Annotated in this window: 102 protein-coding genes, 1 pseudogene and 1 riboswitch (2 of these 104 only partly in view); of the genes and pseudogenes, 46 read left to right on the top strand and 57 right to left on the bottom strand. The window is 66.8% G+C overall.

Annotated elements, in window-relative coordinates; genetic code table 11:
* Window positions 1-456 carry the 5' portion of a VOC family protein gene (locus G6N66_RS13260; RefSeq protein ID WP_085235093.1) on the bottom strand. It extends 45 nt beyond the left edge of the window, so the window shows 456 of its 501 coding nt (coding positions 1-456); it begins with the start codon at window positions 454-456; its stop codon lies off the left edge, out of view.
* Window positions 457-556: 100 nt separating this feature from the next.
* Window positions 557-1,252 (bottom strand): TetR/AcrR family transcriptional regulator, encoded by a 696-nt coding sequence (locus G6N66_RS13255; RefSeq protein ID WP_197747040.1) that lies wholly within the window; start codon window positions 1,250-1,252, stop codon window positions 557-559.
* Between the two features lie 120 nt (window positions 1,253-1,372).
* Between G6N66_RS13255 and G6N66_RS13250 the strand changes: the two genes are divergently transcribed.
* The gene (locus tag G6N66_RS13250; protein ID WP_085235095.1) at window positions 1,373-1,822 is read left to right on the top strand and encodes a PNPOx family protein; all 450 of its coding nucleotides are present in this window, start codon (window positions 1,373-1,375) and stop codon (window positions 1,820-1,822) included.
* Window positions 1,823-1,828: 6 nt separating this feature from the next.
* Here G6N66_RS13250 and G6N66_RS13245 read toward each other — a convergent pair whose 3' ends face one another.
* Window positions 1,829-2,515 (bottom strand): Rv1815 family serine proteinase, encoded by a 687-nt coding sequence (locus G6N66_RS13245; RefSeq protein ID WP_372515796.1) that lies wholly within the window; start codon window positions 2,513-2,515, stop codon window positions 1,829-1,831.
* A gap of 102 nt (window positions 2,516-2,617) precedes the next feature.
* Window positions 2,618-3,547 (bottom strand): sterol desaturase family protein, encoded by a 930-nt coding sequence (locus G6N66_RS13240; protein WP_085235096.1) that lies wholly within the window; start codon window positions 3,545-3,547, stop codon window positions 2,618-2,620.
* A gap of 118 nt (window positions 3,548-3,665) precedes the next feature.
* Here G6N66_RS13240 and G6N66_RS13235 point away from each other — a divergent pair, with 118 nt between their 5' ends.
* The 3 genes from G6N66_RS13235 to G6N66_RS13225 are packed head-to-tail and all read left to right on the top strand — an operon-like array spanning window position 3,666 to window position 7,342.
* On the top strand, window positions 3,666-5,207 hold the full coding sequence (locus G6N66_RS13235) for an adenylate/guanylate cyclase domain-containing protein (RefSeq protein WP_085235115.1): 1,542 nt from the start codon (window positions 3,666-3,668) through the stop codon (window positions 5,205-5,207).
* Window positions 5,208-5,225: 18 nt separating this feature from the next.
* Window positions 5,226-6,146, top strand: coding sequence for an alpha/beta hydrolase fold domain-containing protein (locus G6N66_RS13230; protein WP_232079292.1), 921 nt, complete (start codon window positions 5,226-5,228; stop codon window positions 6,144-6,146).
* Window positions 6,143-7,342 (top strand): NAD(P)/FAD-dependent oxidoreductase, encoded by a 1,200-nt coding sequence (locus G6N66_RS13225; protein WP_085235098.1) that lies wholly within the window; start codon window positions 6,143-6,145, stop codon window positions 7,340-7,342. Before G6N66_RS13230 ends, G6N66_RS13225 begins: the two co-directional genes overlap by 4 nt.
* Here G6N66_RS13225 and G6N66_RS13220 read toward each other — a convergent pair.
* The 24 genes from G6N66_RS13220 to G6N66_RS13105 all read right to left on the bottom strand — a co-directional run bounded on the left by G6N66_RS13220 (window position 7,339) and on the right by G6N66_RS13105 (window position 33,393).
* A complete protein-coding gene (locus tag G6N66_RS13220) occupies window positions 7,339-8,055 on the bottom strand; it encodes an MgtC/SapB family protein (protein WP_085235099.1) in 717 nt (238 codons plus the stop codon). The genes G6N66_RS13225 and G6N66_RS13220 overlap by 4 nt on opposite strands.
* A 150-nt stretch (window positions 8,056-8,205) precedes the next feature.
* A complete protein-coding gene (locus tag G6N66_RS13215) occupies window positions 8,206-8,523 on the bottom strand; it encodes a DUF732 domain-containing protein (protein WP_085235100.1) in 318 nt (105 codons plus the stop codon).
* 71 nt (window positions 8,524-8,594) lie between these two features.
* Complete coding sequence (locus tag G6N66_RS13210) at window positions 8,595-9,998, bottom strand: PPE family protein (RefSeq protein WP_085235101.1); 1,404 nt, start codon at window positions 9,996-9,998, stop codon at window positions 8,595-8,597.
* Between the two features lie 22 nt (window positions 9,999-10,020).
* Window positions 10,021-11,331 (bottom strand): PPE family protein, encoded by a 1,311-nt coding sequence (locus G6N66_RS13205; RefSeq protein WP_085235102.1) that lies wholly within the window; start codon window positions 11,329-11,331, stop codon window positions 10,021-10,023.
* A gap of 17 nt (window positions 11,332-11,348) precedes the next feature.
* On the bottom strand, window positions 11,349-11,648 hold the full coding sequence (locus G6N66_RS13200) for a PE family protein (RefSeq protein WP_085235103.1): 300 nt from the start codon (window positions 11,646-11,648) through the stop codon (window positions 11,349-11,351).
* Window positions 11,649-12,489: 841 nt separating this feature from the next.
* The gene (locus tag G6N66_RS13195) at window positions 12,490-13,725 is read right to left on the bottom strand and encodes a PPE family protein (RefSeq protein ID WP_085235104.1); all 1,236 of its coding nucleotides are present in this window, start codon (window positions 13,723-13,725) and stop codon (window positions 12,490-12,492) included.
* Window positions 13,726-13,733: 8 nt separating this feature from the next.
* A complete protein-coding gene (locus tag G6N66_RS13190; protein ID WP_085235105.1) occupies window positions 13,734-14,969 on the bottom strand; it encodes a PPE family protein in 1,236 nt (411 codons plus the stop codon).
* Window positions 14,970-15,344: 375 nt separating this feature from the next.
* Window positions 15,345-15,517: riboswitch (M-box (ykoK) riboswitch) on the bottom strand.
* A 65-nt stretch (window positions 15,518-15,582) separates the two neighbouring features.
* Window positions 15,583-16,791 (bottom strand): PPE family protein, encoded by a 1,209-nt coding sequence (locus G6N66_RS13185; protein WP_085235106.1) that lies wholly within the window; start codon window positions 16,789-16,791, stop codon window positions 15,583-15,585.
* A gap of 513 nt (window positions 16,792-17,304) precedes the next feature.
* A complete protein-coding gene (gene eccA / locus G6N66_RS13180) occupies window positions 17,305-19,137 on the bottom strand; it encodes a type VII secretion AAA-ATPase EccA (protein WP_085235107.1) in 1,833 nt (610 codons plus the stop codon).
* A complete protein-coding gene (gene eccE / locus G6N66_RS13175; RefSeq protein WP_085235108.1) occupies window positions 19,134-20,342 on the bottom strand; it encodes a type VII secretion protein EccE in 1,209 nt (402 codons plus the stop codon). Before eccE ends, eccA begins: the two co-directional genes overlap by 4 nt.
* Window positions 20,342-22,186 (bottom strand): type VII secretion-associated serine protease mycosin, encoded by a 1,845-nt coding sequence (mycP, locus tag G6N66_RS13170; RefSeq protein WP_085235109.1) that lies wholly within the window; start codon window positions 22,184-22,186, stop codon window positions 20,342-20,344. Before mycP ends, eccE begins: the two co-directional genes overlap by 1 nt.
* On the bottom strand, window positions 22,164-23,675 hold the full coding sequence (gene eccD, locus G6N66_RS13165; protein WP_085235110.1) for a type VII secretion integral membrane protein EccD: 1,512 nt from the start codon (window positions 23,673-23,675) through the stop codon (window positions 22,164-22,166). The genes mycP and eccD overlap by 23 nt, the downstream gene beginning before the upstream one ends.
* A 275-nt stretch (window positions 23,676-23,950) precedes the next feature.
* The gene (locus G6N66_RS13160; protein WP_085235111.1) at window positions 23,951-24,853 is read right to left on the bottom strand and encodes an ESX secretion-associated protein EspG; all 903 of its coding nucleotides are present in this window, start codon (window positions 24,851-24,853) and stop codon (window positions 23,951-23,953) included.
* Window positions 24,854-24,962: 109 nt separating this feature from the next.
* Entirely contained in the window at window positions 24,963-25,247 is a 285-nt protein-coding gene (locus G6N66_RS13155; protein WP_163645838.1) for a WXG100 family type VII secretion target, read from the bottom strand.
* Window positions 25,248-25,298: 51 nt separating this feature from the next.
* Window positions 25,299-25,592, bottom strand: a complete 294-nt coding sequence (locus G6N66_RS13150; protein ID WP_163645837.1) for a WXG100 family type VII secretion target — start codon at window positions 25,590-25,592, stop codon at window positions 25,299-25,301.
* Between the two features lie 332 nt (window positions 25,593-25,924).
* Window positions 25,925-26,224, bottom strand: coding sequence for a PE family protein (locus tag G6N66_RS13145; protein WP_085236592.1), 300 nt, complete (start codon window positions 26,222-26,224; stop codon window positions 25,925-25,927).
* Window positions 26,225-26,542: 318 nt separating this feature from the next.
* Window positions 26,543-27,748, bottom strand: coding sequence for a PPE family protein (locus G6N66_RS13140; protein WP_163645836.1), 1,206 nt, complete (start codon window positions 27,746-27,748; stop codon window positions 26,543-26,545).
* 12 nt (window positions 27,749-27,760) lie between these two features.
* Window positions 27,761-28,060 (bottom strand): PE family protein, encoded by a 300-nt coding sequence (locus G6N66_RS13135; RefSeq protein WP_163645835.1) that lies wholly within the window; start codon window positions 28,058-28,060, stop codon window positions 27,761-27,763.
* An 81-nt stretch (window positions 28,061-28,141) separates the two neighbouring features.
* Entirely contained in the window at window positions 28,142-29,389 is a 1,248-nt protein-coding gene (locus G6N66_RS13130; RefSeq protein ID WP_163645834.1) for a PPE family protein, read from the bottom strand.
* A gap of 56 nt (window positions 29,390-29,445) precedes the next feature.
* A complete protein-coding gene (locus tag G6N66_RS13125; protein ID WP_163645833.1) occupies window positions 29,446-29,670 on the bottom strand; it encodes a hypothetical protein in 225 nt (74 codons plus the stop codon).
* Between the two features lie 157 nt (window positions 29,671-29,827).
* The gene (locus tag G6N66_RS13120; RefSeq protein ID WP_163645832.1) at window positions 29,828-31,033 is read right to left on the bottom strand and encodes a PPE family protein; all 1,206 of its coding nucleotides are present in this window, start codon (window positions 31,031-31,033) and stop codon (window positions 29,828-29,830) included.
* A 12-nt stretch (window positions 31,034-31,045) separates the two neighbouring features.
* The gene (locus tag G6N66_RS13115; RefSeq protein ID WP_163645831.1) at window positions 31,046-31,345 is read right to left on the bottom strand and encodes a PE family protein; all 300 of its coding nucleotides are present in this window, start codon (window positions 31,343-31,345) and stop codon (window positions 31,046-31,048) included.
* Window positions 31,346-31,513: 168 nt separating this feature from the next.
* Complete coding sequence (locus tag G6N66_RS13110) at window positions 31,514-32,761, bottom strand: PPE family protein (RefSeq protein WP_163645830.1); 1,248 nt, start codon at window positions 32,759-32,761, stop codon at window positions 31,514-31,516.
* Window positions 32,762-33,183: 422 nt separating this feature from the next.
* Complete coding sequence (locus tag G6N66_RS13105; protein WP_085236543.1) at window positions 33,184-33,393, bottom strand: ferredoxin; 210 nt, start codon at window positions 33,391-33,393, stop codon at window positions 33,184-33,186.
* 196 nt (window positions 33,394-33,589) lie between these two features.
* Between G6N66_RS13105 and G6N66_RS13100 the strand changes: the two genes are divergently transcribed.
* On the top strand, window positions 33,590-34,756 hold the full coding sequence (locus tag G6N66_RS13100; RefSeq protein WP_085236542.1) for a cytochrome P450: 1,167 nt from the start codon (window positions 33,590-33,592) through the stop codon (window positions 34,754-34,756).
* 67 nt (window positions 34,757-34,823) lie between these two features.
* Here the strand turns inward: G6N66_RS13100 and eccCa are convergent, their stop codons facing one another.
* On the bottom strand, window positions 34,824-38,999 hold the full coding sequence (eccCa, locus tag G6N66_RS13095; protein ID WP_085236540.1) for a type VII secretion protein EccCa: 4,176 nt from the start codon (window positions 38,997-38,999) through the stop codon (window positions 34,824-34,826).
* Entirely contained in the window at window positions 38,996-40,537 is a 1,542-nt protein-coding gene (gene eccB / locus G6N66_RS13090) for a type VII secretion protein EccB (RefSeq protein WP_085236539.1), read from the bottom strand. The genes eccCa and eccB overlap by 4 nt, the downstream gene beginning before the upstream one ends.
* 430 nt (window positions 40,538-40,967) lie before the next feature.
* Between eccB and malQ the strand changes: the two genes are divergently transcribed.
* The 4 genes from malQ (at window position 40,968) to G6N66_RS13070 (ending at window position 46,025) form a co-directional block, all read left to right on the top strand.
* Window positions 40,968-43,118, top strand: a complete 2,151-nt coding sequence (gene malQ / locus G6N66_RS13085) for a 4-alpha-glucanotransferase (protein ID WP_085236577.1) — start codon at window positions 40,968-40,970, stop codon at window positions 43,116-43,118.
* Window positions 43,119-43,206: 88 nt separating this feature from the next.
* Window positions 43,207-43,671 (top strand): nuclear transport factor 2 family protein, encoded by a 465-nt coding sequence (locus G6N66_RS13080; protein WP_085236537.1) that lies wholly within the window; start codon window positions 43,207-43,209, stop codon window positions 43,669-43,671.
* Between the two features lie 218 nt (window positions 43,672-43,889).
* Entirely contained in the window at window positions 43,890-45,635 is a 1,746-nt protein-coding gene (locus tag G6N66_RS13075; protein ID WP_085236575.1) for a molybdopterin-dependent oxidoreductase, read from the top strand.
* A 117-nt stretch (window positions 45,636-45,752) separates the two neighbouring features.
* Entirely contained in the window at window positions 45,753-46,025 is a 273-nt protein-coding gene (locus G6N66_RS13070; RefSeq protein ID WP_085236573.1) for a hypothetical protein, read from the top strand.
* 53 nt (window positions 46,026-46,078) lie between these two features.
* On the opposite strand, the gene G6N66_RS13065 is transcribed toward G6N66_RS13070, so the two are convergent.
* A complete protein-coding gene (locus tag G6N66_RS13065; RefSeq protein WP_085236536.1) occupies window positions 46,079-46,507 on the bottom strand; it encodes a type II toxin-antitoxin system Rv0910 family toxin in 429 nt (142 codons plus the stop codon).
* A gap of 75 nt (window positions 46,508-46,582) precedes the next feature.
* A complete protein-coding gene (locus G6N66_RS13060; RefSeq protein ID WP_085236534.1) occupies window positions 46,583-47,146 on the bottom strand; it encodes a hypothetical protein in 564 nt (187 codons plus the stop codon).
* Window positions 47,147-47,325: 179 nt separating this feature from the next.
* Here G6N66_RS13060 and G6N66_RS13055 point away from each other — a divergent pair, with 179 nt between their 5' ends.
* Complete coding sequence (locus G6N66_RS13055) at window positions 47,326-49,122, top strand: DUF4407 domain-containing protein (RefSeq protein ID WP_085236533.1); 1,797 nt, start codon at window positions 47,326-47,328, stop codon at window positions 49,120-49,122.
* 126 nt (window positions 49,123-49,248) lie between these two features.
* On the top strand, window positions 49,249-49,695 hold the full coding sequence (locus G6N66_RS13050; protein WP_085236531.1) for a DUF6941 family protein: 447 nt from the start codon (window positions 49,249-49,251) through the stop codon (window positions 49,693-49,695).
* Between the two features lie 48 nt (window positions 49,696-49,743).
* Here the strand turns inward: G6N66_RS13050 and G6N66_RS13045 are convergent, their stop codons facing one another.
* Both G6N66_RS13045 and G6N66_RS13040 read right to left on the bottom strand, forming a co-directional pair.
* Window positions 49,744-50,538: a DAPG hydrolase family protein gene (locus G6N66_RS13045; RefSeq protein ID WP_085236530.1), complete on the bottom strand. Its 795-nt coding sequence runs from the start codon at window positions 50,536-50,538 to the stop codon at window positions 49,744-49,746.
* The gene (locus G6N66_RS13040; protein WP_085236571.1) at window positions 50,538-51,887 is read right to left on the bottom strand and encodes an FAD-binding oxidoreductase; all 1,350 of its coding nucleotides are present in this window, start codon (window positions 51,885-51,887) and stop codon (window positions 50,538-50,540) included. The genes G6N66_RS13045 and G6N66_RS13040 overlap by 1 nt, the downstream gene beginning before the upstream one ends.
* A 67-nt stretch (window positions 51,888-51,954) precedes the next feature.
* Here G6N66_RS13040 and G6N66_RS13035 point away from each other — a divergent pair, with 67 nt between their 5' ends.
* Complete coding sequence (locus G6N66_RS13035) at window positions 51,955-52,701, top strand: IclR family transcriptional regulator (protein ID WP_085236528.1); 747 nt, start codon at window positions 51,955-51,957, stop codon at window positions 52,699-52,701.
* Here the strand turns inward: G6N66_RS13035 and G6N66_RS13030 are convergent.
* From G6N66_RS13030 to G6N66_RS13020, 3 genes are all read right to left on the bottom strand, one after another.
* Window positions 52,681-53,877: a glycosyltransferase gene (locus tag G6N66_RS13030; protein ID WP_085236569.1), complete on the bottom strand. Its 1,197-nt coding sequence runs from the start codon at window positions 53,875-53,877 to the stop codon at window positions 52,681-52,683. The genes G6N66_RS13035 and G6N66_RS13030 overlap by 21 nt on opposite strands.
* A gap of 119 nt (window positions 53,878-53,996) precedes the next feature.
* Window positions 53,997-54,287 carry an ANTAR domain-containing protein gene (locus G6N66_RS13025; RefSeq protein ID WP_085236527.1) on the bottom strand — a complete coding sequence of 97 codons (291 nt, stop codon included), beginning with the start codon at window positions 54,285-54,287 and terminating at the stop codon, window positions 53,997-53,999.
* A gap of 214 nt (window positions 54,288-54,501) precedes the next feature.
* On the bottom strand, window positions 54,502-55,740 hold the full coding sequence (locus G6N66_RS13020) for a CaiB/BaiF CoA transferase family protein (protein WP_085236525.1): 1,239 nt from the start codon (window positions 55,738-55,740) through the stop codon (window positions 54,502-54,504).
* Window positions 55,741-56,012: 272 nt separating this feature from the next.
* Here G6N66_RS13020 and G6N66_RS13015 point away from each other — a divergent pair, with 272 nt between their 5' ends.
* From G6N66_RS13015 to G6N66_RS12980, 8 genes are all read left to right on the top strand, one after another.
* The gene (locus G6N66_RS13015; RefSeq protein WP_085236524.1) at window positions 56,013-56,876 is read left to right on the top strand and encodes a mycofactocin-coupled SDR family oxidoreductase; all 864 of its coding nucleotides are present in this window, start codon (window positions 56,013-56,015) and stop codon (window positions 56,874-56,876) included.
* Between the two features lie 91 nt (window positions 56,877-56,967).
* Window positions 56,968-57,903: a thiamine pyrophosphate-dependent dehydrogenase E1 component subunit alpha gene (locus G6N66_RS13010; protein WP_085236568.1), complete on the top strand. Its 936-nt coding sequence runs from the start codon at window positions 56,968-56,970 to the stop codon at window positions 57,901-57,903.
* A gap of 19 nt (window positions 57,904-57,922) precedes the next feature.
* Entirely contained in the window at window positions 57,923-58,921 is a 999-nt protein-coding gene (locus G6N66_RS13005) for an alpha-ketoacid dehydrogenase subunit beta (protein ID WP_085236566.1), read from the top strand.
* The gene (locus G6N66_RS13000; RefSeq protein WP_085236522.1) at window positions 58,914-59,150 is read left to right on the top strand and encodes a biotin/lipoyl-containing protein; all 237 of its coding nucleotides are present in this window, start codon (window positions 58,914-58,916) and stop codon (window positions 59,148-59,150) included. The genes G6N66_RS13005 and G6N66_RS13000 overlap by 8 nt, the downstream gene beginning before the upstream one ends.
* Before the next feature lie 19 nt (window positions 59,151-59,169).
* The gene (locus tag G6N66_RS12995; RefSeq protein WP_085236520.1) at window positions 59,170-60,048 is read left to right on the top strand and encodes an enoyl-CoA hydratase/isomerase family protein; all 879 of its coding nucleotides are present in this window, start codon (window positions 59,170-59,172) and stop codon (window positions 60,046-60,048) included.
* Between the two features lie 18 nt (window positions 60,049-60,066).
* Window positions 60,067-61,599 (top strand): acyl-CoA synthetase, encoded by a 1,533-nt coding sequence (locus tag G6N66_RS12990; RefSeq protein ID WP_085236519.1) that lies wholly within the window; start codon window positions 60,067-60,069, stop codon window positions 61,597-61,599.
* Window positions 61,600-61,621: 22 nt separating this feature from the next.
* Complete coding sequence (locus tag G6N66_RS12985; RefSeq protein WP_085236518.1) at window positions 61,622-62,983, top strand: aromatic ring-hydroxylating oxygenase subunit alpha; 1,362 nt, start codon at window positions 61,622-61,624, stop codon at window positions 62,981-62,983.
* Window positions 62,983-64,656 (top strand): FAD-binding protein, encoded by a 1,674-nt coding sequence (locus G6N66_RS12980; protein WP_085236517.1) that lies wholly within the window; start codon window positions 62,983-62,985, stop codon window positions 64,654-64,656. Before G6N66_RS12985 ends, G6N66_RS12980 begins: the two co-directional genes overlap by 1 nt.
* Here G6N66_RS12980 and G6N66_RS12975 read toward each other — a convergent pair.
* The 3 genes from G6N66_RS12975 to G6N66_RS12965 form a co-directional block, all read right to left on the bottom strand.
* A complete protein-coding gene (locus G6N66_RS12975) occupies window positions 64,653-65,486 on the bottom strand; it encodes an enoyl-CoA hydratase-related protein (protein WP_085236516.1) in 834 nt (277 codons plus the stop codon). The two genes, G6N66_RS12980 and G6N66_RS12975, sit on opposite strands and share 4 nt — an antisense overlap.
* 31 nt (window positions 65,487-65,517) lie before the next feature.
* On the bottom strand, window positions 65,518-66,681 hold the full coding sequence (locus G6N66_RS12970) for an acyl-CoA dehydrogenase family protein (RefSeq protein ID WP_085236515.1): 1,164 nt from the start codon (window positions 66,679-66,681) through the stop codon (window positions 65,518-65,520).
* A 143-nt stretch (window positions 66,682-66,824) separates the two neighbouring features.
* Complete coding sequence (locus G6N66_RS12965) at window positions 66,825-67,370, bottom strand: class I SAM-dependent methyltransferase (protein WP_139825540.1); 546 nt, start codon at window positions 67,368-67,370, stop codon at window positions 66,825-66,827.
* Between the two features lie 78 nt (window positions 67,371-67,448).
* Between G6N66_RS12965 and G6N66_RS12960 the strand changes: the two genes are divergently transcribed.
* From G6N66_RS12960 to G6N66_RS12930, 7 genes are all read left to right on the top strand, one after another.
* Window positions 67,449-70,091, top strand: a complete 2,643-nt coding sequence (locus G6N66_RS12960; protein ID WP_085236511.1) for a helix-turn-helix transcriptional regulator — start codon at window positions 67,449-67,451, stop codon at window positions 70,089-70,091.
* Window positions 70,092-70,738: 647 nt separating this feature from the next.
* On the top strand, window positions 70,739-71,329 hold the full coding sequence (locus G6N66_RS12955; protein WP_085236507.1) for a TetR/AcrR family transcriptional regulator: 591 nt from the start codon (window positions 70,739-70,741) through the stop codon (window positions 71,327-71,329).
* 30 nt (window positions 71,330-71,359) lie between these two features.
* A complete protein-coding gene (locus G6N66_RS12950; RefSeq protein ID WP_085236505.1) occupies window positions 71,360-73,039 on the top strand; it encodes an acyl-CoA synthetase in 1,680 nt (559 codons plus the stop codon).
* Between the two features lie 31 nt (window positions 73,040-73,070).
* Window positions 73,071-73,739: a TetR/AcrR family transcriptional regulator gene (locus G6N66_RS12945; protein WP_085236503.1), complete on the top strand. Its 669-nt coding sequence runs from the start codon at window positions 73,071-73,073 to the stop codon at window positions 73,737-73,739.
* An 83-nt stretch (window positions 73,740-73,822) separates the two neighbouring features.
* A complete protein-coding gene (locus tag G6N66_RS12940) occupies window positions 73,823-74,128 on the top strand; it encodes a hypothetical protein (RefSeq protein ID WP_139825539.1) in 306 nt (101 codons plus the stop codon).
* A 177-nt stretch (window positions 74,129-74,305) separates the two neighbouring features.
* A complete protein-coding gene (locus G6N66_RS12935; protein WP_179968348.1) occupies window positions 74,306-74,704 on the top strand; it encodes a hypothetical protein in 399 nt (132 codons plus the stop codon).
* Between the two features lie 54 nt (window positions 74,705-74,758).
* A complete protein-coding gene (locus G6N66_RS12930) occupies window positions 74,759-75,208 on the top strand; it encodes a nuclear transport factor 2 family protein (RefSeq protein WP_085236497.1) in 450 nt (149 codons plus the stop codon).
* 2 nt (window positions 75,209-75,210) lie between these two features.
* Here the strand turns inward: G6N66_RS12930 and G6N66_RS12925 are convergent, their stop codons facing one another.
* Both G6N66_RS12925 and G6N66_RS12920 read right to left on the bottom strand, forming a co-directional pair.
* A complete protein-coding gene (locus tag G6N66_RS12925; RefSeq protein WP_085236495.1) occupies window positions 75,211-75,591 on the bottom strand; it encodes a DUF5073 family protein in 381 nt (126 codons plus the stop codon).
* A 9-nt stretch (window positions 75,592-75,600) separates the two neighbouring features.
* Window positions 75,601-76,386, bottom strand: coding sequence for a heavy metal-binding domain-containing protein (locus tag G6N66_RS12920; protein WP_085236493.1), 786 nt, complete (start codon window positions 76,384-76,386; stop codon window positions 75,601-75,603).
* A 175-nt stretch (window positions 76,387-76,561) separates the two neighbouring features.
* Between G6N66_RS12920 and G6N66_RS12915 the strand changes: the two genes are divergently transcribed.
* A complete protein-coding gene (locus G6N66_RS12915; protein ID WP_085236492.1) occupies window positions 76,562-77,746 on the top strand; it encodes a cytochrome P450 in 1,185 nt (394 codons plus the stop codon).
* Window positions 77,743-77,937 (top strand): ferredoxin, encoded by a 195-nt coding sequence (locus G6N66_RS12910; RefSeq protein WP_085236490.1) that lies wholly within the window; start codon window positions 77,743-77,745, stop codon window positions 77,935-77,937. The genes G6N66_RS12915 and G6N66_RS12910 overlap by 4 nt, the downstream gene beginning before the upstream one ends.
* Before the next feature lie 11 nt (window positions 77,938-77,948).
* On the opposite strand, the gene G6N66_RS12905 is transcribed toward G6N66_RS12910, so the two are convergent.
* Window positions 77,949-78,629: a cutinase family protein gene (locus G6N66_RS12905; RefSeq protein WP_139825538.1), complete on the bottom strand. Its 681-nt coding sequence runs from the start codon at window positions 78,627-78,629 to the stop codon at window positions 77,949-77,951.
* Between the two features lie 168 nt (window positions 78,630-78,797).
* Between G6N66_RS12905 and G6N66_RS12900 the strand changes: the two genes are divergently transcribed.
* Together G6N66_RS12900 and G6N66_RS12895 are read left to right on the top strand one after the other, a co-directional pair.
* Window positions 78,798-79,496, top strand: a complete 699-nt coding sequence (locus G6N66_RS12900) for an ABC transporter ATP-binding protein (protein WP_085236565.1) — start codon at window positions 78,798-78,800, stop codon at window positions 79,494-79,496.
* Window positions 79,493-82,015 (top strand): ABC transporter permease, encoded by a 2,523-nt coding sequence (locus G6N66_RS12895; protein WP_085236486.1) that lies wholly within the window; start codon window positions 79,493-79,495, stop codon window positions 82,013-82,015. The genes G6N66_RS12900 and G6N66_RS12895 overlap by 4 nt, the downstream gene beginning before the upstream one ends.
* A 322-nt stretch (window positions 82,016-82,337) precedes the next feature.
* Here G6N66_RS12895 and G6N66_RS29510 read toward each other — a convergent pair.
* From G6N66_RS29510 to G6N66_RS12870, 5 genes and pseudogenes are all read right to left on the bottom strand, one after another.
* Window positions 82,338-82,880 (bottom strand): annotated as a pseudogene (locus tag G6N66_RS29510) (PPE family protein); the annotation flags it as partial.
* Window positions 82,881-82,958: 78 nt separating this feature from the next.
* The gene (locus tag G6N66_RS12885; RefSeq protein WP_085236482.1) at window positions 82,959-83,582 is read right to left on the bottom strand and encodes a class I SAM-dependent methyltransferase; all 624 of its coding nucleotides are present in this window, start codon (window positions 83,580-83,582) and stop codon (window positions 82,959-82,961) included.
* The gene (locus G6N66_RS12880; protein WP_085236563.1) at window positions 83,579-84,148 is read right to left on the bottom strand and encodes a DUF4389 domain-containing protein; all 570 of its coding nucleotides are present in this window, start codon (window positions 84,146-84,148) and stop codon (window positions 83,579-83,581) included. Before G6N66_RS12880 ends, G6N66_RS12885 begins: the two co-directional genes overlap by 4 nt.
* 56 nt (window positions 84,149-84,204) lie before the next feature.
* Window positions 84,205-85,386 carry an FAD-dependent oxidoreductase gene (locus G6N66_RS12875; protein WP_085236480.1) on the bottom strand — a complete coding sequence of 394 codons (1,182 nt, stop codon included), beginning with the start codon at window positions 85,384-85,386 and terminating at the stop codon, window positions 84,205-84,207.
* Window positions 85,387-85,523: 137 nt separating this feature from the next.
* On the bottom strand, window positions 85,524-86,396 hold the full coding sequence (locus G6N66_RS12870; protein WP_085236478.1) for an SDR family NAD(P)-dependent oxidoreductase: 873 nt from the start codon (window positions 86,394-86,396) through the stop codon (window positions 85,524-85,526).
* Between the two features lie 177 nt (window positions 86,397-86,573).
* Between G6N66_RS12870 and G6N66_RS12865 the strand changes: the two genes are divergently transcribed.
* From G6N66_RS12865 to G6N66_RS12815, 11 genes are all read left to right on the top strand, one after another.
* Window positions 86,574-87,203: a hypothetical protein gene (locus G6N66_RS12865; protein ID WP_085236562.1), complete on the top strand. Its 630-nt coding sequence runs from the start codon at window positions 86,574-86,576 to the stop codon at window positions 87,201-87,203.
* A 102-nt stretch (window positions 87,204-87,305) separates the two neighbouring features.
* A complete protein-coding gene (locus G6N66_RS12860) occupies window positions 87,306-87,701 on the top strand; it encodes a hypothetical protein (RefSeq protein ID WP_232079290.1) in 396 nt (131 codons plus the stop codon).
* 105 nt (window positions 87,702-87,806) lie between these two features.
* A complete protein-coding gene (locus G6N66_RS12855) occupies window positions 87,807-88,667 on the top strand; it encodes a DUF4344 domain-containing metallopeptidase (RefSeq protein WP_139825537.1) in 861 nt (286 codons plus the stop codon).
* Between the two features lie 79 nt (window positions 88,668-88,746).
* The gene (locus G6N66_RS12850; RefSeq protein ID WP_085236561.1) at window positions 88,747-89,547 is read left to right on the top strand and encodes an SDR family NAD(P)-dependent oxidoreductase; all 801 of its coding nucleotides are present in this window, start codon (window positions 88,747-88,749) and stop codon (window positions 89,545-89,547) included.
* Window positions 89,548-89,685: 138 nt separating this feature from the next.
* A complete protein-coding gene (locus tag G6N66_RS12845; protein ID WP_276012844.1) occupies window positions 89,686-90,330 on the top strand; it encodes a TetR/AcrR family transcriptional regulator in 645 nt (214 codons plus the stop codon).
* Between the two features lie 13 nt (window positions 90,331-90,343).
* Entirely contained in the window at window positions 90,344-91,573 is a 1,230-nt protein-coding gene (locus G6N66_RS12840) for a cytochrome P450 (RefSeq protein ID WP_085236560.1), read from the top strand.
* 12 nt (window positions 91,574-91,585) lie between these two features.
* Window positions 91,586-92,527 (top strand): SDR family oxidoreductase, encoded by a 942-nt coding sequence (locus G6N66_RS12835; protein WP_085236472.1) that lies wholly within the window; start codon window positions 91,586-91,588, stop codon window positions 92,525-92,527.
* Between the two features lie 17 nt (window positions 92,528-92,544).
* Window positions 92,545-96,057, top strand: coding sequence for a carboxylic acid reductase (car, locus tag G6N66_RS12830; protein WP_085236470.1), 3,513 nt, complete (start codon window positions 92,545-92,547; stop codon window positions 96,055-96,057).
* A 2-nt stretch (window positions 96,058-96,059) separates the two neighbouring features.
* Entirely contained in the window at window positions 96,060-97,214 is a 1,155-nt protein-coding gene (locus G6N66_RS12825; RefSeq protein WP_085236559.1) for an amidohydrolase family protein, read from the top strand.
* Window positions 97,215-98,441, top strand: coding sequence for a M24 family metallopeptidase (locus G6N66_RS12820; RefSeq protein ID WP_085236468.1), 1,227 nt, complete (start codon window positions 97,215-97,217; stop codon window positions 98,439-98,441).
* Window positions 98,442-98,499: 58 nt separating this feature from the next.
* Entirely contained in the window at window positions 98,500-99,555 is a 1,056-nt protein-coding gene (locus G6N66_RS12815) for a M24 family metallopeptidase (protein WP_085236558.1), read from the top strand.
* Here G6N66_RS12815 and G6N66_RS12810 read toward each other — a convergent pair.
* Complete coding sequence (locus tag G6N66_RS12810; protein ID WP_085236466.1) at window positions 99,552-101,231, bottom strand: FAD-binding dehydrogenase; 1,680 nt, start codon at window positions 101,229-101,231, stop codon at window positions 99,552-99,554. The genes G6N66_RS12815 and G6N66_RS12810 overlap by 4 nt on opposite strands.
* Window positions 101,232-101,279: 48 nt before the next feature.
* On the opposite strand from G6N66_RS12810, the gene G6N66_RS12805 reads away from it, so the two are divergent.
* Window positions 101,280-101,918: a TetR/AcrR family transcriptional regulator gene (locus tag G6N66_RS12805; protein WP_332107698.1), complete on the top strand. Its 639-nt coding sequence runs from the start codon at window positions 101,280-101,282 to the stop codon at window positions 101,916-101,918.
* 109 nt (window positions 101,919-102,027) lie between these two features.
* Here the strand turns inward: G6N66_RS12805 and G6N66_RS12800 are convergent, their stop codons facing one another.
* From G6N66_RS12800 to G6N66_RS12770, 7 genes are all read right to left on the bottom strand, one after another.
* Entirely contained in the window at window positions 102,028-103,323 is a 1,296-nt protein-coding gene (locus G6N66_RS12800) for a hypothetical protein (RefSeq protein ID WP_085236463.1), read from the bottom strand.
* A complete protein-coding gene (locus G6N66_RS12795; RefSeq protein WP_085236461.1) occupies window positions 103,317-104,081 on the bottom strand; it encodes an SDR family NAD(P)-dependent oxidoreductase in 765 nt (254 codons plus the stop codon). Before G6N66_RS12795 ends, G6N66_RS12800 begins: the two co-directional genes overlap by 7 nt.
* The gene (locus tag G6N66_RS12790) at window positions 104,078-106,417 is read right to left on the bottom strand and encodes a CaiB/BaiF CoA-transferase family protein (protein WP_085236459.1); all 2,340 of its coding nucleotides are present in this window, start codon (window positions 106,415-106,417) and stop codon (window positions 104,078-104,080) included. Before G6N66_RS12790 ends, G6N66_RS12795 begins: the two co-directional genes overlap by 4 nt.
* A gap of 19 nt (window positions 106,418-106,436) precedes the next feature.
* Window positions 106,437-107,405: an enoyl-CoA hydratase/isomerase family protein gene (locus tag G6N66_RS12785; protein ID WP_085236457.1), complete on the bottom strand. Its 969-nt coding sequence runs from the start codon at window positions 107,403-107,405 to the stop codon at window positions 106,437-106,439.
* A gap of 35 nt (window positions 107,406-107,440) precedes the next feature.
* Window positions 107,441-108,277, bottom strand: coding sequence for a mycofactocin-coupled SDR family oxidoreductase (locus G6N66_RS12780; RefSeq protein ID WP_085236455.1), 837 nt, complete (start codon window positions 108,275-108,277; stop codon window positions 107,441-107,443).
* Window positions 108,277-109,479 (bottom strand): cytochrome P450, encoded by a 1,203-nt coding sequence (locus G6N66_RS12775; RefSeq protein ID WP_139825546.1) that lies wholly within the window; start codon window positions 109,477-109,479, stop codon window positions 108,277-108,279. The genes G6N66_RS12780 and G6N66_RS12775 overlap by 1 nt, the downstream gene beginning before the upstream one ends.
* 199 nt (window positions 109,480-109,678) lie before the next feature.
* Entirely contained in the window at window positions 109,679-110,377 is a 699-nt protein-coding gene (locus tag G6N66_RS12770) for a TetR/AcrR family transcriptional regulator (protein WP_085236451.1), read from the bottom strand.
* Window positions 110,378-110,558: 181 nt separating this feature from the next.
* Here G6N66_RS12770 and G6N66_RS12765 point away from each other — a divergent pair, with 181 nt between their 5' ends.
* Both G6N66_RS12765 and G6N66_RS12760 read left to right on the top strand, forming a co-directional pair.
* A complete protein-coding gene (locus G6N66_RS12765) occupies window positions 110,559-112,106 on the top strand; it encodes a phospholipase C (RefSeq protein WP_085236450.1) in 1,548 nt (515 codons plus the stop codon).
* Window positions 112,107-112,108: 2 nt separating this feature from the next.
* Entirely contained in the window at window positions 112,109-112,921 is an 813-nt protein-coding gene (locus G6N66_RS12760; RefSeq protein WP_085236448.1) for a sugar phosphate isomerase/epimerase family protein, read from the top strand.
* A 25-nt stretch (window positions 112,922-112,946) separates the two neighbouring features.
* On the opposite strand, the gene G6N66_RS12755 is transcribed toward G6N66_RS12760, so the two are convergent.
* Entirely contained in the window at window positions 112,947-113,948 is a 1,002-nt protein-coding gene (locus G6N66_RS12755; protein WP_085236446.1) for a Gfo/Idh/MocA family protein, read from the bottom strand.
* A 165-nt stretch (window positions 113,949-114,113) separates the two neighbouring features.
* Here G6N66_RS12755 and G6N66_RS12750 point away from each other — a divergent pair, with 165 nt between their 5' ends.
* A protein-coding gene (locus G6N66_RS12750; protein WP_085236445.1) for an MFS transporter crosses the window boundary here: on the top strand, window positions 114,114-115,343 show its 5' portion. It continues 417 nt past the right edge of the window; only the first 1,230 of its 1,647 coding nucleotides appear in the window; its start codon is at window positions 114,114-114,116; its stop codon lies beyond the right edge, outside the window.

Raw genomic sequence — 115,343 nt, 5'->3', positions numbered from 1 at the left:
TGTTGGGACATAGGCGATCTCGAGGAACGGCACGCCGGCCTGGGGCGCCGCCACGTAGGCGAATTGGATCCCGCCTTGCATGACGCCCTGCTGCACCACCGGGGCGCCCTGGCGGGTGGCCTCGGCCAGCGCCGCGTCGAACTGCTCGGGACTGTCGGCCGCCATGCAGATGTGGTGCAAACCCGGTCCGGCGGCGGCCAGAAAGTCACTATAGACATTCTCCCCGCGGACCGGCTGGATCAGCTCCAGCTGCATGTCCCCGAGGTAGCTCAGCGAGATGCTGGCCACGAAGTCCGCTGGCTTGCCGTGATAGCTGCACGTGTCCGGAGCAAAGTGCACCTCGGGTATCCGCACCCATTTCCGGACGCCTAAGAGCCCGGTGAGAGCCGTTTCGGTGGCATCCAGGTCCGAGGTGACCCAGGCGATCTGTGTCGGAGATTGGGCGGTCAGGTTCATCGTGTCGCAGGATAACCCAGCCCGCCGGTCGGCAGAAGGGCGGCAAAGGGCTTTGCCGCGCTCGGCCCGATCGGGCCGCGGAAGGCCGAGTGAACGTGTTCTAATTCGGCCCACGTTCGTGGGTCAGCACATCCATCAGCAGTCGCACCTGGGTGTCGAACACCATGCCCGAGTCGGTCAGCGTGTCGTGGCCGTACTGCCCGAACACCTCCAGGCTGATCGCGCCCACGACAGCGGCCCAGAGCAGAAAGCACTTGGCGACGACGCGATCGTCGCCGGGAAAGCCGAACTCCTGCCGAATCTGTTCGAAGTCCGATGACATCGGTTGTGGCGCAACATCATTGGTCAGCCTGATGTCGCCGGTGGCGATGCCGGCCGCGACCGCGTCGAAGAGGGAGCCGACCACCCGGGTGCCGACTCCGACGGTGCGTTCCGGCGGTGCGTGGTAGCCGGGCACTGGGCTGCCGTACAGCAGGGCCCACCGCGCGGGGTGCGCGACCGCCCATCCCCGCGCCGCGCGCGCGATGGCGATCACGTCATCGCTCCACAGGTCGGACACGGTGTCGCGGGCTCGGTCCACGGTGTCGGCCAGCTCCGAATAGGCGTCCACCAGCAGCAAGGTCAGCAGCTCGTCGCGGCTGGACACATACCGGTACACGGCCGACGACACCATGCCCAGGTCTCGCGCTATCGCGCGCAGCGACAATCCGGCTGCACCGTGATCCACCAGCTGGCGACGGCCGAGCTCGATGATCTTGGCCTCGATCTGCGCCCTCGACTGCTGGCGTTTGCCCACGCGGCCAGTCTGACACATCCGAGATCACCGCTCTTGCTTTTTCCGCGCGGCTGTGCCACCGTGTCCGGTAGAGAGAGCACTGCTCTCGCAAGTACCAAGCGTTAGCCGGAAGGAAGCACCATGTCCACGCGATACGACGAACCGGGCCGGGCCGTCCAGGCCGCCAACCGGGTGATCCGCTGGCTGGCCGAGATCGGGATCAGCATCGCCGGGACGCAGCCGCTGCGCGTCCGCGGTCGCAAGACCGGCAAAGAGCGCGGCGTGGTGATCAACCTGCTCAACGTCGACGGCGTGGACTACGTGGTCTCGCCCCGGGGCAACACCCAGTGGGCGCGCAACGTCCGGGCCGCCGGCGTCGTGGAGATCGGACCCCGCTGGCCCCGGTCCAAACGCCGCCAACGGGGCATCACCGAGGTGAGCGATGCCGCCAAACCCGAGCTGCTGAGGCGCTATCTGGACCGGTGGTACTACCAGGTCAAGGACTACGTCGGCGGGTTGACGCCGCAATCCACCAATGAGCAGTTGCTCGCCGGGGCCGCGTCGATCCCGGTGTTCGAGCTCGCCCCCTAGCGTTGATCAACTGGGGTTGGGCGCCGCCCCGCCGAGATCCTGGCGGACCTGGTCGGAGGTGGCCCGCCACGACACCGCCGCGGGGAACTCGCCCCACACGCTGTTGAAGATCCCCACCAGCTGCTCGGGTCCCCCGCCGGGCAGGTACACCGGTCCGCCCGAGTCGCCCTTTTGGCTCTGGACGCCGTGGGACATGGTGAACCAGCCGTTGTTGACGCTCTCCACGGTTCCGCAGGTTTCGCCGGTGATGACGCCGAAGTGGCAAATCGCCTGGCCGGGAGCGAGTGTCGCGCCCGGGTTTGCTTCGAGTCGGCGCCCGCCGGGCAGCACGTCGCTCACCGCCACGCGGTCGTCCAACACGATCGCCTCGTAGTCGTTGATCGACTGATCCGTGGCGACCGTGGTGCCGCTGGGCGTGTTGTCCCGGAATGTCGCCAGCCGACCGATCACGTTGTGGTCCCTGTCGGTGACGACGGGCGCGCCGCCGCGGCAATGGCCCGCCGTGTACGCGATCCTGGTCGCCAGGTCCACATAGGCCAACGTGCAGACGCGGTTGTCCTGGTGGATTTCCATGCCCGGAAAGACCAGCGTGGGCTCCGCGCTGGCGGGCACGGGCGACAGCCCTGCGGCCGACACCGTGACGGCGGCCAGCGCGGCAGAGGCGCGCATCGTCAGGCTCGTCAGTCCGGGCATCATCGGACTCCGATCCGTCGAGGCCAGCGCGAGCACCGGCCGGGGTTTGCGGTTGGGGGTGATCCTCCCCTGCTGACTCTTTCGCCCCCCGTGGCTAAAGCGTTACCGCGCCGTTATTGCCGGGACTGCCCCGCCGGCCTGCCCGGCGCCGCGCGGCTCCCAGCCCGGAGGCCCGAACATATAGCCCAGCCGGTCGCGCCAGCGCGTGGCCGCGCGCCAGTCGCGGGCGATCGCCACGTACTCGCGGGTCTGCAGCTTCCAGATGTTGAAGGTGTCGACCTTCTTGGTCAGGCCATAGTGCGGGCGGAACACCTCGGGCTGGAAGGTGCCGAACAGCCGGTCCCACAGGATCAGGATGCCCCCGTAGTTCTTGTCCAGGTAGAGCTGGTCCATCCCGTGGTGCACCCGGTGGTGCGACGGGGTGTTGAGGACGAACTCGAAGGGCCGCGGCAGCTTGTCGATCCGCTCGGTGTGCACCCAGAACTGATAGATCAGGTTCAGCGACCAGCTGAAGTACACCATCCACGGCGGCAGGCCCAGCAGCGGCAACGGAGCCCACATCAGCACCTCGCCGCTGTTGTTCCACTTCTGGCGCACCGCGGTGGCGAAGTTGTAGTACTCGCTGGAGTGGTGGGCCTGATGCGTCGCCCAGACCAGCCGCACCCGGTGGGCCATGCGGTGGTAGCCGTAGTACAGCAGGTCAACACCCAACAGCGCAACGACCCAGGTGTACCACTTGCTGGGCGATAGGTGCCAGGGCGCCACGTAGGCGTAGATCGCGCTGTAACCCAGCAAGGCCAGTGCCTTCCACCCGGCGCTGGTCAGTATCGAAACCAGTCCCATCGAGATGCTCGCCCAGGAATCCTGGGCGAGATACGAGCCCGACGGCGACCGCTCCTGCTCGACGCGCTGCAGCTTGCGCGCCGCCGTCCACTCCAGGATCAGCAGCAGGAGGAAAAACGGGATGGCGAACAGCACCGGGTCGCGTACCTGCTCGGGCAGCCCGAACCAGAATCCCGTCACCGCGTTCACACAGACAGATTACGACCCGGCGCTCACCAGGCGAGCGACTTATCGCCACGCCAGCCACCGGTCCGTAACAGTGAACAAAATCGCGGTCGTAGCGCCGTGCATCGCTACGCTCACTACCGTGCCCGAAACGTCATACGCACCATGCGGCGATCTCAGCCTCGCGTATCAGGCGTTCGGCGACGGGCCCGTCGAGCTCGTCTTCGCGGGGTCCTTTGTCAGCCACGTCGAAATGTTTTGGACCCTGCCCGAGTTCAACGCGTTCATGGACCGGCTCGCCACGTTCTGCCGTGTGCTCCTGTTCGATAAGGCCGGGGTCGGGCTATCGGACCCCGTCCGGCAAGTTCGCACGCTGGATGATCGAGCGGCCGAGATCGAGGCCGTCATGGACGCTGCCGACTTCCGAGATGCCGTCCTTTTCGGCGTGAGCGAGGGCGGCCCAGCCGCGATGGTTTTCGCGGCAACACGACCGCAGCGAACGCGGGCCTTGATTCTTACCGGCACGATAGCGTACTGGGGCTTCGCCGGATGGGACGACACCGAACGCGACCCCGCCGAGCTGCGGGCGCACTTCTTACCCGAGCTGGGCGAGGACTACACACCGTCAACGCAGCAGCTTGCCCGCTGGCAGGGATTCGGCCGCGCCGTGCGCTCGGCGTGGGGCAGCGGCGCGGCACTCAAGATTCTGCTCCCGTCGGTACGGTCGACACGCCAGCTCGCAATGTTGGAGCGCATGAGCGCGAGCCCGGCGATGGCGCGCGCGACACTCGAAGCGGTGTTCCGGGTCGATGTCCGGACGGTCCTGCCGACTATCACCGCGCCAACCCTGGTCATCCATGCCCGCGAGGACCCCGTTCCCGTGCAGGGCGGCCGGTACCTGGCCGACCACATCCCCGGCGCGCGAATGCTTGAGGTCGACGGCGTGGATCACGTGCCCTTTTTAACCGAGCCCGACAAGATCACGACCGGAATCGAGGAGTTCCTCACCGGCAGCCGCGCGGCGCCGCCGCAGTCGCATCGCGCTCTGCGCACCGTGCTGTTCACCGACATGGTGGCCTCGACGCAACACGCCGCGGCAGCGGGCGACGAGCGGTGGCGGGCGGTGCTTCAACGCTTTGGTGAGATGACAGCCGAGCTCACGAAACGATTCGGCGGCACGGTGGTCAAGAGCACCGGCGACGGCCACCTCGCGACGTTCGACGGCCCGACACAGGCCATCCGCTGCGCCGAGGCGCTGCGCGTTGACGCCGAGACACTGGGCATCGAGATCCGCGCTGGGGTTCACACCGGCGAGTGCGAACTGCTGGACAGCGACATCGGGGGTATCGCCGTACACATCGCGGCGCGAATCCTCGGTCACGCCGGCGCCGGCGACATCCTCGTCTCCCGCACCGTGCGTGATCTAGTCGTTGGCTCGGGCCTGGGGTTCGAAGACCGCGGCAGCGTCGAGTTGCGCGGCGTGCCCGGCACCTGGCAACTCCTGGCGGTCAGTCGCCACGGCCCGGGACCAGGATCGGCGGAGTCGGAGCTGGCCGCCATGCCGACCCCCGGCCCTCAGACTGCGATGCGCCCCTCGGATCGTGCCGTGGCGGTAATGGCCAAGCGGACACCGTGGATCCTGCGCGGGATGGCCCGCCTCGCTCCGCCCACCGGCCGCCGCTGAACAGGCGGCGTCACGCTGATGACGGCAGAAGATCGAGGCATGCTCAAGCTCGGTGTGACGCAGCGGCTGCTCCGTGCCACCGGCGTCCGGAATCGGCTGTTCCCCGTCGCCAAGCTGGACCGCTGGGCCGCCCACCCGCGTCCGCCTTACACCGGCCGGCCGCCGAAGCGCGCATTGAAGAAGATCGACGTCACCCGGGACGACCTCAACGGCCGACCGGTCTATCAGGTCCGCCCGCGACGTGCCGGCGCCGGCGAGATCACCGGCCACCTGCTCTATCTGCACGGCGGGGCCTACGTGCTGGACCTGTTGCCGTATTTCCATTGGCCCGCCATCGCGAAGCTGGCGACCGCGCTAAGGCGCACCGTCACCGTGCCGATCTACCCCATCGCACCCGAGCACACGTACCGCGAGGTGTTCCCGTTCCTGCTGCAGGTGTACCGGCGTGAATTGCAAAGCCGGGATCCCAATTCGATTGCCTTCATGGGTGATTCGGCCGGGGGCGGAATGGCTTTCGCGCTGTGTCACGCGGTGCGGGATGCCAACCTTCCGCCGCCGACGGATGCCGTGCTGCTCTCACCGTGGATGCACCTCGCGCTGCCGGACCCGCACGTGCCGGTCGCCGCCAAAATCGACCCGTTTCTCAACCCAGAGGATTTGCGCGCGGCGGGAATTCGTTATGCCGGCGGCGATCCCCTGGACAGTCCCCTGCTCAGTCCCAGCGTGGGACCGCTGACCGGTCTGCCCCGGCTGACCGTTTTCACCGGGACCCACGACGTGCTCAACCCCGACGCCCGCGCCTTCCGCAGGCGGGCCGCCGCCGAAGGTCTCGACATCGGCTGGTACGAACTCGAGGGCGGGCTGCACGCGTGGATGCTGCTGCCCGGTCGGGACGCCGCGCACGCGCTGGATCAGATCACCGAGGTTTTGAGCGGGTGACCTCCGTGATGGTGATCGGCTCCGGGTTCGCGGGGCTGTGGGCCGCGCTGGGTGCCGCCCGGCGACTCGACGAACTCGGAGTGCCGCCCGGCGCCATCGATATCACCGTGTTGAGCGCCAAGCCTTTTCATGACATCCGGGTTCGCAACTACGAGGCCGACCTCAGCGCCTGCCGCATCCCGCTCGCCGATCTGCTCGACCCGGTCGGCGTCGCGCACGTCGCCGCCGAGGTGCAGGCGATCGACACCGATGCGCGCACCGTCACGACGTCACGTGGCGTGACGTACGGCTACGACCGCGTGGTGCTGGCGTCGGGTAGCCAGGTGGTCAGGCCCGCGGTTCCGGGCTTGCGCGAGTTCGGCTTTGACGTCGACACCCACGACGGGGCCCTGGCGCTGCAGGACCATCTACAGCGGCTCGCGCGCGGCTCGGCCGCAATGCCGCGGGCGGCGGCCGCGACGGTCGTCGTCGTCGGCGCCGGGCTCACCGGTATCGAGACGGCGTGCGAGCTGCCGGGCAGATTGCGAACGCTATTCGGTGACGATGGCCGGGTCGTATTGGTCGACCGCAACCCCTTCGTGGGTTCCGACATGGGCACGTCGGCGCGTCCAGTGATCGAACGAGCGTTGTCGCACAACGGCATTGAGACCAGGACTTCAGTGGGTGTCCAGGAAGTCAGCCGCGATGGCGTGTCGCTGAGCTCGGGCGAGTGGCTGCACACGGCCACCGTGGTGTGGTGCGCCGGTATGCGGGCCAGTGCACTGACCGAGCAGCTGCCGGTGCCCGGCGACCGGCTGGGTCGGGTGCCGGTCGACGACCACCTGCGGGTGGCCGGGGTGCCGTCGATATTCGCCGCCGGCGACGTCGCCGCCGCCCGCATGGACGACGAACATGTGTCGGTGATGTCTTGTCAGCACGGCCGCCCGATGGGCCGCTACGCCGGATACAACGTCATCAGCGACGTGTGCGGCGAACCGATGCTGACCCTGCGAATCCCTTGGTACGTCACGGTTCTCGACCTCGGCGCGGCCGGTGCCGTCTACACCGAGGGGTGGGACCGGGTGGTGGTGGCCGCCGGGGCGAAGGCCAAGGCGACCAAGCAAACCATCAACACCCGGCGGATCTATCCCCCATTGACCGGCAACCGGGCGGACCTGTTGGCCGCGGCCGCGCCGGAGCTGCAGGCCCGTCCCTAGCGGTGCCCGTCGGACTGGGCTTCGTCGCCGGCATACCACTGCACCGCACGAACTCCCGGCTGCAGCGACAGCTCGGCGACCAAACGCTCCAGCCGGGCGGGAACGTCGCCGTTCAGGAGTAGGTGTGCGGTCAAAGTGATTTCGTCGTCGCCGGCTCGTCCGGTGTGGAGTCCGCGCAGCGTGATGTCATTACCGCCGGCGTGCTGGATAATCTGGGCGCGCGCGTATTGCTCGTGTTTCGGTCGGCTGACAACTTGCAGCAGATAGGGCTGCAGGGTTTCGTCATCGTCGCTCGTATTGTCGTGGTCGATCAGCCTGCCCAACGGGCGCATGAAGAGGTGGATGGCGATGACGGCACCGGTGCCGATCGCCGTGAAGAGTAGGTTGCCGGACGCGGCCAGCACGCCTACCGCCGCGGAACACCACAGGGTGGCGGCGGTGTTGAGGCCTCGGACGTTGACCCCTTCACGCAGGATCACCCCACCGCCCAAGAATCCGATACCGGACACCACGTAGGACGCGACCCGGGTGGGGCTGCTGTCCGGCGTGGCCACCGCATACAGCACGAACAAGGTCGCGCCCGCGGCCACTAATGCGTTGGTGCGCAGGCCCGCCCTGCGTGCGCGCCACTGCCGCTCGATGCCGATCAGGGCGCCGCAGCCGACCCCGACGGCGAGTCGGATAGCGAAATCGGCGACGCTCAATGTCTGCATGACGCGCAATTCCCCTTGTGGTGTTCCAGCCCTCCAGCGCTGCTTTTGCGAGCAGCTAACCACCTGCAGGTAAACGGCAGGTAGACCCTCGGCATAACCGTCGCCATGTGGCCACGCCTGGGCAACCATCGCGTCGCGAACGCGCCCCGCTCAGGCCTTGGAGAGTTGGTCGGGACAGAAGAATTTCGCCGAAATCATGGCGAAATTCGACGCGTTCTCCATGTCCATTCCGGGATTGTGGGTCTTGACGTCGTGGACGAGCTCCAGACCCGATTCACCGTTGCTCAAGCACTCACATACCGCCCTGCCGGACGTGACGGCCTGCGCAGGACTCGCGTAGGAGATGCCGACCTTGTTCAGCGCTGCCAAAAAGCTTGCATCGTCGCCGTCACCCGGATCCGCGTAAGCGGGCGCGGCGAAGCCGATCAGGGCGGCAACCCCGAGTAGCGGTACAAGCTGCCTCACAATTCACCAACCTTTCAGTCCAGGCTTCTCAAAGATGCCTATTACCAATCATTTTCGATGGAAATGCCCGCCCGTCAGCCCAATCGGGCATCCGCCGGCACGACTTTGGGTTTGTCGCCCTTGGACAGGTGCACCGCGTGGATGCCGGGCTTCTTGGCCAGCTGTTCGAGCAGGCTGTCCAGGCCTTCTTGATCGACGCGATGGTGTTGCACGCTTTCGGGTTTCTCCGATATCTGTGCCACCAGACGCTTCAACTTCTCCGGCGACGTGCTGTCCTTGAGGTCCTTGAGCGGGGTGAGTCGGCCGCGCACGCCGGCCGTGGCGACGTCGGGTGCGCCCGCCCCGGCGGCGGCTCCGAGCATGCCCGCCAGCGACGCCGCGCTCAGCAGTCCGCCCTCACCCAGTGCCGCTGCCGGCACCGCCTCGGGCCCGGCCGCGGTGAGGGCGGCTGCAACCGTACGGATGGCCGGGGTGGCCGGGGCCCAGCTGGGCGGCACGCGCAGGTTTCCGACCAGGGTGCCCCGGCCGAAATGCGCCTCCGGGGTGACCGAACCGAACAGCGTGCCCCGGCCCCAATGCGGTGCCGCGAGCCCGGCTCCCAGCGCGTCCCTGGGGATCGCGCCCGCCACGGCGTGCGGGGCGAACTTGAGGAACTGCGAGGCGGGCAGGTTGATCAGCAACCCGATGTCGTTGAACCCGGTGGTGAAGCCGAGCGGGACTTTTACGGCGTTGTACACGCTGGAATACAGCGCGGACGTGCCCGTGCCAAACAGCGAATTCAGCAGCCCATTGAGGGTGTCCGTGTAGTCGGTAGACAGGTTCGCGCCCACTTGTAACAGCCACGACCACGGGTCGGTCAGCGACGACAGCGACGACACAGCCGACTGCGCGCTGCCCGCCGAGGTACCGACGGCCTGAGTGACCGCGGCGGCTTGCCCCGCCAGCCCGCCGGCATTGGTGATCTGCGGTGCCGCGGTGAACGGGGTCAACTTGGTGGCCGCCGCCGACGAGCCCGCGTAGCCGTCCATGGCGAGGGCGTCTTGCACCCACATTTCGGCGTATTCAATCTCGGTGGAGGCGATGGCCGGGGTGTTCTGGCCGAAGATGTTGGTCGCCACGAGCTGGGCCAGTCGGGTGCGATTGGCCGAGATCTCGGCGGGTGGCACATGGGCGGCGAACGCCGCCTCATAGGCGCTTGCCGCCGCGGTGGCCTGCGCTGCTGCTTCGCCGGCGGTGGCCCCGGCGGCCTGCATCCAGCTCAAATACGGTGTGACCGCCGCCAACATGGCCATCGACGTCGGTCCACTCCACGCGCCGCTGACCAAGTCGTCGACCACCGACGAATAGGAACCCACGGTCGACTGGATCTCGCCCGCCAGTCCCTCCCAGGCCGCGGCGGCGGAGCGCAAAGACCCCGATCCCGCACCGCTATACATCCTGCCCGAGTTGAATTCCGGTGGAAACGCTGCATAGAACACGGCTCTATCCCCTCAGTCTCAGCTAGTCGTCGAGCGCCGGAATCACGATGATGGTGGCCGCGGCCGGATCAGCTTCGGCGAGGCCGCCGAGCGAGCTCGCCGCGGCACCACCGCTCACGGAATGGACCGCGGAAGCGGACATGGCACGTCCCGCCAGGCTCGACAGGGCCATCTGGCTGAACACCCCACCTTCACCGGCCATCGGGGCCTCCGGCAGCGCCGCGAGGTTGGTGGGTAGTGCCGAGGCGAGTGTCCTGATCGTCGTCGGCGCGGCCTCGGTCCAGCCCTGCGGCACCGACATGCTTCCCACCAGCGCCGACTTGCCCATCGCGCCGGTGACGGGACTGACGCTTCCCGCGGTCGCCACCTTGGGCAGTTCACTCATCAGCGGCGACAACGCCCCATGAGCGACTTTCGGAGCACCGAAAGCGACCAAACCTTGGCCGTTCTGGGCGTAGGAGTACACCTGGCCGAACGACAGGAACGGACCACCGGGGATGGACGTCAAACCCTGCAGGGAGTAGGGCCCCGAGGCGATGGTGGACATGATGGTGTTCCAGTTGGCCAGGTCGGTCGTCCAGCTCGCCGGCACCAAATTTCCGACGTTGGCGAGCTGAGGCAGATCCAGGCCCGACAACAGGTTGCCCGCCCCGCCCGCCTGCCCGGCCGACCCGAGGGTCGTCGCCAGGTTTTGCAGCCACGTCGGCACCGAGTCGATCAGCTGGGAAAGCTTCGTGCCGATGTCCAAGCCGCTCTCGGCGCCGGACTGCGAGACCGCGGCCGATTGCGCCGCGACGCCCGCGGGGTTGGTAGTCTGCGGCGGTTCGGTGAACGGCGTCAGCTGCGAGGCGGCCGACGACGACCCGGCGTAGGCGTACATCGCGGCGGCGTCCTGCGCCCACATTTCCATGTAGTGGGCTTCGGTGGCCGCGATCGCGGGGGTGTTCTGACCTAAGAAGTTGGTCGCGACCAACATTGCCAACAACGCGCGATTCGCCGCGATTACCGGAGGAGGCACCGTGGCCGCGAAGGCCGTCTCGTAGGCGCCGGCCGCCAGCTTGGCTTGCGCGGCGGCTTGTTCGGCCTGCGCGGCCGCGCCGCTGACCCACGTCGTGAAGGGTGCGGCCGCTGCCGCCATCGTCATCGACGACGGACCCGTCCACGCCCCGGCCACCAGGCCCTCGACCGTCGACCCATACGACGAGGCCGCGGACTGCAAATCCGCCGCCAACGAATCCCAGGCGGCCGCGGCGGCCAGCATTGGCCCCGATCCCGCTCCGAGATACATTCGGCCGGAATTGATCTCTGGCGGTAGCGCCCCGAAATCCAACATCGAAGTCCGCCTCTCCCCTAGGTAGCCGCGGCCGCGTTCGCCGCCTCGGTGGCCGCATATGAACCCGAACTCGCGCTCAGCGCCGCCACGAACTGTTCGTGAATGGCGGCAGCCTGCGCCGCCACTGCCTGATACATCTGCGCGTGCGCGGCGAACTGCGCCGCGGTCAGGGCCGACACCTCGTCAGCAGCGGCGGGAACCACGCCGGTGGTTGGGGCGGCCGCGGCGGCGTTTGCGGAACTCATCGCCGATCCGATCCCGGCCAGGTTGCTGGCCGCAGCCGCCAGCGCCTCAGGTTGTGCGGTAACAAAGGACATAAATCGTCTCCTTAGAATGTGTTGTCCTGTGTATTTCGTCAAGCGTTCTCGTCCGGCTTGAAAGATTCGACGCCATCCCCGATCCAGGCGTCCCGTTCAACATAGCGATCATAATGAATTAAATGGGCTCGATTGGTATCGCGCCTGGTAACATGATGTAACAAATTATTGTCCAATCCGCCGAGGTTCAGTGAGATTCACAGCAAACAGCACGATCGCTGATAACGCAGTCCAGTGACCTATCATCGAATATCGGCAAATAGTTTGTACGTATATTTACACGCAAAGATATTCCACGCACCGAAATAGATCTAAGATGCGTTTGCCGATGCCGCGCGCTATTTACCACCCATGTTGATCGCTAGGTCAGCAAGCCCCCTAATGCCCTAGATGTAAACGATTAGAATTCGGAACATGGCGAGCGCTGCCGGGCGGTGACTGACGTTTTTGTGCCGACACACGAAGCCATCGACCCGACTCAGCCCTCACTCGTGCCAAGCGTGCTATCGGCGCTAGCCGTCGCCGCCAGGCGCGCCCGAGGGGCGGTTTCTCGCGGTGCGGCCCGGGCGCGGGGCGTCGCGCGTTCTTCATTGGCATTGGCGCAGCCTTCATACTCGACAGCTAGTTGTCATCTGACACTCCCCTAAAGTTTATCAAGAATAATCATTGTCAACTGTCACGAGGCTGATTTGCTGCTGGAAGTTTCCTGGGAGCATCGAAAGAGTATTTCCGCAGTTCACTACGCTATTGGGTATTCCTGGAAACATCATGCTGCCCAGTTGTGAGGTTGCTACATGCTCACCACGCGGGCATGGAGGGCGTGGTCGGGCCGGTAGCCCGGTCACCCGGCCGCGGGTGGACGTGCGACGAACCGCGGGCGGAAGCCGTATTGCGGCACAGCGCGCCCCTCGCCGGTGCCGGCCGCCATCTTGGCTAGCGGCACCGGCGGCGTGCCGTCGGCCACGGCCGCTGCCGGGGTTCCCAAGGGCGCGCCGCCTGGCGGCGCCGGCAGGGAGTTGTACAGCTGCGCAGGGGTTGCCCAGCCGGGTGGCACCGAAAGCGGCCCGATGAGGTTTGCTCGTCCCATCCCGGCGGAGTTACCCAACGCTCCGACACCGCCCAGCGGGGTTTGAACTGCCTCGGCGGCCGCGCCGGGCACGGCCGCGGCGGGATCGGCGCCTTTGCCGGCCAGGCCCAAAAAGTCAGACGTGTTGCCCATAAACCGGGCCGGCATGAAGAAGCCCGAGGCAAAGACGCTGTTCAAGACCTCGGAGTTGAGGAAGTCTGCCAAGGCGGAGCCGTTCGGCCCGAATATCGCGTCGAGGACTCCGGGCAGCCCGGTGGTCGACGACCCCGACGTGAAGAGATCGAATCCGCCGAGCGCGCCGCTCAGCTGGGAGCCGGACGAAGCCGGGGAAGCCAGGTTTTGCAGGGCGCCGGGCAGCGTCGCCACAAGCTGCGACAACGTGCTCTGCGCGGTGCCCGCCGGTGTGGCGGAAGCCTGCGCGACGGCAGCGGCTTGAGTCGTGGGTCCGGTGGCGTCGGCAACCCGGGCGGGCTGGTCGAATGGCGTCAGCTGGCTGGCCACCGCCGAGGAGCCGGCGTAGCCGTACATCGCCGTCGCATCCTGCGCCCACATCTGTGTGTAGTGGGCTTCGGTGGCCGCGATCGCCGGCGTGTTTTGCCCGAAGAAGTTGGTCGCGACAAGCACCAACAGTTGCGCGCGGTTCGCCGCGATCACGGACGGGGGGACCGTGGCCGCGAACGCCGCCTCGTACGCCGCCACAGCCGCCTCGGCCTGCGCCGCGGTCTGCTCGGCCAGTGCCGCGGTGCCGCTCAGCCACGCCACGTACGGCGCGACCGCCGCCGCCATCGTCGCCGACGACGGACCATGCCATGCTTGGCCGGCGAGATCAGCAAGCACGGAGCTGTAACCCGTTGCTGCCAAACATAATTCGGATGCCAGCTCATGCCAGGCCGATGCGGCGGCAAGCATCGAGCCGGGACCCGGCCCGAAATACATGCGGCCCGAATTGATTTCGGGCGGAAGCATCGCGAAGTCCAGTGCTGCCGTCATCGGGTGGGCTATCCGGCTGCCGGGGGACGCGTCACGAAGCTGGGGCGAAAGCCGTACTGAGGGACGTTGCGCCCCAAGCCTTGTGCACCCAATCCGCCAAGCGGCACTCCCGGCATGCCGGTCGCCATGGCCGGAGGGGCCACCATCGGCGTTGCACCCAGGGTCGAGGACAACGGTGCATGCGGTGCCGCCTCGGCCCAGCTCGGCGGCACCGAAAGCGGACCGACCAGGGCGGCACGCCCCAAGCCCATGTCGATGGAGTTGCCGAAGCTGGACATGGCTCGCAACGGCCCGGCCAGCGCGGTGCCGAGCGGGCCTTGGGCGATTTCGCCGATGGCCTGTTGGGCGGCCTGTCCCCCGGCGATGCCCATGAAGTCGGCCGCCGTGCCCATGAAGTTGCCCGGCATGTAGAACCCCGACGAAAAGATCGTGTTCCACAGGTTGGCGTTCAAGAAGTTTCCCAAGGCCGAGCCGTTCGAGCCGGAGACCAAATTGAGCAGGCCGGACAGCCCCGAGCTCTCAGAACCCGACCCCGACGCGAAGATGTTGAACCCGCCCAGGCCCGACCCCGACGAGGTCGGCGCGGCCAAACTTTGCAGCGCGTTGGGCACCGCGGAGAGCACCCTGGACAACGTGCGCTGTCCGCTGCCGGCCGAGGTGGCGGCGGCTCCGGTGCGCGCCGCCGCTTGGGCGCTCGCCCCGCTTTCGTTGGCGATCGGGGCAGGCTGCGTGAACGCCGTCAACCGGCTGGCCGACGCCGAGGCGGCGGCGTAGCCGTACATGGCCGCTGCGTCTTGCGCCCACATCTCGGCGTACTGCGCCTCGTTGGCGGCGATCGCGGCGGTGTTTTGCCCGATTACATTCGTCGCGATGAGCGACGACAGCTGGGCGCGATTGGCCGCCACCAGGGCCGGTGCCACCGTAGCGGCAAACGCCGACTCGTAGGCGGCCGCCGCCGCCGTGGCCTGCGCCGCGGTCCGCTCGGCCTGCGCGGCGGTGCTGCTCATCCACGCCACATACGGCATTGCGGCCGCCGCCATCGCCGCCGACGCCGGGCCGTGCCATTCCTCGCCGGCCAGCGCTGTCAGCACCTTGCCGTAAGACAATGCAGTGGAACGCAATTCGGCGGCCAGCACGTTCCACGCCGACGCCGCGGCCAGCATCGGACCAGAGCCTGCCCCCGAATACATCCGAGCCGAGTTGACCTCGGGCGGAAGCGTGGCGAAATCCAGTGCAGCAGTCATCGTTACCCCCCTGTTCTCGGCGTAACGGCGAAATATGTTGTCGCGAAAGCGGATAATGCCGCGGCAGGCATTTCCGAACGCGTGATTGCAAACGACATCGGGCTTCTCCTCGCCGAAAGGCCCGGCCGCCGTAACTAGTTCACGCCAATTCGGCGCACGAAGCTGGACTCCCCCCGCGCGGAGTCAAAAGATGTAGCCGAAGAGGCCGAGTTAGACCGTGGCAACGGTGCCGGGGCCGGGGCGCAACGAAATGATCGTCGATCTGGAATACGGACTATCGTCGGAACTCATTTCGCTCTCACCTCCTCACGGCCGGGGCATGCGCGGATGCCAACACTTTGCACATGGGATGAGAGCCCGGCGAAGCAGCCAAGTCCTGCACCCCTCTCGACAGAGCTTCGGCACCACACGGCGTATCCGGCCCTATGCCGGAAGCCACTTGGGCTCAACCCTTAATCCGGGAGGAGCTGTCCTGACCCTGGGCGTCTTTCGACGTTCGAGGTCAGTGGCCTATATCCGTGCGGACGCCTCACCTAGCGAGGTGCATGCGACAGCCATGGTTCCACCCGCAGCGGGAGCGCGTCAAGCTGACTGCCGGCCGCGCCCGCTGCCATCACCCGGCGGCCGGTGGCCGTGGCATGACGGTCACGTGGAACCCGTATCGCGGTCCGCTGCCGAAGTGGCGTCCGGCGGTGCTCGCCGCGGGTATCCCCGGCATCCCGGGCACACCGGCCGGACTCTCGGGGAGCGCCGTGCTGTTCCAGCCGCCCCCCGCGAGCGCGGTCCCCGCGTGGTTCTCCACCTGGGTGGCCGCGACCCAACTCTGGGGCGCGGACAGACGTCCGACCAACACCCCGCGCGCCAACTCCGCCGAAGGCATGCCCGCGCTTACCCCCGGCACACCCGTCGATCCGAGCGACGCGGCAGCGGAGCTGTAGGGCACGACGGGCGTCCCCAAAGGCACCCAGGTGGCATTCCCCGGCCCGGCACCCATGGGTGGTAGCGCCGTGGCCCCGGGTGCCGACCCGACGGCTACCGCGTTGATGTCTGCCATCGCCGCGGTGACGGTTTGTTGGATGATGGCGGGGCTGACGTACCCGGCCGAGACGAACCCGTTGACGAAGTTGGAGTCCAGGAAGCCCCACAGGTCGGTCGGCAAGCCCAGCGGCACGGCGAGTGATTGCAGCGCATTCGGAACCGCCGACGTCAGCTGGGCCAGCATCGTCTGCGCGCCGGAGGCCGCCGGTGTGCCGGTGGCCTGGGCGACCGCGGCAGCCTGGCCGACCGCCCCGGCCGGGTCGGTGGTCGGCGGTGGTTGTTTGAACGGATCCAATGCCGCGGCCGCGGCCGAACTCGCCGCATACGCATACATCGCCGCCGCGTCCTGCGCCCACATTTCGCCGTAGTGCGCCTCCGTTGCCGCGATCGCGGCCGTGTTTTGGCCCAGAAAATTGGTTGCGACCAACGCCGCCAGCTGAGCCCGGTTGGCCGCGACGGCAGCGGGAGGCACCGTCGCGGCGAACGCGGCCTCATAGGCGCCGGCCGCCGATGATGCTTGACTGGCGGCTCGCTCGGCCTGCGCGCCGGTGAGACTCACCCACATCATGTAGGGGGTCACCGCGGCCGCCATCGACGCGGAGGCCGGCCCCAGCCATCCCTCGCCGACCAGCCGATCGATCACCGTCTGGTAGGCGGATGCCGTCGCAAACAGCTCCGCCGCCAGCCCATCCCATGCCGCCGCGGCCGCCAGCATCGGGGGCGAGCCCGGCCCGGAATACATTCGGGCAGAGTTGATTTCCGGGGGTAGCGCTCCGTAGTCCATGGCTAGCATCTGCCGCAGCCTGCCGCGAATTGTGTTGCGATAAACGCGGATACGGTTTGGCGCTCAACTCGGGGTGATTCCGGTTGTGTCACAACGCATGACATCGGACTTGTCCTTTCGGAAGAGTCCGACCCGGCTACGGGGCCAGTCGCAGGCGGTAGAGGCGAGCATCAGGTACTCGGCGCCGGCCGTCTCGGCCAGGAAGGACGCCGTGACCAGATCGGAGAGGAGAAACTGTCATCGATTTCGTACAGCAACTGTCACGTAGACCTGTCCGCCCCCTCCCGTCAGATGCAGGTATCGGAGGCCTGATTGGCCGCGCTCACCCAGCAGATTTTGTTGGGCGCGGCATCGTTACCGCGACGCTGTGGAGGTCCGAAGCATAGTCGAGCGCCGCAGCCGCGGAAGCGATTTGGGCGCAACACATAGACCACGCAAATGACCGTTGCCCGGGTGTATCGCGAAAGTCGTAGCGCATGACGTCGGGCGCACGCCGGCCGCCATCGCGGGCACCTAGCCGGACTTCTTCTCGGCTACCGCCGCGCTCAGACCTTCGGCCAGGTCTTCGGCGGTCAATTCCTTGAACCGGCGCAATTGGGCCTCGCTGAAGTCGGTGAGGTCGCTGGCCAGCACCGCGTCGAGATCCTCGTCGTCCAGGCGGAAACTCCGGTGATCCCGAGCCTTCTCGACCACGTTGCGCACGAAGCCGGCGTTGCCGAGCGTGTCGATGCCGCGAATCAAATCCCCGTCTTCGGAGTAACTCTCGTCGTTGTAAAACTTGGCATACTGCGGTAGCAGGATCTGGACTTCTTCGTCGGTGATGAGGTCCTCGTTCTCCTGGGCCATCAATTTCGTCAGGGCAAGCAACTCGTCCGGGGTGTAGCTGAAGAATTCGATCACCGTCGAAAAGCGCCGCCGCAGACCCTGATTCACCTCGAGCATCTTGTCCATGGCCTTGGCGTAACCCGCACCAAAGACCACCAGTTCGTCACGGTGGTTTTCCATGTACAGCAGCAGCGTGTTGATGATCGCGTTGCCGTACGGGTCGCCCTGGTGGTAGCCCTTCTCATGCAAGGTGTGCATCTCGTCGAAGAAGACGGCGCCGCCCAATGCTCCCTCGAGCATCTCCTCGGTGTTCTTCTCCGCGTCGGCCATGTACCGGCCCAACAGCTTGGTGCGGCTGGTCTCGACCACCACCGGTTTGCGCAGCACGGTCAAACCGCACAGCTGCTTGCTGAAGGCTCGTGCCACCGATGTCTTGCCGGTGCCGGGCGGGCCGAGCAGCAAGGTGTGGCGCGACGTCACCGGTACCGGGAGCCCCATTTTGGCGCGTGCCAGGTTCACCTTGGTGGTCGCCTTGATGAGTTTGATTTCCTTCTTGGCGCGCTCCATGCCGAGCATCGCGTTCAGCTCGGCGTCTCCCTCGGCCAGGTACTTCGCGGCAGCCTCGGCGTGGCGCGCGGCCTCGGTCTGTGCCCGGGTCGGGGCGCTTGCGGGATCCCACGGGTCCGTGCGGGCCTCGATCGTCTCGGGGTCGGTCAGGACCAGCCGATAGTTGGGGTTGTCCAGTGCTTCACGGGCCGGGGTGAACTTCGGGTCCCGCGAATACACCCGGCGCAGCAACTCGACGGCTTCTTCCTCGCGACCCACATGCCGCAGACACATGCCCTGGGTGTACAAGGCAATGTTGGCCGCCCCCGGCACCCGGTCCCCCTCGACGGCTTCCTGCCCGCGCCGGTACGCCTCTTCGAAAACCCCCAGCGACGCCAACGCGGTGGTTGCCATCGCCGCGCCCGCGGCCTTCAGCTCAGGGTTGCGCCACTGTGTGCCCTCGGGAAACTGGACCAGCACCTCGGGCCAACGCTGGGTGCGGAAGTACAGCACGCCCCGCACGTAGGCGACCAACTCGTGGTCGAAGGGGTGACGTGGTTCGACGCCGTCGAGCAGTTTGGCCGCCTCCTGGTAGCGCTTTGCCTCGGCGAGCACGGCGGCGTACGCGCACGCCAACGACTCCACGCTGGTGACGGCGAGCCGCAGGAACAATCCGTCGGACACCTCGGGACGGAATTGCAGGTCGGTGACTCCGAGACGGCGAGTCTCCCAGCCGAATTGGCGCACGGCCGCCCATGCCCCGGAGAGCACCTCGATGCTCTGTTCGCCCGCCAGCACCCTGGCGAGCCAGGCATCGCACATCGACGGGTCGAGCGTGGTGGCCGTGTTGAACATTTGCGCGGCGACTTGAGGGTTGTGGCTGGGCTGTAGGCCGTTGACCGAAATCCCGGACGCCAACAGGCCCGCGACCATTGCGTTGCGCGCGTCCTCGGCGGTGGATTGTGGGCGGCTCATTGCCCGACAGGCACGCTGGTTGCGTTCTCCCGCACCTGACTAACGGATAGCACCAGGTCCTCTTCGTTGTGCAATTCTCGGCTGGGCACGCTCAGCAGGGGCCGAGGCGTCGGGGCAGGCATGCTGGCCCGCACAGCGGCCAACTGGCGGCCGGTGAGCCGGTTGAGTCCCGCCGAGACGTCCCGGGGTAGCCGGTTGTCGCTGTGGTAGCGCACCCAGCCGGACACGTGGGGCCGGCCGGCTCGGCTGACCAGCCGCAGGGTGAGCACCGTGGAGCCGATGTCGGCGCTCTCGGTCGACCACAGCTGGTCCAGTCTCTCGGAGTCGATGCCCGACGGCGACAACCAGAAGCTGGTCACGAACCCGTTGAAATGCTTGAGGTGACGCCAGCCCGGACGGCTCCAGGTCGGTTCCAGGTCGGACAGCACGGCGCTGTCAACCTCCGCGATTTCGTCGGCGGTCAACGGCCGAGCGATGCACGTCGGGCCGTCCAGATCCTGAGCGAGCCGCTCGGTGGCCGCGGCCAGCGTCGAGGCCAGCGAATCCCGGGCGGCGACCGCGGCGACATTGCGCTGCGGGTTCATCCGCAACACCAGCCAGGTGCGACGCTGGTAGGACGCGGGCTGATCGCCCACCACGTCCCACTCTTCGGGGCCCCAGTCTTCGAGCGCCGTCAGCTCGGCCGCGTTGCCCCCGCGCCGGACCTTCACCGCGACGATGTCGATGCCCTCGAGGTGAATGTCGAACTGGCGCAAACCTTTTGCCACCGCGGACACCGGCAACATCGCCTCCGCGGCGGACCGATGCCGGTGCCGCCCCGACGGGTCGTCCTCGCGGTCCTCGACCGCGATCACCGTAACCAGATGGCCGCGATGCTCTCGCACGCCGACCGCGTCACGCCCGAAGCGGCGCTGGTGATCGATCGCCGGCGTACACCCCGCGGCCAGGGCGGAGCCCGGATCGGCGGACCAGTCCCATAGCCACGCGCCCAATCCCGACGCCACCGTCAGGCCGTGATAGGTGACCAGCGACAGCAACGTCACCGCTGCGGCGATGCCGACCCCGACCCACCAGGCCACATGGTGATTCGCCTGCCATGACTCCGGGCAATGACTGGCCAACACCAAGATCACGATGTCGATAATGAATACCGCGGTGACCCGTGGCCAAGCCAAAGCCACGCCAAACCTGCGCTGAGCCTTCATCACTGCTCCGCCTTCTGCTTACGCGTTCGCGCGACCATCATCGCAACACCGAATGCAGCGCCGCCTACCAGTAGTGCCGCGGTGAACCCTCCGACGGCCACCCACACCGGCACCATATCGCGGTGGGCCACCGGCTTGGGCAGGTTCAACGGAGCCGACAGTTGCTGTGGTGGTTTCGCCGGACCTTCCGGTACATCCCAGGTCAGTGCCGCCACGGGGTCGACCACACCATAACCGACCTGATTGTCCACCCCGCGAGCCGGCGGCCTGGCCGTCCGGACCAAACGATTGATGATCTGGTATGCCGTCAGCTGGGGAAACTTGGCGCGGACCAGCGCGGCCACCCCGGACACGATGGCCGTCGAGAAGCTGGTGCCGGCCGGGGTCAGCAATGAGTTGTCCGGGCCGTCGATCGCGTTGATCAGGCCGTCGTCGCGCGGCGAGAGTCCGACGACATCGAGGCCTGGGGCGGCGATCCCCACCCACGGCCCGGCGATGCTCATCGAGCCCTGCCCACCGCCCTGAGTCAGCGGTTGACCATTGGTATCGACCGCGCCCACCGTCAGGACGTAGTCGCTGAACCACGATGGCGTCACCACCGTGGTGACCGCGTTCCAGTTGCGAGGGTCGTTGGGCTGCAAGGGATCATAGGCAGGGTTCTGCTTGCAGTCCTTCTTGCTGCTGTCTCCGGCGGCCGCCACGATGACGGCGTTCTTGTCGACCGCGGCATAACGGACCGCGGCACCCAGCGCGCGCTGGTCGATGATGTTGCGCGCGCTCATGCACTCAACCTCGGAGATGTTGATCACCGACGCACCCATGTTGGCGGCATGGACGATCGCCCGCGCCATCGTCTGGACGTAGTCGATCTTCTGCGACGTCTGCGGATCTTCGTCGCCGGTGTACGGGTCCTTTAGCGTAAAAGCGTTGCTGGACTGGCGAATTGAGATGATGTCGACGTCGGGTGCGATGCCGCTGAAGGCGTCAGCCGGCCCAGGCCCGGGGGGCGCGGGTGGCGGTGGCGGTGGCGGTTTGGGCGTCGGGTCCAGGGGGCGCGGCGCGGTCGGATTGTCGACGGCGATCACCCGGCCGGCGCCAGGACCCCAATGCGGAATGGTCACCGTGCCACCGCCGTGGTTGGCCGCGCCCGGAACCGGAGGAGGCCCCGGGGGCGGACCAGGCGGTCCTGGTGGTGGCGATGGCGGTGGCGGTGGCGGCGCGCCAAACGGCGGGGGCGCCTCCGGCGGGGGCGGCGGAACCATCGTCACGGTCTGCGGTAGCGGCGACAACGTAACGGTCTGTGGCGGCGGCGCTTTCGGCGGCGGTTCGGTGGTCGGGATGGTCACGGGCTTGCGCGGCGCCGCCGGGGGCGCCGCCGCACCGTTTGCCGGTGCCGCCCCGATCATCGACGCCACGATGGTGCCGTGGGCGTCGCAGTCCGAGAGCCCGTCGCCGGCCATCACGTAGTCGCCGCCGGCGATCAGGTGCTGGAACCTGGGGTGTGGCGTGACGCCGGTATCGATGACGGCGACCTTCTGGCCGGCGCCCCGGCCGAATGCCCAGGCCTCCTGCAGGTTCAGCATTTCCATGTACTTGGGCTGCACTCGAAAGTCGGTGCCCGGCAGGACACCGACCTCGGTGCAGTACGAGTTCTGCTTCATCGGTGCCGGCGGCCCGGGCGGGCCGTCGGGCGGTACCGCGGCCGGATCGATCGTCGGCGGCGTAATGGCCGACGCCGGCGGCAACCCGACAAACACCCCCGAGGTGAGCAGGAGCGCGGCGACGGTCGCGCGCGAGGCGCGACCGGACCGCCGCCCTCTGCTACCTGTACCGAATCGCTGCATAGATATCCATCAACCAGAATGCCAGCGGGAAAATCGGCATCAGGCAGAGGTATTCAATCCATTCCACGAACTTGCGGAACAACGGGCTGTAGATGGTGTTGGGCACCACCGCCGCGGCCATCAAGCCCGCCGCCGGCAGCAAGACCATGATCCCCACGCCGATCGACACCGACAGCGGCGACTCGAGCACCAGCACGTAGCGCACCACCACCGCCGCGACGATGAGCACCGACGTCCCGGCCAACGTGATCGCTTGCCAGCGGTCGACGTAGGACCGGCCGCGCAGCATCAGGAAGCCCGCGGAGAAGCCGGCCAGCAGCAGCGGCAACCAGCGCTGCGAGGTGTGCGGGTCGGACAGGGCGGTCAACGAGAAGATCATCAACACCCCGAGGCCCAGCAGCAGACCGGAGAGGTAGGACCGGGCCCGTTCGGCCTGCAACAGCACGTCGCGCACCGAAGCCGGACCTTCGAGGACCGGCGGGGCACCGGGAGTGCGCACCACCGTGGTTGGCAGATCGGGCCGAGCCTCGAAGACCCACCGGCTGGTCGCCGACGGGAAAACCGGCAGCCGGATGCCCGACAGTCGACGGGACAGCGCCGGGGCGAAGTGGTAGGCCAGCACGGAGACCAGGACCACACAGCTGAGCAGTGTCACCGCGCTTGTCGCCGCGACCATCCGAGCCAGACTGGCGACGGTCGCCACTGCGCCCACGGTGATGATCGCGGTGTAGGTCGACAATCGGCGACCGGTGAACTTCAGCGCGATCGCTGCCGCGACAGTGAGCACCGCGAAACCCAGCAACGCCTGGGGCGAGCCAACCGGTCCCGGCGGGGCGGCCGCGGCGGCCACCGTCAGCGGCGCGATCCCGCCCAGCAGCATGATGTCGCCGGCGCGCCGGTCCTGGCGCGTGCTGGCGCGGCTCAACACCAGCACCGCAACCGTCAACGCCAGCACCGCGACCACGGCCGCATAGATGGTGGTCAGCCACGAGTTGTGATGCCAGCGCCACCAGCCCAGCAGCAGCGAACCGCTCACCACGCCGCCCGCCACCATCGTCGCGCCGACCTGCACGGCGACGACCGGGTCGATCGAGGCGAATCGCTTGCTCAGATCCGATGCGACCGCGGTGGAAATGTGCTCGATGACCTGCGAGCGACGCTCGGTGTCCGCGATGAAACGGATCCAGAGCCGGTCGCCGTCGTAGACGTCCTGTTCGGTCAGCGACTGAGTGGCGCGCAGGGGCGTGCCGTCGACCAGGCAGAGCGCCCACCGGCCGCGGCCCACGGCCTCGAGCGGGGTCTCGCCCAGCTCACGCAGGCGGCCGTTGACCACCTTGAGCAGTGGATCGGTCATCACCGAAACGGGGGCGTTGGCATCCAGCAGGACGCCGATCTGGACGCCATCGCCGGCCATGATGCCAACCACGACCGCCCTGGGCGCCGATACGCCCTCGACGTCAGCTTGTAGAGATTCAGCGATCGCGGTCATCGTGCCGCACCCCCTGCCGTGAGGTAGCTCGTGGATGGGTTACCCCGGGGCTCTAGCCGCACGGGGGGCTGTGCCGTCGGGTGGGGCAGCTCGACGATCTTCGAACTCATTTGCCTCGCCTCGGTGTCGAATAGTGGACGGTGGTTTTGCTTTGTAACGTTGCTGCTGATTCTAGAGAAGTATGACGGGTTCGCATCCCGAGCGCAGGCTTTGTTCAATGAGGCTGGTTAACTTTACATTTCGTAATAGGGCGTTCAACCCGGCTCGAACCCGACTCAAACCCGGCGGTGCGTCTTCCACTCCCCGTAGGGCAGCGTGTCCAACACGGTCTTGACGCCGACCTGGACGAGTTGCGGGGTCGCGGGGCAGATGGCCAGCCAGGCCTCGCCCGACCCGGACGTACGGGCCTGCTGGTACAACGCGATTCGGCCGCCGGAGCCGTCTTTGAGTGAGAGCACCGAGGCGCTGGGGCCCTTTGCGTCGTCACGGTACTGGCGCGCGTAGACCGCGACTTCGGCCGCCGGGTCGGACAGCGCCTGACCCAGCGCGGCAACGGTGGCGGCGGAGATGCCCATTCTGCGCAGATCGCCACCGGAGAACACGTTAAAACCCGATTCCTGCCACGACTTTGTCGCTTCTAACATCTCCTCAAGGGGGACATTTACCGCATTTATCGCGGCCGCCTCCGCGTGGTGAATCGATTCCAATCCGTCCATCACCAGCGAGGCGATGGAGGCGCTGTCGGCGATCGCGACATCATCGACGGTGATGTCGTTGCCGACCCGCACCGCCGACACCCAGTGGTTGGCCCGACGGGCCAGCACCACGCGGAACTCGTTGTCGGGGATGTCGCGTGAACCGGGGGGCTGATTCTCGTCTTCGACGATGCCGTAGAGCAGCTTGCCCCGCGACAGCAGGGCGACGACCTCGATGTCCGGAGCGGCGAGCACACGCATCCGCGCGGCGACCTGCTCGTGCACCTCATCCCCGACGACAATGCCCTGCTCGCGCATGACCGCCATCCCGGGGTGTTCGTTCAGCCATTCGTTGTTGTCGGTGGATACGAATGGTCGGCACCGCAACTCCGGCGCGACGTGTCGAATGTCCAGGAGTGCCTGGAGCATCCAGAATCCGTCCACGTTCACGGTGATGTCGGTGCGGGTGCTCTGTTGGTCCATCAGTACCTCAATAGTCGTCGGTGAGTCTCGCAGTAACCAATGCCTTATTACACCGCAGGACGCGGCAGCACACCCACCCCGTGGTGTGCTGCCGCGCCTGCGCTAGTTGTTAGGCCCAGCTGGAGCCAACAGCGCTGTCCGTGCTGGCCATGTTGCTGCTGGCCGACTGCACCTTGGCGCCGTGCTGGTTGGCCTGCTCGTAGATCACCTGGAAGTTGCGACCCAACTGGGTGATGAACTCCTGGCAAGCCACCGAACCGGCGCCACCCCAGAAGTCACCGGCAGCCAGCACATCGCGAACGATGGCCTGGTGCTCGGCCTCCAACGAGGCAGCCTGCGCGCGGATCAGCGCGCCGTGGGCGTCAACATCGCCGAACTGGTAATTGATGCTCATTCTTACGTCCTCCTAAGTCGAATGTTCTTGGGATGCAGCAGTTTTGGATGACTAGCTGCTGAGGATCTGCTGCGAGGCCTGCTCTTGGGTCTCGTAGTTGTTCGCGTCGCGGACCAGACCGTCACGCACGCCGTGCAGCATGTTCACGATGTTGTTGAAGGCCTGGTTCATCTGGCCCATCGTGTCGTAAGAGGTCGCCTGAGCCGTACCGCTCCAGGAGGCCCCGGCGATGTTCTGCGAGGACGCCCACATCTTGCGAGCCTCGTCAGACACCGTCTGAGCGTGCATCTCGAAACGGCCAGCCATCGCCCGCATAGCGTGCGGGTCGGTCATAAAACGTGCCATGTTTCTCTCCTTGGTTGAAGTTGGTTGGTCTTCGTGCTGGAAGGTCTTAACGGTCAAGATTCCGACCCGATCGCGCGAGACGCGAATGCCGAGCCGGAAACTACTGGTCCCCCCTCTCGGTCAGTTGCCGGCGACCACCGGCCGTTCCAACACGGTGCGGCAGATATCGAGCCCAGCGGGGGTTCGAGTCGGACTGCTCATACCGTCCCGGGCGCTACCACGGCCCAGCCGTCGATCCCCGGGATCACCGACTACTGGGGGGTTGGCGTGGATGCCCGTCCGTAATGGTCCGTGACGGTCCATGCAAACCCTTGCCTCTTCTACCGGCCGGGTTAGCCGGCGGCGGCTGCGTTGGCGGCCTCGGTGGCCGCGTAAGAGCCGGAACTGGTCGAAAGGGTATTCACGAACAACTCGTGAATCGCCGCAGCTTGCGCGCTGACGGCCTGGTACATCTGGGCGTGCGCGGCGAACTGCGCCGCGGTCAGCGCCGATACCTCGTCGGCAGCCGCCGGCACCACCCCGGTCGTCGGAGCGGCCGCAGCCGCGTTCTGCGCGCTCATGGTCGAGCCGATCCCCTGCAGGGTGCTGGCCGCCGCAGCCAGGGCCTCCGGCTGTGTAGTCACAAACGACATGCTGTTTTCCTCCCAAAAATCCCAGCGTCTGTGCAAGAGACTAGATGACGGTTACCGCCTGAGCTGTTTTCCAGGCCGCCCGTTCACAACTGTTCACGGGATAGCGCTACGAATTCACCTTCAGTAACGCCACAGTAACAGCGCTTGACCTGGAATTGTGGGCGATCGCCGGGGCAAATACCCCGCGCGGCACCAGGGTGTCAGCGCGGCCCGACAAAACCGAGCTGACCTGGTGTTGCGCCGGTTGGTTCGCGCGTGCTGGAAAACCTCGCATCTCACTGACCTTCCGCCGCGCCAGGGCGGTATGCCATGCCCCGGCTAGCCTGCGGGCAGGGGGCGGGCCATGATGGTGGGTTTGAATCCGTAGCGGGGGCCGGTGGCGGCTCCGCGTGCGGCGCCCGTGCCGCCGACGGGCATGCCGCCGACGAGGTTTCCGGCGCCGCCCTCGCCGGCGGTGATGGGTTCGCTGACCGGGATGGCCGAGACCGGCTTGGTGGCGCTGGCCAGGGTGGATCCGGGCCAGGAGTGGGGCACCGACAGTCCGGCCACGTGCGCTCCGTGGCCCAGACCGGCGGCAACCTGACTGCCGGCGCCGCCGGCCACACCACCGAGGCCGCCGATGCCCTTGGGCACTGCGGCCGCGGCGGCCGGGGCCGCGCTGGTGAGCCAGCCCGCCGACTTGGCGATCTGGGTACCGAAGTTGCCCATACCGACGCTGAAGTACGGCAGGCCCTCAGTGTTATAGGCGAAGCTGGCGAACGGTTGGAAGCCGTTGAGCATCGTGCCGATGTTGGTGGGCAGTGCGGTCTGGCCGGTCAGCAGGAACCAGATCTCGCTGAGCGCCGATTTTGAGGTGGCGGTGTTGCCGATGAACGGGCCGGTCAGTGACTGGATGCGGGCCTGCACGTTGGTCAGCAGACCCTGAATCCAGGACTGCACCGAGGTTGCCGGGCTGGCGGTGGTCGAGTTGGCCGCCGCGGCCAGCGCCCCCGCCGGGTTGGCGATCGCGGGCGCATCGGTAAACGACTCGATCTTGGTCGCCGCCGCCGACGACGCCGCGTAGCTGTACAGCGCCGAGGCGTTCTGCGACCAGAACTCGCCGTACTGGGCTTCCAGTTGGGCGATCACGCTGTTGTTCAACCCCAACACGTTGGTCTGCACGGCCTGGGCCAACTCGGCACGGTTGGCCGCAATCAGCGGCGGGGGCACCACCGAGGCGAACACCGTCTCAAAGGCCGCCGCCGCGGCCGAGGCCTGCGCGGCCGTCTGCTCGGCCTGCCCGGCCGTGGTGCTCACCCAGGCCACATACGGTTGCACCGCGGCAACCATTGCCGCCGAGGTCGGCCCCAACCACGACTCGCCGGCCAGCTGGGTGACCACGGTGTCCAAACCCTGTGCGGTGGAAGCCAGTTCGGCGGCCACCGCGTTCCAGGCCGAGGCCGCCGCCGTCAGCGATGACGATCCCGGGCCCGAGTAAATCAACGCCGAGGAGACCTCGGGCGGCAACGCACCTAAATCGGACATGCCCTAAACCCCTTAACCGGCCGAGGCGGCGTTGGCCGCCTCGGTTGCCGCATAAGACCCCGAGCTCAAACCCAGGGTGTGAACGAACAACTCGTGAATGGCGGCGGCCTGCGCACTGACCGCCTGGTACACCTGCGCGTGCGCGGCGAACTGCGCCGCGGTCAGCGCCGACACCTCGTCGGCGGCCGCGGGCACCACACCCGTCGTCGGCGCCGCCGCCGCCGCGTTCTGCGAGTTCATCGCAGCGCCGATCCCCTGCAAGGTACTGGCCGCCGCCGCCAGCGCCTCTGGTTGCGTAGTCACAAACGCCATCTGATCTCCCTCTCAACAACCCTCCGGCCATCGAGACCCTCGGGAATCTGGATACTTCTGCGGTCAACTCGGTTCATGGCCTCATCCTGCCGATGGTGGTCGGGTCAGGACGCTATATCGGAAGCCGTAGCGCACGCCCAGGTTGCCCGCGCGTTGGGCTCCGCGGCCCCCGGCCATCGGGACGGCCGGCAGCGCGGCGTTGACCCCCGAGCCGGGTCCACCCGGCGTGGCGAAGTTGGCGCTGACCAGCTTGGTGGCGGCCTGCTCGCCCGCGGTCACCGGCGCACCGGCCCCGTTCAGCCAACTCGACGGCACCGACAGCCCGCCGATCCTGGTCGCCGACGACAAGCTCGCCGACGGCACGGCCGCATGGAAATGCCACCCGCCTGCGCCCAGGGCGGCGAACTGCGGCGACGGGATGAACGCACCACCGGAACCGGCCGTGGTACCCAACGGACCGTTGAACGTCTGCTGACCGATGGACCAACCGAAGTTCGCCACCCCCAGGCCGAAATAGGCCTGCAGCGTTTGCTTCAAGATCGCGGTGTACTGGCCGGGGGCAAGCCCGATCCAGTTGTTGGTCGGCGTGGGCAAGCCGTAGGTCAGGAAATCCTCGATGGTGTTCCACACCAACCCATGCTGGGTCGTGATCGCCGCCGGACTCGCCGCCAGCTGATGCAGCGCCTGGGGCACCGAAGCGATCAGTTGGCTGGCCGTGGTGGCCACCGTCTGCGCGGACTGTCCGGCCGGCTGCGCGGTGGCCTGGGCCACCGCCGCCGACTGCCCACCCACCGCGCCGGCATTGGTGGTCTTCGGCGGGTCGACAAACTGGCTCAGCTCGGTGGCCAACGCCGAGGAGCCGGCATAGCCATACATCGCCGCCGCGTCCTGGGCCCACATCTCCAAATACTGCGCCTCGGTGGCCGCGATCGCCGGAGTGTTCTGCCCGAAAAAGTTCGTCGCCACCAACGTCGCCAACAACACCCGATTGGCCGCGATCACCGGGGGCGGCACCGTCAACGTGAACGCGGTCTCAAAGGCCGCCGCCGCCGTGCGCGCCTGACTGGCCGCCTCCTCGGCCTGCGCAGCGGCCGCACTGATCCAACTCACATACGGCGTCACCGCGGCCACCATCGCCCGCGACGTCGGACCCAGCCACGGCGAACTCGTCAACTCATCGATCACCGACGTGTAACCCGTTGCCGCCGAAGTCAATTCAGTCGCCAACCCATCCCAGGCCGACGCCGCCGCCATCATCGACCCCGACCCAGGACCCGCGTACATCCGACCCGAATTAACCTCAGGCGGCAACGCTCCGAAATCGAGCACTTACGAACCGCCCAACCCGTACGACATGGATGCGCTCACACCTTCGCTTGAGGACCTTAGAAGAAATCGATCTCGTGTGAGGTTAGTTCGACACGACGATCTGGCGGCCCCTGCCAGTCCTGGGCGACGCCGTCGACCACGACGCCGATGCGGCCACTCGGCGCCAGCCCAGAGTGGACGCGCGGACGTGCGCACGGTGCAGCGTGTCCCACCGGTACGACTTTGACCTGGGAGAACTCCCCGACGACGCCGACCGCCGAGCGGTGCGCGGGAGCGGTCACATGGTCGTCGTGGGAACGTGGCGCAGGGGTGAGCACCTTGATCCCGGATAAAAATCCGCCAGCAGCAAAAGGCCGTCCCGACGGTCTGCCCTGAGATGCCTGAAGGCGCGCCGACCGCGATGCGGTGGGCGCGCCTTCAGCGTATGCGGTTGTGGCGTCAGCCTGCGGGCAGGGGGCGGGCCATGATGGTGGGTTTGAATCCGTAGCGGGGGCCGGTGGCGGCTCCGCGTGCGGCGCCCGTGCCGCCGACGGGCATGCCGCCGACGAGGTTTCCGGCGCCGCCCTCGCCGGCGGTGATGGGTTCGCTGACCGGGATGGCCGAGACCGGCTTGGTGGCGCTGGCCAGGGTGGATCCGGGCCAGGAGTGGGGCACCGACAGTCCGGCCACGTGAGCGCCGTGGCCCAGTCCGGCGGCGACCTGGCTGCCGGCGCCGCCGGCCACACCGCCGAGGCCGCCGATGCCCTTGGGCACCGCGGCCGCGGCGGCCGGGGCCGCGCTGGTGAGCCAGCCCGCCGACTTGGCGATCTGCACACCGAAGTTGCCCATACCAACGCTGAAGTACGGCAGGCCTTCAGTGTTATAGAAGAAGCTCGCGAACGGGCTGTAGCCGTTGACGAGTCCACCGAGGTTGGTGGGCAGTGCGGTCTGGCCGGTCAGCAGGAACCAGATCTCGCTGAGCGCCGATTTTGAGGTGGCGGTGTTGCCGATGAACGGGCCGGTCAGTGACTGGATGCGGGCCTGCACGTTGGTCAGCAGACCCTGAATCCAGGACTGCACCGAGGTTGCCGGGCTGGCGGTGGTCGAGTTGGCCGCCGCGGCCAGCGCCCCCGCCGGGTTGGCGATCGCGGGCGCATCGGTAAACGACTCGATCTTGGTCGCCGCCGCCGACGACGCCGCGTAGCTGTACAGCGCCGAGGCGTTCTGCGACCAGAACTCGCCGTACTGGGCTTCCAGTTGGGCGATCACGCTGTTGTTCAACCCCAACACGTTGGTCTGCACGGCCTGGGCCAACTCGGCACGGTTGGCCGCAATCAGCGGCGGGGGCACCACCGAGGCGAACACCGTCTCAAAGGCCGCCGCCGCGGCCGAGGCCTGCGCGGCCGTCTGCTCGGCCTGCCCGGCCGTGGTGCTCACCCAGGCCACATACGGTTGCACCGCGGCAACCATTGCCGCCGAGGTCGGCCCCAACCACGACTCGCCGGCCAGCTGGGTGACCACGGTGTCCAAACCCTGTGCGGTGGAAGCCAGTTCGGCGGCCACCGCGTTCCAGGCCGAGGCCGCCGCCGTCAGCGATGACGATCCCGGGCCCGAGTAAATCAACGCCGAGGAGACCTCGGGCGGCAACGCACCTAAATCGGACATGCCCTAAACCCCTTAACCGGCCGAGGCGGCGTTGGCCGCCTCGGTTGCCGCATAAGACCCCGAGCTCAAACCCAGGGTGTGAACGAACAACTCGTGAATGGCGGCGGCCTGCGCACTGACCGCCTGGTACACCTGCGCGTGCGCGGCGAACTGCGCCGCGGTCAGCGCCGACACCTCGTCGGCGGCCGCGGGCACCACACCCGTCGTCGGCGCCGCCGCCGCCGCGTTCTGCGAGTTCATCGCAGCGCCGATCCCCTGCAAGGTACTGGCCGCCGCCGCCAGCGCCTCTGGTTGCGTAGTCACAAACGACATGCGATTTCCTCCTCGATAACCTTCCGGCTCTCACCTTCGGGATTGGTTGCTAACAAGGTTAATTCGATCTGGGGCGCAGCACCTACTCGCTGCGCAATAGTTGCTGCCAGACAACCACTGTTCATTTGTTGGCCACTTTCATGCGTTTCTGGTCCCCCATCGGCGGCCTCATCCTGCCGATGGTGGTCGGGTCAGGACGCTATATCGGAAGCCGTAGCGCACGCCCAGGTTGCCCGCGCGTTGGGCTCCGCGGCCCCCGGCCATCGGGACGGCCGGCAGCGCGGCGTTGACCCCCGAGCCGGGTCCACCCGGCGTGGCGAAGTTGGCGCTGACCAGCTTGGTGGCGGCCTGCTCGCCCGCGGTCACCGGCGCACCGGCCCCGTTCAGCCAACTCGACGGCACCGACAGCCCGCCGATCCTGGTCGCCGACGACAAGCTCGCCGACGGCACGGCCGCATGGAAATGCCACCCGCCTGCGCCCAGGGCGGCGAACTGCGGCGACGGGATGAACGCACCACCGGAACCGGCCGTGGTACCCAACGGACCGTTGAACGTCTGCTGACCGATGGACCAACCGAAGTTCGCCACCCCCAGGCCGAAATAGGCCTGCAGGGTCTGCTTGATAATCGCGGTGTACTGGCCGGGGGCAAGCCCGATCCAGTTGTTGGTCGGCGTGGGCAAGCCGTAGGTCAGGAAATCCTCGATGGTGTTCCACACCAACCCATGCTGGGTCGTGATCGCCGCCGGACTCGCCGCCAGCTGATGCAGCGCCTGGGGCACCGAAGCGATCAGTTGGCTGGCCGTGGTGGCCACCGTCTGCGCGGACTGTCCGGCCGGCTGCGCGGTGGCCTGGGCCACCGCCGCCGACTGCCCACCCACCGCGCCGGCATTGGTGGTCTTCGGCGGGTCGACAAACTGGCTCAGCTCGGTGGCCAACGCCGAGGAGCCGGCATAGCCATACATCGCCGCCGCGTCCTGGGCCCACATCTCCAAATACTGCGCCTCGGTGGCCGCGATCGCCGGAGTGTTCTGCCCGAAAAAGTTCGTCGCCACCAACGTCGCCAACAACACCCGATTGGCCGCGATCACCGGGGGCGGCACCGTCAACGTGAACGCGGTCTCAAAGGCCGCCGCCGCCGTGCGCGCCTGACTGGCCGCCTCCTCGGCCTGCGCAGCGGCCGCACTGATCCAACTCACATACGGCGTCACCGCGGCCACCATCGCCCGCGACGTCGGACCCAGCCACGGCGAACTCGTCAACTCATCGATCACCGACGTGTAACCCGTTGCCGCCGAAGTCAATTCAGTCGCCAACCCATCCCAGGCCGACGCCGCCGCCATCATCGACCCCGACCCAGGACCCGCGTACATCCGACCCGAATTAACCTCAGGCGGCAACGCTCCGAAGTCAAACACCACCCCTCCTCAACCGGCCAGTTCGACGGTTTCGGCTAGCTTTCATCACACGCCATCTGCACTTGCAGCCGCACCGCTGCGAACACTTCTCGTCCTCTGGCCCGCACGACACGTCGGGCAGCCCGATATGTTCCGGGCGTTCACTGCTGAGCTGCTATAGGGATCATCTGCGGAAATTACTTTCTGCCTCATATCCCTTCAGGGTTTGAACGTCTTGCGAGCGACACCTCGTGGTGACCTAACCGTCGCTCGGCAAAGACTTTAAAGGGCGTGGCGGGCGTTCTGCGAATGCGAAGCCAAGTGTTCATTCCACGCAGATTTTTATTTAGGTACTGTTAAACCCCAAGTCTCAAGAAGCCCCTGCGACCTGCGGCGATGGCAGAATCGTCCTCCGTCACCGACGCATCCCAGATACCGTGCGTTCACTTCCCGTTTGAGTCGTCGTCCTCTAGGATGAGCGCCATCTCCGGGCAGGAAGCCACACCGTCCCGGGTCAATTGCTCGTCCTCGGGACGCACCTCGTGCTCTTCCAGGATCGAGTAACCCGATTCGTCGATCGGGAACAGGTTGGGATCGACCGCGTAGCACTGAGCGTGTCCTACGCACCTCGACTGTTCGAGACGAACCTTCACTCCGGCGTCCTCTCTCGACGACTGATGGGCCAGATCGGGGCGGGCAGATCGATACAAGATTATCCGCGACTGACCGACGCCTTCGGATTGGTGGGGGCCTGGCAGGCATGCAATATTGGCTGTGGCAGCACGGGTTGGCTGCACCGGCCGCGGGCGAAGCCGGAGCTATCGGATCAAAGGGAAGAATCTTGAACGCATGAGCACCCAGGGCCAGGCCGGGTTCCACCTACCGCGGCTCAATTACGAGTCGTTGCCAATGGCCGAAGACCGCGGTGTGGGCTGGAATGTGCTTCGCGACGCCGGACCCGTGGTGTTCATGAACGGCCACTACTACCTGACCCGACGCGAGGATGTGCTTGCCGCGCTGCGGAACCCGAAGGTGTTCTCGTCGACAATCCTGCAGCCGCCCACGAATCCGTTGCCGGTGATCCCGCTGGCGCTCGATCCGCCGCAGCACACCCGCTACCGCAAAATTTTGCAGCCCTATTTCAGCCCGGCCGGGCTGGCCAAGTCTCGGCCGGTGTTGCAGCGCCACGCCACCGAGATGATCGGGGCGTTCGCCGGGAAGGGCGAGTGTGACGCGATGGCGGAGTTCGCCAGCCTCTACCCCTTTCAGGCGTTCTTAGACCTCTACGGTCTGCCGCTCGAGGACCGCGACATGCTGATCGGCTGGAAAGACGCCATCGTCGGCGATAAGGACTACCTCACTCCCGCCGAGTTGCGAGGGGGTCAAGTCGAATTGTTCGAATACCTGTCCAAGGTGATCGCCCAGCGCCGGCAAAACCCGGGCTCGGACATGTTGTCGCAAATGATGACCGGACCGGGCGACTTCACCGACCTCGAGGTGTTGGGCATGAGCCACCTGCTGATCCTGGCGGGTCTGGACACCGTGACGGCGATCATCGGATTTTGTCTGTTCGAATTGGCGCGCAGGCCTGAGCTGCGCGTGGAGCTTCGCGATAATCCAAGGCAGATCAGGGTTTTCGTGGAAGAGATCATTCGGCTGCAGCCACCGGCGCCGGTGGCGCCGCGCATTGTCACCGAGTTCGCCCATGTCGGCGGGATGGTGCTACCGCCGGGCTCCCAGGTGCGCTTGTGCATGGCCGCGGTCAACCGTGACGGCAGCGACGAATGGTCGACCAACGACTTGGTGATGGACGGAAAGGTGCACCGGCACTGGGGGTTTGGCGGCGGGCCGCACCGCTGCCTGGGTTCGCATTTGGCGCGGATCGAGCTGACCCTGATCGTCGCGGAATGGCTCAAGCAGATTCCCGATTTCGAGGTGCCCGCCGACTACGTCCCCGAGATCAAATTCCCGTCAAAGTCCTTCGCGCTCAAGTCATTACCGCTGAGCTGGGTGTAACTGGGTGCAGCTAAGCGTGCGGTGGGGCTGACTCGAAAGTCAGCCCCACCACCGCGCTGTCGATCGACTACCGCTTCAGTTCGGTCGCCGCGACCTGGACGAACACCCCGGTGTCCTCGGCCATCAGCAGGCCACGACCGCGGGGCAGCGGGCCACCCTTCATCTTGCCGCGGATGAAGCCCTCGTCGGGGTCGGCGTCCATCACCAGCAGCGGCGCGTTCGCCTGGTGCAGTGCTCGCAACATCGGGTCGCTGCCTGCCGACGACCAACCACCGAACGTGCGGGTGGCGATCACATGCAGCCCAACGTCGGCGGCCCTGGTCACCCACGGCACGGCCTTGTGCAGCGGCGAGTCGAAACCGGGTGGCAATTGCTGGATGTCGTCGACGATCAAGAAGATCTCCGGACCGCTCCACCACGACCGCGACAACAACTCCTCGGCGGACAGGCCGGGCGGCGGCTCACGGCCGGCCAACGCCGCGGCCAGCTCGCCCATCATCGCCACCACACCGTCGAGGTTGTAGGCGAACTTCTCCACGTAGTCGGAGCCCAGGGTGGTCAGGAGCTGACGCCGCGGGTCGATCAGCCACACCTGCGCCGACGGCCGACCGGCCGGGGGTGGGGGCGCGCTGGTGGCCCCCGGCGCGTAGAGCCGCCCGATCTCGGACATGATGGTGGCCAGCGTCGTGGTCCGTCCGCATTCGCGCCGACCCGTGATTACCAAGTGCGAGTTCTCGGCGAAATTGAGGTAGACGGGCTGCAGGTCCAATTCGGATATGGCCCAGACGATTCCGCCCACGCCCACCCCTTGGCGGGTGTCCCGGGCTGCCAGCTCGCGCACCTGTTCCACGCCGAACTTCGCAGGCAGCCGGCGCACCGGCGGGGCCTGGCTCGTCGCGACCCGGCTGACCGCTTCGACCACGCTGTCGGACTCGAACGTGTTGTTGGGCGTGCTGGCCAAGGCCGGCCGGGCCACCAACGTGTGCAGGCCCGACTGCGGGTCCGCGTCGAGCCGGACGTAGTTGACCGCGACCATGCCGCGGCCCGGCTTGACCGGAACGTCCTTGGCGAAGCGCGACCGCACCAACTTGGCGTCTTCCACGGCGGCCAGACGCAACTCGACCCGGGAACCGAAGCCGCTCCGCACCGGCGGCCGCAGCTCCGATTCGCGGTCGGCGGTGGCGATCACGTGCACGCCGAACGAGGGGCCCTGGTTGATGATCACGTTCACCTGCTCGATCAGCACCTCGTTTTCCTCGGCCAGCGCCCGGTAGTTGTCGATCACCAGGTAGACGTCGCCGAAACCGTCGTTGGGTACGGGGCCGGCTTCGCCGCCGAACTTGCGGCGCCGGAACATCTCCATCGAGGCGATTCCGTGTTCGAGGAAGCTGCGCTTGCGGTCCCGGACCAGCGCGAGGATCTCGGCGACCGTACGGCGCACGCCGTACGGGTCCGTGGGGCCGACAACCTCACCGACGTGGGGCAAGCGGGCCACCGTGGTCAACGCCGTGCTGCTGTAGGCCAGGCAGTAGAACTGCACCTGCTCGGGCGTGTGCGTCAATGCGGCCGCGCAGATCAGCGTCTGCAGCGCGGTGGTCTTGCCCGATCCTCCGGCGCCCAGAATCAGGACGTTGGAGCCGGCCCCGGAGGTGTCTACCGTCCACGGCGGCTGGTCGTGCTTGAACGGCCGGTCGATGATGCCGATCGGGAACACCAGATCCCGGGCGGTGCCGTAGTCCTTGTTCCAGGGACGGCCGAGGAACCGGTCGACCAGGTCGTCGATGGCGACGGGTTCGGTCAGCGGCGGCTGCCACAACCGGTACGGCTCGAAGTCGATCTTGCGCAGCTGCTCAATGATCACCGTGCCGACCTTCGGCGTCCTGATGTGGCCCTCGCCCTCGTCCTCGTCGTCGACTTCCTCGGCCTCGATGGCCTCACCGTTGCTGCCGTTGCTGAGGATGGGCTCGATCTCCGGGCCGCCCACGCTCACCTCGAGGGGCGTGAACGAATTGGTGAACAACTGTGGGCGAACGTAGTCGATGCTGTGCACCAACGCGGGCGCTTCCTCGCCGTCGACGGTCACGCCGCGGGCGTAGTAGTCCCGCCACAGGAATTCGGCCTGGAACCGGATGATGTCCTCGAGGCTCTTCCGGAAGTAGCCCAGCCCCGCCTGCGCGGGCAGGTTCACCGCGTTCGGCACGCCGGCGGCCTGCGCCGCCCCGGCGGTGCGCGCCTTCAGCACCAGGCGGTAACCCATGTTCTCCATGAGCTTTTCGGCCCGGCTCTCGATGGTCTGCGAGGCCATCATCAGGTGGATCCAGTAGGCACGGCCCTGCCGGCCGATCGAGTCGAGGACGTCGACCGCGGTCGGCATGATGCGGAACCACTCGTAAAACTCGTCGATGACCACCACGAGCATCGGCAGCGGCATCATGTCCTGGCCGCGCGCCCGCATCCTGGCCCGCACCGAGTTGTACTCCTTGGCGTCGTCCACGCCGGCGCTGTCGCAGACCGCCTTGCGGCGGGCGATTTCGCCCCACAGCGCGTCCAGGAAGCGCTCCATCAGGGCCTGGTCTTCTTCGAGGTCGGTGATGATCCGCGACACGTGCGGCACCCCGGCGAACGGCTTGACGGCCGACCCACCCTTGAGGTCGGCCAACACGAACTGCAGTTCCTCCGGCGGATGACCGAGCATCAGCGATTCGATCACGGTGCGCACCAGCGTCGACTTGCCCGAGCCCGTCGTTCCGGACATGACGCCGTGCGGCCCGTCGCCGCCCTCGTCGAGCGACTTCATGTCCAAGAACAGCAGCTCGCCGTTGTCGGAACGATTGCCGAACGGGACCCGCAACCGCGACCGGCCCATCGAATCGGTGCGGCTGGCCCACAGCGCGTCGAAGTCGATGTCGGCCGGATCCTCAATCCCGTAGTAGGACAGGATGTCTCGGGCGCCGATGTGGGCGACCCGCTGGCCGATCTCTTCGTACGCCTCGGCGATCCGCCAGCGCGCCACCTTCTGCGCGAACTCTTCGGCCTCCGGGATGCTCAGGTGGTCGGTGAGCGCAAAGAACCACGGCTTGTCGTCGATCACCATCCAGGTGTCGCGGTCGCGGGGCAGCGCCTCGATCACGCCCCTCTTGTCGAACGTCAACGACCGCTCCGGCACCGATGACCACATCGAAGCCCCGGTGAGGTCGAAGAACGTCACGCCGTCGACCCCCTCGGAGCTGATCACATACTCCCATTGGGGATCGGTGAGGTCGGCGATGATCACATGGTGAGGTGTCGGGGTTTGCGCCGCCGAACTGGCGTGCCGGGGCGTGAATGACCCACGGCCGGCGAACAATTCGGCTTGCTCGGCGGCGAACTCGCGCACCGAGCCGTACACCATCCGCGCGCTGCCCGCCGCGTCCTGGCGCCTCGGGTCACCGAAATGGGGCAACCATTTGACCCAGTCCCACTCCTCCAGGTCGGAGGTGACGACGATCATGCGCACGTGGTCGGGCCCGTGCGAGAACGCCAGTTGGCAGATGATCGACCGCATCAACCCGAGCACCTGCTCGCGTTCGCCCAGCAGCGAATACCAGGGTTCGACCATGACCGAAACCATCTTCGGCAGGTTGTAGACGACGCTTTGATAGCGCCCGAATTCCTGCAGTGCCTTGCCGGTCACCGGCTCCAGCTCGATGTCGGTCGGCATGTTCTGCGGCTCGCCCCAGGTCACCTCGGGCCGGGTCATGCCGACGCCGACACGGACCACGCCGAAGTTGAGGTCCTTGCCGTCGGGCTTGCGCTCCCACATTCGCGACGACCCCACCGCGGCCGCCAGCGTGTTGGGCGCGGGGTGATACCAGCGGTAGTTGGCGTCCATGCTGTCCGCGGATTCGTTGGCGGTCTCCCGCAGCATGTCCAGCATCAGCATGAACTGGGCGCGCATCGCGTCCAGTTTGGGCCGGCTCATCTGCTGCTGACCGCCGAACCGGCCGCCGAACATCATCATCATCATGCCGCCGACCATGAAGATCGGGAAGATCGAGCCGGCGCCCCCGAACACGTGTGATCCGCTGGCGAAGACCATGGCGACCATGCCGCCCAGCAGGCCGATCACCAGGACGCCGACCACGATCAGCCACCAGGGCTTGCCCTCGGGCGGCGGAATGCTCAGCGGCGTCGGAAGGACGATGTTCTCCGGCTTGATGACCGGAGGCTTTTCCGGTGTGGGGCGCGCAAATCCACGTTTCACTTCGGTACCACCAACTCTGCAGGGGTCATGTCCATCGGGAGCGTGTCGTGCTGCACCAGCGCGTCGGCCCGCGACAGCGTCGGTCCTTGCGGCAGCAGCCTCAGCGCCACCCACGGCGCGACGCTGGGTGTCCCGTTCAGTCCCAACGCCTCGCGTGCTTCTTTGGTGTCGTCCACCCCGAACCGCGCGCCGGCCTCCGTGAGCCACCACAGCGATTCGGTGGTTTGCGCCGCCGGGTTATTACCCGTGACGGCAACGAAGTTCGCGTAGTTGGGACCGAAGAAGACCTGGTCGGCTTCGCGGCCGGAGGTGTCGGACTTCACCAGCGACACCACCTTGGGCTGGTCGCTGGTCTTGATCGGAATGGTCGGCCCGCTCACCACCTGCACGCGGGCTCGGGTCTCGCCGGCCGTCCGTTCCCACCACCAGCAGGTCGACGGGTTCTCGCGGATGTCCATCACATTCAATGGGTTGTCCGGGTACGACGACAGATCCAGCTTGTTGACCACCGGCATCTTGGCCAGCGCCGAGGGTTCCACCGTGATCGGTCGGGTGTTCACCGCGCCGCCGGCGTTCTCCATGATCTGGGCGACCAGCGGCGGGAGCGTCTGCACGCCGTCGGGCAACACCAAAGAATATTGTTGCGGACCGCTGATCTGTGGGGTGACGATCACCGTCCCTACCGGGCCGGGAGCCCCCGGGAACGTGGCCGGGCTCCCCGCGTTCGGCACGTCCGGCACCACTAATTCCGGTCCCACCGGCAAAGCGTCGAACAACGCGCGGCTCATCGGGCGGGCCTGGCTGACCTGCTCGGGCGTCAAGCCGAGCGGCAGCAGCACGGATCGGTTGGTCGCGTCGATGCGAGACCGGCGGCCCTCCCGGATGACCCAGGCGTCGCCGCCGTAGTTCAACACCACGGCGTCCGACCCGGACAAGACCTTGCGGTGGCTGGAGAGGTCCGGGGAACCGTTGATCACCGTGACCGTCACACCCTGCGACGACGGTGGGGTGCTGGGCACCCCGGACGACGTGGCGGAGCCTCCGACGGTGTCGCACACCAACCATGACGACGTCTGGGGCGTCTTCGGCGCGAACTCGGAGGGCGCACCAGGGATGCCGACCATCGGTCCGTGCGGCAGGGCGGCGATCTGGCTTGCCCGGACCGAGTGCGGATTGTCGGGCCGTCCGGTGATCAACCGCGCCGATGCCAGGTTGAGCGCCGGGTACAACCGGTCGCCCACCCGGACGTAGAGGGCGCCCGAGTCCTTGTCCGCGATGATGGGCGACTCACTGATTTGACCCGACGGGCTGATGAACGACCACAGCAGCGCGCCCAGGCAGATCACGCCCGCCGCGGAAACCGACGCCACCACCGCCAGCGTCTGACGGCGTCCCGGCTCGATCTCCATGCGGACTCGCCACCGGGTCAGCGCCATGGCGGTTCTGCGCGCGAGGAACTGATACCCCGTCACCTGGGTCCGCGTCGACAACCCGAGGCCGTAACCCGACCCCCGCTGCCCGCGGCGCTCTTCAGCCACGTTAGATCACCTTCCGGTCCAACTTTTTGTCCCAAAAACGCTGGATATCACGCTTGTTTCCGCAGCAACGCGCGTATCACATCGATAACGGTAAGGCACCTGCACCGACCTCGCCACGCGGTGTGGCGACCGTGATGCCCACTGCAGCCCCCGGCGCCGAGCTGCCACTCCTCATGTCCCCCGCCCGATTCCCACCGGATTCGTCGTGCCTACAGAAGGCATGTTAGCCGTAGACGGCCGACTCGGCCCGCGGAACGGACGACTTGTGTGCCCACCTCGTCGCGGGTTGAGCTGCGGAGATCACCGAGGGTGAACGGCGGCCGAACAAACGGTGGCCCGGGTGCGGCCGGGGATTGCCAGCTGGTCCCGCCCGGGTGATTCGGGTGGACGTGTTCGGCACCGCGACGATTCTCGACGCAAGATGGGCGGCATGACTGAGCTTGCGCCCTCGCTGGTCGAACTGGCCCGGCGATTCGGTATCGCCACGGCGTATGCGGACTGGACCGGCCGCCAGGTGCAGGTCGCCGAGCCGACGCTGGTGGGCGTGCTTGCCTCGTTCGGCGTCGCCGCCGGCACGGAGCAGGACCGCAACGCGGCCCTGACGGCGCATTCGCGGTCCTACTGGGCGCGCCACATACCGGCCACGATCGTCGCGCGCACCGGCGCGCCCACCCGGTTCTGGGTGCACGTGACCCACGGGGCCCCCGCCGATGTCTGGCTGGAGCTCGAGGACGGCACCGTGCGGGGCGAAGTGCCGCAGGTCGATAACTTCACCCCGCCGTTTGACCTGGACGGGCGCTGGATCGGCGAGGCCAGTTTCGTGCTGCCCGGCGACCTGCCGCTGGGTTATCACCGCGTACATCTCGGCTCTGGTGACTTCCACACCAGCGCCGCGTTGATCGTCACGCCGGATTGGCTCGGGCTGCCCGAGCAGCTCGGCGCCCGCCGCGCGTGGGGTTTGGCCGCTCAGCTCTACAGCGTGCGGTCGCGGCAGTCGTGGGGCGTCGGCGACCTCACCGATCTGACCGACCTCGCGGTGTGGTCGGCGTCTCGGCACGGTGCCGACTATCTGCTGGTCAATCCGCTGCACGCGGCCGCGCCCACCGCCCCGATGGAGCCATCCCCGTACCTACCGACGTCGCGACGGTTCTTCAACCCGCTGTACCTACGTGTCGAGTCCGTCCCGGAATTCGCCGAGCTGACCAAGCGCGGCCGGGTGCGGCGGCTGCGATCCGACGTGCAGCATCGAGCCCGGCGGCGCGACGCCATCGACCGGGACAGCGCCTGGGCGGCCAAGCGGGAGGCGCTCAAGCTGTTGCACGACGCACCGCGATCGGCCGGCCGCGAGCTGGCCTACGAAGCCTTCTGCAAGCGGGAGGGGCGCGCGCTCGACGACTTCGCGACCTGGTGCGCGCTGGCCGAGAAATACGGCGACGACTGGCATGCCTGGCCGGATTATTTGCAGCACCCCGATGAGGTCGGCGTCGGCCGATTTGCCCAAAAGTATTCGGACGCTGTCGATTTCCATCGCTGGCTGCAATGGCAACTGGACGAGCAGCTCGCCTCGGCGCAATCGCAGGCGGTGCGCGCTGGGATGGCGTTGGGGATCATGCACGACCTCGCCGTCGGTGTGCATCCGAACGGGGCCGACGCCTGGGCGCTGCAGGACGCGCTGGCGTTAGGTGTGACCGCGGGTGCGCCGCCCGACGAGTTCAATCAGCTCGGCCAGGACTGGTCACAGCCACCGTGGCGGCCGGACCGGCTGGAAGAACAGGAATACCGGCCGTTTCGCGCACTGATCGGGGCCGTGCTGCGCCATGCCGGCGGCGTACGCATCGACCACATCATCGGGTTGTTCCGGCTGTGGTGGATTCCCGAAGGCGCACTCCCGACCCAGGGCACCTACGTCCGCTACGACCACGAGGCGATGGTCGGCATCGTCGCCCTGGAAGCGCACCGGGCCGGCGCGCTCGTCGTCGGCGAGGACCTGGGCACGGTCGAACCATGGGTTCGCGACTACTTACTACTGCGCGGCGTGCTGGGGACCTCGATCCTGTGGTTCGAGCTGGACCGAGACGGAACCGGTGGTCCGCTTCCCGCCGAGCGGTGGCGGGAGTACTGCCTGTCGTCGGTCACCACCCACGATCTGCCGCCCACCGCAGGGTACCTGGCCGCCGACCACGTGCGGCTGCGCGAATCCCTCGGCCTGCTGACCCGGCCGGTCGAGACCGAACTCGAGTCCGACCGGGCCGAACTGGCGGCCTGGATCGCCGAGTTGCGACGGGTCGGGTTGCTCTCCGATTCGGAAGGGCCCGACGTCGACCCGGAACAGGTGATCCTGGCCCTGTACCGGTATTTGGGCCGAACGCCGTCGCGGCTGTTGGGGGTGGCGCTCACCGACGCGGTCGGCGATCGGCGAACCCAAAACCAGCCCGGCACCACCGACGAATATCCCAACTGGCGGGTCCCGCTGACCGGTCCCGACGGCGCGGCGGTGCTGCTCGAAGACGTGTTCACCGACCGGCGGGCCGCCGCGCTGGCCGACGCGGTGAATGCCGAGGTCGCCCCGCCGACGGGGTAGGCCGACCTGTTAGCTTCAGGGTCATGAACGCCTCCCCGACGCTGGCCGGTGAACCGGTTGCGGGCCAACGACTTCCGGTGCGCTTGCGGTGACGGACCGCGCGACGCTTAGCGATTTGGTGCACCGCTACGCGGCCAATGTCGACGACCGCCAATTCGATGCTGTCGCAGAGCTTTTCACTGCTACCGCCGAGTTGACGGTGCCCGAGCCGCCGGGCGAGCTGCGGCCGGTCCACTCGCACCGGGGGCGGGCCGCCATCGCCGCGGCCGTTGCCGCGGTCGCCCAGACCGAGCGCACCCAGCACGCGATCGTCGGTGAGGTCTACAGCGAGTGCTCGGAACCCGGCACCGCGCGCGGACGCATCGCGTGCAGCGCGCATCACTTCGACCGGCGCGCGGACGAGCTCATCGATGTGGTGTGGCACCTGCGCTACGACGACGAGTATGCGTTGACCGAGACCGGTTGGCGGATCAGTCGCCGGGACCTGACGATCCTCGCGATCGAAGTCCGGCCCGTGCGTCGAGTTCTGCCACGCGATCCGGGTAGCGGTTAGCTAATCGCGCCGGGCACCTGATTCGGGGATGCACTGACCGCTGTCGATCCGCCGGGCCCCGCGCCGAATCCAGGACTTTGGCTGCCTACCTTTTTATCCAAGTGTCCTCGTGTAAATTAGACGCCGTGACTGTGGAGGGGATGAGCGGTGGCCGGCGCGGTGATTCGGCCGGACCGGCCGAAGATCAGATAGCGGGCGGTCGTGCTTCGACGCTGGTAGTGGGCACACCGCTGGCAACGGTGCCCGACTACCGCAACGAAATACATACCGCCGAAGACGCCATCGACGTCGAGACCTACGGGGGTGGATTCGACCTCACCCGGCGGGCCACCGCCCCCCGGCTTCGGGTGGGCCGCGACAAATGGTTCAACCTGTTATGGCTGATTCCGATCGGCTTCGCCCTGTTGGTCGCGGGCGTCGCGATCGGCAAAGGGTTGCACAATATGCCGGCGGTGCAGTCGTTCATCCAACGGCACCCCGGTACCGATGCCCACTCCGGCACCAGTCCGGGCCTGCCCGCGTGGATCGGGTGGACCCACTTTTTCAACCTGTTCATGATGATGTTCATCATCAGGACGGGCATCCAGATTCTCTGTGATCATCCCCGGCTTTACTTCAGTCGCAACGCCACCCCCGGTAAGGACGAGTGGCTGCGGGTCGGGCCGCCGGTACCGGATGACGAGCTATGGACCGCCAACGCCGACACCGTTGCGCTGCCACCGCAATTCGGGCTGCCCGGCTTCCGGCATTCGATCGGGCTGGCCCGCTGGTGGCATCTCGGCGTCGACGTGCTCTGGCTGCTCAACGGCGCGGTCTTTTATGTGCTGTTGTTCGCCACCGGGCAGTGGCGTCACATCGTGCCGACGAGTTGGGATGTCTTCCCCAACGCGGCATCGGTGGCGATTCAGTACCTGTCGCTGGACTGGCCCACCGACAACGGATGGGTCGCCTACAACGGCATGCAGTTGCTCGCGTACTTCACCACGGTCTTCATCGCGGCCCCGGCGGCGCTGATCACCGGCCTGGGGATGTCGCCGGCGCTATCTCAGCGTGTGCACTGGCTGAGCAAGCGGTTGAGCATTCAGCATGCGCGGTCGCTGCATTTCCTTGTGCTGGTGTACTTCTTATTCTTCATCCTCGTCCACGTCACCCTGGTGTTCGCGACCAGTGCGCTGCGCAATCTCAATCACATGTTCGCGGCCCGCGACGACAACAGCTGGATGGGATTCTGGATCTTCGCGGCCGCGATGGCGGTGACCGCGGTCGCGTGGGTGTGGGCCACCCCGTTCACCATTCGTCATCCCCGCGTCATTCAGCGTGTCGGCTATGCGCTGGTGGGCCCGTTCCAACGCGTGCTCGAACAGCTGGACCCCAAGCCCGGCGCCTTCACCGAGGATGACATTTCGCCGCACCACTGGCGCAACGGCCGTTTGCCGGAAACCGTCGAGTATAAAGAGTTGGAGCAGAACGACTTTCGTGATTGGCGGCTGAAGGTCTACGGCCTCGTCGAGCACCCGATGGAGTTCTCGCTCGACGACCTCAAGGCGCTGCCCTACCACGACCAGATCAGTCAGCACTTCTGCATCCAGGCCTGGTCGGGTGTGGCGAAGTGGGGCGGAGTGCAGATGCGGACGATCATGGACATCGTCAAGCCGCTGCCCGAGGCCAAATGGGTGGTGTTCTACTCGATGGGCCTGGGCGCTACCGGCGGCATCTATTACAACGCCCATCACATCGGCCAGATGGACCACCACATGACGATGCTGGCCTACAACATGAACGACCAGCCGCTCCCCTACATGCACGGCAGGCCGCTGCGGTTGCGCAACGAGTTGCAGCATGGATTCAAACTGGTGAAGTGGATCAAGGGGATCGAGTTCGTCGCCGACTACTCCGACATCGGTAGCGGCTACGGCGGCTACAGCGAGGACCACAAGTTCTTCGGGCGCCACCAGACACTGTAGCGACCGAAGCGCATCGAATGTGTTTGCTCAGAAGCATTTTCGGGTAGATGCAGTCCCAGCCTCACTTGACCAAGCTGCCGGATGCGGGCGCACCAAATGATGGCGGAGGGGATGCTGATGAGGGACACTTCGCGCGATCGTGTTCATGCGGTCCAATCGGTGCAGACCTCGGTACGCCGACACGGGCTCGCCGTGATGGCGGCCGTTGTGTTGGCGTTGGTGATCAGCGTCCTCAATTTCGCGCTTGGACACGCCGGGGTCGGCGTCGCGGCCGTGATCGCCGGATTGCTCGCCTTCGGTGCCGGGATGGACTGGCTCGCGATGGACAGCGGGCGCGTCCGCCAGGCGGAAAGCGGCGCGCCTACGACGCGCAGAGCGCCGCCAACCTGATCGAACGATATGAGCACGCAACTGTTCTAGGCGGGCTGTAGGTTTCGCTGTCGCTACTGCAGGGCGGCCAGGTTTTCCACCGACGTGCGCACATCGGAGCGGAGGACTCTGGCGACGAGCTTGCCGACCGGCCCGCTGAGTACGCCGCCCTTGAGATCGGCCGTGAGGTGAAAAACCGATCCCCGATCGTCCGGAGAGACCTGCAGCGCGACCGATATTCGAATCCCGCCCTTGGCCCGGCCTTGCAGCTCAACGGATTTCGGCTCGTCGTAGTGGATCACCTGCCAGTGGACGACGCTGCGGAAGCCCTTGACCTTGATGCACGACGAGACGCGGGTGCCCTGCTCGATGGTCGACGGCACCTCCGACCGCCATCCGCCGAAAATCGTCATCCATTCATCGAACCGGTGCAGGTCGGACGCCAGCTTCCAGGCGGCGCCCGGATCCAGATCCGACGACGTCGAAACATCTACTCGTGCCATGTCTTATCTGCTCTCCCCTAGGCCTACCCGGGCATACCCGGTTGCGCCGACGCGTTAAACGGGGCCCCGGCGAACTTAGTCGCCACTCCAGAAGGCGTCCAGCGATTCGGCGACGTCGATGACCTGCGCGGCTTGGGATTGGGGAGCGTCGATTTCGTCCGCGACGTACTGGGCGATGAAACGCCGGATCTCGCCATCGACGCCGGCAAGGATGCGCAACACCTCGCCGCGGATGGAGGTGGACGACACGTTGACGGTGATATCGGACGGCCGCGGCTTGGCGACGTCCACGATCAGCAGCAGGGGTTCGGCGGCGCGTGCCGTGGCCCGCAGCGCGATGTCCCCGGTGACGGCGAACCGCTGCTTGTCCAGCCGCAGATCGAGCAGCAGATCGATCGCCAGGGGAATGTGGATGACGAAGGTGATGAGATCACCGAGGCTTCGGGTGACCCGGGGGTCCTTGATCGCGACGCTGGCGCTGACTTTGGCGATCCCACCGGGCCCCTGAGCAATCGGCTCCATCTCGAATTCGCTGCCCGCAATGTCGGCGAGTGCGGCCGCGACGCGTTCCGGGGTGACGGCGACCTCGAAGAATTTGCGTCCGAACTCCTCGTAGGTGACGTATTCGTGGTTTTCCATAGGCTTATACCGTCTCACGTCGCCCGGCAGAACCGGCGCTGATCTGCGTGCGTCCGGCCTCGCGTCGCGTCCAACTGGCTTGCGCCGGGGGTTGTGACGAGCACCACAACGGCTTGCCTCGATTCGGTGTGTCGCGCGGCGGCCTGCCAGGCTGGAGCACTGGGGAGGTTTGCAGTCTCATGTGTGCCCAGAAATTGATCCAGTCACGCTCGATCGCATCCCGGATCGAGGGTCCGCTCACCTGGCTTGGTGGCGGCGACTGGCGCCAGCTCGGCGAACATCGGGAGCGGTCCAACCACGCGGTTGCCGGCGCCGTCGTGGCGTTCGGCGCCGCGCTGGCGTGGCTGGTGGCCAGCGTGGCCATCGGTGCGTCGACGCGCGTGCCGATGCCCGCCGTCGTCGCGCTTACCCTCGTCTTCGGTCTGATGGTCGGTGCGGTGACCCGCGGTACTGCCAGCGGGCCGCGCCACGGTTGGCCGGGCACGGTGGGCCGCGCGGCGGTCGCGGTCGCGGTCGGTGTCGTCGTCGGCGAACTGGCCGCGCTGGTGCTGTTTTCCGGCCCGATCGAGCAGCGGCTCGACCAACGGGCCTTCGCCCACGCCGATTCGTCGCCGGCGGTCGCCCGGGTGTCCGCGTCACTGCAGCGATCGCAGGCCGCACGTCTTGCCCTCGACAATGCCGTCCAGCAGGCCCGCGAGAACCAGGACAAAGCGTTGGTCGTCGCGCGGTGCGAATACCACCCGACGCCGGCGTGCCCACAGACCCGGATCACCGGCGTCCCGGGTGCCGGTCCCGAAACACGAACGGCGAACGAGCTTCTCAGCGATGCCCAGCATGAGCTGGACGATGCGTTGGCGGCGCGCGATCGTCAGGCACCCGCATTGGACGCCGAAGTCGCGCGCGGCGAACAGGCGCTGGCCGCGGTCCGCCAGCAGGTGGTGGCCGACGCCGGGCGCGGTTTGGGCCCCCGCTGGGTGGCGCTGAATGAGCTCACCTCCGCCAGCGGCGCCACGCTGGCCCTGCGGGCGCTCACGATCGCGTTGTTTGCGCTGCTCTACCTGCTGCCGTTGATCCTGCGGCAATGGCGCGGCGAGACAACCGAGGACCGCCACACGACCGCCCGCGCGGACCGCGAACGCGCCGAGCTCGAGGCCGACACGGCGATCGCGATCAAACGGGCCGAGGTTCGCCGCGCAGCCGAAATCATGTGGGCCGAGCACCAACTCACCCAGGCCCGGCTCGCCATCGAGGCCCAGGCCGAAATCGACCGCGAACAGCAGCGGCGCCGCGTCGTCGAAGCCCTCGAGCCGCCCATGCACGCGGATACCGCGCGTGCCGTCGAGGCGGTGGGGGACGACATGTACCTACCGATCGCCGCCGAGGCCGAGGCAGCGGCCAGCCGGGCCGCCGCCGAATTGCCGGCTTCGGCGGGGCAACGCCACGACAGCCCGCAGAACTTGCCGGCACCGGCGCAGCCAGGCGGCGCCCCGTCGATTCCGTCGATTCCGGACGCAACGGCGCACCTGGGCAAGGCGGCGGCCCGCTGGATTCGCCCGTTGGTGCCGCCGCTCGTTGGGCGCGTCATCGACAACACGACTCAGCCGCTGACCAAGCCGCTGCGTACCGCGCGGCAGGTGTTCGAAGACGTCGAGGAGATCGCGTTCTCGTTCAAGCGCACCCGCAAGATCACCGTCAACACCGAGAGCTCGGACGTCGGCGAACAACCGCAGACCGCCGCCGCGGCGCCCGGCGACATCAGCCGTATCGAATCGTCACGGGGCGAGCCGCACCGCACATTTCAGCGCCCCGAGCAGCGACACGAGCCGGCGCGGCTACCCGAAGCACCGCGCAACGACCTGGCGAGCCTGTCGGCGGGGCGGGCCGAGCGGACCACCGATCGCGAGCTCGCGGGACGCGATGGGCCACGCGAGCTGCGTGCGCCCGAGGGTCCGCGCCAATTGCCGCCCGCGGACTAGCTACCGGCAACACGGGCCTAGGATGGGTTCCGCGTTTCCGCGGATCACCCGGATCCGCGCGAGTGGCAATGACAGGGCGGGATCTTTGGTGGTATTTCGAAGTGCGATCGTGACCCCGGTGGGCGCATGAAGACCAGCCTGCTGCTCGCCGACGCGGCACAGGCCGATGCCCAATCCGGAAAGGTCAACGCGCTCGGCCTGGGGTGGCGGCAATGTCAAACGCCGACACCCGCTTTCGCCTTGGTGGTGTTCCTAGACATCGACTGGGATGAGACCAACGAACAACATCGGCTCAAATGCCAGCTGTTGACCACCGACGGCGATCCCGTGACGGTGCCCGGGCCACACGGACCCCAGCCGATGATGTTCGAAGCGGCCGCCGAGGCAGGCCGGCCGCCCGGCGCGATCCACGGCACCGCGGTGCGCATGCCGCTGACCCTGAACATCCCGCCCGGGATCGCGCTGGAGCCGGGGGTCTACGAGTGGCGCGTCGAGGTCGAGGGATTCGAGATGGCCACCGCGGTGGAGCCGTTCACCGTGCTCGGCCCCGCGCCAGCAGGACCCGGTCTGTGATCACTCTGTAAATACCCGGCCTGCCAAGCACTTTCGCGTCGCACCCGCCTACTCGTTGCCGAATGCCCGGTAAAGTTCCGGCAAGAAGCCGGCCAGGTGGTTCATCTCCTGCGCGCAGTGCACCAACAGGTTGCGGGCGCTGACTTCCGGGCTGCCGAGCACCCGCGCCGCGATAGGGCGTACCGCCCGCGAGGCCACGCCCGGCGCCTTGCGCACGGCGATGTGCGATCCACCCATCCAGAACCGGGACCGCATCTCCGCCCCCCGTTCCGTGGAGCGGACATGGTGGATGAACCAGCCGACGTCGACCGGCGCGTCACTGGCACCCAGCCGCGCGCAGATCGCGACGGCGTCGTCGCTGTCGGGCGGACAGCCCATCTCCGCGGGCGCGACGAATTGGATTGCGCCGTTGAGCATGCTGGAGCCGATGTACTCGCTAATCAGCGACCATCGACCGATGTAGCTCAAATCGTCCTTCCCGTCCTTCCACGCGGCGGACAGGTGCGCCCGCGGATGCCACAACTTGTAGCGGCGCGTGTCGCAGCCGTGCCAGCCGAACCACCATGACCACATCCGCGGGGTGACCCCGGGCATGTCGGTGAGCACCGATACCTGATAGCTGCCGTCGTCGAGGACGCCAAACCCGTTCTCGGTCTGCTGATAACCCTCCTCGGCGACGGACGCCGCGTCTTCGTAGGCCAACAGCGCCATCCCCCCTTGCAGGCCGTGCTGCAGCGCCTCGACGACATGCTTTGGCAGCGGGGCCATTTCGGGCTTGAAGAACTTGCCGAACGGCGTGTTCGCGTCGTCGCCGCGGTAGCCGAGGTACAGCTCGCCGGTCATCAGATTCGTCCCATCCAACTGTTGAACAACCCGTCGGGGTCGTATTGGGCGCGCAACCGGTCGAGCTTGGCCATGGCGTCGTCGGTGGCGAATCGCGCCGGGCGCTGACCGAGGTTTTCGTCGGCAAGCTGAATGCCAACGGCCAAGTGCGACATCGCCTCCATGTTGGACCGCGCCCAATCGGCATAGCGCGCGGCGTCGGCGGGATCCGTCGCGTCATTCCAAGAGCCATACAGCGCCAGGTAGATGTCGGCCTCGACGCTGTAGGCCATGTCCTGGCGGGGTGGGACGGGGCCCCAGTTCAGCCAGAGGAAGTGCGCCGGATGCGGCGGCAAGGTGTCGAGGATGGTTCGGATCCCCGGCAGCAGGTCTTCGGCCGGCGCCGACGTCCACATATTGTCCACCGCGTAATGATGGTCGGATAGGTAGTGGCTCATCGCGACGTCATACCAGGTAGGCAAATCGGTTGGCATATAAGGCACTTTCACTAGCGCCTTGTCGGCGACCGGGCAGGTGCCGAACAGCGCCAGGGCCTTTTCGGCCTCCTCCTCGGAGTCGGCGAACGCGGGCGACGCAAACGAGATGACGGGTTCTTCGATGCCCATGTTCGGTTCACCGCGGGACGCCACCGCCTGCAACTCGACCCGGGGGTCGACCTCGGCGCCCACGGCGCGCGCCCAGGTAAACACCTCGTCGGCCAGATCGAACGGGTAGAGATACACGCTGGTGCCGCAGACCGCCGGGCGCGGATACAGCTTCAGGTGATACGACGTGACGACACCGAAAAAGCCGGGCCCCGCCCCCCGCGCGGCCCAGTAGAGGTCGGGGTGGTTGTCTGCGTCGCAGTGGAGTTGCTCCCCGTCGGCGGTGATGACATCGACGCCGATGACACTCTCGACGGCCGGACCGTAGATCCGGCTGTTCCAGCCGTATCCGCCTTGCAACAGATACCCGCCGAGGCAGACGCCCTTGCAGTGGCCGCCCGGGAAAAACAGGCCCTGCTCCTGCAGGTCGGCCATGAGCAGGCTGCCGCCCTTGCCCGGACCGGCGACGGCGGTGCTGTTTTCGGCGTCGATCGTGGCGTGGTCGAGCCGACTGACGTCGAGCAGCACCGACCCGTCCCGCAGATGGTTGGCCGCGAAGCTGTGCCCACCCGAAACGACGCTGACCTTGAGGCCGTTGGCTTTGGCATAGCGCAGCCCGGCGACGATGTCGTCGGCGTCGACGGCCTGCACAATCACCTCCGGATAGCGGTCTGGCACCCGCTGATGCCAGACCGTGGCGCGGCGGGCCGACTCGTACCCGTCGTCGCTGCGGAACAGGTGCCGGCCTGCCGGTAGAGCGCTCATCTCGAACTCCTCGAAATCCACATTACGGTTCTTTGTAGTCCGCAATGCGGACCACTATAGTGGGATCGTGGCCCCGAGGGAACCAAACGCGCAGACAAATCGAGATGAAGGAATCCAGGTGCTGCGCCGCGCCGCGGCTGCGCTCGACGAGATTGCCGCCGAGCCCGGACAGTTGCGCCTGGTTGACCTCGGCGAGCGCCTCGGGCTAGCCAAGTCCACGGTTCGCCGGCTGCTGGTGGGCCTGGTCGAGGTGGGGTTGGCCAGCGTCGATTCGCAGGGCCATTTTTCGCTTGGCGAGCGCTTGCTGGGATTCGGCGGCGATGACGCGGCGCGCATCTCCGCCATCTTCCGGCCGACAATCGAGCGGGTCGCGCGCGCGACCGACGGAGAGACCGTTGACCTGTCGATACTGCGCGGGCAGCGGATGTGGTTCGTCGACCAGATCGAATCGTCGCACCGACTGCGGGCGGTCTCCGCGGTCGGCGTCCGGTTCCCGTTGAACGGAACGGCCAATGGGAAAGCGGCCCTTGCGGTCCTGGACGACTCGCAAGTCCAGGCGGCGCTGGCCCGGCTCGGCGCTGAGGTCGCCGACGGGTTGCGCAGCGACATCGCCGAAATCCGGCGCACCGGAATCGCGTTCGATCGCGACGAACACACCCCTGGTATCTCGGCGGCCGCGATAGCACGACGCACCTCGGACGACAACGTGATTGCGATTTCGGTGCCGGCGCCCACCGAGCGCTTCCTCGAAAAAGAGCAACGCATCGTCTCCGCGCTCCGTGCGGCGGCAGACTCACCCGCCTGGGCGAGGTGACCGTGCGGCCTCTTCCAGGAGATCGGCTGCGCTGGAAACGCTTTCGGCCGGCGTCGTCATCCGCGCGGCGATCTCTTTTGCCTGGTCGGCGTATTGCGCGGTGAGGATCAATCGTAGGTCGGCGACCAACGATTGCGGTGTGACGGCCGTGAATTGTTGTGCCGCACCGGCTTTCAATTCGGTAACGCCGGCCGCCCACACCGGCTGATCGAGCCAGAGCCAGAGAATCAGCATGGGGATTCCGGCCCGGAGCGCCGCGGCCGTGGTGCCGGCGCCGCCGTGGTGGACGGCCGCGCGGCACATCGGAAAGATGGCCGCATGGTCGACCGAACGCACAATCCGCACGTGTTCGAGATCTGGAACGGCGGCGAAGTCGTTTGGGCCGCTGCAAATCAAGGCCCGCTCCCCCAACTGCAGGCATGCCGCGCGGATCATCGCGACCGTGTCGGCGAAACGCTCGACCGGCGTGCTGCCGAAGCCGAAATAAATCGGCGCCGTGCCCGCCGCGACCCACGACACGACGTCGTCGTCGGCGCCGGTGGGCAGCTCCAGCGTGAGCGCGCCGACGAAGGGTTGTCGCTCGTTCGGTTCCACCCACTGCGCCGTCGGGGCGGGCAAGCAGAGTTCGTCGTAGGCCTGGATCTGTAGCACCGGCAGCGCCCATGGTCCGGGTAGCTGCGGCAGACCCAGCGCTCGGCGTTGTGCGTCGTCGGTGTCCTTGGCCACCGCGGCATACAGACCGTCGGATGACCACACTCGTTCGGGGAAGAAGTGCACGACGACCAGCGGAATGCCGTAGTACTCCGCGATATTGGCGGCCGGTCCCCGCTCGTTGAAGCCGGCCACCAACAGGTCGGCGCCATCGGCCAAGGATTTCAGCGTCGCGGTCTTGGCTGCCTTGACCCGGCCGACCCGCTCGACAACCTCGGAGAACATGTCGATCGGATTCCGGATCTTTGTCGCGAAGTCGCGGACGAAATCGGCGGCCGGATTCAGCTGTTCGCGCGAGTCGGGCCCGTAGCTGACCGCGGCGAGTCCCGCCGACTCGACGAAGCCGAGCATGTTGGGCGGGACCGCCATGCACACGTCGTGGCCGCGGCGCCGCAGCTCCCGGCCGACGGCCGCGCAGGGCTCGACATCGCCGCGACTTCCGTAGCTCGCCAGCACGATTTTCAGTCTGTCTTCGATGGGGCCCAAACCTCACTCGCGGTGGCTGCCTGCACGACATTCGAGCAGCAAGTGTGCCCTATCGGCACCGGGCAGGCGCGGGCCGCCCGCGCAACAGTCCCCCTCGATCAGCAGACCGACAGGGCCGAGCGCGCAAACAGCTCACCCCACTCGTGACGAGCCGCAGACTGCGCGTCACCGAAGCTGGTCGTCTTCTCGCCCCCACCGGCCAGGTGAACCAGCGCCCACGCCATCGCGAACACCGGCACCTTGTGGCGCTGCGCCGCGCCATGCAGTTCGTCGAAGGCCTCATCCGATCGGCACCGGCGCAGGCCGATGAGAATGCCGCGCGCCGTGTTGAGGATTCGGTCACAGTTCGGACCATTTGAGGCGTGGGCGGGAACCCAGTTCGCCGTCATGTTGTGCAAACCTCCCTGTATGCAGCACCGACATCCGCTACCCACGCGGAAGAAGAATCGGTGCGAGTGCGCGCAGTGCTCGACCCTGAGCCATATGGCGCCCCTGCCATGATTTGCGCGTCAATGCCGACGCGCCAGTCTGCGACGCACATCGGTATCCAGGCGTAATCGTCTCGGTATCGGCCGTTGGTCGGCGGTCCGCCCGCGTCGAGCCTCACATGATGGCTTTGAGATCCTTCGCCTTCGCGATCTCGTCCCAGTCCAGGCCGAGCTCGAGCAGCAATTCCTCGGTGTGCTGGCCATGCTCGGGCGCACGAGCGGGGGCCGGCGGGGTTTCGTCGAATTGCACCGGCGCCGCGACAATCCGGTATTCCTTGCCGTCACCGTCGACGTTGGTCACCAGGTAGCTGTTGGGCTCGACCTGCGGGTCGTTGAGGGTTTCTCGCGGCGTGGCCAGGGCGGCCCACACTCCCGGTTCGTCTTCAAGCACCGATTGCCAGTGGGCGAGATCCTGGCTGGCAAAAGCTGCGGCGAAAATTGCCGTCGCCGCGGCGGCGTTGGCGATCAGGTTGCTGGACGGCACAAATCGCTCGTCGGTGACCAATTCTTCCAGGCCCATCCGCCTGCAGAAGCCCGCCCAGAATTTGTCGGGCTGCAAAAAGACCAGCTGAATCCACCTGCCATCTTTGGTCTTGTACCGGTTCACCAGGGGATTGATGGCCAACCCGGGCGGGGCACCCGGAATGCCGTCGATGTCGAAGAATTCGGCCGCGCAAATCGACGGCGCGATGGCCCACATTGCCTGCGCCAACAGCGACGAGTCGACGATGCTCGGCTCGCCGGTCCGTTCCCGGTGGAATAACGCCGCGCACACGCCGCCGGCCAGGGTCGCCCCGCCCTGCAGGTCCCCGAAGCCCGGCCCCTGAACCGCAGGCGTGTCACTCCCGAACGGGGTCAGGGTATACGCGACCCCGCCACGCGCCAGGTAGGTGGCGGCGTCGAAGCCACCGTGATCGCGGTCCGGGCCGCGCACCCCCAACCCGGTGCCGCGGGCGATGATGATCTTCGGGTTGAACCCGCGGATGTCCTCGACGGTGAGCCGGGCCCGCTCCAGCGCGCCGGGCAGCCAATTGGTCAGGAAGACATCGGCACTGGCCAACAGGCGGCCGAACAACTCGCGGCCGGTTTCGGATTTGACGTCGATCGCGATGCTGCGCTTTCCGCGGTTGCCCAATTCCAGGATGAAGTCGGCGTCGACGCGGGCGGCTTCGCGGGTGAAGCCGCCAACCACCAACGCCCGTCCCGGATCACCCGCCGCGACGCCTTCCACCTTGATCACGTCGGCGCCCCAGTCCGCCAGGGCGGCACCGGCCGACGGCACGTAGGTCCACGACGCAAGTTCGACGATGCGAACACCGCTGAGAACGCCTGGCTTAACCCCTGCCGTAGCCATGTTTATGCCAACCCCCTCGGGCGTCGCGGTCTTTCTTGCTATTTTAGATATTCTAGTTACTGTAGGGGTTACTGTTAACCCGGCCGCAGCTTTCGTGGAAGAGATGCGATGGAGCCGACCATTGGGCCGATCCCGATCCGCGATGCGGTGCCCACGCGGCGAATCCCCGCGCCAGCCAACAGGCAGTCACTTCCCAGCGGCCCCAGAAGCTCTGGTAGCGAACGGCTTTGGGTCCGACGGCGGAATGTAGGCACTGGCATGAAGGACGGGCTATGGGCAGGGTGACGGGCAAGGTGGCCGTGATCAGCGGAGCCGCGCGCGGTCAGGGGCGTTCCCACGCGCGCATGCTTGCCGCGGAGGGGGCCGACATCATCGCGGTGGACCTGTGCGAGGACATCGAAACCAACGAGTATCCGCTGGCCCGACCCGAGGATCTCGACGAGACCGCGCGCCTGGTCGAGAAGGAGGGCCAGCGCGCCTTCACCGCGATCGCCGACGTGCGCGACCGCGTCGCCCTCTCCGCCGCGATCGACCAGGGTGTCGCCGAGTTCGGGCACCTCGACGTCGTGGTGGCCAACGCCGGCATCTGCCCGCTCACCGCGGGCCTCCCCCCGCAGGCCTTCGCCGACGCGGTGGACGTGGACCTGCTCGGAGTGCTCAATCTGGTGCACGCCAGCCTCAAGCATCTGAAAGCCGGTGCCTCGATCATCGTCATCGGCTCCAATGCGGCGTTCATGTCGTCGATGAACACCTCCGGCATCGATGGCGGTCCCGGCGGAGCGGGCTATGCCTTCGCGAAACTGGCTGCCGCGCACTATGTCAACGACTTCGCCCTGGCCCTGTCGAAGTTCTCCATCCGGATGAATGCGGTGCACCCGACCAACGTCAACACCGACATGCTGCACAGCGCGCCGATGTACCGGGCCTTCCGGCCCGACCTGAAGGAGCCGACGCGCGAGGATGCCGAGCCGGTTTTCCCGTTGGTCCAGGCGATGCCGATCCCCTACGTCGAACCCGAGGACATCAGCGAGGCCGTGCTGTTCCTGGCCTCCGACGCCGCACGCTACATCACCGGACAGCAGTTGCGCGTCGATGGCGGAGGCTTTCTCAAGGTCAAGCCGTGGTCCGGCGCATGACGCGGCCGGGCCCGATCATGCTGTCCCGCAACGGGAATGAGACACCGCAGTGACCGAGTCCCAAGAGACCCAGCGTCGCATCTATGAGCTGATGGTGCTGATGAAGGCGGCCGACGACCGGCTGTCCAAGGGCATCGGCACCGGCGAGTTCATGTGCGTGTACTGGCCGTCGCGCGGCCAGGAGGCGATCGCCGCCGCGATGGGGGTCGCGTTGCGACCCGACGATCAGCTGGTGACGACCTATCGCGGGTTGCACGATCTGATCGGCAAAGGCGTTCCGCTCGAAGAGATTTACGGCGAGATGATGGGCCGCACCACCGGCGCCAGCCGCGGCAAGGGCGGCACCATGCACATCGCCAAACCCGAGCAGGGCGTGATGCTGTCGACCGGGATCGTCGGCGCCGGACCGCCGGTGGCGGTGGGGCTCGCGCTGTCGGCCAAACGCAAAGGGCTGGACCGTGTCACGGTGGTCAGCTTCGGCGACGGGGCCACCAATACCGGCTCCTTCCACGAAGCGGCCAACATGGCGGCGCTGTGGGATCTGCCGATTGTGTTCGTCTGCCAGAACAATCTTTACGCCGAGATGACGCCGACGTCGGACACGATGAAGCTGGAGCACGTCGCCGATCGGGCCGCGGGCTACGGCATGCCAGGCGTCCGCGTCGACGGCAACGACCCGCTGGCCGTGAAGGCCGCGCTGGACGAGGCCCTGCAGCGGGCCCGTTCGGGGGCCGGCCCGACGTTCATCGAGTGCGTGACGTTCCGCTTCCGCGGTCATTATTTCGGTGACCGGATGCCCTACATCCCCTCCGAGCAACTGGCGGCGGCGATGGCCGCCGACCCGGTGCCACGCTTCCGCGAGCACCTCGCGGCAGCCGGCGTTGGCCCCGACGAACTCGACCGTGTCGACAACGAGGCGCTCGCGGCGGTGGAGTCCGCGTTGCAGACGGTGATGAGCGCCGATGCGCCGTCGATCGACGAACTCGACCAGGACGTGTACGCGGCCCCGCTCAAGCACCCGGTGTGAGCACATGGACGGCGAGGACATGCAGGAACGAGAGATGACGATGCGCGAGGCACTGAACCTCGCGCTCGACGAGGCACTAGAGGCCGACGATCGGGTGTTCTTGCTCGGTGAGGACATCGCCGATCCCGGCGCCTCCGGGCCGACCGCCGGACTGTCGACGAAATACGGGCACGACCGGGTCCTGGACACACCGATCTCGGAGGCTGCGATCGTCGGCGCCGCGATCGGCGCCGCGATCGACGGAATGCTGCCCGTCGCCGAGATCATGATCATGGATTTCATCGGCATCGCCGCCGACCAGTTGATCAACAACGCCGCCAAGCTGCGGTTCATGACCGCGGGGCGCACCACGGCGCCGATCACCATCCGCACCCAGGTCTATGCCGGGCTGGCCACCGGCGCAACGCATTCACAGAGCCTGGAAGCCTGGTTCATGCACATCCCGGGAATGAAGGTGATCGTGCCCTCCACCCCGCGCGATGGCAAGGGCCTGCTGACATCGGCGATCTTCGACCCGGACCCATGTCTGTTCGTCGAAACGATTCGCCTGCAAGGCAAGAAGGGACCCGTTCCAGTCGAACCCGGGTTTTCAATCCCGTTGGGCCAGGCCGATATCAAGCGGCCGGGCACCGACGTCACCCTGATCAGCTACGGACGCAGTGTGCACGACGCGCTCGCAGCGGCGGCCACCCTTGCCGAGCAGGGGGTCAGCGCCGAGGTCGTCGATCTGCGCACGCTGGTCCCCCTCGACGTGGAGACGATCGTCGACTCGGCCCGCCGGACCCGACGGGCCGTAATCGTGCACGACGCGGTGCAATTCGCCGGACCGGGAGCGGAGATCGCCGCGATCCTGCAGCACGAATTGTTCGGCGAGCTGGCCGCGCCGATCGAGCGGGTGGCCGCCAGGTTCGTCCCGAATCCGGCCGCGGCCGCGCTCGAGGCGCAGGTTTACCCGTCACCGCCGCGGATCGTCGAAGCCGCGTTGCGCAGCCTACAGAACGCCAAAGTTCATGGCTGAGTTCATCATTCGCATCCCACGGGTATCGGTGGCCGTCTCGGAGGCCGAGCTCACCGACTTGCTTGTCCAGGCCGGCGAGCACGTCGACGAGGGTGCGCCGCTGTATGTGATCGCCACCGAGAAGGCGGAATCTGAAATCGAAGCCGGAGCTTCGGGCACCGTGCAATGGACGGGCCAGATCGGGACCACCTACGACATCGGCGCCGAAATCGGCGTCATCACGTCATAACGAAGGAAGGTAAAGCCCTATGGACCTCAACGAGACCCGCGAGAGAATCGTCTACGAAAAGGAAGGCCCGATCGCGCGGGTCACGCTGAACTGGCCCGAGAAGGCCAACGCGCAGGACCAGAAGCTGGCCGAAGAGGTCGACGCCGCGCTGCTGGACGCGGACCGCGACTACGACATCAAGGTGCTGATCCTCAAGGCCAACGGCAAGGGCTTCTGCTCCGGGCACGCGATCGGCAACAACGCGGTCGACTATCCGGCGTTCGTCGAGGGCGCCCAGGTGATGGGCACACCGTGGAAGCCGCAGACCGACCTGTTCGTCAAGCCGATCCTGAACCTGTGGGAGTTTTCCAAGCCCACGATCGCCGCGGTGCACGGCTACTGCGTCGGCGGGGGCACCCACTACGGGTTGACGACCGACATCGTCATCGCCGCCGAGGACGCCTACTTCTCGTATCCGCCGCTGCAGGGATTCGGGATGCCCTCCGGTGAATGTTCAATCGAGCCATGGATTTTCATGAACTGGCGACGCGCGGCCTACTACCTCTACCTCGCCGAGGTCATCGACGCCAAGAAGGCGCTGGAGGTCGGCCTGGTCAACGAGGTCGTCCCGCGCGACCAGCTGGAGGCGCGCGCCGAGGCCATCGCCCGGCATATCGCCCAGGCGCCGATGACGACGCTGCTGGCGACCAAGGCCAACCTCAAGCGGGCCTGGGAGCTGATGGGCATGCGGGTGCACTGGCAAAGCTCCAACGACCTGGTCGCGCTCGCGTCGATCAGCAAGGACGTGCAGCAGCTGATCCAGACGGTGTTCAAGGACAAGGTGCTGCCGTCCGAACAGGCACGACGCCAGGCGGCCGCGGCGGCCGCATCGACCGACGGCGCCCCCACCGCGACGTAGGCCTTCGGGAGCCCGCAGGTGAACATCGCCGACCACGCGAGAACGGCTGCGCAGTCGCCGGCGCTTCTCATCGACGGTGAGGTGATCTCGTACGGCGAGCTGTACGCCAAAAGCCAACGGGTCGCCGCGGTGTTGCATGCCGCCGGGCTGCGCCGCGGTGACGGCGTGGCCCTGATCCTGCCGAACCGGCCCGAGTTCTTCGAAATCACCTGGGGTTGCCAGCTTTCCGGGCTCTACTACACCGCGGTCAACACGCACTTCACCGCCGACGAGGTCGCCTACGTCGTCGACGACTCCGACGCGAAAGCCGTCTTCGTGGACTCCTCGATGGCCGAGTTGGCGGCACATGTTCTTGCCGTCAACGCGGGCGTCAGGGCGCACATCGCTGTCGGTGGCAGCCTTCCCGGCTGGCACGCCTACCAGGACGCGTTAAGCGCGGCCGGCGACGCACCGCCGGTGTCGGACGGATCCGAGATGCTGTACTCGTCGGGCACCACGGGTCGGCCGAAAGCCGTACGCCGGGCGCTGCCGGCCGACGGCAACGGCTCGTGGGCGCAGTCGGTGCTGGAGCTGGCGCTGACCCACCACTACAAGATGGACCAATCCAGCGTGTACCTGTCCCCCGCGCCGATGTACCACGCCGCCGGAATCAATTACACGATGGCCGTCAACCGGGTGGGCGCCGCATCGATCCTCATGCGTAAGTTTGACGCCGAGACGGCGCTGCGGCTCATCGAAACCCACCGCGTCACCCATGCGCAATTCGTGCCGACGATGTTCGTGCGCATGCTCAAGCTGCCCGAGGCCGTCCGGCGGAAGTATGACGTCTCGAGTTTGCGGTGCGTGATCCACGCCGCGGCCCCCTGCCCGGTGGACGTCAAGCGGCGGATGATGGACTGGTTTGGGCCCATCCTTTACGAATATTACGGGGGCACGGAGGGATTCGCCGGGACCACGATCGGACCGCAGGACTGGTTGGCGCACCCCGGTTCGGTGGGCATCCCGATGGCCCCGGTGCACGTGCTCGGCGAGGACGGGCAAGAGCTTCCCGTCGGGCAGTCCGGGGAGCTTTACTTCGAGGGTGGACCCGACTTCGAGTACTTCAAGGACCCCGCCAAGACCGCCTCGGTGTCCAACGAACACGGGTGGCGCTCGTTGGGCGACGTGGGCTACGTCGACGAAGACGGCTACCTGTACCTGACCGACCGATCCACGTTCATGATCGTCTCCGGCGGGGTGAACATCTACCCGCAAGAGGCGGAAAACGTGTTGGTGATGCATCCCAAGCTGGTCGACGCGGCGGTGTTCGGCGTCCCCAACGACGAGTTCGGCGAGGAAGTCAAGGCCGTCGTGCAGCCGATCGACGGAGTCACGCCCGGACCCGAGCTCGAGGCCGAACTCATCGAATACTGCCGGGCCCACCTGGCGGGCTACAAGTGCCCGCGCACAGTCGAATTCGACCCGGAATTGCCCCGGGACCCAAACGGCAAGCTCTACAAGCGGCGCATTCGCGAACGCTACTGGCAGGACCGGGCGTCGAGAATCCTATGAACACGAACAAGGATTTGTCATCATGACCAACGTGAACTGGACCCCGCTCCCGGTGCCGTGGGCGGTGCAGTCCGCCGACCGGATCCCCAAGCAGCGGTACTACGACCCGGAGTTCTACGCGCTCGAAAACGAACTGCTCTGGCCGCGGGTGTGGCAGATGGCATGCCGTCTGGAAGAGATCCCGAAGCCGGGCGACTACGTCGAGTACGAGATCCTCGACGAGTCCATCATCGTGGTCCGACTGGACGCGGACAACGTGCGCGCCTACCACAACGCCTGCCGCCATCGCGGCGTAAAGCTGGTGCAGGGCAACGGGAATCGGCGCACCTTCGTCTGCCCGTTCCACGGGTGGTGTTGGGGCATCGACGGCCGCAACACCTTTGTGCTGCGCCCCGAAGAGTTCGACGAACACAACCTGGACCCCGACGACCTTCGCCTCGTCGCGGTCCGCTGTGAGCTTTGGGGCGGGTGCGCGTGGATCAACCTCGACGACGACGCCCCGCCGTTGCGCGACTGCTTCGAGCCGTTCGCGTCCATCTACGACGCCTGGCAGGTGGAGTCGCTGCGCGTCGAGTGGTGGCAGTCGTGCCGGCTGCCGGTGAACTGGAAGCTCGCGACGGCGGCCTTCATGGAGGGCTATCACGTCCCGCAGACCCACCCCCAGCTGCTGCCGTCGAGCATGCCGAAGTCCTCGGCGGCACCGGGACTCATCCAGACCAACCTGTACTTCATGCGCACGCTCGGCGAGGGCATGGCCGGCATGACGCACGAGAACGACGTCCGGATCGCCGAGGGTCTGCAGGACCTCGAGTTGCCGTCCGATCCGGCCGAGGCGATGGCCGTCTGGCGCCGCACCCTCAACGACGCCATCGTGCACTGGCATCGCGCCCGCGGCTGCGACATGCCCGACCTCAACGAGTTGGCGGAACGCGGCATCACCGAGGCGATCAATTTCGCCTTCCCGCACTACTTTGTGCTGCCTCAGTACAGCAGTGCCTCCTCGTACCGGATCCGGCCGCTGGGTCCCGAGGAGACGCTGTTCGAGATCTGGTCGCTCACCCGCATCCCACCGGATCAGCTCACCGAAAAACCGACGCCGCCGGTGCCGATGGCACCCGACGACCCACGCTGGCCACCGATCCCCGCCCAGGACTTCTCCAATCTACCCAGGCAGCAGAAGGGCTTGCACTCCAAAGGGTTTGAGTACATGCGCTTGTCCAGCCGGATCGAGGGGTTGATCTCGAACTTCGAACGCGTCATCGACGGCTTCCTCGCGGGTCTGCCGTACGACGCGCTGGTACCGGCAATCCAGAAGACCAACACCACCATCGACGTGCCCATGGTGGATCTGGGCTTCACTTCACCCGTCGGCACGGAGGCGTGATGGACATTCGGTGGGATCGCTCGGTTGACCTGCTCATCGTGGGCAGCGGCGGCGGTGGCCTGGTGGCCGCGCTGGCGGCGCTCGATTCGGGGATCGAGCCGCTGGTGGTCGAAAAGCAGTCTCTGGTAGGGGGTTCCACGGGGTTGTCCGGCGGCATGGTGTGGTTGCCGAACAACCCGCTGATGCGCGCGGACGGCATCGCCGACTCGCACGAGGACGGTCTGGCGTACTTCGATGACGTGGTCGGCGACATCGGCCAGCCCTCGTCGCCGGCCCGCCGGGAGATGTTTCTCACCGCGGGCTACGAGATGATCAACTTTCTGCTGCGCAAGGGTGTCCGGTTGGTGCGGTGCCCGGGCTGGAGCGACTATTACCCGAACAACAAGGGCGGCAACGAAGCCGGCCGCGCGGTCGAGGGTGTCCCGTACAACGCTGCGGCCCTGGGCAGCTGGAGCGACAAGGTGCAGCCCTCGATGGCCAAGAGCTACGGCGGCTTCGTCCTCAAGACCAACGAACTGCGCGCGGTGCAGTACTTCAATCGATCGCCGCGGGCCTTCGCCACGGCGGCAAGGGTGTTCGCCCGCACCCGGGCGGCCAAGCTGCGTGGTCGAGAACTCCTCACCAACGGTGCCTCGCTCATCGGTCAGCTGCTAAAGGCGCTGATCGACCTGCGCGCCGACCCGCCGATCTGGACCGGCGCCGCGATGCAGGACCTGATCGTCGACGGCGGTCGCGTCGTCGGTGCGCGCGTGACTCGCAACGGGGCGTCGGTGAATGTCGAGGCGCGCAAGGGCGTCCTGCTCGCCGCCGGCGGCTTCAGCCGCAACGCCGACATGCGCCGCCGCTACAGCGGGGATCAGCCCAACGACGGGCGGTGGTCGATCGCGAACGCCGGCGACACCGGCGAGGTGCTGGAGGCGGCGATAAGGCTCGGCGCGAAAACCGACTTGATGGACGAGGCCTGGTGGCTGCCTTCGATTTTCATCGCCGACGGAGGAGATGCCGCGCGGGCACTGGGAAGCGGTCGGCAGCGGCCCGGCGCCATCTACGTCGACGGCACCGGCAAGCGGTTCTGCAACGAATCGAACTCCTACGTCGAGGTTGGCAAGGCGATGTACGCCAACAAGGCGGTGCCGTGCTGGATGGTCTTCGACGAGGGCTACATCCATCGATACGTGTCTGGCGCGAACCCGTTCAAGAAGCGCAGCCTTCCCGAGGAGCTGATCGAGCGGGGCGCGGTGCTGCGCGGCAGCACCGTCGCCGATCTGGCACGCCAGATGGAGGTCCCATCCGACACCCTGGAGCAGACTGTCAAGCGCTTCAACGGTTTTGCCGCCAAGGGCCTCGACCCCGATTTCGGGCGCGGCCAGTCGGCGTACAACGACTGTCTGGGCGATCCGGGATACCGCACGAATGCCGCGATCGGGCCACTGGACCGCGCTCCGTACTACGCCACCAAGGTTGTACCCGCCGATGTCGGAACCTGCGGCGGGCTAATCGCCAACGAGTACGCGCAGGTCCTCGACGAGAAGGACCGGGTGATCGAGGGGCTCTACGCGACGGGCAACATCACCGCGACGGTGATGGGCCGAAACTATCTGGGCGCGGGCGGCAGCATCGCTTACACGATGGTGTTCGGCTACGTCGCCGCCCGGCACGCCGGCGGCCGCTAATCCCGCTCGCCCTCGACGAATTCGCGCGGTTTCAGGCCCGACTGCTTGAGCTCCTCCCGCCGCGCCTGAACATCGGACGCGGCGCCGACCATGTTGGTCAAGATATGGCTGACCTGCAGATGCACCCGCATCCCCATCAGTTCCCAGGCACGCTTCACGTTGCTTTTCACGGCCATCAGCGTGGTCAGCGGGATCTGCGCGATCTTGCGCGCCATCTCCTCGACGGTGTCCTCCAGGTCTTCGCGCGCCACCACCCTGTTGAGCAGGCCCCACTCGAGTGCCTGCTGCGCGGACAGCGTCGGCGCCAACAACAGCCAGTCCATAGTGCGATGCCAATTCATCAGCAGCCAGGGCTCGATCATGGTGTGCCCGCCCGGCTCGCCGAGGCTTTGGGCAAGCGGCATCTGGAAATACGCGTCCTCGGACGCCACGCAGAAGTCCGTCAGCAGGCCGAGATAGATCCCGCCTCCCATGCAGTAGCCGTGGATCTGGGAGATCGTCGGCTTGGGAAACTCCCACAGATATAGCGTCGGCCACAGGAACAGGTCGGCGGTCCCCTTGTACAGGTCCTCGAACGTGTCACCGAAATCGGGATAGGGGTTTTCATCCGGCCCCCAGCGGGCGACGTGCCCGCCGCAGAAGCCCTTGCCGTTGGCCTTGAGGATGACGACCTTGATCTCCTTGTCGCGGTCCGCCTCGTGCAGGCAATCGTCGACCTCGGTGACCAGCACCGCATCCTTGGTGTTGGCCTTGTCCACCCGATTGAGGATGATCCGTGCTATCGGTGGTTCGCGCTCATAGATGACCGCTTCGAGGACGCGCCGTTCCATCCCCGTGACACTACCCGAAACCGGGCAGTGGCTACAGCGAGCGGCTGATGATTTCCTTCATGATTTCGCTTGTGCCGCCGTAGATCTTGGCGACGCGCGCCGCCGCATAGGCACGCGCGATGGGGTACTCCATCATGTAGCCGTAACCACCGAAGAACTGCAGGCAACGGTCCACGACGTCAACCGCCTTGTCCGCGGCGATCAGCTTGGCCATCGACGCGATCGCCGGGTCGTTGTTGCCATCGATGTACTGCTGGATGCAGAAGTCGACGGTGGTCTTGATCGACAGCGTCTCGGCCTTCAGCTGCGCGAGCTCAAACCTGTTGTGCTGGAACTTGATCAACTGCCGACCGAACGCCTCGCGATGCTTGGTGTAGCGGATCGCCTCGAGCACAGCGCATTCCGCCATCCCGGCGGCCTGCGCGGCGATGACGAGCCGCTCGCGCGCCAGCTGTTCCATCAGCTGATAGAACCCCAGTCCTTCCTTCTCGCCGAGCAGGTTCGCCACCGGCACGCGCATATCCGAGAAGAACAGCTCGCGGGTGTCTTGACCGTGCTGCCCGATCTTTTCCAGGACTCGTCCGCGCTCGAAACCCGCCAGGTTGTCGTTGGTTTCGGCAACGATCAGCGAAGTTCCCGCGGCGCCGGCGGTGGGATCGGTCTTGGTGACGATGATCAGCAGGTCACAGTGAGACCCGTTGGAAATGAAGGTCTTTGAGCCGTTGATCACGTAGTCCGAGCCGTCGCGAACCGCGGTGGTACGAATCCCCTGCAGGTCAGAGCCGGCGCCCGGTTCGGTCATTGCGATCGCCAGCACCGCTTCCCCGCTGATGATCTTGGGCAGCCAACGCTGCTTCTGCTCCTCGCTGCCGTAGGTGTTGATGTAATGCGCGCCGATCGGCGAGTGCACAATCCAACCCGACGCGGTGTCGTTCGCCAGCGTCTGCTCCTCGGCGACAACCGCCGAAAAGCCGAAATCGCCTCCGGCGCCGCCGAACCGCTCGGGCAGGTCCAGCCCGAGCAGCCCCGCATCGCCAAGCTTGTTCCAGTACTCGCGGTCGACCTGATGTTCACGGGCCCAACGTTCTTGGTTCGGGGTGGCTTCCTTTGCCAGGAATTCGGCGGCGTGCTTACGCAATTCGCGGTGCTCGTCTGTTTCCCAGCTGGCACGGTATGTCGGAAAAAGCTCGGACATTGACACCCCTTGACTAAACCGGCTCGAATGGCCAGGTTCGCATAGTTTTCAGGCTCGCGGACGCTATTTCGGCGAATACGGCGAATGCGTTACAGGAGGGAGGTCCCGACAATTGTGTGATGACCGACGGTCATACCCGACCGTCAGGCCCGTGCCAGCAGCCACGCGTGCCCGCCGCCCTCACCGGCGGCAACCAGCTCGAGTTCGGCGAAGGCGGCGGGTAGCTCGCCCGTCGCCGCACGAAACGGGCCCGGGCTGGCGCCGACTTCGCTGAGCACGGCCATCGCCAGTAGGCCGCCAGGCGCCAGGCGTTCGATGATCGCGCGATCGAGGCGGCGGTCCCGGAACTTGTGGCAGACGATGACGTCGACGGGTGCGCCAGGGGGCAGGCCCCCGTCAAGATCGACAACTTCGAACCGGCACCGCCCGTCGACGCCGCTGCGCCGGGCCAGCTCTCGCGCCTGGTCGATAGCCACCGCCGAGATGTCCAGGCCCAAAACATCCAGCCCGCGCCGCGCCAGCCACACGCTGCCGAGTCCCCGGCCGCACGCCAAATCGAGCGCCTTGCCGCTGACCGGGACCGCATCGGCGTGGGCGGCGAACAAGCCCGGCGGCCCCACCGCGTCGACGAGCGCCGGCGGCTGGCTCGCGTACCGCTCGTCCCAGCGGTGCCGATCCTCGGCGGTCACAGCCGTCACCCTACGGCTCGCGGTTTTGCGCTGATCAACCGCGATCGCGCGGATGGAATCGGTAGAGTCTCAGCTCTGTTGGGTGCCGAGGATTGGCCGCTAATACACCGCGAGCCCGAGTTCGCGGCGGTGCGGGCTGCGCTCGCTGGGCACTCCCACTCTCGCGGCATCGTGGTGGTGGGCAACGCGGGTGTCGGAAAGACCACCCTGGCCCGCCAGGTCACCGAATCGCTGCGGGTGCGATGGGTCGCCGGAACGGCGTCGTCACGCGGCATCCCGCTGGGCGCCTTCGCTCACCTTGTCGGGTTGGCCGCCGCGCGCGACCCGATGGCGTTTTTGGCCAGTGCCCGTGACGCGTTGACCGCCGAGGCCGGCACCGTGTTGGCCGTCGACGACGCGCATTTGCTCGACGAATTATCGGCGATGCTGCTGCACCAGCTGGCGCTCGACGCTTCGGTGCCGATGGTGGTCAACGTCCGGGCCGGCGAGGCGGTGCCGGACGCCATTACCTCGCTGTGGAAGGACGACTACCTGCAGCGCCTCGATCTGGGCCCATTCAGCAGGGATCAGTGCGTCGGGCTGATCGAGAAAGCGCTCGACGGGCCCGTGGAGGGGCTGAGCGCGGATTTGATGTACCGCGACTCCGGCGGCAATGCGCTGTTCGTGCGCCACCTGGTGGGCGCCGCGGCCGAGGCGGGCACGTTGCGACGGGTCCGTGGCGTCTGGCAGCTGCGCGGACGCGGCGCGGTCAGTCCGGAGCTCGCGTCGCTGCTCGACGAACGGATCGAGCAGCTGCCCGACGACGTGGCGCATGCGTTGGGGCTCTTGGCGTTGTGCGAACCCCTCGACCTGGACACGCTGACGGGTTTGGTCGGTGCCGGTGCGGTCGAGCAGGCCGAAACGCGGGGATTGATCCGCATCGCCGCGGACCGCGTAGTCGGCCTCGACATCGGCCTCGACGTCGTCGAGGTGCGGTTCAATCACCTGCTTCTCGCCGATGTCATGCGCCGACGCCTCGGCGTGGCCGCCGCGCGCCGCTTACGCGGCGAGCTGGTGCGTGCGTTGCGCGACAAGCCGATCCGCGGGGCCGGCGAGCGGATCAGGCTGGCCGAACTCACCCTCGACAGCGACGTGCCCGCCGACGTTGCCCTACTGGTGGCCGCGGCCCAGGACGCCGTCACGTTGACCGACGTCATTTTGGGTGAGCGGCTGGCGCGCGCGGCGGTCGATCGCGGCGCCGGTCTGGGCGCCCGTGAGCTGTTGGCACGCTGTCTGTTGTGGCAGGGCAAGGCCGCCGAGGCCGACGCGGTGTTCGACGGAATCGACCCGGACACGATGGACGAGGCCGAGCTGCTCGGCTGGGCAACCGTCCGTGTCCTCAACCTGCAGGCGCTCAAGGGCGATGCCCAGGCCGCCGAACGGGTCGTCGAGTTGCTGCGCGGGCGGGTCCGCGGCGCCGAACTGCGCCGCGGTGTGGACGCGCTGGCGGCGGCGTCAGCGGCGTTTGCCGGCAGGTTGGCGGATGCGGTCGAAGTCTCCCGACGCGAACTCGGCGCGCCCGCCGGGCCGCCGGCCGCGTTGGGATGGGCGGTGTTCGCGGGCGGCCTGGCGCTGGGGTTGATGGGCCGTGGCGAGCAGGTCGCCGCGCTCGCCGAACGGGGCAAGGACGTCGAAGGCCAGGTCGACGGGGTGCTGCGGCACCTGATGGCCTTCTCCGAGGTGCGCGCCCTGCTGTTGATGGGTGAATTCGATGCCGCCGAGAAACGCTGCGTCGGCGCTGGGCACATCTCCGCACCGAGCCAATACCTGAGCTGGGGGCTCGCCACCATGCTGGCCGGCGTCGTCGACCTGGCCAGCGGCCGCTTCGTCTCGGCGGCGGCGCGGATGGAACAGACCGTCGCGGCGCTGAGCACCGAATCGGGCATCTGGTGGACCGTGCCCAGACTGGTGTTGGCCCAGGCATATTGCGCGCTGGGCCGCGCCGACGACGCCGCCACGCTCATCGCCGAACTGAGGATGAGCCCCGACGCTCACCACGCGGTGTGGCGCCCGCAAGTGCGCATCGCCGAGGCATGGCTCGCCGCGGCGCAGGGCAACGTCAGTGGTGCCGTCGCCGCGGCGACGGACGCCGCCGCCCTGGCCGAGCAGGGCGGTCAGCTGGCGGTCGAGATGCTGGCTTTGCACGACGCGGCCCGATTCGGTGACCGCGCGTGCCTACCGCGCCTGATCGACGTCGCCGGCGGCGTCGACGGTCGCCTGGCGCGCGTGCACGCCGGCTACGCGACGGCGCTGCTCGACTGCGACGCGGCGGCTGTCTACGCGGTGAGCGCACAGTTCGAGCAAATCGGGGCGCTGCTGTCGGCTGCCGACGCGGCCGCGCAGGCCGCCGAGATGTTCCGCGGCCGCGACGACCGGCGCAACGCCACCGAAGCCGCGGCCGCCGCCGACCGCATCGCCGACGGCTGCGGCGGGATCCGGACCCCGGCTCTGGTCGCGGCCGCGCAACCGCTGCCGCTGAGTGCGAGGGAACGCGAAATCGCCACCCTGGTGGCGGCAGGCCTGAGCACCCCAGAGATCGCCGAGCGGCTTTCGTTGTCGCCACGAACGGTGGAGGGGCACATTTACCACGCCTGCACCAAACTCGATGTTCCCGATCGCAAGTCGTTGGCGGCGTTCATGCGCGGCACGGCTCGCTCCTCGCGGCCGACCCGCACCACGTAACAATCTACGTACGTGCCGCGCGGCACGTCAGGTTTGCCAGCATGAGCCGAAATCCCTCGACTCCTAGGCATTTTGGCTTCACTTCGCCACTTTCGGCGCTGGCCGCGCCCGCGTGGCACCGCGTAGCGCGGCCGTCGGGCGGAGCAAAAACGCGTAGCCGCTTACGGATGTGCGGCACCCAAGCACCGCCATATCTTCGGATCGTCACATGCAAGACCGACGCTAACACCATCACCGCCGACACGAGGGGTTCAGCCTGACGGCCCACCTGGCAGGCTGCGCGGCGGTCGCCGCCACCGACGCCTTTCCGGCGGTGGCGGCGACCGATCATCGATGCGCTCAGACGGCAGACGAGGAGAAGAGACCGCTGTGCTGGTGTCTCAATATGGGCCCAACGAGGCGACGACGCGGGACCACGACAGGGCCGCCGTGCTCGTGGGCTACACGTTGCTCGGTGCCGCCATGAACGGATTCCTCCCGGGAGCACTCGTCATTTCTGGACACATGTCTGCTTTGAGATCTAAGAGCACGGAGCCGGTGGCGGACCTGACCGCGCCGCGAAGGGCGCGTTCAGCGCACCAAACCCTGCCCGCGGTGCCCGGGTGAGGGCGTTGTCGGGCGGATGACGAATTTCCTACACTGGACGGGTGTCTAGAGAAGCGGCTTCTGCTGCTGACGCCTCCGTCGCCGGTCGCCGGTCGGATCGTCGGCCCGGGCAGACGATCCGCAAGGTGCTCGACGCCGGGCTGGCGGAACTGCGCGAGACTTCCTACGCCAACCTGACGATGCGCGCCGTCGCCAGCCGCGCCGGGGTGTCGCCGGCTAGCGCGTATACCTACTTTCCGTCGAAGAGCGCGCTGGTGGCGGCGGTGTACCTGCGCCTGCTGCAGGCACTTCCGCTGCACACCGACGTCAACGACACCACCAAAACACGCGTGAGCGCGACCCTGCGGGATATGGCGATCGTGGTCGCCGACGAACCCGAGCTGACCGCCGCGTGCGGCGCGGCGCTGATGGCCGACGATCCCGCGGTCAAGCCGCTGCGTGAACAGATCGGCGACGAGGTGGCCCGGCGGATCGGTGCCGCCCTGGGTCCGGGATGGCCGCGCGCGGTGAAATCCACCCTGCAAATGACTTTTTCCGGCGCCCTGATGATGGCCCGTTTTGTCAGCTACGACGAAATCGCCGGGCAACTGGAGGAGGCAGTCAACCTAATTTTGGGCGCATCGGTCGCGTGACAGGCAATCAACGAAACCTCGAGGAGCTTCATGGATGACAACGGCTTCAATTTGTCGACGGTGTTCGCGACACTGGCGACAACACTTCCCGATCATCGCGTATTGATCTGGCGGGGCCGTGAGTGGACGTATGCGCAGCTGAACGCCCGCGTCGACGGCGTCGCGCATTACCTCGCGTCCGCGGGCTTGGGATGTCACACCGAACGTGATCGCCTGCAGGGCCACGAGTCTGGGCAGGATCACGTCGGACTGTACTTGCGTAACGGCAACGAATACCTGGAATCGATGATCGGTGCCTATCGGTCCCGAGTCGCGCCGTTCAACGTCAATTACCGCTACGTCGAGGCCGAACTTGTCTATCTGCTCGACAACGCGAAGGCTCGCGCGCTGGTCTACAGCGGCGAGTTCGCACCACGGGTTGCGGCGATCCGCGACCGACTCCCCCACCTCGAATTCCTCATTCAGGTGTCCGACCACAGCGGCCAGCCGCTGCTGCCGGGCGCCGTCGACTACGAATCCATCGTCGCCACACCGCCACCCGCGAGCGGGATGCCCACGCCCAGCGGAGATGATCTGTACATCCTGTACACCGGCGGCACCACGGGCATGCCCAAGGGTGTGCTGTGGCGTCAGCATGACATCTTCGTTTCCTCAATGGGCGGAAGAACTTTCGGCAGCGACGACGCCTTGGCGTCCTACGACGAGCTTGCCGAACGTGCCAAAAACACCGCCGGGTTCGCCTCGCTGCTGCTGATCCCGCCGTTCATGCACGGCGCGGCTCAGTGGGCCGCGTTCCAAATCATGTCCATGGGCGGTTGGCTGGCCATCCCCGACGACGTCGAAACCATCCGGGCCGACCAGGTCTTGGCGCTGGCGGAACGCGAACGCGTGATGAGCATCCCGGTCGTCGGCGACGCGATAGCCCGCCCGCTCATCGACGAGATCGAGCGCGGGCGCTACGACCTGTCGGGTCTAGTGTCGATCAGCAACGGGGGCGCCCCCCTTACCCACGCCGTTCGGAGCCGCATAGCCGCCGCGCTGCCGAACCTGTTGATCATCGACGCCGTGGGCGCCTCGGAGTCCGGCATGCAGATGAACATGACGTCGATGGACCCGGGGCCGAACGGCATGGCCGCCTTCAGTCCAGGCACCGAAACCGCCGTTGTCGCAGCCGATTTCAGTCGGGTATTGGGCCCGGGCGCCGAGGAAGAAGGATGGCTGGCGCGCCGCAGCCTGATCCCGCTCGGCTACCTTGGCGACGCCGAGAAGACGGCCCGCACGTTCCCGGTGATCGACGGCGAGCGCTGGTCGGTGCCCGGAGACCGGGCCCGATTCCTCGCCGATGGCCGCATCGAGCTGCTCGGCCGTGACTCGGTCACCATCAACTCCGGCGGCGAGAAGATCTTCGCCGAGGAAGTGGAGGCCGCGATGGCCGAACACCCCGACGTCTACGACGTGGTGGTGGCGGGGCGCCCTTCCGAACGCTGGGGCAACGAGGTGGTGGCGATCGTGCAACTTCGGGAAGGCAGCGACCCCTCGGACGAGGAGCTGCTGGCCACTTGCCAGCAACACGTCGCGCGTTACAAGCTGCCGAAGGCCATCATCCGTACCGGCAAAGTTCGACGGTCGCCGGCCGGCAAAGCCGACTACCGCTGGGCCAAAGAGATTGCCGTCGAAAGCCTTTCCAGCACGGCCGGATCCGGTAGCTGACGCCGCCCGGCGCGGCCGTTATGATCCAGCCATGCGCAGTCACGGCTGGTCAGGCAACACGCCGGGCTCCGACGAGGAGGCGATCGAGCGCATTCTCGACGCCGCGGACAAGATAATCAGCGAGCGTGGGTCCGCGATGCGGATCGCCGATGTGGCGCGCACGCTCGGGGTGACGCGCCAAACCGTCTACCGGTACTTCCCCGGCACCGAAGCGTTGCGGGTGGCGACCGCGATGCGATCGGCCGACGGTCTTTTGGACCAATTGGCAACGCACGTCAAGGGACTGACCGACCCGGTCATTGCGGTCACGGAAGGTGTGGCGTTCGCCATCGAACGACTGGCGTCCGACAACCAGCTCGAACCCGTACTCAGTCGACGTGACCGGGCCGGCCGGACCGTCTCCATCGCATCGGACACCGCGATCACGTTCGGACGCTCGATGCTGCACCGCTACGACGTGGACTGGGCGCACTACGGTTTCGACGAGGCGGGCCTCGACGAGCTGGCGGAGTTCTGTCTGCGGGTTGTGCATTCCTTCGTCGCCGACGCGGGTCGACCCCCTCGCGGCGGCGCCGATCTGCGGCGCTATCTGACCCGTTGGATGGGACCCGCTATCGCCTATCCGCAGCTGGCCCGCGCGATGGGTGCGCTTCCCGGCCCCCAGCCGCGGGCGCGGCGGCGCTCATCCGCGGCGTCCTGATTCCTGGGAAACACCTGCCGATTCGGTACACGTTGCCGTCCGTGCGCGGCAAAGAAGCAGGTCGGCGCGTACAGTCGGCCATCGTGATGCACCGCGGAGTCGCAACGGCGATCGCGCTGTGTGGCGCGGCCGCCGCGCTCGCTATCGGCACCTGCTACGGCCCGGGCGAGGATCCACCGGCGGCCCCGTCGCCGAGCGTGACGGTCAGCTCCGCGCCCGATCCCGGAGGCCGCGACGGCGCCTTCCCCGCGATTCCCGCCGGCGGCGGCGGAGTTTGCATTGTCGGTCTCAACTGCGGATGCATTCCCCGCGTCACCTGTCCCACCCCGCGCCGCCGCGCCCGCACCGTTGTACCGGGAACGGATGCGTCGCGCAAACCCAATCCATAAGCCGGCCAACCGAACTCGACCACGCCGCCCACCGGCCACAGCAACTCTCCCAGGATGGGTGGTTGATTCGCTTTCCAGCTTCGGCGATCCTCAACGGAAGCTCGAGCCGAAGGAGGAACAAGCGTGGCTGGTCTGGGACAGATCGCATTGAACAGCGCTCCCGTTTTTGGTGGTGTGATGCTGGCCGTCGCGGCCGGGCAATTCAGCGGCCCGAACTATCGCGGCCTGATCAAAGAGGACATGGACCTGCTGGATCGGCTGCCGCCGGACGCCACCACTAGACGCGCCGAGCTGCAGCGCACCATCGACGCGCGCATCGACGATTTAGTCGATGCGACCGACCGGAGCCGCGCGCTGCGCCGCTCCGCGCTGTCGTACCAGGGCAATTGGCGCGACATCGTGCTCTTCTTGTGCGCGCTGCTGTTCACCATCGTCTGGTGGGACGTCGACCACCAGCGGTCCAACTGGCTGCCGATGTTCATCCTGCTCATCCTGCTGTCGGTGGTGGCCGCCGTCTACGCGCTGCGCGGGGTGTTGCGCGCCGCGACGTCGTTGGTGCGCAGAGAGCGCAGCTAGACGACGACGCATGAGAGGATCCCCGGAAGTCCAGATTGAGGAGGGCAAGCGGTGATGGATGCGCAACCCGGCGACGTGAACTTCGACGTCGCCGACCGCTTGGCGATCATCAATCTCTTCGGCGCCTACGCGTACCTCTACGACCGCAATGAGCTGGACAACTTCCGGGCCTTGTTCACCGAGTCCCCGGAGCTGGGCTTGCGGCTCCACGACGGCGCCACGCTGTCGGAGGGCGTCGACACCGTGATGGCGTTGCTTGCGCTGCGCAAAGGCGAGTTCGCCGCGCAAAACAATCAGCGCCGCCACGCGCTGAACTCCTTCTGGTTTGAGAACCAAACCGCCGAGCGGGCATCCGGACACTGTTACTTCCAGGTATTCGCAATCCGGGACGGCGGCCTACCCACCCCCGACCTGACCGGCTGTTACGAGTTCACCGCGGTCAAACAAGACGGGGTGTGGCGATTCAGCCGCTGGTTCTTGGCGATCGACCAGTCCAAGCTCTGACGTCACACGCCGGGCGCGGCGTCCTCGAGGACTTCAAGCGCCGCGTCAAGGTTCGGCATGACGGCCGCACCGTAGTGGCTCACCACCTGACCGAGCGCACGCGCGACGTGGGGACCGACGGCGCCGGCCGGCAGAACCTCCTCGGCGAGGACGACCCCACTCACCACGTGCGCGGCGCTCAACCGGCCGTCCGGGGTCACTTCGTATCGCCAGTCGCCGATCTGGATCCGCTCCGGCTGTGATCGGAACACCCCTCGCCGGGCGGGGGTGAGCACGACGCCCGGCAGCCCGCAGAACACCTTGACCACCAGCCCGACCCCGCCGGGCCCGGCCAGCGCCGCCCCCACGGCGCGACTGACACGTTCGTGGTCGTAGTCGGTCATCGATCACACTCAATCGCTCATGGGAAGCACGAACGACGGCGCGATGGTTTGCGGTTCGCCGTTGCGGCGCACCGCCGTTCCCGCCACGTAGAACTCGACCGTGTGATGTCCCCAGGCGTAGTTGGAGATGGCGAAATGCACGCCCACAATCCCATTCGCGCCGTCGCGCTCGGCCTCGCTCTGCATGCGTGACATCGCCAGCTCGCGGGATTGGTAGCTGCCCTGTGTCCATTGCGGCATTTCCATATTCCGGCCGGCCTGCTTCAACGTCTGCATAAACCCTTGCACGGCAACGTGAAACACGCAGTTGCCCATCACAAAGGCGACCGGGGTGTACCCGGAACGGAGCAGCGTGGACAGATCTTGACCGGAGAGGTGGCTGCTGAAGGCTTGCCCGTTGGGACGCCGAAACGCGCCCGGCTTGGCGGTGTATCGGACGGCGGTGCCGACCGCGATGAACTCGAGGTGTTCGCCCTCGCCCTGGTGACGCCACTCGAGCCGGACACCGACCACTCCGTCCGCGCCCAGCGAATCCGCCTCGGCCTGCATCCGCGACATCGCGTTCCAGCGCGCGCGGTAGGTCGCCTCGGTGAGCACCGGCAACTCGGACTGCTGCCGGATGCCGGTGAACTGGTAGCCGACGTGATACACCGAGACGCCCATGACGAGTTCGATCGGTTCAAACCCGGCGCCGTGCAGCAGCGCGAACTCGTTGATCGACAGATCAGACGTGAACACCTTGCCGGCGTGTGACAGCCGTTCGCTGGCGACGGGATCGAGGGGGTTCGGTTGCATGGTCAAAGCCTCCTATCGCGGTCCCCGACAGCGTAAAGCGTGTCGAGCAACTCCATCGGCTGTTCGGGTCTGCCCTGTTCGGGGATCAAATGGTCGGCCGACGAGATTACAAAATTATCTATCTTTGTAAGGCTAGGGTCTTGCCCACCACAGACGCCGATGTCAAAGTAGCTGGATGACAGAAACCGAGGGCTACGTCGACCAGGCGGTGACGGGCCTCGCCGAGCCGCAGCCGATGTACAAGGCCCTTCGCGAGTCCGCGCCGGTGTTTCGCTCGCCGCAGGACGTCGTGGTCCTCAGCCGTCTGGCCGACATCGAGATGGCGCTGAAGCACACCGAACTGTTCTCGTCGAACATGGACGCGGTCGACCTGGGCAATGTCCGACCGATGATTCCGCTGCAAATCGACCCGCCCGAGCACGCCAAGTACCGTCGCATCCTCGACCCGTTGTTCACCCCGCGCGAGATGGCCCGCCGCGAACCGGGGGTCACCGAGCTGGTCAACCAGATGATCGACCGCTTCGCCGATCGGGGCGAGTGCGACTTCCACGAAGAGTTCGCCGTCCCGCTGCCGTGCACCGTCTTCCTGCAGGTGCTCGGCCTGCCGCTGGAGGACATGGACAAGTTTCTGCAGTGGAAGGACGCCGTGATCCGCCCGGAGGGTGACTCCAGCTTCGCGCGCCGCCACGAGACCTCCGCGCCCGTCGCGCAACAGATCTACGAATACTTCGACCGCGCCATTGACGAGCACATCGCCAGCCCGCGCGACGACGTGCTTTCGGCGATGATCGCGGCGAACGTGGCAAGCGAGGACCGGCCACTCACTCGCGAGGAGCTGCTCGACATCTGCATCCTGTTCCTCATCGCGGGTCTGGACACGGTCACCGACTCGCTCGACTGCTTCTTCGTGTACCTGGCACGGCACCCCGAGCATCGACGCCAGCTCGTCGAGCAGCCCGACATTCTGCCGCACGCCATTGAGGAGCTGTTGCGTTGGGAGACGCCGGTTCCCGGCGTCGCCAGGGTGGCTATGCAGGACGTCGAGGTGGGCGGATGCCCCATCAGCAAGGGCGAACGGGTCAGCCCGTTGCTCGGCGCCGCGAACACGGACCCGGCCGAATTTCCCGATCCCGAGGTCGTCGACTTCCGCCGAAACCCGAACCGCCACCGCGCATTCGGCGGTGGACCGCACCGCTGCCTCGGATCCCACCTGGCCCGGATGGAGCTGCGGGTGGCCTTGCGCGAATTCCACCGGCGCATACCGGATTACGAGATCCCGCCCGGCACCCAGCTGACATTCACCGCCGCGCTGCGGTCGGTGGAATCGCTGCCGCTACAGTTCCCCGTTGGGAAGAAGTGACCCGGGTCTCCGTCGACGCCGACCGGTGCACCGGGCACGGGCGCTGCTACACGCTGGCACCCGACGTCTTCGACGCCGACGAAATCGGACACTCGATCGTGCGGGTGACCGAGGTCTCCGGTGAACTCGAACAGCAGGCCGTCATGGGTGAACAGAACTGCCCGGAGCAGGCAATCACGCTGTCTTCGTGAGAGATTCGACGCTACAAATGACTGGCGGCGAAGGCGGCCGCCTGGTCAACCATGCCGTTGTCGGCATAGGAATTGTGCGCTGCCCAGTCCCCGCCGCCGGAGCACACCGGGTCACCCGCGGCGCACAATTCCGTGGTCTTGGGCACGTACAGCGGGCCGATCACGATCGGCGGCGCACCAACCTGATTCATGAACGCGTTCGACGGCGTACCGAAAAGGGCCACTGCGGCCACATGATTGGCGACATCCGGCGGCATCGGCTTGGGCGCGTCGGCGGGCGCCCCGTCGGGGATCGCCGCCGAGGTGACGAAACCCATGACCGCCGCCCCCTGGGAAAAGCCGCCGAGCACCATTTTGGTGTTGGGGCAGCTCTGCGCCATCTGCTCGACATGGTTGCCGGCGTCGTCGATACCGTCCATGGCGGTGGGGAAATCCATGGTCGCCGGGTAGTTGACCCCATAAACCCCCAACGACTTCCCGCCGATCTTCGAACGCAGCGAGTCGACGAACGCCTGCCCGAAGAAGCCCACACCGGGCGCCTCGCCGGTGCCACGGGCAAACACGACTTCGACGTTGGGGCACGCCCCGGCGGCCACCGACGGGGCCGCGGCTGCGAATGGAACTGACCCGGTCACCAGAGCGCCGGCGGTGAGCGCCGCCGCGCCGCACAATCTAAGAACTGTTGCGTTCACGTTCCGATGATGCCCACTCGTCAAATCGCTCAAACCGCGCTCGTCCGGACGGCGAGAGTCCGGGGGATGTCGAACCGATCCGGAGCCTACCCCGTGTAACTCGTATCGGTGGCGGGGAGGATCATGTTCGGACGAATCGACACCCTCGATAGGCCCAAGCACAAGCTGCTGACCGTCGACCTTTGCGATGTGGTTCGCGAATACCGTGTCGGCGGTCAACCGGTACGTGCGCTCGACGAAATCAACTTGGTGCTGGAAGGTGGGCAATTCACGTCGATCGTCGGACCATCTGGCGCGGGCAAGAGCACGCTGCTGCACCTGCTCGGCGCACTGGACTCCCCCGATTCGGGATCGATCATCTTCGACGGCCAAGAGATCGGCCGGCTCAGCGATGAGCAGCAGTCGGCGTTTCGCCATCACCGGGTCGGCTTCATCTTCCAGTTCTTCAACCTGTTGCCGACTCTGTCGGCGTGGGAGAACGTGGCGGTCCCCAAGCTGCTCGATGGTGTCCGGCTGGGTAAGGCCAAGGCCGACGCGGTTCGGCTCCTCGACCGCGTCGGGCTCGGCCACCGGACCGAACACCGACCGGCGGAGCTGTCCGGCGGACAAATGCAGCGTGTCGCGGTGGCCCGCGCACTGATGATGGACCCGCCGCTGATCCTGGCCGACGAACCGACCGGCAACCTGGATTCGGCAACCGGGGCGTCGATCTTGACGCTGCTTGCCGAGGTGGCCCACGAAGCCGGCCGCGGCCGGCTGGTGGTCATGGTGACCCACAACGCCGACGCGGCCGCCGCGACCGATCGGATCATCACGCTGCAGGACGGGCGGGTTGGCGCCGACGAGCTGTCGGTGCTCGCGCGATGAGAGCGGCTTCGGCGGTGACCGCCGCCGCGAGCCGATTGCGCGTCTTCAGCCTGCGTGAACTCGCCGTGCATCGTCGGCGCACGCTGGCCTCGATCGCCGTGATGGCGGTGTCGGCGATGTATCTGGTCGCGATCTTCGGCATCTTCGGATCGATCAGCGGATCGGTCAATCGGCTCTCCGATGGGATCGCCGGCGTGGCCGCGCTGGAGGTGTCGGGTATCACCGACGCCGGATTTCCCGACACGGTGACGGCCAATGTGGCAGCGGTTCCGGGTGTCGCGGCCGCGGTGCCGATGATCCGGACGTCGGTGCCGATAACTTCGGGGCCCACGGGATCCGTCCTGCTGTTCGGGGCGGATGCGAACATCGCCGCGCTAGGCGGCGCGCTGAAGGATGCTGTCACAGCACAGCAGTTGACCGCGCCTCCCGAACCGGGCGGTGCGAGTCTTGTCCGTGTCGGGCCCGGTATCGGCCGCAAGAAGGGCGACACCTTCCAACTCGGCTCGCAAAAGGTCACGGTCGCCGAGGTGCTCGGCGGCAAGCGGCTTGCGGACCTCAACGGCGGGCACTACGTCCTGGCGCCACTTGCCCTGGCGCAGAACGCCGCCGGACGCCAGGGTCAGCTCGACTCGATTCTGATCACCACCAAACCCGGAGCCGGCCTCGCCAAAGTCCGCGCCGACGTCACCGCCGCGGTCAACGGCCGGGCCGTCGTCGCCGACCCGAGCATGCGGGCCGCGCGGGCCGGCGACGGCGTCAAGATGATGAACTACATGGCGCTGATGGGCGCCGGGGTCGCCTTGGTGGTCGGCGCCTTCCTGATCTACACCGCGATGACCATGGCGGTCACCCAACGCAGACCGGTTATTTCGATGCTGCGCGCGATCGGCGCGCGGCGCGTCACGATCATCCGCGACATGCTGGCCGAAGCCGCGATCCTCGGCGTGATCGGCGGAGCCGTCGGTTCGGGCCTGGGACTACTGATGGGCCGCGCGGCCATCGGGCGACTGCCACCGGCGCTGACCCAGGGACTGGAAGCGCGCGTGCAGTATTGGCTGCCCGCCTACGCGGTACCGGCGGCCATCGCGGTCACCACGCTGACCAGCGTGCTGGCATCCGCGATGGCGGCGCGCCAGGTGTACAAGGTGTCGCCGATCGAGGCGTTGGCGCCCGTGGGGGTGTCGGCCGCGGATCGCGTGCCCCGATGGCTGCGGATCTCATGCGGCGTCGGAGCCGTCGTGGTGTTCGCGGGGGCGGTCAGAATGGTTTTCTACCACCATGGCGTGTTGGCGTTCGTGGCGATGAATTCCGTCTTCTGCGCCGAGGTCGCGCTCGGCTTCGCGCTCGCCACACCGATTGTCACCGCCACCGCCGCCACGGCCCGAGTGTTCGGCGTGGTCGGCGCGCTCGCGGCCGCAACCATCGAACGGGCGCCCCGACGCGTGTGGGCGACGGCCATGACGGTGTTGATCGCGGTATTCACCACGGCGGTGATCACCGGGACGAACAACGACATGATTCGCTCGGCCCGGGCGGTGATGTCCTCGGCCGCCGATGCCGACGTCTGGGTCAGCGCGACTCCCCCCGACACCTATCCCACCGACGCTCTGCCGCAAGGCCTTTCCGCCAAGGTAGCCGGCGTGCGCGGCGTGGCACATGTCACCGAGGGCGCCTTCGGCTTCGCCGTCGTCGGCGGCACACGCGTGATGCTCGACGGCTTCTCCCCAGCGACCGCTGACCCCCTGTATCACGGGCTCGACCAACGGACGCGCACCGACGTGCTCGCCGGGCGCGGTGTGGTGCTCACGCAGAATTTGGGCAAGGTTTTCGGTGTCCGGGTCGGCGACTTACTGCGCATGCAAACTCCGCACGGCGCGCGGCAGGCGACGGTGCTGGCGCTCGTGCCGTATTTCTCCACGGTCATCGGCACCGTCGGAATGAGCCTCGATCAGATGCGCGCCTGGTTTGACCGCCCGGTGACGACGACGCTGCAGATCGTCGCGGCGCCGGGGGCCGACGCGCACCAGTTGCTGGCCGATGTGCGGCGCGTAGTGCCCGCATCGAACTACGTGTACGACGGCCGCGCCGAGCTGGCAGGCCTCGAAGCACCGATGCATCAGAGCATGTTCATCGCCAATGCCGTGTGGATCATCGTCGTCGTCGTGGCGGCCGTCGCGCTGCTCAACACGCTGACGCTGTCGGTGCTTGAACGGCGCCGCGAGCTTGGTGTGCTGCGGGCCATGGGATCCACCCGTCGGTTCGCGCTGCGCATGGTGCTCGCTGAGGCGGCCGGCATCGGCGTCGTCGGTGGTGTGGTGGGTCTGCTGTTCGGCCTGACCGATCAGTGGCTGTTCAGCCTCATCAGCGGGGACACCATGAACTTCCGCGTCGGCTTCCAGCCAAGCCCGATGGCGGTGGCCTTCACCATCGGCGCGGTGGCGATCAGCCTGCTGGGTTCGGTACCACCCGCGCGACGCGCGGCGCGGCTCAACATCATTGAGGCCCTAGCGGTCGAATAGCTCAGAAGCCGAGGGGCAGCAGCGCGGTGAATACCGGAGCCAACGGATCCGTGACGGGAAGGGCGATCGAATGGTCCAAGAACGGCGCGACCGGACTCTGGAATGCCAGGATCGTCTTCCCGGGCGCACCCAGACCCAATGCGGATTCCGCCCCGGAAGTCACGCTTAACGAGAACACCGGGCTGGAAAGGCTTTCCGCGACGAAGTTGTGGTCGTCGGGATCCGCAAGCGCAGTGAGCGTTACCGGACCGATCTTGGTGACCTGACTCATCAGGTCCGGGTCGCCGGGCACCGGGTTGGTGACCGGGGCCAGGCCCAGGACGCCGGCGAGCTTGGTCGCGACGTTGTACAGCGACTGCTGCCACGGCGCCAGCTGCGCCGCGGCAGCCGACGCGCCGGCGTGATAGCCCGCCATCGCGGCCACATCCTGGGCCCACATCTGCTCATAGTGCGATTCGGTCGCCGCGATGGCGGGCGCGTTCTGCCCGAACAGGTTCGAGGTCACCAGCGACACGAGGTGCATGCGGTTGGCGGAGACCATCGCCGGATGCACCGTGGCCGCCCGCGCTGCCTCGAACGCGCTCGCGATCGCCTTGGCCTGGGTGGCCGCCCCACCGGCGTGGGCCGCCGCCGCGTCCAAAAACCCCACATAGTGTGCCGCCGTTGCGGCCATCGCCGCAGACGCGGCGCCCCGCCACGACCCGCCGGCCAGCCCCGAGATTAGTGAGCCGAACGACGCTGCAGCCGAACCCAATTCGGCCGCCAGCCCGTCCCAGGCGGCCGCCGCCGCCAGCATCGGACCCGACCCTGCACCGACGTACATCCGCGCCGAATTCACCTCCGGCGGTAACACGGAAAAATTCATGACCCCTCCCCTTCTCACCCAGGAAAACCCCGTGACACCTATGGGTCACTCCAATGACGTCGGGGACGGCTCATTGGTTCAATCGCGGGCGATGGCGATGCCCTGCAGATGGGGTTTGCACGGGAACGGCACGGGAGTCCGTGGGATGCTGCGCAACTCCGTCGTGTCGAAGCCGGCCGCCGCAATGGAATCGACGGTGCGACGGTTCGGCTCACAACCGGCGGTGAACCAGGACCACGGCTTGGCCACCAGATCCTGCAACCGACCCGTCGCGCCCTCGCCGCGAACGTGTTCGAGGACGACCAACCTGCCGCCCGGTCTCAGTACGCGTCGGATTTCCCGCAGCGTCGCGGCGACATCGTCGACCGAACACAGCACCAGCCCGATGTGGACGGAGTTGAAACTGTTGTCCGGGAAGGGAATTGATTCGCCCGTTCCGTCGACGATGTCGGCTGCGACGCCGTGGCGCAGGGCAAGACGAAACGCCATGCGCCGAAACGCGGCGACCGGCTCGATCGCCGCGACGGACGTCACCGCTTCAGGGACGAACTTCAGGTCGGTGCCCGGTCCGAGGCCGACCATGAGCAATCGGCCCGTCGCATGGGCCAGTGCGGTTCGGCGGTACCGGCTATAGAAGAGCCGGTCGAATACGGCCTGGCCGTACCGATACACGTAGGGAAACAACGGATTTGCGCGCGTTATCGGTCACCTAGATCCAGTTGGAATGGCGGATATTCGTCACGCATCAACGACACGTACACCGCTACCCGGTATCGCCATCGCACGATGCCCAGCAAGAGATCGAACATGCCGGGATGGGTCGTCCCTGTGCATAGCAGCCACACCGCCGAGAAAACGCAAAGAACTTGCAGCAGCGGCTCCATCGCCCAGCAGAGCAGAATCTGCGGAAGCGCAAGCAACCACCACTTCACCAACACGGCCCAGTTGTTCAGCCGCTCTGGATAGTCGACTTCGAGTCGGCCCGGATAGAACGGTCGATCGGCCAGCGTGAAGGGCGGGTACCTGTCGGTGCTGTTCATCGGAAATCGGTAGTTCATCACCCGCCACGACCAGCGCAGCACCCCGACATTGAAGGAAAAGAGGCGATGCGGGTATCGACCGGTGAACAAGATTGCGATGCCGGCAACCACTGTCGTCAGCGGATACACCAGGTACAGGAAGGTCAAGATCGGGTAGTGCGGCGCGGCCAATGCGCACCATTTGACGAGCCAGAGCCAGCGCGAGGGCGCGTCGAGATCGCATTGCACCCGCATCGGCTCGTCCCGGGTGGTCACCGGATGCAGACCTGATCGCGCCGCCGCGTTCACTGCCTGCCACACGCGACGGACGCTGCGGTGCGGAGCTCGGCGTTGATCTCGGCGGCCAGCCGGTGATGACTCGTCCAACGCAGGAACGCGGTCAGCGCCCGGGTGTGCAGCCGGTCCGAGAGGAACGACGCCGGCCTGAGCGCGGCCTCGCCGTGAGCGACCTGCAGCGACGCCAACCGTGACACGGCGGAGACGTTGCGGCGCCTGGTCTTCTCGTACCAACGCAACGCGCTCGAGGGATGTCGTGACGGATCGGACAGCGCCTCGCACAGCACCATCGTGTCGAGCAACGCCTGATTGGTGCCCTGGGCCATGGTGGGCGGCATCGTGTGTGCGGCATCGCCGAGCAGCGTCACCGGACCCCTGCCCCGCTGGGGTATCGGGTGCCGAAAGTGCGGGAACGGCGACGGGGCGAGATCCTCATCGGTCAGCGTGACGAGCACGCGGTCCACCGCATCGGACCAGCCGGTGAAGTTGGCCCGAATCAACTCGATCGGATTGTCGGGCCTGACGTAGCCATAGGACCATGGCAGGTCGAACCACCACTGCATCCGGGAACCGCCCGCCGGCCACAGCCCGGTGTTCCCGCGTTCGCCGATGATGATCGTCGCGACGTCCGAGTCGGCCTGGTCCGCAAGGCCGGGAAGCGTCACCAGGCCCTGCCAACTACACCAGCCGGTCGGTTGCGCCTCGCGCGCGCCGACGATATCCCGAACCACCGAATGCAGACCGTCCGCGCCGATTACGACGTCTCCTTCGGCGGTGCTGCCGTTTTGGAACTCGACCCGCACGGCATCGGGGGCGCTGCGCACGGCCACCACGCGGGCGTTGCAGTGGATGCGCTCCGTCGGGAATCCGTCCAGCAGCCTTTCCAGCAGATCACGCCGCGGGACCATCCGGACGGGTGCGCCCAGCCGGTTTACCATCGCGGTCACGTCCAGGGTGGCCAGGCGGCGGCCCGTCGAGGTCAGCACGCGCACGCTGGACAGGAGTTGGCCCGCGCCGTCCATGTCGACTCCGAGCTGGCCAAGAACCGTCGCGCCGTTGGACCAGATGGTGACGGCGCCACCGCCCGCCTGGATGTCCGACCGCTGATCGAAAACGCTGACGTCGTGCCCGTCGCGCAGCAGCCCGCGGGCCACCGAAATGCCGCTCACCCCGGCCCCGACGACCAACACCCGCAGCCCCCGTTCCCGCGGGCCCCTTTCCCGCGAGCGTGCGTGTCTGTGCGGCGACACACCGCCAACCGGGTACAACTGCGCACACTCACACCGGCCGTCCACGCCTGTGGATACGTAATCGGCCGCGAATCAGTTCATGGGGCGATCATCGTGTGCAGGTCCTCGACCGACCACGGTTCGGCGTCATGATGGTCGCGGTACGCCAGCACCTGCGGCGTCGGCCGATCGAAGCGCCCGACGAATCCGCCTGCTGCGACGAATATTTGACCCGTGATGTCCGTTGCCAGGTCGCTGGCCAGATACGCGTAGATCGGGGCGGCAAAGCGGGCGGGAGGTGCGTCCAGCGAGACCTGCTTGGTCGCCTCGTCCAGGATTCCGCGCCGGTACAGGCTTTCGATTTGCTCCTCGTAGTCGGGCCCGGTGGACAGCCGCGTCTTGGCGCCGGGACATACCACGTTGGCCCGCACCCCGGACGGCCTCAGCTCCGCGGCGATCGCCATGGTCAGCCCGTTGACGGCGCCCTTGCCCGCGGGGTAGCCGGTGCCGCCGTAGTCGCCGAGGAACGCGATGGAGCTGGTGTTGATGATCGACCCGGACCCCTGCGCGGCCATCACCGGCGCCGCGACGCGGCAGGTGTGAAACGCGGTGCCGAGGTGGGCGCCGATCAGGTGATCGAAATCCTCCGGTGAGATGTTCAAGATCGAGGCTTGGGGCGGCTCGGCTATGCCCGCGCAGTTGATCAGCACGTCCAACCGCCCAAAGGCATTCACGCATTCTTCGATCAGCGTCGCGGCGATATGCGCGTCGTTGGCCGCTCCGGCGACCGCGATGGCTCGCCCGCCCGACGCGCTGATCGCGGCGACGGTTTCCTGCACGGGGTCCGGATCGCGCCCATTGACCACCACTCCGGCGCCCAAGCGACCGAGCAGCTCGGCGACCGCGCGACCGACGCCGCGGCTGCCTCCCGTCACCACCGCACCACGCCCGGCCAGGAGGTGCTGGCTCATTGATGACCTCCTGCGCGGGCGAGTGGGGTGGCGATCAGAGCGGAGGCTACCGGCGCGGGGTCCCGCGCTACAAGGCGAACCACCGGGCGCGCGGGACGCGATGTACTGTGCGTTTCGGGTTATGAAGCGCTGCTTGGGTCACTCGCCCAAGCGTTCACTGCGAGGAGCATGGGTGCGATGAGGATTTCCCAAACGGTGCTCGCCGGCGTGGTCGCCGCGACGACGCTGACGGCCGCGGTGGCCGGCTGCGGCAGCAAAACGTCCGCGCCGTCACGGTCGGGCTCGGCAACCTCGGCCACGAGCGCGCCCAGCTCTAGTGCGGCCCCGTCGGCTTCGTCCGCCCCGGCACAGCCCAACGACTACACCGGGCTGCTAATCCAGGCGGCCGACATCAAGGCGCCCGAAGCATTCACCGGCACTCCGCCGGTCAACAACCCGAACGGACAACCGGGCGTCGCGACGACCTTCAGCACCTCCGACAGCAACCACGTCATTCACGACACGATCCAGGTGCTGGCCGACCCCGCCGCGGCCACCGCCGCGCTGAACGCGGCAAAGACGGGGCAGGGCAACATCATCAAACAACCCCAAACCGAACCGGCCAAAGACATCGGCACCGACGGAACCCTCGTCTCGGGCAACTCGCCCGACGGCAACAAGGGGATCACCGTGTTGCTCTTCACCGAGGGCAGGGCACTGGTCACGTTGCAATTCGACGGCCCGCCCGGCATGCTGCCGCCGCCGGACTTCCTCACCGACGTCGGTCAAAAGCAGGACGCGGCCGTCAAGAAGGGGCTCGGCGGCTGACGCCCCGATCGCGTGAAGGACTTCCGTCCCTAGTGCCAGGCTGACGTCACAGCGTCGAATAGCGCCATGAGCACTTCACCACGGTCCGAATACCGGACGCGCATGTTCGCCCGCGTGCTCGGCCCCTACCTCGTCATCGTCACCCTCACGACCATCGCGCGCGCGTCGGAGATGCGTGCGCTGGCTTCACAATTCGGCGCAAGTCCGGCGTGGGCCTACGTTACTGGCGCGTTCATCCTGCTGAGCGGCTTGGTCGTGGTGGCGCTCCATCGGTACTGGCGCGGCATCGCGGCGACTACCGTGTCGCTTTTGGGATGGATGACCGTCGCAAAAGGGGTATCGCTACTCGCCCTTCCGCAGACCTACATCTCGGCCGTCAACTCCGCCGTCGAACCCAGCATCTGGTGGCAGTGCGGCTTCGTCGTGATCGCAATGGTCGGCGCGTACCTGACCTATATCGGCTGGGCACGCGCATCAAACCGACCGCACGTCGGATAAGCCCGCGCGATTTCGCCGACCAGGGCGGCCGAAGTGTCGTACCGTTCTGGGATCGCGCACATCTCGCCGTGGGACATGGGGCGATGCCGGAGGGGGAATTTCGTCGTGAAGGGACCGACCACCGTTGTTGCGGCGTGTGCCGTGCTGCTGACAGCCGGATGCGGCGGGTCCGTCACCCAGCATGCCGACACCACGACGTCTGGAGCGCAGCCATCGAAGCAGGCCGCGTCGACGACATCCACGGCCCCGTCGGGACGCGTCGTCATCCGCTACGAGGATGCCGAAACACCCGAGGCGCAGCGGGGCCGCCAGATCATGCAGGACGCCAAGGTGCTGGAGCAACTCGCTCAGCACATCGAGGACACCTTGCTGCTGCCGAACGACTTGGGCCTCGTTGCCAAGCAGTGCAATACGGTCAACGATTTCTACGACCCCAGCACCACTTCGATCGAACTCTGTTATGAGGCAAGGGAACACGCCGAAAAGCTCGCTGCGGAACGCGGTGGTCCCGAGCCTGCAACGCCCGCCGTCGATGAAGCAACCTCCGCGGCCTACCACGAGCTCGGTCACGCCACGCTCAACATCTACGACCTGGCGTTCACCGGACGCGAGGAGGATGTGGCCGATCAACTCTCCGCCTTCATGCTGCTCACCCCCGGCGCCGACGGAAAGAAATATCCCGACGGTGTCCGTATCGCGACGAACACCGCCCTGGAGTGGAAGCTGAGTTCGAAAGAGGCCGGCGACGCCAACGAGCTCCCGTTTTGGGACGGACACCCGATGGACATCCAGCGGATGTACAACTGGGAGTGCTGGATCTATGGGGCAGACCCGGCGGCAAACGCCGGCATCGTGCAATCCGGAGACCTGCCGGAGGACCGGGCGGGCAACTGCGAAGACGAGTACGCGAACATGACCCGAGGGTGGCAGCAACTGCTCGGGACGCATGTCCGCAAGCCCAACTGACCCGTTCTGCCGCTTGAAGATTCGCCGATCACACGGCACCGGGTTCTCGCCGCAACTCTAGAGATGTAGAGTGCGCCTGGTGGAACACGACTTCGAGGGCAAGGTAGCGATCGTCACCGGCGGAGCGTCCGGGCTCGGGCAGGCGACCGTCGAAACACTGCATCAACGGGGCGCGTCGGTCGTCATCGCCGACGTGCGGGAGGCCGACGGCACCGAGTTGGCCCGCGCGCTGGGCGCCCGGGCCCGGTTTGACCTGGCCGATGTGTCCGACCCGGAGCAGGTCGCGGCGTTGGTCGAGCGCACCATCGACGGCTTCGGCGGGCTGGACATCATGGTCAACAACGCCGCCGTGTCCAGTCCCCTGCGCAGCCTGCTGGACGACGACCTGTCCGACTTTCACCGCGTCATGGGCGTCAACGTGCTGGGCGTGATGGCCGGAACCAAATTCGCCGCACGACACATGGCCGACCACGGCGGCGGATCCATCATCAACATGAGCTCGATCGGCGGCACGTTGGCGGGCGGCGGCGTGATGACGTATCGCGCGTCGAAAGCCGCGGTGATTCAGTTCACCAAGTCGGCGGCAATCGAGTTGGCGCGCTACGACATTCGTGTCAACGCGATCGCGCCCGGCAGCATCCCCACCCCGCTGCTGGCGTCGTCGGCGCGTGACAAGAGTCCCGAGGAACTCGAACAATACGAACGAGCGATCCGAGACCGGATGCGCGGCGACCGGCCGCTGCCACGCGAGGGCACGCCGAACGATGCCGCGGAGGCCGTCGCCTACCTGGCCAGCGAGCGGGCCCGCTACATCACCGGCATCGTCTTGACCGTGGATGGCGGCACCTCGGCCGGCAAGGTAATACCGCGCCGGGGCTGACCCTTTAGCCGCGAGCGTGCGTGTCTGTACGCGACACGCCGCGCCAACGCGTACAACTGCGCACGCTCGCCAATATTAAATAAATTGCTTGATTTAATCGGGCCCGCGGTGTTCACTGGGGCGGTGAAACCCGCGCGGATGGCTCGCTCCGAGCGATCGACAACCACTCGAGAGGCGATCTTGACCGCCGCGGAGTGGCTGTTCGCCGAGCGCGGCATGTACGCGGTGTCCAACCGGCAGATCAGCGAAGCGGCCGGACAGGGCAACAACGCCGCGGCCTGCTATCACTTCGGCACCCGCACCGACCTGCTGCGGGCAATCGAAGCCAAGCACCGCGAGCCGATCGAGGAACTGCGCGGACGGATGCTTGCCGACATCGGCGATTCCACCGAGCTGCGCGACTGGGTCGGGACGCTGGTGCGCCCCCTCACCGATCACCTTGCGGCACTGGGCACGCCGAGCTGGTATGCGCGCTTCGCCGCGCAGGCGATGGCCGACCCCACCTACCGCCAGGTCGTCACCAAGGATGCGCTCGCGTCGCCGCGGCTGGTGCAGACGATCGACGGGATCAACCGGTGCCTGCCCAACCTGCCCAGGCGCGTCCGCTCCGAGCGCGGCGTGATGGCACGCAACCTGCTGATGCACACATGCGCCGAACACGAGGGGGCGCTGGCCGAGCACGGATCGCGGCGCTCCCCATGGCCGGTGGCCGGCGAGGGACTGATCGACGCGATTGTCGGACTGTGGCGCGCGCCCATCCATGTGGGCGCCGCGGGCGACTAGAAAAAGGAGCACGATGACCGACATCTCGACCGGTACCACCACCGACGTACCGGAGTTTCCGATGACGCGCGCGCCGGACTGCCCGTTCGCTCCCCCGCCAAAGGTGTTGGAGCTCAACGACACCAAACAATTGAGCCGGGTCCGCATCTGGGACGGCAGCACCCCGTGGCTGATCCACGGCTACGACGCCATTCGCGCGCTGTTCACCGACTCGCGCACCAGCGTCGACGACCGGCTGCCCGGCTATCCGCACTGGAACGAGGGCATGCTGGCGACGGTGCACAAGCGGCCCCGGTCGGTCTTCACGTCCGATGCCGAGGAGCACACCCGGTTCCGCCGGATGCTGTCAAAACCGTTCACGTTCAAGCGCGTCGAAGGCCTGCGCCCAGCGGTACAGAAGATCGCCGACGATCGGGTCGACGCCCTTTTGGCCGGCCCCAAACCCGGCGACGTCGTCAGCACCTTCGCGCTGCCCATCCCCTCGCTGGTGATCAGCGAGATGTTGGGCGTGCCCTACGAAGACGCGGACTTCTTCCAGGAGCAGGCGCAACGCGGCACGGCCCGCAACGCAACCGAGGAGGACACGGCGCAGGGTGCCGCGTCGCTGGCGAAATACATCGCCAACCTGATTCGCACCAAGATGCAAAGCCCGTCCGAGGACCTGGTGTCCGACCTTGCCGAGCGGGTGAACGCCGAAGAGCTCAGCGTGCGGGAGGCCACCCAGCTGGCGCTGGGCGTGCTGATCGCCGGGCACGAGACCACCGCCAACATGATCAGCCTGAGCATCGCGGCCCTGCTCGAACATCCCGACCAGCTCGCGCTCATCCGCGACGCTGACGATCCCAAGGTGATCGCGGCCGCGGTGGAGGAATTGATGCGGTATCTGAGCATCATCCAAACCGGTCAGCGTCGCATCGCCATCGAAGACATCGAAGTCGGCGGCGAAACCATCAAGGCCGGCGAGGGCATCATCCTCGACGTCGCGCCGGCGAACTGGGATCCCCGCCAATTCCCCAACCCCGACCGGCTGGACCTGCGCCGCGAGGACGGCGCCCACGTCGGATTCGGCTACGGCCGCCACCAATGCGTGGGACAACAGTTGGCCCGCATGGAATTACAGATCGCGCTGCCCACGTTGTTCCGCCGCATCCCCACGCTGCGCCTGGCGGTGCCGGTCGAGGAGCTTCCGTTCAAGCACGACACGTTGGCCTATGGCGTCTACGAGCTGCCCGTCACTTGGTGAGTTTTGTCTAACGTGAAACCCGACCTGACGCTGGACGTGCCCGACCTGTCCGGCAGATTCGCCGTCGTGACGGGGGCCAACAGCGGCCTTGGCTTCGGTTTGGCGAAAAGCCTTGCGGGCGCGGGTGCCGACGTGGTGATGGCGATTCGCAACCGGGCCAAGGGCGAGGCCGCGATCGCCGAGATCCGCCGCGAGCAGCCGTCGGCCAGGCTGACCATCCGACAGCTCGACTTGTCGTCGCTGAAGAGCGTGGCCGCGCTCGGTGACGAGCTGGTCGCCGACGGCCGCCCGATCGACATCCTCATCAACAACGCCGGGGTCATGACGCCCCCGCAGCGCCAGGAAACCGATGACGGCTTCGAATTGCAGTTCGGCGCAAACCACCTCGGGCACTTCGCGTTGACCGGTCACCTGCTGCCGCTGCTGCGCGCCGCCGAGCGCGCGCGGGTGGTCACCGTCAGCAGCATCGCCGCGGGGCAGCGGAATCTCGACTTCAATGATCCCAACGCGCAAGACGGCTATAAACCGATGCGCTGCTACGGCGTGGCGAAACTGGCGCAGCTGATGTTCGCGATGGAGTTGGACCGCCGCAGCCGCGACCGCGGCTGGGGGCTGATATCGAACGCCGCGCACCCCGGGCTGAGCAAGACGAACCTGCTCAGCGGCGCGTCCTACGGCCGCGCCAAGCCCACGCTGCAGGCCCGGCTCACCCAACTGACCTGGCGGCTGCTGCCGTTTATGTGGCTTGACGTCGACGAAGGCATCAAGCCCACGCTGTATGCCGCGGTGTCGCCGGACGCCGAGGGCGGCCGCTACTACGGTCCGCGCGGCTTCTACGAAACCGCAGGCGGCGGAGTCACATTCGCGGGTGTCCCCCGCTTGGCCCGAAGTGAACCCGACAGGGAGCGGCTGTGGCAGCGGTCCGAACAACTCACCGGTGTCACCGACGATTGATCAGAAGGTGGTAGGCAATGCCGTTTATCGGCCGCAGTGACGCGAAAGACCCCGGTACGCAACAGGACCAGTGGGAGCGGGTAGCGCGCCGGCGCGAGCGGTTGTACGTCGAGGACGAACAGTTCCGGATCACCAAGCCCGACGACGAAATCGCCGCCGCGACCCGGGTGCGCGGACAACGCATCGCCGAAGTCATGGCGAAGGTGCTGCGGGGCTACGCCGACCGGCCGGCCCTCGGACAGCGCGTCCGGGAAATCGTCACCGACGACGCCGGCCGGTCCACACTGCGTTTCCTGCCGCGGTTCGAGACCATCAGCTACGCCCAGTTGTGGGCCCGCATCCAGGCGACGGCCGGAGATTGGCACCACCACGAGCGGCACCCGGTGCGGCCCGGGGACTTCGTCTGCGTATTGGGTTTCGCCAGCATCGATTACACGGTGCTCGAGTGTGCCTGCATTCATCTCGGCGCCGTGGTGGTGCCCCTGCAGACCAGTGCGCCGGCGGCGCAACACGCGCCGATCCTGGACGAGACGCAGCCGCGGATCCTTGGGGTGGGCCTGGACAACCTCGAGACGGCGGTCGAGGCCGTGCTGGCGGGCACCGCACCGCAGCGCCTGATCGTCTTCGACTACGAACCCCGCGACGACGACCAACGCTCCGTATTCGAGGCGGCCCGCGCGCGGTTGGCCGAGGCGGGCGACGCGCTCACCCTCGAAACCATCGATGACGTTGTCGCACATGGCGAATCGCTGCCCACTCCGCCGCTGCACGTCGCCGCGGCCGATGAGGATCCGCTGGCCTGGGTGTTCTACACGTCGGGCAGCACGGGCACCCCCAAGGGCGCGATGTTCACCGAAAGCCTTTGCATCGGAACGTGGCTCGCGCAGTCCGATCAGCCGGTCATCACCCTGAGTTACATGCCGATGAGCCATCTGATCGGGTACGGCTATGTGATCCTGACGTTGGCCAACGGTGGCACCAGTTATTTCGCGGCCAAGAGCGATCTTTCGACATTGTTCGAGGATTTGGCGCTGGTCCGGCCCACCTCGATGAGCCTGGTGCCGCGGGTGTGCGAGATGTTCTATCACTACTACCAGCGTGAGCTCGACCGGCGAACGGCGTCCGGCGCCGATCCCGACGAAGTCAGCGACGAGATCAAAACGGCTATCCGCGAGGAGATTCTGGGCGGCCGGGTGCTGGCGGTGGGCTGCGGTTCGGCGGCGCTCTCCCCCGAGATCAAGGTGTTCATGGAAGAAGTGCTCGACCAGCACCTGCTGATCGGATACTCCTCCACCGAAATCGCCGGCGGGATGATCGTGGCCGACGAGCAGGTGCTGCGGCCGCCGGTGATCGACTACAAACTCCTCGACGTTCCCGAACTCGGCTACTTCAACACCGACAAGCCGTACCCACGAGGAGAATTGGCCGTCAAATCGGCGCGGTTTATGGCCGGCTACTACAACCGCCCCGACCTGACGGCCACGATGTTCGACGAGGACGGCTACTACAAGACCGGTGACGTGATGGCCGAGGTCGGTCCCGACCGGCTGCGCTACGTGGACCGGCGCAACAACGTCATCAAGCTCGCGCAGGGCGAATTCGTCGCCGTCTCAAGACTGGAGGCGCTGTACGCGACGAGCCCGGTGATCCGGCAAATCTATATCTACGGCAACAGCGAACGCTCCTACCTGCTCGCCGTCGTGGTGCCCACCGAAGACGTGGTGGACGCCTCGGTGATCCATGAGTCGCTGCGCGAGATAGCGCGCGAAAACCACCTCAACGGCTACGAGATCCCGCGGGACTTCCTGATCGAAAAGGAGCCGTTCAGCCTCGCGAACGGGCTGCTATCGGGAGTCGGAAAGTACTTGCGCCCCAAGCTCAAAGAGCGCTACGGCGACAGCCTGGAGCAGCTGTACGCGTCGATGGCCTCCGATCAGCTCAGCCAGCTACGGGCGCTGCGCTTGGGCGGCGCCGACCAACCAGTGCTGGCGACCGTCACCAAGGCGGTGCAGGCCACCCTCGGTGTGGCGGCAGCCGACATCTCCCCGGAGGCGAGGTTTATCGATCTGGGTGGCGATTCGCTGTCCGCGTTGACCTTTTCCACGCTGCTGACCGACATCTACGGCGTCGACGTCCCGGTCGGGGTGATCGTCGACCCGACCGGGGATCTGCTCGCCATCGCCAACACCATCGAACGTCACCGCGCCTCCGATGGTTTGCGGCCCGGCTACGCTTCGGTGCACAACTCGGGCAGCGCCGAGGTCAACGCCAGCGACCTCACGCTGGATAAGTTCATCGAGGACGACGTCCTCAAGACCGCGATGACGCTGCCACACCCCACCGCCGAGATCCGCACCGTGCTGCTCACCGGCGTCACCGGCTTCCTGGGACGCTTCCTGGGCATGGAATGGCTGCAAACACTGGCGGATTCGGGCGGCACGCTGATCTGCCTGACCCGCGGCGCCGACGCCGCGCAGGCCCGCCAGCGCATCGAGGCGGTCTTGGGCTCCGACGCCGAATTGCTCGATCGTTTCCGCACGCTGGCCGAGGGGCATCTCGAGGTGCTGGCCGGAGACATCGGCGAACCCAACCTCGGCCTGGACGACGAGACGTGGCGCCGCCTGTCACAGAACGTCGACTTGATCGTGCATCCCGCGGCTCATGTCAATCACGTCCTGCCCTACCAGCAGTTGTTCGGCCCGAACGTGGTGGGCACGGCCGAGGTGATCCGGCTGGCGATCTCCGCCAGGCTCAAGCCGATTCACTACATCTCCACGCTGGGCGTCACCGCGGTGGCACACCATCTTGTCGACGAAGACTCCGATATCCGCCGAGCGGTGCCGTCCTGCGTCGTCGACGACAGCTACGCCAACGGTTACGGGATCAGCAAGTGGGCCGGCGAGGTGCTGATGCGCGAGGCGCACGACCTGTGCGGACTGCCCGTCGCGGTGTTCCGGCCCGGCATGATCCTCGCCGACAGTCGATACACCGGGCAGCTCAACGTGCCCGATATCTTTACCCGGTTGTTGTTCAGCCTGGTCGCCACCGGCACCGCCCCGCGATCGTTCTACCGTCCCGGCCGGGACGGCCAGCAGCCGCACTACGAGGGCCTCCCGGTCGACTTCCTCGCAGAGGCGATGGCGGCGATCGGCCCACGACAGGGCAGCAGCTTTGACACCTATAACACCACCAACCCGCACGACGACGGCATTTCGCTGGACACCTTCGTGGACTGGATCGTCGCCGCGGGCCATCCGATCGAACGGATCGACGACTACTCGAACTGGCTGAGTCGATTCGAGACCGCGATGCGGGCCCTCCCGGAACGCGAACGCGCCCAGTCGGTGCTTACAGTGTTGGATGTGTACCGCCAACCCATGGCCGCCGTCGGCGGCTCGCCGGTGCCCGGCGCACGCTTCCAGGCGGCGGTCGAAGAGTCAGGTCGGGCGATCCCGCACCTTTCGGAGCAGATGATCGGCAAATACCTCACCGACCTCAAAGCGCTTGGCGTGCTGCGTCCGAAGGAATGACGATGACAAGTCTCTACCCGGCCGGTCCCATCGGTGCCCCCAAGCACCGGCACGGTCAGGCCACCGCATTCGACACCGGCCTGCCCGCCGGGACCGAGGTCTTCTCGGCCGACAACCACATCTCGGTCGCCGACGACATCTTCTATCAGCACTTCCCCGACGACCTCAAGGACAAGGCGCCACGAATCTGGTACGAGGACGGCGCATACCTGCTCGGCCCTCCCGGAAACTCCATGGTGGTGGGTGATTTCAGCGCAGTGCTGATGCAATACGACGATCTCGCCGGCGCGGCCACCAACAACATCGAAGCCCGCATCCGTGAACTCGCCGACGACGGCGTCGACAAGGAACTGGCGTTCCCCAACGCGGTGTTGGCGCTGTTCCACTACCCCGATAAGGAGCTGCGCGAACGGATATTCCGCATCTACAACGAACACATCGCCGATGTGCAGGAACGCTCGAACGGGCATTGCTACGGAGTCGGATTGATCAACTGGTGGGACCCGCGCGGCGCTCGGCGCACCCTTGAGGAGCTGAAGTCGCTGGGACTCAAGACGTTTCTCATGCCGATCAGTCCGGGCAATGACGACCACGGCCAGATCATCGACTTCTCCAGCACCGAGATGAGCGCGGTGTGGGACGAGATCGAAGCCGCCGGACTGCCGGTCACCCATCACATCGGCGAAAGCCAGCCGAAGTGCCCGAGCGAGGTCAACAGCGTCGCGGTCGCCATGATGGTCAACATCGACTCGTTCCGAGAGATGTTCTCCAAGTATGTCTTCGGCGGCATCCTGGACCGGCATCCCAGCCTGCGGGTTGGCTGGTTCGAAGGCGGGATCTCGTGGGTGCTCCCCGCCCTGCAAGATGCCGAACACGTGCTGGCGTCATACCAGCACATGCTCAAACACCAGCCCGAACACGAACCCCGCTATTACTGGGACACCCACATGTGCGCGTCGTTCATGGTCGACGGCCTGGGTCTCAAACAGATCGACGAGATCGGAATCGACAAGGTGATGTGGTCCTCCGACTATCCGCACAACGAAAGCACTTTCGGGTATTCGGAGCGGTCGCTGGCCGCGGTGGTGGACGCGCTGGGCCCCGAAGACGCCGTCCGTGTTGTCGGTGGCAACATCAGAAACTTCCTGGGTATATAGATGACGAACTTACTGACCTCGGTCGTCGAGATCCCCAACGAGCCGGACTGGGGGCGCATGCGCTCGGAGACCGGTGCCCGCCTGCGCGCGGCGATGCGCGAGCACGGCGTCGACGCGCTGATCTTGTTGATGAACGGCCACGTCCAGTACGCAACCGGGGTCAGCTGGCCGCTGCTGGACGCCGGCCTGTCGCACGTGGAACGCCCCGTGGCCGTCGTGCTGGCCGACGACGAGCATCCTCATCTGTTCCTGCCGTTCCGCAGCGGGGCGGCGGCCGCGCCGCCGGTCCCGCCGGATCATCTGCACGGCCCGGTCTATCTCGAATTCGACAGCGGGGTAACGGACTTCGCCGGCAGGCTCGCCGAGTTGATCCCGCCGGGCGCGACGATCGCCGTCGACGAGCTGACCGGCGCGATGCGCCGCGCGTCGGGCATGCTGTTTCCCTCGGGCCCGCCGCAGGAGGCGGCGATCGTGGTCGGCGCCGCGCAACTGATCAAGACCCGTGACGAGGTTGCCTGCCTCCGCCAGGCAGCCCGGATCACCGAGCGGGCCATGGCCGACGTGCAGCAAGCGCTGGCGCCCGGGGTGCGACAGATCGACCTTTCGGCGCTGCTGGTGCGCCGCGCGTTCGAATTGGGCGCCACCGCCAACATGCTGGAAGCCATCTGGCAGGTCATGCCGGCCTCGCGGGAAGCCGGCGTGTGGACCACCCACGGCGATCTGGCGCTGCCGCTGCTGCCCACCGATCGTGAGTTGTCGGCCGGTGACGTGCTCTGGACCGACATCAGCTTCAGTTATGCCGGCTACTGCTCGGATTTCGGCCGCACCTGGATCGTCGGCGAGAAACCCACGGCGGCACAGCAAGACCAGTTCCGGCAGTGGCGAGCCATCTTGGACGCGGTGCTCGCGGTGACCAAGGCCGGCGCCACCTCGGGAGACCTGGCGCGGGCGGCGATCGCCGCCAACGGCGGTCGCAAACCGTGGCTGCCGCACTTCTACCTCGGCCACGGCATCGGCACCTACCCCGCCGAAACCCCCATGATCGGAACGGATCTGGGCGAAGACTTCGACGACAACTTCGTCTTCCCACCCGGCATGGTCCTGGTTTTGGAGCCGGTGGTATGGGAGGACGGCACCGGTGGCTATCGCAGTGAGGAGATCGTGGTGATTACCGAAGACGGCTACCTGCCGATCACCGACTACCCCTACTCCCCCTACGGTGACTGAGGTATTGCCCGACGCCCTGCAACTGCGGGTCGGGCGTCGGGAACGCGCACTGGCCCAGATGCAGGCACACGACCTCGACATCCTGGTGCTCGGGCGGCAAGCCAACGTCCGCTACGTCACCGGCGCCCCGCAGCTGTGGATAGCCGGGACCCGACCGTTCGGGCCGGTCTGCGTCGTGGTGCGCGCCAGCGGCGACATCTACCTCAACACCACCGATGACGAAGGTGTCCCGGAAGAGATCGACCACGATCACCTCTACGGGTTGACCTGGAGTCCGATGACGCTGATCGACGTCTTGAAGAAGGTCGACGGCGCCGAAACGGCGCTTCGCGTCGGAACCGATGCGATCACACCCACTTTCGCCGCGCTGTTGCCCGAAGCGTTCCCCAACGCCGAGCTGGTGGACGGCGAGCTGGCCATGCGAGCGGCACGGCGCATCAAGACGGCCGATGAGATCGCGACGATGGGCGAGGCCATTCGCATCGCCGAAGGTGGCCTCGCCGCCGGGGTGACGGAATTGCAGGCGGGGCTATCCGAGCAGAAGCTGGCCGGGGCGGTGCTGGAAGCGATGGCCGCCGGCGGGGTGAGCACGCCCGCCACTCAGGACGCCGCCTGGGTGACCTCGCGTGAACATCCCTGGCGGCGCGCACAACCGAACGGCACCGTACGAGAGGGCGACCTGGTCGCGTTGGCCGCCGGCGCGTTGGCCGGTGGCTACGTCGGCGAGGTGGGCCGGACCTGGCCGACCGGAACGGCCACGGCCGAGGTTCGCCAGCTTTTCCAGCGATCGAACCTGCTCTACGACAAGCTCATTGCCGCATGCCGGCCCGGCGCCTCCACCCGTGAGCTGCTCGCGGCATACGACTCCGCCGGCGAACCGATTCCGCCGATGCCGATCGCGTACGGGCTGGGGCTGGGCTTCGACCCGCCCGTCGTCTCCGAAACGCTCTCGGCCGCAGGCGAAGACGACCGCCTCGATCCCGGGATGGTGCTAGCGGTGACGGCCTACGTGTGGCAGGAATGCGTCGGCGCCGTATTTCGCCGCGACACCGTCCATGTCGGCGCCGGCGGTGCGGAAGTGCTGACGCACAGCCCGGTCTGGCCAGCACACTAGAGCGCGTCGGCAATGGCTCGGCCTGCGGTGCGCCCGGAGAAGATGCAGCCGCCGAGGAAAGTGCCTTCCAGCGCGTTGTAGCCATGCACCCCGCCGCCGCCGAAACCGGCGACTTCGCCGGCGGCATAAAGCCCGCCGATGGGCTGCCCATCCAGACCCAACGCGCGGGAAGAGAGGTCGGTCTGTATGCCGCCCAATGTCTTTCGGGTGAGGATGTGTAATTTGACCCCGATGAGCAGGCCGGCGTCCGCATCGAGGATGCGATGCGGAGCGGCGGTGCGGCCGAGCCGGTCGGCGAGAAACTTGCGCGAATTGCGGATGCCTTGAACCTGGGCGTCCTTGCTGAAGGGATTGGCCAACTGCAGGTCGCGGGCGTGGATTTGGCGGCGAATCGCGCTCGCGTCGAGTAAGGGTTCGTCGGTCAACGCGTTCATCTTTCCCACCAGCTCGTCGAGATTGTCCGCCACGACGAAGTCCGCCCCGCGGGTCTTGAACGCTTCCACCGGGCCGGGCGCCCCCCTGCCAAACAAGCGCTGCCGCACCACCGCCTTCTTGCTCTTGGAGGTGATGTCGGGGTTTTGCTCCGAGCCCGACAGCGCGAATTCCTTCTCAATGATCTTCTGGGTCAGGATGAACCACGAGTGGTCGTACTGCGCGATGTCCGACGTGGTGCGCAGGTAGCGCAGCGTGCCCAGGGTGTCGTAGCCGGGCAGAAACGGCTGCGGCAGGCGGCGACCCAGCGCGTCGAACCACATCGACGACGGTCCGGGCAGGATGCGGATGGCGTGGTCGGGCCAGATCGGATTCCAGTTGATGACGCCTTCGGTGTAGTGCCACATGCGATCCCGGTTGACCAGCCGCACACCGGAATCCGCGGCGATGTCGAGCATGCGGCCGTCCACATGGGCCGGGACGCCGGTGATCATCGACTTCGGTGGGGTGCCCATGCGCTCGGGCCAGTGGCGGCGGATCATGTCGTGGTTGGCGCCGATCCCGCCGGTCGTGATGACGACGGCCTGAGCGGACAGTTCGAAGTCGCCGACCCGCTCGCGGTTGGACGGGGCGCCGCGGGGGGCGTCGTCGGCGGCCAGCACGGTGCCCCGCACCCCGGTCACCGCGCTGCCGGTGAACACCAGCTCGTCGACCCGACGGCGATGGTGGAAGGTGACCAGCCCGCGGGCCGCGGCCCGGCGTGCGGAGTCGACGAACGGTCCGACGACTCCGGTCCCGGTTCCCCACGCGATGTGGAAACGCGGCACCGAGTTGCCGTGGCCGGCAGCGCTCAGGTCGCCGCGCTCGGCCCACCCCACGGTGGGCAGGAACGTGATGCCGTGCCCCGCCAGGTAGGCGCGCTTGTCGCCGGCGGCGAACTCGACATAGGCGCGCGCCCAGCGACTGGCCCAGTGGTCTTGGGCGTCCGGGCCATCCAGGCGATCGAACGCGGCGCTGCCCTGCCAGTCGTTCCAGGCCAGATCGAAGGAGTCCTGCACGCCCAGCCGACGCTGTTCCGGGCTGTCGACGAGGAAGATGCCGCCGAACGACCAGTACGCCTGACCACCGAGGTTGGCCTCGTTTTCCTGGTCGACGACGGCCACCTTCTTGCCGCGGCTAGTGAGTTCGTGGGTGGCGACCAGGCCCGCCAGGCCGGCGCCGACCACGATCACGTCAGCATCCATTGGGCATCCTCCAAAACTAATTGCATAACGAATACATTAAAGTATCGGATGCAATGTAGTATTCGGCGAGTGATGGACGTGACAGTGAAGCCGATCAGGGTCACCAAGCGCCGCGCCGAGACGCGGGCGCGGTTACTTGCTGCCGCGTATCGGGTGTTCGCCGACAAGGGGTTTGGGCGCACGCGCATCGAGGACGTCTGCACGGCGGCGGGCTACACCCGCGGCGCGTTCTACTCCCAGTTCGACAGCCTCGACGAATTGTTCTTCAGCCTCTATGACGAACGCGCATTGCTCATCACCGAGCAGGTCGGCGAGGCGCTGGCCGACGTGGAAGGCCCGGACACGATAGAAGCGGCGCTCGAACGTGTCGCCGCTACGTTGCTGCTGGACCGTGACTGGCTGCTGATCAAGACCGATTTCCTGATGCACGCTGCGCGCAATCCCCATGTCGCGCAACGGCTTTTACATCACCGAGCCCAGCTGCGCGAGGCGATCGAACGGCGGCTGGCGGCCACGGCCGCGGTTGCTTCAGTTGATCCGCCGTGGCCGCTGGGCACCGTCGCGGACGCTGCCCGAGCGGTGGTCGCGGCCTACGACGGCGTGACCGTGCAGCTCCTCCTCGACAACGACACGACGGCGGCGCGCGACTGGCTCAACCAACTGCTGACGACGCTCCTGCGCGGCTGATCCGGGAGCGGAGTTCGCTGAGAGCGAACGCAGCGGCGGCGGAGCGGGACGCCGACGCACCATGGAAAGACAGGTCCGCGCCAGGCCTTCCCGGCGCGGACCTGTTCGACTAGCCGGCGCTTTCGGCGAGAGCCGCGTCGAGCAGATCGCCGATGCGATGCCGTTCCCACAGATTCAACAGGTTCGACAGCATCTGCAGCGGCGCGCGCACGCTTTCGTCGTCCTTGATGCGCGGGTCGGTTCGGTCACCCGGGACGGATTCACCAAACCGCTTGCGTATCAGCGCAGGTACATCGAGCAACCAGGCCACGCCCATCCCCGCCGCGTAGAGCAGGAGATGGCGGCGCAATCGGTTGGGGTCGAGAACCGGGCCCCCACTTTGCGCGATTTCGGTCACGAATACCTGCAGCAGTTCGTCGAGATGCCGATCCCACAAGGACGTTTCGGCACCCGACATCGCTCCCCACAGGGCCATGCCCAGATTCATCTGGCCGACGCATCCCCAGTCCATCAAGCCGCAGTGCAGGCCGCCGGCGTCGGCGCTGTCGCGCCAAAACCAGGCGTTGTCGACGTTGGCGTTCCAATGGCACAGGGCGACATAGTCGGTATCGGCCGCCAGTTGGGCCGCGACGAACCGCTCGTGCGCTGCGATCCGCGGCGCGTCCGTGCGCAACCGCGTCAAGAACTCGGGCGAGCCAACATTGGCGGGCAGCAGTCCAGGGTGGGTTTCGGCGAATTCCGCCAGCTGACGCAACCGCCGGTCCAGTTGGTCGCGGGTCTGGGGTACGCGGTCGCCCACCGTCGCGGCCTGCACGTCCAGCGGGAAATGGGCGATCAGGTCGGCCGGGAGACGCCCGGATCGGTGCGCGCCGGCCAGGCGGGCCAGTGCGGTGAGCAGCGATCGATAGTGCTCCAGCGGCTCGGGCATCTCGTAGTCCAGGCACTTGTGGTATTGCCGCTCGATCCCATTGCAGCCGAACGCAATTCGCTCGGTGATCAGTATTCCGGTGCCGGTCTGCGCATGATAGTCGCCGAACATGACCGTGGGTACCGCGATGGGGAACCCGGTTGCCCGCGACAGCGACGCGAACCGCACCTCGGGCTCCATCTGGGTCTTCCCGCGGTCACGAATCGCGTTGTCGAAATCCCGGGAAAACTTGACGAACAAGTCGGTGTGCAATCCCGGTGCAGCCTGGTCGTATTCGACCGACAAGACGACTTTGCGTCCCGTGCTGCCGCCCGCGACCTCGCGCAGATCGGCGATGCGCGTGACGCGGTTACCGTCGAGCGCGCCGGCCGCCCGAAAGGCATCGGTGAGAAACGGGGCCCCGGCGGCGCGCAACGCGGCGGCATCGGCGGGAAAGGCTATACCGAACTGATCACCGGCCGCCCAGCGGTTCACCATGTCTGTTCGGCCGCACGCACCAGCATGTGATTGACCGCCACCCGGCGATCCCTTGTCACCATGAAAAGCACCGCGTCGGCGATGTCTTCCGACCGCAGCTTGACCATGCCGGCCGTCTGCCGCTCGAACGTCTCCCGCGACGACTCGGTTAAATGGGTGAAGATCTCGGTGTCGACGGTCCCCGGGCCGACCACCCCGACCCGGACCCGCTTGCCGATGAGCTCCTGGCGGATGCCCTCACTGAAGGCGTTCACGCCGAACTTGGTCAGCGCGTACACCGCGGTACCGGGGCGGGCCACCCAGCCCGCGGTGGAGCTGATCGTCACCACATCGGCCACCCCGCGCGGTGAGTCGGCGGCCGCGTCGATCAGATGTGGAAGTGCGGCCCGGGTGGCGTACAGCACACCCTGCACGTTGACGGAGACCATGTCGTCCCAGTCCCGCAGGGAAGCCTCGGCGGCCACACCCATCTGCATCGTCCCGGCGTTGTTCACCAGAGTGTCCAGCCGCCCCAGCTCGGCGACGGTGCGCTGCACCGCCGCCGACACCTGCTCGGCGTCGGTCACGTCGGCGGGCACCAACAGCGCTGTGCCGCCCGCGGATTCGATCTCGGCTTTCAGCTCGGTCAGCCGTTCGGCGCGTCGTGCCAACAGGGCCACCGCGGCGCCTTGCGCGGCCAGCGCCTTCGCTGTCGCCGCGCCGATACCGCTGCTGGCACCGGTCACAAGTGCGGCGGTGTTGGCCAGCGTCTGCGTCATAGTCGGCCTCTCGTCGGTGATCCGGCGCCCAGGATGTCGTGGAGCACGTACTCGTTGTCTTCGCCAAGGTCGGGGGCGCCACGCTCGATGCGCGCCGGATTGCGCGCGATCCGCCACGACGGTCCCAGGATAGGACGCTGGCCCTCGCGGTGATCACTGACGAAGCGGTACAACTCGCGGTCCCACAATCGTTGATCGGCAATGACATCGACCGACGTGGCGCTCTTGCCGGCCGGCACACCCGCCGCCCGCAGGCGGTGCGCCAGTTGCTCGGCATCGTGGTTGCGGGTGAGTGCGGAGAGGTCGGCATCCAGCGCCCGCGCATGCGCGCGCCGCGAGTCTAGGCTGAGGTAGCGCGGGTCGGTGAAAAGTGTTGCAGCATCTAGGGTGTCGCACAATCGCCGCCATTCGACGTCGTCGGCCACGGCGATGGTGATCCAGGAGCCGTCCGCGCACGGATAGCAACCGTGCGGGCACAGGTCGGGGTGCTGGTTGCCACTGGGCGCCAGCGGCTTTCCGGTGAGGCTCTGCTCGAGCAGGCAGTCCCCGATCATCGTCGACAGGGTTTCGACGGCCGACACGTCGACGAACTGACCCTCGCCGCTCAGCTCACGGTGCAGCAGCGCCACCACGGCGGCGTATGCCGCCGCCGCGCCGACGGTCGAGTCCCCGTAGCGCATGCTCGCCCCCAAGGGCGGCCCGCCGGGATAGCCGACCAGGGAGGCGAGTCCGGCCAGCGCGGCGAAACACGGCGCATAACCGGTCTGATGCCCCAGCGGACCGTCGTTGCCCCACATCTTGATCGAGACCGAGATGATGTCCGGCTTGAGCTCGGTGAGCTGCTGGTACCCCAGGCCCTGGCGCTCCATCGCGCCGGGACGCAGGTTGTTGATCACGATGTCGCTGTGCGCGATCAGCGCACGTAGCCGCGCCATGTCGTCGGCCGCCTTGATGTCGAGGTCGACGCTGAGGATCTCGGGATTGATGCTCAGGAAGAACGGCGCGTGGTTGATATCGGTGCCGCCGTAGGCACGCATCTCCTCGGGGTGGGACGCGGTTTCCACCTTGATCACCTCGGCGCCCAGCAGCGCCAGCAGCTTGCCTGCGTACGGGCCGGCCCACACCTTGGTCAGTTCCACCACACGGACGCCCTGCAGCGGTCCGCCGCGCGGATTCCTGGCCGGCTTCAGTTGGCCGGTCTTGACGAGCGGCGCCGCGCGCGGTGTGTCGAGCGAATCCAGCACCAACCGGGTGTGCTGGCCGAGAGCCGGTGCAGCAGAACTAATTTCAGCCGGCGACGCGCTCAGCGTGTACGGGGCGGTCGGATAGGCCGCGGTACCCAGCACGGGATGGTGCACATCCCGGAAAAAGCCGCGGTGACGGTACTGCGCCGAGCTGTGCAAATCCGGCGCGTCGTTGACGGGGACCAGCGGCACACCCAGCCGCTGAGCCTCCTCGGCCGCGGCCTCCTTGGCTAGGTCCTTGACCCACAGCGCAAACCCGCGCTGGAACGCGGCGACCTTTTCCGGCGTGACGGAGAACTCCAGCCAGTCGTCGTCGAAGTCGTCGAGCCACTCCGGGCGCCCCAACAACTCCTTGACGCCCAGCCAATGCGCACGGCTGGTCATGTACAGGTACACGAAGCCGTCGGCGCAGGCGAAAAACGACGCCGGGCCCTGTTGGTCGAAATCGTCGCGGCCGCCCTCGGCCGGCACCTCGCCGGTAATGAATCGCCCCACGATGCAATCGGCGCGGGACACCAGCACGGCCTGCTGCGAAACGTCGATGGCATCGCCCTGCCCCGTGTGCAGCCGCCCGAACAGCGAGGAGGCGACGCACAGCGCCGCCTCCAGTCCGGCCTCGTAGTCGCCGAGGAACCGGCCGGGCCCCTGCAGGGGCGGCTCGGCCGGATCGGCATGGCTGGGGGTGTGGAACCCCCAGCCGCTGGCGTGAAACACGTTGATGCTCTTGGCATTGTCGAACTCGGCATCGGCCAGCTCACCGAACGGCGTGATCGAGCAGAACACCACGCCCGGATGCCCGTCGGCCCAGCCCCGGTCGCGGTCGTCGATCACCGCATCGGCGGTGCCAATCAGCCGCTGCAGCTGCTCGCCGTCGACAACCACCGAGCGCTTGTTGGTGTTGAGGTACGCAAACAGCGCGCTGCCTTCGGTACCCGCACCGAGGATCGGCGCCATTGCCCGGGTGGGGCTACCGCACCCGGGCGCCTCGACCTTGATCACGTCGGCGCCGAAGTCGGCCAGCAGCTTGCCGCAGTACTCCCCCGCGACCGACCCGGCCAGTTCGACGATCCTGAAACCGGTCAGCGCCGACATGCCCGCAATCCCAAAGCGGTCAGGGCTTGCTTCGGCCCGAGCGGCTCAAGCGCCACTCCGGCGGGAAGTTCAGGTCGTTGTCCTTGACGACGTTGTTCAGTCCCTTTTCGAAGGTGCCCTCGGTGAGGTCGACCTCTTGCGCGTCGTTCTGGATCATCGGCAACATGCCCTCGACCATCCCGGTGAGCAGGCTGCCGAAGTACTCGCCCTTGTGTTGCTTGTAGAGCTCCAGGAACGTCTTCTGCACCGCGACGGTGTCGGTCGGGCGCGACTTCGAGCACGCCAGCGCGTACTTCTCGGTCTCGGCTTCCAGCTGGTCGCGGGGCACCACGCTGTTCACGAAGCCGCAGTCGTACATCTCCTTGGCGCTGAAAGGCCGTCCGGTGAACAGCATTTCGGAGAACTTGCGCAGGCCCATCGTCTCGGCCCACCACCACAGCCGCGGACCCCAGCCGACGTAGCGGAAGGCCGGGTGCCCGAACAGGGCATCGTCGGACGAGATCACCAGGTCGGCATCGCCCGCCTGATAGAAGTGCCACCCGTAGCAGTAGCCCTTGGCCTCGATGATGCTGATCTTGCGAAGTTCTTGCAGGGGGCGGTTTCCCGCACGGGCCTTGGCGTAGAAGTCGGTGACGGTGGACAGGTAGCGGTAGGAGCCGCCCGGCGGGTACTTGACGTCGTCGTCGTTGATCGCCAGCTCGTGGTGCAGCGGTAGGCCCGGGTTCTCCAGCATCGGCCGCTGCTCGGGCAGATCCCCGCCACTTCCGAAATCCTGGCCCTCGCCGCGGATCACGACGACCTTGACGTCGTCGTCCACGTTGCACTTATGGATCAGGTCGGCGTAGTTCTGCCGCATGCCCAAGGTGGTGGAGTTCTGCGCCTGGGGACGATCAAAGGTGATGTAGGCGATCCTGTTCTTCTTGTCCTTCTGGAACTTGATGTACTGCTCGGCTTCCTTCTTCAGCTTCTCGTAGTCGTATTCAGGCATGTGTCGTCTCCACTTCTATTTGATCGATTAAATGCTTATTTGAGCAACGCGCCCGCATCGACGGGCAGCGAAACGCCTGTGACGTAACGAGATTCGTCAGAAGCGAGGAACAGGACCGCATTGCTGATGTCTATCGCTTCCACCCACGGAATCGGCAACGTGTGCGTCTGCTGTGAGTGCGGCGCGAAATCCTCCGGTCCCGGGTTCTCCAGATCCGGCCGAAACAACCGGTAGGTGATCTCGTTCATCGTCATCGGCGTGTTGACCTGGCTGGGATGCACCGAGTTCACCCGAATGTTGTACTGGCCCAGCTCGACGGCGAAACTGCGCATCAGGCCCAGCACGCCGTGCTTGGCCGCGATGTAGTGGCCGGTGTAGGCCATCGCCTTGTGCGACCCCACCGAACCGGTCATCACAATGGAGCCGCCGCGCTTGCCGGCGAGGATATGCGGCACACCGGCTTTCACCGTGTGCCAGACGCCGGACAGGTTGACGTCGATCATGTCCTGCCAGATCTGCTCGGGAATCTTGTGCAGCTTGTTGCCGAACGTGCCGATGCCCGCATTGGCGACGATGATGTCCAACCGGCCGAGTTGTTCCACGCCGTTGTCCACCAACGCTTTAAGCGCGGCGAAGTCACGCACGTCGGCCTGCTCGGCCACGATGCGGCGGTTCTGCGCCTTGACCAGCTCCACGGTCTCGGCGAGGTCCTCCGGTGTCGAGTGCGGATACGCCATGTTGTCGATCGGTCCGCAGATGTCAAAGGCGATGATGTCGGCGCCCTCCTGCGCCAACCGCACCGCGTGGCTGCGACCCTGCCCCCGCGCGGCACCGCTGATCAGTGCGACCTTTCCCTCCACACGCCCGGCCATCACGCCACCACCGTCGGCAGGGTTTCCCAGCCCCGCACCGTCGACGTCGGGCTGAGTTTGGAGTTGGCTAGATCCAGCTCCCACTCCGGGAACCGCTTGAGGATCTCCTCCAGGGCCACCCGACCCTCCAGCCGCGCCAATGCCGAGCCCAGGCAGAAGTGCGCACCCACGCTGAATGTGAGGTGCGGTCGGGGTGGGCGATGGATTTTGAATTCGCCTGCGTCCGGGCCGAACTGGCGTTCGTCGCGGCATGCCGCCCCCACCAGCATCAGCATCACGCTGCCTTCGGGGACCGTCTGGTCGTAGATGCTGACATCGCGGGTTACGTAGCGCGCCATGTGGGGCGCGGGCGGCTCGAAGCGCAGCAACTCCTCGATCGCCTGCGGGATGAGCCCGGGATTTTCGACGAGTTCGCGACGCTGGTCCGGGTGCTCCGCCAGCACCTTCCCCGCCCAGCCGATCAGCCGGGTCGTCGTTTCGTTGCCCGCCCCGGCAACGACGTTGAGGTACACCAAGATCTCGTTCCGGGTAAGCCGCCGCGTGGTGCCGGTCTCGTCGACGAATTCGACGTTGAGCAACTCGGTCATGATGTCGTCGGACGGGTGTTCCGCACGCCAGTCGATGTAGGCCTCGAACTGCTCCCCCACGGACAAGCCATGCTTGTGCTCCATGGGTTTACCAGCCTCCGTGCGCAGTTGGGCATTGACCCGATCCCGAACCATTTCCTGGTCGTCCTCGGGAATGCCGAGCAACATGCTGATGACCTTCATCGGCATGATCGCGCCCAGGTCGGTCACGAAGTCAAACCGTCCCGAGCCCACCAGCGGATCCAACGCTTGCGCGCAGAAGTCGCGGATCAACGGCTCCAGCGCGGCAATCTTGCGGGGGGTGAACATCCGCGACAGCAGCTTGCGGTGCACGTCGTGAATGGGCGGATCTTCGAAGATCAGCATGCCCGAGGGGATTTCGAGATTGGCCTTGATCAGCTCGAGGATGACGCCGCGCGCGGAGCTGTAGGTGCCGACGTCGATCAACGCCTTGTTGACGTCGGCGAATCGGCTCAGTGCAAAGAAGTCATATTCCGCGTTGTAGTACAGCGGCGCGTCGTCGCGCAGCCGCGCGAACATGGGATATGGGTCGGCGATCAGCTCGACGTCGTACGGGTCGAAGCGAATCGAGCTGTCCGTGCTCGCAGTGCTCACGGTCACGAAAATCCTCCTGCCGGTGATGTTTCCAAATGTTGCTCTGACGAGCACGCGGGCTGGGTTGGAACATGCTTGGGGACGGCTGGCCGCCGGATTACTCTATGTGCGTAGAGAATCACATGGCGGGTGCTCTGGCAAGACCCAGTGCGGCGCAAGTGCATGCTCACCTTTGGCTCACCCTTAGCTCACCTCTGCCTCACCTGTGCCTGCGCCGAGCGGTGCGCACATCGTCCGGTTGGGTCAGCCGCCCCTTGTCGGGACTCTTGAGGACGCCGGCGGCGATGGCCGACAAGATCCGGTCGAGCTGTTCGGGGCTGTCGATGATCCGGTCGCCGTGAGCGAACCGCAGCAGCAGACCGTTGATGAAGGTCAGCGTGATGTTGCTGAGGTCGTCGACCACCGCCGACTCCAGCTCGGCGCCGTGCGGCATGAGCTGCACCAGGATTTCCCGGTGCAGTTTGGTGAACTCGTCCGTGGCTTGCTGCAAGATGGCGGCGACCGCCGGGTCGCGGGTGGCCTGCATCGTCAGCTCGTAGCGGGCCTTCGTGTGGGAGAACTGCGGTTCGCTGCCGGCCTGCAGGACAACCTGCGACAGCCGCGACGGCGAGGGTGAGGGATCGCCGTCGACACCGCCGTCGGCGCTGTCGGCCACCGACTGCAGGGTCGCCAGGTCCAACTCGGCCAGCCGTTCGGCCACCGCGCGCAGCAGCGCGGAGCGGGTTCGGAAATAGAAGGAGGTGGTGCCGTCGGGCACGCCGGCCTTGCGGTCGACCTTCAGATGGCTTAGCCCCTTGGCCCCGTCGTCGGCCAGCAGCTGGATGGCGGCGTCACACAAGTCCCGACGACGCTCGGCGGGATTGGGCTTTCGCCGTTGCGCGGGAGTGTGTCGGGCCATGCGGGTAGCTTTCGTGCCTACGGACATGCATCGGAGAATGTTGGGTCACGAGGCTACTCTATATTCGTAGTGTGAGTAAAGTGCCCCCGCGACACGCCGCTTCCGGCGCCGCGACGGATGGCTCCGGTCCCTTACCTTGAGCTGAGACGCCCGACAGGAGGCTCAACGGGAGGCCGCCGCGGTGACCGACAGCCAATTCGACGGGGTTTCGCGTCGCGAATTTCTGGCCAGGGCGGCCGCGGGCGGCGCCGGGGCCCTGCTCTCGCTGGCCGGTCCGGTGATCGAGAAGGCCTACGGGGCCGGTCCGTGTTCGGGTCACTTGTCCGACATCGAGCACTTCGTGTTCTTGATGCAGGAGAACCGGTCGTTCGACCACTATTTCGGCACGCTCTCCGGTACCAATGGCTTCAACACCGCTTCCCCGCTATTTCAGCAAGCGGGGTGGAATCCCAAGACGCAAACGCTCGATCCCAGCGGTGTCACGCTGCCCTATCGGTTTGACACCACCCGGGGGCCGCTGCTGAACGGCGAATGCGTCAACGACCCCAACCACGACTGGGGCCCGATGCACACGTCGTGGAACAACGGCGCCATGAACAACTGGTTGCCCTCGCAGGCGTCCAGCCTTCCAGCGGCCAATGTCGCGGCGATCATGGGCTACTACACGCGACAGGACATCCCCGTCCATTACCTGCTGGCCGACACGTTCACGATCTGCGACAACTACCACTGCTCGGTGTTGGGGCCGACCATCCCGAACCGGCTGTACTGGGTGAGCGCCGCGCTGGGCTTCGACGGAACGCAGGGCGGGCCGCAGCTGACCACCCCCTACATCCCGCCGATTCACCAGTTCAGCTGGACCACCATGGCCGAGCATCTCAGCGCCGCCGGTGTGAGCTGGAAGCTGTACGAGACGAAGAGATTCGGCCCGGTCGTCGACACGGTCGTCGGCTACGGCGAGATATTCGCGAACTTCAAGCAAGCGGCGAATCCGGCATCGGATTTGGCCCGCTATGGTCTCGCTCCGAAGTACCCGGCGGATTTCATCGCCGACGTCGCCGCCGGCAAGCTGCCGCACGTGTCCTGGCTGGTTCCGGGTTTCCTTGCGTCCGAACATCCCTCGCTGCCGCCGTCGTCCGGTGCGGTCGCGATCGTGGACGCGCTGCGGATCCTGCTGTCCAACCCGGCGGTCTGGGAGAAGACCGCGTTGATCATCAGCTATGACGAAAACGGTGGCTTCTTCGACCACGTCGTGCCGCCGACCGCTCCCGCCGGGACGCCCGGCGAATACATCACCGTGCCCGACATCAACTCGGTTCCGGGTTCGGCGGGCATACGCGGCCCGATCGGACTGGGCTTTCGGGTTCCCTGCCTGGTCATTTCGCCCTACAGTCGCGGGCCGCTGATGGCTCACGACACGTTCGACCACACCTCACAGCTGCGGCTCCTGGAGACCCGGTTCGGGGTGCCGGTTCCCAACCTGACCCCGTGGCGCAGAAGCGTGACCGGCGATATGACGTCGACCTTCAACTTCTCTGTCCCGCCCAACTCGTCGAAGCCGAACTTGGATCAGCCATTTCTGCGGGCCCTGCCGAAACTGTCGCAGTGCGTCACCTCCATCGTGCCGGCGTACCTGGGCGACGGACGACCCTATCGGGTGCCCTACCCGCAGACGATGCCCACGCAAGAAACGACGCCCGTTCGCGGGATTCCCAGCGGAGCCTGCTGAGCATGGACCGCCTCGGCATTGGCTTCCTCAGCGTATTCGCGCTTCCACCAATCGATTTAGTAGATCTCGCCGCTGACCTTGGCTGCCGATACATCTCGACCGTGGTCCAGGGACAGCCATTGGTGCCGCTGGACTTTCCGTCGTACTCGCTGAAGAACGTGGCCCTTCGCCAGAATCTGCTTGCCGCAATGGATCACCGTGGCGTGACGATTTCGCTCGGCGACGGGTTTCTCGTGCTGCCCGGCGCCGACATGGGTACGTTCGCCGCGGATCTCGACGCCTTGGCCGAACTCGGCGTGCCCTGGATCAACGCCGTCAGTCTCGACCCGGACCTGGACCGCACCTTCGACCAGTTCGCCGCGCTGGCGGAGCTTGCCGCGCAACGGCACATCCGCACGGCGGTCGAACCAGTGCCCGGTCTCACCGTCGGCGACCTCCCCACGGCACTGGCTGCGCTCGAACATGTCGGACGACCGGACTTTCGGTTGTTGATCGACACGATGCACCTGGTGCGGTCGGGGGCCGGTCCCGCCGATCTGGCCGCCATCGACCCCGACCTGATCGGCTACGCCCAGCTCAACGACACGACGCTGGCGCCCCGTCTCGATAACTATATGGAGGAAGCCATGTTTGAGCGCATGGTTCCCGGCGAGGGCGAGCTGCCGCTGCGCGAAATCCTTCCGCTGCTTCCCGCTGACGTCGTGCTCGAGATCGAGGTGCCCAGGCGATCCCTGGCGTTAGAGGGGGTCAGCCCCATCGATCGGGTGCGCCCCTGTGTCGACGCCGCACGCCGGTTGTTGTCGGAGGTTGCCTGACCGCCCCTGGGTGACGGTGATCCCCTCAGCTGGGCTCCCGCAGCGGAAGTCCCGCGGCTTGATAGATCGCATCGATGACGGTCATGTTCTGCACCGCGTCTTCCGGCGTCGTCTTGACCGGTTCGCCGCGCAGCACCGCGGCGGCGAACGCGTCGAGCTGATAGGCGTAGGAAGCGCGACGCGGGAAACGCTCGTGCCGTTTGCCGTTGGCCGATCTCACCGAGAGACGGTTGAAAGCATGCGGCAACACCGGGTTGAGCACGTGCAACTCGCCACGTTCGCCGAAGACATGGGCGCCGATCTGCACCAGGCGCGCCGACCACATCGAACAGCGGATCCGGCCGCTGTGCCCGGCGGGGAACTGCAACTCGGCCGTCATCGCCCGGTCGATCTGAGGACCGCGCAATTTCGCCTGCGCCGAAACGACTTCCGGGGTTCCACCGCCGAACGTACGGACCATGTGGATCGTATAGCACCCGGCGTCCATCGTCGCGCCGCCGGCAAGCGCATAGTTGTAGCGAATGTCGGAGAACTTCGGCAGCGGGAAGCACAGCGCTGCTTCGATCCGCTGCAACTTGCCCAGTTCTCCCGAGGCGATGATCTCCTCCACCCGCAGGGCCAGCGGGTGGTAGCGGTAGTGGAACGCTTCCATCACCACGCGGTCCGATTGCCCGGCCAGTTCGGCGATCTCACGGGCTTCCGCGGCATTGGCCGTGAACGGTTTTTCGCACAGCACGTGTTTTCCGGCGGCCAGCGCAGCCCGGGTCCACCGGCCGTGCAGACCGTTGGGTAGCGGGTTGTAAATCGCATCGAGGTCCGGGTCGGCGATCAGCTTGTCGTAGTCGTCGTGCACCCGGGGAATGTCGTGCTTGTCGGCGAAGGCCCGAGCACGCGCGGCGTCGCGCGCCGCGACGGCGGCCACGACGACCTCACTGTTTTCCTTCGCCGGGTTGACCAGCGCCAACGGTGCAATTTTGGCCGCACCCAGGATGCCGATCCGCAGCGGGGCGTCTCCGTTTACAGACATCAGCCGACGCTAGCACCCCGGCGGGCGTGAGCACTCGCCATATCCCCCTGACGTGCACTTTCACCGGCAGGTTGCGCCCGAGCCATACCGCCGGAAGCACGGAGCACCGGTCTGCGTTCGTCGTCTTAGACTTTTAGCTCTTCCAGCGCGAAAGGCATTGCCCGCATGTCAGTGACCGAGGAAAACGAGCGCACCGGCGGTGCGCAACCGTCACCGTGGGCGCCGTTGCGCAGCGGCGTATACCGAAACCTCTTCGTCGCGCAGTTCGTCTCCAACATCGGGACGTGGATGCAAAGTGTCGGCGCGCAATGGTTCCTGGTGGAAAAGCACAGCAGCGACGTCGTCGTGGCGCTCGTCCAGACGGCGAGTCTCGGTCCGACGTTGCTTTTGGGCGTGTTCGCCGGGGCGCTTGCCGACCTGTTCGACCGGCGCCGGTACCTGATCGTTCTGCAGTCCTACGCGGTGATCGTCACGCTCGCCATGGCGGTGCAGACGTACGTTGGCGCCCTTGGTCCGACCGCACTATTGCTCTACACCTTGGCCATCGGCTGCGCCGCCGCGCTGACCGGACCGGCATGGCAGGCGATTCAGCCCGAAGTGGTACCGCGAGAGCAGATTCCGGCAGCCGCCGCGTTGGCCAGCGTGTCGGCCAACTCTGCCCGAGCGATTGGACCGGCAATCGGCGGCGTTGCCGTGGCGCTGGTCGGTCCGGCGGCGGTCTTCGCGATCAACGCGCTGTCGTTCGCGGCGATTATCGTTGCCCTGACGCAGTGGAAACGCCCCAGACAAATCGCGCCCATCGAAAGAGAACACCTCGGTCAGGCCGTCATCACCGGACTGCTCTACGTGAGCAACGCTCCCAATTTCCGTAGGATCTTGTTGCGCACAGCGCTTTTCCTGTTTCCCGCCTCGGCCCTATTAGCGCTCCTGCCGGTGACCGCCGCGCGCGAATGGCACTTGGGGGCCGCCGGCTACGGTGCTGCGCTCGGGTTCGTCGGCTTGGGCGCCATAGTCGCCGTCGGGATCGCGACTCCCTTGCGCCGCAAAGCATCAGACAACGTGTTGCTGGCGGTGTCCGCTGCCGCGTACGGAGTTGCGACGGCGGTGGTGGTCTGGATGCCGTTCGCCGCGGCGACACCCTTCTTGTTGTTATCGGGGACCGCATGGTTGATGACGTTGACGACGTTGAACGCGGCGGCGCAATTGTCCTTGCCCCGCTGGGTTATGGCCCGCGGCTTGTCGATATATCTGCTGGTTTCTACGGGGTCTCAGGCGATCGGCGCGTATGTCTGGGGCAGCATCGCCACCCGGGCTGGATTGCACACAGCCCTGCTGTGGTCGGCGGCGGTGCTGGGCGCCGTTGCGCTCAGCGTCTTCGTGCTTCCATTGCGGCGG

The sequence above is a fragment of the Mycobacterium conspicuum genome (assembly GCF_010730195.1).
GTDB lineage: Bacteria > Actinomycetota > Actinomycetes > Mycobacteriales > Mycobacteriaceae > Mycobacterium > Mycobacterium conspicuum.
This window is presented reverse-complemented; position numbering and strand designations above follow the sequence as displayed.

Bases quoted from the DNA above. Each gene is read 5' to 3' on its own strand.
- G6N66_RS12840 (WP_085236560.1), top strand. From the start codon at position 90,344: ATGACCGACATCTCGACCGGTACCACCACCGACGTACCGGAGTTTCCG.
- G6N66_RS12800 (WP_085236463.1), bottom strand. From the start codon at position 103,323: ATGGTGAACCGCTGGGCGGCCGGTGATCAGTTCGGTATAGCCTTTCCC.
- G6N66_RS13195 (WP_085235104.1), bottom strand. From the start codon at position 13,725: ATGACGGCAGCACTGGACTTCGCGATGCTTCCGCCCGAAATCAATTCG.
- G6N66_RS13040 (WP_085236571.1), bottom strand. From the start codon at position 51,887: ATGAGCGCTCTACCGGCAGGCCGGCACCTGTTCCGCAGCGACGACGGG.
- G6N66_RS13145 (WP_085236592.1), bottom strand. From the start codon at position 26,224: ATGTCGTTTGTGACTACACAGCCGGAGGCCCTGGCTGCGGCGGCCAGC.
- G6N66_RS13065 (WP_085236536.1), bottom strand. From the start codon at position 46,507: ATGGCACGAGTAGATGTTTCGACGTCGTCGGATCTGGATCCGGGCGCC.
- G6N66_RS13005 (WP_085236566.1), top strand. From the start codon at position 57,923: ATGCAGGAACGAGAGATGACGATGCGCGAGGCACTGAACCTCGCGCTC.
- G6N66_RS12755 (WP_085236446.1), bottom strand. From the start codon at position 113,948: ATGTCTGTAAACGGAGACGCCCCGCTGCGGATCGGCATCCTGGGTGCG.
- G6N66_RS12925 (WP_085236495.1), bottom strand. From the start codon at position 75,591: ATGACCGACTACGACCACGAACGTGTCAGTCGCGCCGTGGGGGCGGCG.
- G6N66_RS13070 (WP_085236573.1), top strand. From the start codon at position 45,753: ATGAGGGACACTTCGCGCGATCGTGTTCATGCGGTCCAATCGGTGCAG.
- G6N66_RS13245 (WP_372515796.1), bottom strand. From the start codon at position 2,515: ATGCCCGGACTGACGAGCCTGACGATGCGCGCCTCTGCCGCGCTGGCC.
- G6N66_RS13220 (WP_085235099.1), bottom strand. From the start codon at position 8,055: ATGCAGACATTGAGCGTCGCCGATTTCGCTATCCGACTCGCCGTCGGG.
- mycP (WP_085235109.1), bottom strand. From the start codon at position 22,186: ATGCAGCGATTCGGTACAGGTAGCAGAGGGCGGCGGTCCGGTCGCGCC.
- G6N66_RS13150 (WP_163645837.1), bottom strand. From the start codon at position 25,592: ATGGCACGTTTTATGACCGACCCGCACGCTATGCGGGCGATGGCTGGC.
- G6N66_RS12945 (WP_085236503.1), top strand. From the start codon at position 73,071: ATGCGCAGTCACGGCTGGTCAGGCAACACGCCGGGCTCCGACGAGGAG.
- G6N66_RS12920 (WP_085236493.1), bottom strand. From the start codon at position 76,386: ATGCAACCGAACCCCCTCGATCCCGTCGCCAGCGAACGGCTGTCACAC.
- G6N66_RS13190 (WP_085235105.1), bottom strand. From the start codon at position 14,969: ATGACTGCTGCACTGGATTTCGCCACGCTTCCGCCCGAGGTCAACTCG.
- G6N66_RS13115 (WP_163645831.1), bottom strand. From the start codon at position 31,345: ATGTCGTTTGTGACTACGCAACCAGAGGCGCTGGCGGCGGCGGCCAGT.
- G6N66_RS13055 (WP_085236533.1), top strand. From the start codon at position 47,326: ATGTGTGCCCAGAAATTGATCCAGTCACGCTCGATCGCATCCCGGATC.
- G6N66_RS12895 (WP_085236486.1), top strand. From the start codon at position 79,493: ATGAGAGCGGCTTCGGCGGTGACCGCCGCCGCGAGCCGATTGCGCGTC.
- G6N66_RS13100 (WP_085236542.1), top strand. From the start codon at position 33,590: ATGAGCACCCAGGGCCAGGCCGGGTTCCACCTACCGCGGCTCAATTAC.
- G6N66_RS12980 (WP_085236517.1), top strand. From the start codon at position 62,983: ATGGACATTCGGTGGGATCGCTCGGTTGACCTGCTCATCGTGGGCAGC.
- G6N66_RS13185 (WP_085235106.1), bottom strand. From the start codon at position 16,791: ATGGACTACGGAGCGCTACCCCCGGAAATCAACTCTGCCCGAATGTAT.
- G6N66_RS13250 (WP_085235095.1), top strand. From the start codon at position 1,373: ATGTCCACGCGATACGACGAACCGGGCCGGGCCGTCCAGGCCGCCAAC.
- G6N66_RS12975 (WP_085236516.1), bottom strand. From the start codon at position 65,486: ATGGAACGGCGCGTCCTCGAAGCGGTCATCTATGAGCGCGAACCACCG.
- G6N66_RS13140 (WP_163645836.1), bottom strand. From the start codon at position 27,748: ATGTCCGATTTAGGTGCGTTGCCGCCCGAGGTCTCCTCGGCGTTGATT.
- G6N66_RS12970 (WP_085236515.1), bottom strand. From the start codon at position 66,681: ATGTCCGAGCTTTTTCCGACATACCGTGCCAGCTGGGAAACAGACGAG.
- G6N66_RS13060 (WP_085236534.1), bottom strand. From the start codon at position 47,146: ATGGAAAACCACGAATACGTCACCTACGAGGAGTTCGGACGCAAATTC.
- G6N66_RS13205 (WP_085235102.1), bottom strand. From the start codon at position 11,331: ATGTTGGATTTCGGGGCGCTACCGCCAGAGATCAATTCCGGCCGAATG.
- G6N66_RS13015 (WP_085236524.1), top strand. From the start codon at position 56,013: ATGGGCAGGGTGACGGGCAAGGTGGCCGTGATCAGCGGAGCCGCGCGC.
- G6N66_RS13230 (WP_232079292.1), top strand. From the start codon at position 5,226: ATGACGGCAGAAGATCGAGGCATGCTCAAGCTCGGTGTGACGCAGCGG.
- G6N66_RS13000 (WP_085236522.1), top strand. From the start codon at position 58,914: ATGGCTGAGTTCATCATTCGCATCCCACGGGTATCGGTGGCCGTCTCG.
- G6N66_RS12770 (WP_085236451.1), bottom strand. From the start codon at position 110,377: ATGGCCCGACACACTCCCGCGCAACGGCGAAAGCCCAATCCCGCCGAG.
- G6N66_RS12860 (WP_232079290.1), top strand. From the start codon at position 87,306: ATGTTCGCCCGCGTGCTCGGCCCCTACCTCGTCATCGTCACCCTCACG.
- eccE (WP_085235108.1), bottom strand. From the start codon at position 20,342: ATGAAGGCTCAGCGCAGGTTTGGCGTGGCTTTGGCTTGGCCACGGGTC.
- eccA (WP_085235107.1), bottom strand. From the start codon at position 19,137: ATGAGCCGCCCACAATCCACCGCCGAGGACGCGCGCAACGCAATGGTC.
- G6N66_RS12805 (WP_332107698.1), top strand. From the start codon at position 101,280: ATGCAATGTAGTATTCGGCGAGTGATGGACGTGACAGTGAAGCCGATC.
- malQ (WP_085236577.1), top strand. From the start codon at position 40,968: ATGACTGAGCTTGCGCCCTCGCTGGTCGAACTGGCCCGGCGATTCGGT.
- G6N66_RS12825 (WP_085236559.1), top strand. From the start codon at position 96,060: ATGACAAGTCTCTACCCGGCCGGTCCCATCGGTGCCCCCAAGCACCGG.
- G6N66_RS12985 (WP_085236518.1), top strand. From the start codon at position 61,622: ATGACCAACGTGAACTGGACCCCGCTCCCGGTGCCGTGGGCGGTGCAG.
- eccD (WP_085235110.1), bottom strand. From the start codon at position 23,675: ATGACCGCGATCGCTGAATCTCTACAAGCTGACGTCGAGGGCGTATCG.
- G6N66_RS12845 (WP_276012844.1), top strand. From the start codon at position 89,686: ATGGCTCGCTCCGAGCGATCGACAACCACTCGAGAGGCGATCTTGACC.
- G6N66_RS12865 (WP_085236562.1), top strand. From the start codon at position 86,574: ATGAGGATTTCCCAAACGGTGCTCGCCGGCGTGGTCGCCGCGACGACG.
- G6N66_RS13135 (WP_163645835.1), bottom strand. From the start codon at position 28,060: ATGGCGTTTGTGACTACGCAACCAGAGGCGCTGGCGGCGGCGGCCAGT.
- G6N66_RS12930 (WP_085236497.1), top strand. From the start codon at position 74,759: ATGGATGCGCAACCCGGCGACGTGAACTTCGACGTCGCCGACCGCTTG.
- G6N66_RS12820 (WP_085236468.1), top strand. From the start codon at position 97,215: ATGACGAACTTACTGACCTCGGTCGTCGAGATCCCCAACGAGCCGGAC.
- G6N66_RS12935 (WP_179968348.1), top strand. From the start codon at position 74,306: ATGCTGGCCGTCGCGGCCGGGCAATTCAGCGGCCCGAACTATCGCGGC.
- G6N66_RS13120 (WP_163645832.1), bottom strand. From the start codon at position 31,033: ATGTCCGATTTAGGTGCGTTGCCGCCCGAGGTCTCCTCGGCGTTGATT.
- G6N66_RS12950 (WP_085236505.1), top strand. From the start codon at position 71,360: ATGGATGACAACGGCTTCAATTTGTCGACGGTGTTCGCGACACTGGCG.
- G6N66_RS12810 (WP_085236466.1), bottom strand. From the start codon at position 101,231: ATGGATGCTGACGTGATCGTGGTCGGCGCCGGCCTGGCGGGCCTGGTC.
- G6N66_RS13010 (WP_085236568.1), top strand. From the start codon at position 56,968: ATGGTGCTGATGAAGGCGGCCGACGACCGGCTGTCCAAGGGCATCGGC.
- G6N66_RS13050 (WP_085236531.1), top strand. From the start codon at position 49,249: ATGAAGACCAGCCTGCTGCTCGCCGACGCGGCACAGGCCGATGCCCAA.
- G6N66_RS12790 (WP_085236459.1), bottom strand. From the start codon at position 106,417: ATGTCGGCGCTGACCGGTTTCAGGATCGTCGAACTGGCCGGGTCGGTC.
- G6N66_RS12760 (WP_085236448.1), top strand. From the start codon at position 112,109: ATGGACCGCCTCGGCATTGGCTTCCTCAGCGTATTCGCGCTTCCACCA.
- G6N66_RS12785 (WP_085236457.1), bottom strand. From the start codon at position 107,405: ATGCCTGAATACGACTACGAGAAGCTGAAGAAGGAAGCCGAGCAGTAC.
- G6N66_RS12815 (WP_085236558.1), top strand. From the start codon at position 98,500: ATGCAGGCACACGACCTCGACATCCTGGTGCTCGGGCGGCAAGCCAAC.
- G6N66_RS12870 (WP_085236478.1), bottom strand. From the start codon at position 86,396: ATGAGCCAGCACCTCCTGGCCGGGCGTGGTGCGGTGGTGACGGGAGGC.
- G6N66_RS12915 (WP_085236492.1), top strand. From the start codon at position 76,562: ATGACAGAAACCGAGGGCTACGTCGACCAGGCGGTGACGGGCCTCGCC.
- G6N66_RS12780 (WP_085236455.1), bottom strand. From the start codon at position 108,277: ATGGCCGGGCGTGTGGAGGGAAAGGTCGCACTGATCAGCGGTGCCGCG.
- G6N66_RS13160 (WP_085235111.1), bottom strand. From the start codon at position 24,853: ATGGACCAACAGAGCACCCGCACCGACATCACCGTGAACGTGGACGGA.
- G6N66_RS13025 (WP_085236527.1), bottom strand. From the start codon at position 54,287: ATGACGGCGAACTGGGTTCCCGCCCACGCCTCAAATGGTCCGAACTGT.
- G6N66_RS13045 (WP_085236530.1), bottom strand. From the start codon at position 50,538: ATGACCGGCGAGCTGTACCTCGGCTACCGCGGCGACGACGCGAACACG.
- car (WP_085236470.1), top strand. From the start codon at position 92,545: ATGCCGTTTATCGGCCGCAGTGACGCGAAAGACCCCGGTACGCAACAG.
- G6N66_RS12795 (WP_085236461.1), bottom strand. From the start codon at position 104,081: ATGACGCAGACGCTGGCCAACACCGCCGCACTTGTGACCGGTGCCAGC.
- G6N66_RS13155 (WP_163645838.1), bottom strand. From the start codon at position 25,247: ATGAGCATCAATTACCAGTTCGGCGATGTTGACGCCCACGGCGCGCTG.
- G6N66_RS12995 (WP_085236520.1), top strand. From the start codon at position 59,170: ATGGACCTCAACGAGACCCGCGAGAGAATCGTCTACGAAAAGGAAGGC.
- G6N66_RS13020 (WP_085236525.1), bottom strand. From the start codon at position 55,740: ATGGCTACGGCAGGGGTTAAGCCAGGCGTTCTCAGCGGTGTTCGCATC.
- G6N66_RS13200 (WP_085235103.1), bottom strand. From the start codon at position 11,648: ATGTCCTTTGTTACCGCACAACCTGAGGCGCTGGCGGCTGCGGCCAGC.